Source organism: Bacillus sp. THAF10 (assembly GCF_009363695.1).
Classification (GTDB): domain Bacteria; phylum Bacillota; class Bacilli; order Bacillales; family Bacillaceae_I; genus Sutcliffiella_A.
This window is the reverse complement of sequence record NZ_CP045403.1, coordinates 1,876,714-1,992,056: the sequence shown is the minus strand read 5'-3', so window position 1 is coordinate 1,992,056 and position 115,343 is coordinate 1,876,714. Positions and strand designations below refer to the sequence as shown.

Here is a 115,343-nt window from a genome sequence, read left to right as displayed (position 1 = left end):
TTCGCAATAAAGGGCAGTCAATTGGTACCATTACTGACCGTCTTATTGGTAAACGGGCAAAAATGCTTTTCTTGTTTATCATTTTAATCCTAGTGTTAATGGTTAATGCGGTATTTGCATGGGTTATTTCTAATCTATTTATTAAATTCCCTGCAGCAGTACTGCCAATTTTCATTGAAATTCCTATCGCTATATGGATTGGTTATGCTGTTTATAAACGAAAAATGAAAATGTTGGTTCCGTCTATTATTGCTCTTGCCATCATGTACGGGACGGCAGTTTTAACAAGTAAGGTTCCTGCCTTACAAATTGACCTTGTCAAATACTTTGGTGGTGCAGAAAACACCGTGCTTTTTGGACTTGATGGAGTATCCATGTCATTCTTTGTTTGGATTGTCATCTTGCTTGTTTATTGTTATTTCGCTTCCACCTTACCAGTATGGAAGCTATTGCAGCCTCGTGATTATATTAACTCTCATCAATTGGTAGTTGGTCTAATCATGCTGTACGCGGGCTTAATGATATTGCGCCCAGAATTGACAGCTCCCATGACAAATGAAGTAAGCGATGTTTCTTGGTTTCCGATACTTTTTATCACAATTGCTTGCGGGGCGATTTCTGGTTTTCATGGACTAGTTGCTTCTGGTACCACATCCAAGCAACTTAATAGAGAAACGGATGCACGATTTGTTGGATATTTAGGCTCAGTTGGTGAAGGTATTCTTGCACTGATTTCTATAATTGCGGTTGCTACCTTGTTTGCTAATGCTGGAGAATTCCGAGATGCCTATGCAAGTTTCGGAGCAGCGAGTGCTGGGGGCATGGGCAACTTTATTAACGGTGCTGCCCAACTTGCAACAGGTCTTGCTATTCCAGCTGATATTGCAAGAACTATTGTTACAGTTATCGTTGTTAGCTTTGCTGCAACAAGTTTGGATACGTCCTTACGTCTAATGCGCTACATTATTTCTGAAATTGGAAGTGAATATAACTTTAAGCCTTTAACGAATATGCATGTTGCCACTTCTATTGCGGTTGTTTCAAGTGCTGCATTAGTCTTAATTCCGAAGGGACCAAATGGTTTCGGTTCTGGAGGATATCTACTATGGCCATTGTTCGGTACTAGTAATCAACTCTTAGCAGGAGTTAGTTTATTATTAATTTCTGTATGGTTAAAGCAGCAGGGTAGAAACTTCTTCTTTACCTTTGTTCCGATGGTCTTTATTTTTGCCATGACTCTGTATGCGATGTTCACACAGGTAGTGTTTCAATGGTCTGGACTTGGGGATACGGATGCAAACATGCTTCTATTCATTCTAGGTGGAGTAATTTTGGTTTTTGCATTTTGGATTATTCTCGAGGCATTTAGAGTATTCGTCAAAACAGACAAAACTCCGCCAATGGATTCATCCATATAACAGAAAGGGATGATGACGACTCATCATCCCTTAATCTACTTAACGAGGTGAATAATGGATCTATTAGAGAAGCTCAAAAAAGTTGTAGCAATCTACGATGAAATACTGCAACAGCCCCATCGAACGGAAATAGCTAGAGAAATGAGAGAAGAAGAAGACCTCTTTACGCTTCTTTGTTTTTCAGAAATGCTTGGTCTTCCTAATCCGGCCTTTTATTACACACTTGAACTATATCCATTTATAATCGAACGTTTTCATGAATGGCATTTGCGAATGGGGATGGAGAAATCACCATTACATGGCATTAGATGCTGTTAACAGAAGGAGGTAAAACAATGAAGCTCTTATCACATAAAATTATGTTCGTTGGCGGCAAAGGAGGGGTTGGAAAATCAACGACCTCATCAGCACTAGCCCTTACGCTATCAGAAAACAAAAAAAGAACTCTGCTGATATCAACAGATCCTGCTCATAATATTGGAGATATTTTTCATGTGAAAACGAAGGAAGGTAAATTATCCATAAATCCTTATTTAGATCTTCTAGAAATCAACTCAGAAAAAGAATCAAAACGATACATTGAGGAAGTGAAAAACAACCTCAAAGGATTAGTCAGGGCAACGATGCTAGAGGAGGTTCACAGACAAATCGACCTTGCTAGTGCCACGCCAGGTGCGGATGAAGCTGCATTATTTGATAAAATAACATCCATTATCATTGAAGAAATGTACAACTATGATCACATCATTTTTGATACTGCTCCTACTGGACACACTTTACGCCTTCTAACTCTTCCTGAATTGATGAATGTTTGGATAAGTGGGCTTTTAGAAAAAAGAAGAAAAGTCCAGCAAAACTATAGTCAGTTATTACATGACGGTGAACCAGTTGAGGATCCAATTTTTGAGAAGTTACAAAATAGAAAGGCGAAATTTGTTAAGGTGCGGGATTATCTTTTGGACAGGACAGTAACAGGGTATTCCTTTGTTTTAAACGCAGAAAGATTACCCATTATTGAAACAGAAAATGCTGTGAAAATGCTACAAAAAAACGATATTAATGTGACAACTCTTTTTATTAATAAGGTAATACCTGACTATGCGGATGGCAGTTTTATGATGAAAAGGAGAGAAAATGAGCAGTCTTATTTAATAAAAATACATCAAACATTCACCAATCAGGAAATTATTAAGATGCCGTTATTTGAGCATGATATTTCTACACTGGAGCATTTAAGGAAATACGCTTCATTTCTGGTTACTAAAGAAAAGATAAAATAGAGTGGAACAGCTTCTAATTAGGATGATGTTTCCAACATCCTAAGTTTAGGAGTTTTTTCTATTTTGTTGGAAAACCTACCATTAAGAATTCGCCAACAGGAGTAACGATAATGAAAATGCTATGCCTTGATGGTGGTGGAATAAGGGGAGTTTTTTCCATTTCCATCCTTCTAGAAATCGAAAAGGAATTAAAGGTGCCAATTAATGATTTGGTTGATCTTGTGGCAGGTACTAGCACTGGTTCCATTATTGCTTCCTCCGTCGCTTTAGGAACACCCATGGAACATGTTCTAGCTGGTTACACGAAACATGGAAAGAAAATATTTACTCGTCAAGCTAAACTGGGATTGTTCAAAAGCATATATAGCGACAAACAATTAAGGAAATTTATTATGGAGGCATTTGGTAAAAAACGTCTTGCTGATATTACTAGTCCGCTACTTATCCCAGCAGTTGATCTTACACATGGCAGACCATTTGTACACAGATCTAATTATGGAAACAAGGCTGCAAAGGATCTGACCATCAAACTATGGGATGCGGTTCTTTCTTCCTGTTCTGCGCCAGTCTATTTTCCTCCAAACAACATCGGTAACGATTATTTAAGTATTGATGGTGGCTTATGGGCCAATAACCCTTCCATTGTTTGCATAACAGAAGGAATAGAATATTTTAGATTAGCATTATCAGATGTAAAGATCTTATCCCTTGGAACGGGCTTACAAAAGATTGATTTTTCGATTCAACAAAATAAGTACTGGGGGGTAAAACAATGGCTGCCATTTCATTTTCCTTCCCTAAAGGTAACGCCTAAATTACTGGATTTGGCACTACAGCTTTCCTCAGAATCCGTTACTTATCAATGTAGAAAACTTTTAGGAAATAACTATTTACGTTTAAACAAAGAACTTGGAGAAGAAGTGCCATTTGATGATATTCATTTTCTTCAAGAACTAATTGCATTAGGACAGCAAACGTATGATGAGAACAAAGCATCAATTTTATCTTTCTTTTCAACATAATTGTTTTTGAATGGTTGGAATAGGGTACGAAGTTAACAAGAAATTAGAAAGGGGTAGGAAGCGTGATAAACGAAAAAAAAATTACCTTGCATGAGTTTAATAATTTGACGAAGTCTTTAAGCTTTAACATGTACGACATTTGTTATACGAAAACAAGGGAAGAACGGGAAGCTTACATAGATTATATTGATGAACAATATAACGCAGAAAGGCTAACGAATATATTAAAAAATGTAGCGGATCTCATTGGGGCACATGTACTAAATGTGGCACAACAGGATTATGTTCCACAAGGAGCAAGCGTTACCGTCCTAGTATCCGAAGGGCCAGTGGTGGAAGTGCCAATGGAGTCTTACGAGGAATCACCAGGTCCACTGCCAGACTCCGTTGTCTGTCAGCTTGATAAAAGTCATATCACCGTACATACGTATCCTGAATATCACCCTGTAGAGGGCATAAGTACCTTTAGGGCCGATATCGATGTTTCCACTTGCGGAGAAATTTCACCATTGAAGGCGTTAAATTATTTGATTCATTCATTTGAGACGGATATTATGACAATGGATTACCGAGTAAGAGGATTTACACGAGATGTAAATGGGAATAAATTGTTTATTGATCATGACATTAACTCCATTCAGAATTATATTCCTGATGAAGTGAAAAGCCAATACGACATGATTGATGTGAATATTTATCAAGAAAATACCTTTCACACTAAGTGCCGGTTAAAAGAGTTTGATTTAAACAATTATTTATTTGGTTATACAAAAGATACATTGTCAACAGACGATAAATATGAAATTACCCAAAAATTAACCAATGAAATGGATGAAATTTTTTACGGGAAGAACATCAACTTTACAAACCAAAGCGATAAGTCAGATTAATGACTTATCGCTTTTTTCTGTCATGAAAAGAGAAAGTGCTGAATAACTCCTATTAAAAGAATTCTTTTAAAGGAGCTGGCCAACTTGGTAAATAAGAAAATGCCTACGGAGCCAAATCTAACGGATAGAGAAAAATTTTTTGTTTCCGCTGCTATTGGCATGATGATGCTATTAGCCATAACCTGCATGGCCATTTTGCTTTTGTTTGGTTTTGCAGGGCTTTTTCAACTGTTTAGTGTTCATTATGATACAAAACGTTCCTTGATTTACTATGTGATTTGTTTAATTCCCTTATCACTAGTGTTTGAGCTATTAACCATTATGATATTAATGCGGTTGTTTGGAAAGCTGAGATCACGCTTTAGTATGTTATTGGGCATTTATAGCGTTACGTTTGCGTTTATGTGGCTACCCATATACCTTGCTGATGAAATAGTAAGTGGTATTACTGTTCCGCTTTACACGGAACTGATTGCAGCATTCATACTGCTTGCAATAGATCATCTTATCAATCTCCATAAGAAAATGACATAACCTTATTGCGACCGATAATCATTATCAACTATAATAGCAATATCATTATTTTTTTCGTATTAAGGAGACTTCAAGATGACTATTCTTTATTCAAATATTCTAGAAGAAGGAGAAAGCGTAACTGTTTCTCCTTCTATCATTTATATTGCATCAAATAATGCATCCATTCACTTTCAACAAGATGCTACTAAATTACTGCAAGAAGGTACTCTTTTTAACCTTAAAGAAGAAGCAACCATCTCAGTTGCAACAGGGAGCTACATAAAATACTTCACCATAATATGCAATGAAAACTGGGATGAAACGATCTATTTTAATTTTATAGACCCCTTAAAAGCAGGTCCTGAACTTGAGTCCATGATGACCTTGCAAAGCAGTACTAAATTTTCTGACAGGTGTAAATTTCAGGTAAAAGTGTGGAGTTTTTTAGAAAAAGCTACAGACACCCAGCAAATAGACATGGACCATTCTATTACATATATCGAAAACCATATTCACGAAAGCCTGACTATTAAAGATCTTGCTGAGAAAGTAAACATGACAAGCACCTCCTATGCAAGGGCATTTAAAAAGAAAACCGGGAAGTCACCTAAAGATTATCTTGTAGAAAGAAAGATAAAAAAAGCGAAAGAGCTTATTGTGCAAAATAAGGGAATTGTGATGAAGGATGTTGCCAACATGATTGGTATACAGGATGAATTTTATTTCAGTAGATTATTCAAAAAAAAGGAAGGGGTAGCTCCCTCTATTTTTGTAAAGAGAATGGAAAATCGAATAGCACTAGTTAGCCAATTATTTCTTCAGGATCATTTGTTAGCTCTTGGTCTCCAACCCATAGTTGCTCCCATGTATCCGACATTTTACCCCACTACCAACGGCGTACCTTCATATTTAGAAAAACAATTGGAAGGCACTTTGCTAATAAATGCGGAAAAGAAAATAGATACAAAAAGAGTACTGAACCTGCAACCAGATAAAATTATCAAGACCCCACTTCATATGGCTGAAGAACAATCCTTTTCTTGGACACAAAGACAAAACGTTCATTGTATTGGTTTTCAGCCGAGCTGGAAGGATTATCTGAAAGAGGTAGCGGCTCTTGTAGGAAAGGAACAATCGCTGCAAGCTATATTTGATGAAATGAGCATGCTTGAAGAGAATGCCAAGAATATACTAAAACCATATGCTAATGATGGGAATTGGGCCGTATTATGGGTAAGAAACAAAGAAATCAGACTTTATGGGCAACAAAAACATGCATGTATGGAGCTTTTGTATGAAGGTCTTAATTTTATTCCTTGTCCTAACATCCCCCGTAGTGGCTATAAAAAAGTCTCCCTTGCGGAACTAAAGGAGTTAAATCCAGAAAATATATTATTTCTTTGGAGCACAAAAACAGAAGTAGACAGAATAGCTTCTGATAAGAAATGGAAAGAGCTCCAGGCTGTTCAACATAATAAAGTTTATCTTCCAGACAGTAAGGAATGGGATCCTTGGGGGCCAAAGGGTAGGAAGCACATGATTGAAGAATTAACAAATTATTTGTGTAACTTTCAATAAAAGGTAGAGATGTAGGTACATTTTCCCTTTTTGATAGAATGAAAGATTTGTCCATGCATAAAGTAGAATTTGTGCATGGAAGATGAATTTGATAATCATTATCATTGAGAATGAATTTCATTTGAAGTTCATTCTTTATTTTTTAATGAAATCAGAAAGGGTGGGATGATGACATATTCCGCTAAACAAATAGCCGAAAGAGCTTCTTTTCAAGCTTTTATGAATTGTTTTATAAGAGAGGTAGGAGATGCTAAATGGCTAAAACAAGAGGACATCATTGAATTAATTCCTCATCCTTACTTCATAACAAGCAATAAATTAATCCAAATACCGCTCTCTTCCCAAGGAATAACCCTATTATTAGAAGTAACCTATAAATCACTAGCAGGAAGACACATTTTTGGAAGAGTATTTAAGCTCTCTAAGCATAACGGCAGCTTTCATGAGGATGAAGCATTGCCAGTAATGATTACATGCATTCAAGAATTGCACATACAAGCTCGAGAGAAGGGATGTCAAACCCTTGCATCTCATTATGATGAGCTGATTCTAAGGTTAATAGATAGCTACCAAACGATGTGTACATACATAGAAAAAGGCATGGAAACTTGCACAACAAACCATGCTGAAACAAAGTCTTTTATCGAATTAGAGCAATCCTTAATGTTTGGTCATTGGTTACACCCAACACCAAAAAGCAGACAAGGAATGACACAATGGCAGCAACAAATGTATGCACCTGAATTGGAAGGGAAATTCCCCCTTCATTTCTTTGAAGTGGAAAAATCCTTAGTGAAGGAATATCATTCTACCGATTTCCGACCAACAACTATGATCGAGAATCTACTGAAAGATTACGGCTATGATTCTAGTGCCACCTCAAAAACATACTATCCTATGCATCCACTACAAGCACAATGGCTGATTCAACAACAGCATGTAAAGAAAGCGATGGATCAAGGGTTGATAAGGTATTTAGGTCCTATTGGGCCAGAATTTTCAGCAACATCCTCTATAAGAAGTGTCTACAACGAAAATGAAGCATGGATGTTTAAATTCTCGATACCAGTGAAAGTAACCAACTCACTAAGAGTCAATAAGGCACATGAGCTTTATGCAGGTGTTGTGATGGCAGATGTATTTAACAACCTACCATTTAAAGAGCAGCATCCCAATTTTCATATAATCAATGACCCAGCGAGCTTATCATTAGCTTTGCCGTGTAGTGAAGAAGAGAACGGGTTTGAAGTAATCATCCGTGAAAATCCATTTCCAAAGGGAAAAAATAAGGGACTCATTTCTGTGGCAGCACTTATTCAGGATCCTTTGCCAGGACAACATTCCATTCTAAAACAATTAATCAATAAACAGGCCAAAACAGAAGGGAAAAGCAACGAAGAAGTTGCTTGGAAATGGTTTGAACAATACTGGGATAAAGCAATACTGCCTATGTTTTGTCTATATGAGCAGTATGGGATAGCACTAGAAGCACATCAACAAAACAGTTTACTTGATGTTTCAAACATCTATCCACAAGATTATTACTTCCGTGACAATCAAGGCTATTATTTGTCCAATAACTACAAAAAAGCATTGGTAAAAATCACACCTGCATTAGCAAATAGAGCGGAACTATTTTATGAAGAAAAATTGATTCATGACCGATTTGCCTATTACCTATTCATAAATCATGTATTTTCGATTGTTCATCGATTTGGAGCAGATCAAATTCTAGAAGAAGAACATCTATTATTCTGGCTGCAGGAAAAGCTTCATGTTCTTTCTAAGAATTTTTCAAAAGGTGGAAAAGGCTTCGTTGATTACCTTCTCCATACACCTACTATTGCATGTAAGGCCAATCTTCTTACTTCCTTTCATGATGTGGATGAGCTGTTGGCAGAGATGGAACAAGCTGTTTATACTTCCATACCAAATCCTTTTTGTACTGCTAATCTTTCTAGTGATAAGGAGTCCATCTATGCAACAGCTTTCTCAGTCTAAATCAGAGCTTAGAGTATGGAAACAATTACTAGAGGCGATAGTTTTTGAAAATCTATTACCTGTAAGTTTCCTATCAGATGAAAAAGAAACCAATATCCATATTAGTGGGCAAAATGTAGACTATATTTGTCGTGGAGAATGGTCTAGCTTTAGCAGATTTCGAATTTTTCCTGAAACTATTGTCCAAACAGATAAACAGGGGAACAGATTGCCTCTATCCTTATTTAGGCTAACAGAGGGGCTTGTTCCGTCCCATGCTGAACAATCACGGCTTTTAGAAGAATTACAACAAACCATTCTGTTATGTGAATGGAATGAAAAACACCTTTCCTTCGATGACAGAAGAAAGCTTCCTTTAGAAGAGCTTGATGCAGCTGTTGTGGAAGGACACCCTTATCACCCATGCTTTAAAGCTAGAACTGGATTTTCCGTAAAGGACCACCAAGAATTTGGTCCTGAAAACGGTAAATCATTTCAGCTATTTTGGGTGGCTGTGAAAAGAAAGCATGTCCGGCTTGCGTTACCTTGTGAAGAAAAACGCTTTTATGAAAAAGAATTAGGTGAGAAAACGTTCTCTTTTTTACTAGATAGCTTACATAAAAGAAACCTTTCTTTAAAAGACTACTGCCTACTTCCGGTACATCCATGGCAATGGAAGCAAAAGCTTTCATATGAAGCTGATACGAACGATATCATCCCTATTGGTTCTGCAGGAGATTATTACCACGCTTCACAGTCAGTAAGAAGTCTATGGAATAAGTCAAATAAGGAAAAGGCAACAATCAAACTACCATTAAACATGGTCAACACATCATCTTTACGAACATTGGAACCTCATTCCATCTGTACTGCACCAACTATTTCATCGTGGCTTGAAAAGATTATTCAATCTGATGCCTACCTTAAAAAAAACGTATCTATTCTGAAGGAATATGCAGGTATCGTCGCATTTGAAAAAAACGATTCTTTATGTGGGCATGTAGCGGCTATTTGGAGAGAATCAGGTACTAGTAAGCTTGCTCATGAGGAAGAGGCAGCACCATTCAACGCCTTAACCTTATACGAAAAGGACCATTCATTACTTATTGCACCTTGGATTGAAACATACGGATTAGAAAAGTGGGTAGAACAACTAATTCAAGTAACCATTGTTCCAGTTTGGCATCTCTTTGTGGCACACGGCCTTGCCGTTGAAGCGCACGCACAAAACATGATACTTGTTCACCGAAACGGGTGGCCTAAGAGAGTGATGCTTCGTGACTTTCATGAGAGTCTGGAATATTCGGTTGATTTTCTAAAGGAAAAGGCATTGCACCAAGATATTTCTGCTCTACATCCTGATTACCAACATGCACCGAATGATCAGTACTACTGGATGTCTTCTGTGGAAGGGTTGAGAGAATTAGTCATGGATACGTTATTTGTCTTCCATTTGAGTGATCTTTCCTATGTCTTAGAAAAAGAATTTCATTTTTCAGAAGACAAATTTTGGCGTTTGATACAAGTAGCATTAGAAAACCATACGTTCCATTCATCTGAGCTAAAGAAAAGAGCCAAAGAAATAAAATATACCGATGAAAATATCAAAACAGAGTCTCTATTTACAAGAAAGATATCAACCAAAAAAGCAGAGTTTCACCATATTGTTAAAAACAGTCTAGCAAGGAGTGGTAAGTAAATGTTTTATATCAATGATACAACTTATACAGAAAATGATCTAAAATCTCTATATCAAAGCTTTGAAAGAATGCCCCTCCTTCAGAACCCAAGCAGTAAAAGGGTTGCATACTGCACAACTAGTTTGATTGAGGGATTGGCACTTTGTTTATACATGAAGGAAAAAGGCGGCTCAGTTGTGCCAATTCATCCCGCAACACCAAGAGAGGCTGCTATTCAAATTGCGCACCGTTCAAAGAGTCACCTTCTTCTATTTGGAGATATAAATACTCCAATATTAATGATAAACGACCACTTAGAAAAAACAGGTGTACTTGTACAAATGAGTTCTGGTACAACTGGTGAGCCCAAATGCATAGAGAGAACTTGGGAAGAAATTGAGGTAGAAATAGAGCATTACAACAAGCTTTTACCTGTAGAAGCAGATACAATCCCTTTCATTGCTTGCCCGATTACCCATTCTTATGGGTTGATTAGTGGCGTTTTGTCTGCTTTTCAACGTGGAGTACAACCAAGAATTCTTGCTAGTACCAATCCGAAATATGTGCTGAAAATGCTAAGCGAAAAAACCAGGTATCTATTCTATGCATCACCAGCCTTGTTACAAACGCTGCTTCAATTTCTCCCAGATGGTAAAGCACTTCATTATGTGATGACTTCAGGAACACTAATGTCCTCCAATTGGTTAGAGACATTACAGAGTAAATCTGAAAAAGTACTCCAGCAATATGGTTGCTCTGAAGCAGGATGTGTTGCCATAAATGGAAATACTGCGTTTTCAAACGAAATGGGAATACCTCTTACACATTTATCAGTGAAAGCTGGTGATCGCTTGGAAAATCCCGAGGAGATAGTCATCCAACAAGGGAAAAAAACAATTCATACGAAAGATTTAGGCTACTTTTCTAAAGATGGGAAATTATGTCTCCTAGGACGCATGGATGACATGATTAATGTAGCTGGACTAAATGTATACCCTCAAGAGGTGGAAGAGATTGTTGCACGTTTACCCGAAATAAAAGAAGTTATTGCTTATAAAAAAGCGGATCAATTTGCAGGGGAACGAGTGTGTATTCAATATGTTGCTGATTCTTTTATCGAGCCCAACGCCATTAGAGAATGGTGTCACAAACATCTTGCACCGCACCAAATCCCAGTTGATTATATTCAAGTAAAAGAAATCCCAAAGCTCCCAAACGGCAAAGTAAGCAGAAAACGAATGGTGGAAGGGAGAGAAACAGCTCGTTTATGAAAAGAGAAAAGATTAGCAACGGCGTATATGACATTCTTAAAAATAAGTTAAACCTATCTACTATAGAGAATTACCATGAGGATGCAAGATTGAATGAAGATTTGTATTTGGATTCTGTTATGATCTTACAATTAATCCTCCACCTTGAATTGGATCTAGGCATAAGTATCCCAGATGATATGCTCGTTCCAAAGGATTTTCATACAGTTGGAACGCTCCTGGACTTTTTAGAGAGAAGGGATAAGGAGGAGAGGCTGGGATGATTAAGGTACATTGCTTTGTCAGTTGTGTATGTGAAGTTATTAAAAAAAATGAGAACGTCGATCATCGCCCCTTTTACTTTGGGGTTTGGGATTCTGACTTCGACGTGACAGAAAACGGATTTTTAACCTATCACTCCCAACATATTAATCACGATTTTTTTAAAAACTGGTATGAGCTTCTGTACGGGATTAAAATAACGAAATGGTACTGTGAAGAACGCTCAAAACAGGAAAATATCAACGCGATGTTAACACTACTGGAAACGAAGCCAAAGCATCGGCATATTATGGTCATGCTTGATTTATCCAAGCTTCCGGAGAGGGAGAACAAGTTTCATCAATCACCTTTTCCTCACTATGTGATGTTGGAAACAACAGAGAATGAAGAAGAATGGTTTATGTTTGATCCAGATTTCAGATGGGAAGGAAAGTTGTCAAAAGAAAAAATCTTAGAGGCGATAGCAGAACCTTCTGTAGAAGGTGGTTTCTATTTTGACGCTGATGAGATTAACCCAACAAACCCTCTTACTGTTGAGGCGTATTTTCGAACCTGCATGAAGCTCGATAAAAATCCAATGACAGATGCTATAAGGAATATTGTTGATATGTATAGTCATGGGGAGAAATCTGATAGTCGAGAGGATTTGGCAAATGCGCTAAAACAAATACCAGTACTCGCCATCAGGAAATACGCTTACGAGCATGCCTTTGCCTTCTTTTGGCATGAACTATCCCTTTCAGAGGAATGGTTTGAGAGCTGGTGTGATGAAATAGAAAAACTTGTTAAAGGCTATACCACCATCCAATATCGCGCAATGAAATATGCCTTAACAGGGGATTCGGATGTATTAGATGACCTTCATTCTATCCTAGCAGCACAAAATATACTCGAATTTTCGATCAAACAACATTTATTGCAAGTCTTTGAGAAATGGACAATTACCCATTCTGTTAAACAATTGGCTTAAGTAGGAGGAGAAACTATGAGTTTATCAATTTGTACCATCTCATTTCGGCATCATCTTCAGTCGATTGATCAGATAGCTAAATGGGCACAATTCCTGCCAATCGATGGAATAGAACTTTGGGGAGTTCACGCAAAAAATTTAAAATCTAGCGCTTCTTATAACAAAGAGTGGCTTCAAGAATATGACCTACATGTAAGCATGATTAGCGATTACCTTCCATTACATTTATCCGCTCCAGAGCTAATAAAAGTAACAAGAGAACTTAGCCAACTTGCTAATCGCTGGGGAACGAAAAAAATTAGAACCTTTGCTGGACAAAAAGGAAGCGCGGAAACGAATGAAAATGAAAGAGCGCAGTTAGTAGAAAAGCTCCACATAATATGTAAACAATTAGCAGAGGAAGGGCAGTTGCTATTACTAGAAACGCATCCTCAAACGTTGACTGATAATGTAGAATCAACCTTGCGTTTGCTAGAAGAGGTCGATCATCCTGCTTTAAAAGTCAATTTTGATGTGTTACATATTTGGGAATCAGGTGCAGATCCAATAGAAGCCTTCCACACGTTACAGCCGTGGATCCATCATTTTCACTTTAAAAACATCTCTTCAAAAGAGAAGCTCACCGTCTTCAATCCTGCCAATGTATATGCTGCAGCAGGCTCAAGAGACGGGATGGTCCCTCTTTTTGAAGGATTAATAGATTTTGAGGCGTTTATCGATTATGTTAGCTCCCATACGAACATTGATGCTTCTCTTGAATGGTTTGGGGGTAGTGTGCAATCTATCCTGGCAGAGGATGCCTACAAAATAGCTCAGTTGCACAAAGGTATTCAAAAGAAGGTAATTTAAGGTTGTAAAGAAACATTTTTCTTTTTGTAAAATAGCTTTAATCTTTTCTTCAAACCTCCTTAACAAAAGCTTGCTAGTTTAAAAGAGTAGTAAAAATGTTAAGGAGGAGCTTTTATGTATAAAAAAGCGGCAAGTGTTGCAATCGCAGCAGGACTACTATTTTCTGGTTTTCAAGTGAGCTTTGGAGATAATTATGCAGATGCACAAAAACCAAGTGAAAGTGAACACGAAAAACAGGGGAAAGTAAAAAATGTTATCTATATGATACCTGATGGTTATAATGCCGGTTATGCAACAAACTATCGTTGGTATAAGGGAGCAGACTCCTCCTTTGATCCTTATGTTAAAGGGCTGATTAAAACACACTCAGCAGATACAGAAGTAACCGATTCAGCGGCCGCGGGAACAGCAATGGCAACAGGACACAAAACGAATAATGGGATGGTAGGTGTTACTCCAGATGGAGAAGAAGTTGACTCCATTTTAGATGCTGCGGAGGATGCAAAAAAATCTACCGGTCTTGTTGCTACTTCTACTATTACACACGCAACACCAGCTGTGTTTGGTGCCAGTGTAGAAAAACGTTCTGACGAAGCGGCAATCGCCCCACAATTTTTAGACAATGAGGTAGATGTTTTGTTTGGTGGCGGTCGTGATTATTTTACAGATAGTAAAAATGGTGGCAAGCAGAAAGAAAACTTAATCGAGAAAGCAGAAAAGCAAGGATACCACTATGTTTCTAATAAAGAGGAACTAGAAAATGCCAAAGGGAAAAAGCTGCTAGGATTATTTGCAGATGATGCGATGGCTCCTGAAATGCACAGAGATGAAACGGAAGAGCCGAGCCTTGCAGAAATGACAAATACAGCAATTTCTACTCTCAATAAAAACAAGAAAGGTTTCTTTTTGATGGTAGAAGGATCACAAATTGATTGGGCTGGACATGCGCAAGACCCGGCATGGGCGATGAGCGATACAGAAGCTTTTGATCAAGCCGTGGAAGCAGCTTTAGAATTTGCGAAGAAAGACGGAAATACCCTTGTAGTTGTTGCAGGTGACCATGAAACAGGTGGAATGTCTGTTGGTGCTAATGGGGAATATGATTTGAAAATGGACATTGTAAAAGGTGTAACTGCAACAGGGGACAAAATGGCAAGTGAACTGAATGAAGATAAGAGTAACGTTGGTGAGGTAGTGCAAAAATATACCTCTTTAGAGCTTACAGATAAAGAAATAGAGAAAATTAAAACAGCAGAAAAACCTGCAATTGCAATCAATAATGTCATTAGTGACCGTGCACTAATTGGTTGGACAAGCACAGCACATACAGGAACAGATCTTCCTGTATACGCATACGGTCCACAATCTGAAAAATTTTCTGGTCTGCTGGATAACACAGACCTACCAAAAATCATGGCAAAAGCAATGAAACTAAAATTCCAGTAATAAATTTATTGCCAAAAGCTCTTCCAAACTATTGGAAGAGCTTTTCGTTTTTTCAGCGATATTGAGCATTCCTTCTTCTTCATGTAAACTAGAAGAACTTATTAATGAATGAAATAGAGAAAGGTGAACAACCATGAAGAAAGTAGTCGTCATTGGTGCTGGCATCCTTGGAGCCTCCACCGCCTATCATTTAGCAAAACTCGGGGCAAAGGTTACGGTGGTGGACCGCATTGATAAAGGACAGGCTACCGATGCTGCAGCAGGTATAATCTGCCCTTGGATATCACAACGCCGAAATAAAGCATGGTACACACTAGTCAAAAATGGGGCTAGCTATTATCCAAAGCTTATCCAACAGCTGTTAGAGGATGGTCAAGCAGAGACTGGCTATAACAAGGTTGGGGCTATCAGCCTACATACTGATCCTGACAAACTAGAGAAAATGAAAGAGCGAGCGTTAAAGAGAAGAGCAGACGCACCAGAAATTGGAGAGGTAACCATTCTAACCCCAGCGCAAACAAAGTCGTTGTATCCCGTCCTTTCCGATGAATACGGTTCTGTTTTTATTAGTGGCGGAGCAAAAGTAGACGGTCGAAAACTAAAACATGCACTCATACAAGCTGCTACAAAGCATAGCGTCACTTTTGTTAATGGAAATGCATCGCTTATCATGGAAAATAACATCTTAACTGGAGTAGCGGTAAACAAGGAGCAGATTGTTCAAGCAGATCAGGTAGTCGTTACTGCTGGTGCTTGGGCAAAAGAACTTTTTGAGCCAATTGGTGTAAATATGAAAGTGGTGCCTCAAAAAGCACAAATCGTTCATTTACAGCTAGAAAATAATCAAGAGACAAACCAATGGCCTGTTGTCATGCCGCCAAACAACCAATATATGCTTTCCTTTGAGGATGGACGAATAGTCGTTGGTGCAACTCATGAGGATGAAGCTGGTTTTGATTCAAGAGTTACCGCAGGTGCTGTGCATGAAATTTTAAACAAGGCCCTTGTAACTGCACCAGATTTAGCAGAGGCCACCCTGTTAGAAACAAGAGTGGGATTTCGACCATTTACCCCCAACTTCTTACCTATAATAGGCAAGCTACCAAACTTTGAAGGTATTTTCCTTGCAAATGGATTAGGTGCATCAGGTTTAACTAGCGGACCATACTTAGGAGCAGAGCTTGCTAAACTAGTGGTAACTGGGGAAACAGAGCTTGAGTTAAGTCAATATGATGTAAGTGGGGCAATAGATTAACAAATCGCAACGATCTTTTTTTCGAGATCGTTGTATTTTTTTTAAAAAAACAGTCGGAATTTGCCATTTTAATGATAAAATAATCGATATGACAACATTTGGAATAGTAGATTATTAGGGGGAAAAACATGAATAGTCGTTTAAGTCAGCCAAAAACATTTGGAGAAATTCTCGATCAAACATTTCGTATTTGTAAGCAGAAATTTGGCACGTTCTTTCTTATTCTTTTAGGGTTAGTTGGTCCTGTCTACCTTTTAGATGCACTTATTCAACTTTGGGCAGGAAAAGGCTTTATCCGTGATTTAAGTGGAGAGGGAAGCTGGCTTGATCAAATGGCAAACAGCTTTGATGTTAATGCCCAGGCAAATACTACCCTTGGGCAAGATGCTGCATCTAGTCTAACATCTCTCATTCTTCTTTTTGTATATCCAGTAGCATATGGAGCGATTCTATTCGGTGTTCATCAATTAAAATCAAACGATGAACTTTCCGCAATGGATTTGGTGAAAAAAACATTTGGACGATTCTTTCCGATAATTGGATCCACTTTATTATTTTATGTGATAGCTTTTGGTATGTTTGTAGCAGCCATTCTCATAATCGTATTTTCAACTATATCTTTTTTCGTAGGAGACTTTTTGATCGGGATGATTTTTATAATAGCTTTTAGCATTGCTATATTATTAGTTATCTCCTACTTTTTAACAAGATGGAGCTTCTTTTTTGGCTCTTCTTTATTAGATAAATCCTCTCCTGGTCTTGGGAGAAGCTGGCATTTGACGAGAGGTCAATCCTTTAAAATGATGGGACTTTACTTTATCTTTTTCCTGATAACTACTGCCATTTCATTGGCAATTGAAGCTACCTTTTCCATGTTTCTAGGTTTTAGTGTCTTGCTAGTGCTAATCATTGGCTTAACAAAATTATTTACCACGCTGATTTTTGCAGTCGGATACTCCGTTATGTACTTAGATTTAAAGGTTCGTCATGATGCAGATGATTTGAAAGAAATGATTGATGACTATCACACGAACTAACAAAGGGTGATTAATGTTGTTTAAGGAAGAGACAGCACGGCAGAAATTAGCGGACATACTAAGCAAGAAAGAATATCAAGTCTATAATGAAGACAATCGAAATGCTCTCCAAAGGCTTTGGGATGACATAAAGAGCTGGCTGGCAGAATGGCTGGAGCGCCTCTTTCCTTCTATAGAAAATGCAAGTAGTTCTGCAGGCAATGTTATGTTTATCCTAGTTGCTATGGTGGTTTTTGCGCTGGCAGTTATTCTCATTATTACTATTTCCAGGATTCGTATAAATAGGAGAGTAAAGTCCAACCAACCTTTTACCTCAGAGGATGAATGGTCATGGACGTATAGGAAGCACATGGAAAAAGCAGAAGACTTGGAAAATCAACAAGAGTATACCCTTGCTACTCGTCACCTGTTTCTTGCCATGCTTCTTTACTGCCATGAACAAGAATGGCTCGAGGCTAAAATTTGGAAAACAAACTGGGAATATTACGATGAGTTAAAGGCAAATAAAAAGGACTTTGCAGCATCATTTTATCATCTAGCCCAGGTTTTTGACCGAGCAACCTATGGTAAACAAAGCATCCTAAAGGAAGAGTACCTCCCATATCGAGATAGATTAATAGCTTTCATCAATACAAATAACCCTCAAGAAAGAAGTGTATAGGAGAGGAGGCCATCATTTGCAGCCACTACAGAAAACGAAAAAAAACTTAGTGGTCATTGGAGCGTTACTTCTAATATTTTTTATAGGCTATTACTTTTCTCAGCCTGAAAGAACCCAGGAGTATGCCTCTTTTGATTCTGAGTCTCCTTCTCCAACTGGGCTAAAAGCATTTTATACATATTTGAAAGAAGAAAATGTTCCTGTATCCAGATGGAAGCAAAGCCCAGATCTATTGCCTTCAGGAGATGAGCGAAAACTATTACTACTGGTAGAGCCATTTTTTATTCCAGATAGTGATATGATGAAGGATTATCTTGCATTTATAGAAAAAGGCAATACCATTGTTTTATTAAAAAGTAATCCAAAGGGATTTTTTGATATTCAAACTGATTTTGTAGATCCTTATGCAGCTGATGGAGTTGTTGAAAATAAGTTAGGGAAGAATTATTTTGCAGAATTAGAAACGAATATCCGTCTTGAAGGCAACGTGAAATATGAAACCCTTCTTTCCGACAGTCTCGGGGATATCGCTATAAAAAGAAGTATTGGTACTGGAACGCTTATCGTCGCGACAGCACCTAAGTGGTTAACCAATCAAAACATCCTGTCCTTGGATCATTTATCATTAATACTTTCCTTACTAAATGAGGATGGTGTGACTTATTCAGCAATATTACTAGACGAGTATAATCATGGAAACTCAGAATCTAGTATGCTTACTATTTATCCTAACTGGTTTTTGTTTTTGCTTGTTCAAGGAGCCCTTGCAGTTATTCTTATTCTTTGGATGCATGGAAAACGCTTTGGACCTGTGTTAATAGCACGGGAAGAGATGGTCCGATATAATGATGAGAGCATTCGATCTCTTGCAGCATGGCATCTTCGCGGGAAAACTTACAGAGAGTCCCTTTGTGCCCAAGCAGATTTTTTGAAATATCTCTTACAGGAAAAGTGGGGGATTCCATACAGTAAGGAATGGAAGGACATGACAGCAACTCTTCAGCAAAAATGGAAACGTAAGAATTCTAATCAGATTGAAACGTTTACGAAAACACTTTCATCAGTATTGCAAAATGAAAAAATGACAAAGCAAGAATATTTGCTTTGGTCACAAGAATTAGATAGCTTACGAAAAGAGGTGGAAGAAGAATGAAGCCCGAATTGGCAACTCTTCTTGAAAAATATGAACAAAGAATCCTAGGTCAAAATAAAAATATAAGACTATTACTTGCGGCTGTTCTCTCTGGAGGACATGTGTTACTTGAAGGTGTGCCCGGTACAGGAAAAACCCAAATGGTCAGAACGTTAGCAACACTCTTAGGGGGTACCTTTCATCGTATTCAATTTACCCCGGACCTTCTTCCGAGTGATATAACGGGAAGCTCCATCTACAACATGAAAGAAGGGACATTTGAAACGCTCAAAGGACCAGTCTTTACGAACATCCTGTTAGCAGACGAAATAAACCGGACACCAGCCAAAACACAGGCAGCATTACTTGAAGCAATGGAGGAAAAACAGGTCACCATCCAAGGAGAAACTTATCCTTTAGATGAGGTGTTTTTTGTAGTTGCTACCCAAAATCCTATAGAGTTTGAAGGTACATATCCTCTACCCGAAGCACAGCAGGATCGTTTTCTATTCAAACTACACATTGAATTTCCTAACCTAGAAGAAGAAACAGCTGTTTTAAAACAAGTGATTGAAAATAAATACACTCATACTAATGTTCAGCCAGTGTTGGACTTGAACGCTTTCCTTGCAATCAGAAAAGAAATCCAACAAATTACCTTAAGTGAAAGTGTCCTTGCCTATATCATGCAAATCGTTCGTAAAACGAGAGAATCAGATTCCATCCAATTCGGAGCAAGTACACGAGCTGGAATTTCTATTGCTAAAGCTGCTCAAGCTTGGGCATATCTGAATGAAAGAAATTACGTCACACCAGATGACATCAAAATGGTGACAAAACCAGCACTTCGTCATCGCATTCAATTATCTCCACATACAGAATTGGAGGGAGCGACTGTTGAACAAATCGTGGAAGAACTTATTGGAGCGGTTCCTGTTCCTAGATAAAGGGGTTGTTCCTACCTGGAGATTGATTTTTGCCTTTATCCTTCTCTCTGTTTTTCTTATTTTAGTAGGAAATCACCTTACATGGGCTACTATTATCGTGATGAATGTCCTTTTTCTCTTGTTAAGTATATTAGATTTATGGCTTTCCCCACGAAAAAAGGACGTTACCATCACAAGAACAATTCCAACTGAAATGGAACGCGGCATTGATTATTCCGTGACTATCCATGTGGCAAACCCTTCCCCCTACGATATGGTTGTAGAGGTGAAGGATGGCATTCCACAAAGCTTTCATCGTCCTTTTCCATTAAAAGCAGTGGTACCAAAAGAAAGCGAAAAAGTATTTACGTACCAAACAAAGGCACCCATACGTGGACACTATTTTATCGAAAAACTATTCGTTCGTTATTCTAGTAAACTTGGACTTTGGCAAAAACAAATGGCCTGTCAACTAAAAGAGCAAATAAAAGTTATCCCTGATATGACACAATCAAAGAACTATCTAGCAAATGCTCAAAAATACCTTTTGCATGAAGGTGTTCAAATTAAAAAACAAATACAAGGGGTAGGGGAATTTGCTAAAATCCGTTCCTATGTAGTAGGTGATGATCCCAGAAAAATAAATTGGCGACAAACGGCAAAATTAAGAGAAGTGATGACAAATGAATACGAACCTGAGCACGGAAAATATGTCACCATTTTAATTGATTGCGGAAGAATGATGGGGGCGGAATTAAAAAACGGAAATCGTTTGGAAAAATCCTTAGAAGCAGCCTTAACCGTTGCAACCGCTGCCCTGCACAAAGGTGACTATGTCGCAGTGCTTGCCTTTTCCAAAAAAGTAAAGGTATTTATTCCGCCTGCTAAAGGAATGGCCCATTTACAAACCATCCTACAAGCCATCTATTCATTAGAAGTAGACGCCTCAGAGTCCAATTACGCAGAAGCCTTTCAATATCTGCAGCTTGTTCAAAAAAAGCGAAGTCTCCTCCTTTTATTTAGTGATGTGACCTCCTTTTTACACGAAGAAAATGCATTAATCTATCTGAAAAGAATCAGACAAAGGCATCTATTTTTGCTGATTGGGATAGAGGATGAGGCCTTATTAAAAATCGCTAGAGAAGATTCTTCTGATGTTGAAAAAGCAATGGGGAAAAGTGTGGCCCAACAACAACTTGTATTTAAAAAACGCCAAAAACATCGTTGGGAAAAACAAGGCCTCCTAATGGTGGAGGCCCGTGAAGAGCAGCTAGCAACAGCTGCTGTATCCTATTATATTGACACCATCAATAAAGGATTACTGTAGCTGCACTTTACGCAACCGAAGCTTTCCTATCGTCACATACATCACTAGGCCGACTACCGTTAAAATTGCCACGAGGTATTTTGCTTCAAGTGAGATATTGGCAGGAGTGATAAAGCCTTCAATAGCTCCTGCCATAATAAACAAAGGAATCGTCCCAAGGAGCAGGAGAACCGATCGCTTTGCATTCACTTTTAATTGGTAGCCCCTAGTAAAATCACCAGGCACAAAAAGCTTATACCCCATTAGAAGCCCGGCACCACCGGCAATAAATATCGCCGTTAGCTCAATCATTCCATGAGGGACAATATAAGCCCAAAACTCATAGGTCATTCCATAATGCCAAAAAAGAGCAGCAATCGCACCAACAATGATGCCATTGTAAATTAAGATGTACACCGTTAAAAGCCCAAAAGTAATACCACCGGCAAATGCAAGAATCGCAACTTGTATATTATTAGTCGTTATACTAGCAGACATTAAAGGTGCGTCAACTTGACCATCATTCATACCAAGCTTCTCGGGATCAATACTTTGAGCCATCTCCGTAGGAAGGATCGAATAAATATAAAGCGGATCATTCAAAACGGCAAAAAAACTACCTAGTCCCCCGATGGTAAATAACAGCATTGCAACGAGTACAAATTTCCATTGCTCTGCCAACAGTTCAATAAAACGAAACCGAAAGAAATTCCCAGCCTGCTTCCAACTCGTCACTTGATCCTTATACAATAAATTATGAGCTTTAGCGACCAGCTCATTCAAATAAGGAGTTACTTCTTCCTCAGGGAAAAAAGTCTGAGCATACGAGAGATTTTGAGCCGCTTTTTGATAAAGAAGATGAAACCGTGCGATAGTCGCACCCGTAATATTCTTTTTCTTATGTAACTTGGTTATGATTGTTTCGAGCTCTTTCCATTGATCACGGTGCTGTTTTATAAATTGTTTTACTTTCATTTAACCTTACACCTCGTGTTTGAAATTCACTATATTCTATTATTATAGTAATACGAGAGAAAAATAGATACACTCACAGTAAAATTTATCCATGAAAAGAGGGAATCATCTTGCACGCAGAACATGTGGATATAAAAACACCAGAATACGTATCCTTAAAATATCAAACCGCAGCCCTTGGAAGTAGGTCTGCAGCTTTTCTAATAGATAGTGTTATCCTTATGTTATTTAACATTGCAGTCATTATAGGTCTCCTAATCTTTTTAAATGCTACCTTTCTGGATTTGTTCTATATAGACGTGCCATCCTACATAATTGCTGGTGCCAGCATCCTCTTGTTTGTCATTAATTGGAGCTACTTCTTTTTATTTGAATACTTCACTGGCGGGAGAACATTAGGCAAAAAATTTATTGGAATAAGAGTGATTCAAGACAATGGCCACAGCATCACGTTGTTATCCAGCCTCATTCGCAACCTCTTGCGCATTATCGACATGCTACCAATCAATTACCTTGTAGGCATGACCATGATCTTTTTCCATTCCAAACACAAACGCCTTGGCGATTTAGTAGCAGGTACCATCGTCGTACATGAGAGAGGAAAAAAGAAGAAAAAGAAATCCTCTCTTGATCGCAATTTGGAGGAAAGAGGGATTACAGGAAGCTCCCCAATCGTCGATGAATGGGCATTGCGTCAGCTTACCGCAAAAGACTGGAAACTCTTAAAAACCTATGCTTCTCGTATAAGCAGCCTCGCTTCAGACGACCGTTCTGTTCTGTCCCGCAAAGTCGCCGACATTCTCTTTCCAAAAGTAGGACTTCATGCACCAGACAAATCCTACGAGGAATTGGAAGTTATGCTATTAAGGCTATATGTATTGCTTAAGGAAGAGTGGGAGTACGAGTTGTAGAATATATCGTTAAAACTCAGGGCAGCAAGCTGCTTTGAGTTTTTTTTATTTTAATAGCTGGGGGATGTGTAGAGTTACTGGGTTTGGTGTTAAATGTAGAAGGGGGAGAGCAATCAAAAAAATGGAATTGTTTTGGGTAATTAAGGAGTGTCTTTTTACCAAGAAGGAGTTCGGATAATGGATAAATATGGAAAACACTCTTAGAAGTGTGAGCGATGGAGACTTTTAGGTAATCATCTGGTTTCACAATGGATTTTCGGTGTGCCTATCGCCTAGAAGAAGCTTTGGAGATGGATAATTATGGGGTGGGGATGGAGGCAAAGGGCGGGGGGGATTGGGTAATTATGGTATTCGCTCGTAAATTTGATTTTTCGCTCGTAAAACAAAAATTTCGCTCGTAAATTAAAATTTTCGCTCGCAAATATTTAAAATCGCTCTTAAAACCTCGTTTTCGCTCGTATTTTTGTATTTTCGCTCTTAAGGCATTTTTACCTTAAAAGTATAAGACTTTTTTCTCTGATTTTAGTATACTAGTACCAACTCAACTCAAAGGAGGCCTAAATTTGATAATTAAAGCTAGAGAAGTACCTCGAAATCTCCTCATTTTAATGGCTATAGAACGCCGTCTACCTCAACATCATCCACAAATGCCAAAAGTGAAAGAGTTAATAGCTAAAAATATGAAAGGGTTTAGAGGAGAACAATCAATAGAGTACCCGTTAAGTATTCTTCCTGAAAAAGAGTTTTTCATACTCCACCATCTATGGCTCCATGTTCAAGAAAGTAGTTTCCAAATAGACACTCTTATTATCTCTCCGAAATTCATCATGCTATTAGAAGTCAAAAATATGGGTGGCACCATTTATTTTGATAGGAAATTTAACCAAATGATACAAACCTATCAAGGAAACAAGATTACCTACCAATGCCCCATCATTCAAGTGAACAATCAAAAAAGACTTTTTGCCAAATGGCTTGAACAGAATAATTTCACTAATTCGTCATTGTGTTCTAACGTTGTCATTAGTAATCCTTCTACATTAATTCAAGTTGATCCCTCAGACAGGACAACCTTCCAGCACGTTATCCAAGGACATTTTATCCCCACAAAGGTAGAACAGCAGTCCAGCGTCTTCAACAAAGTTATCTTTTCAACTAAAGACATAAAACGATTATTTAAGGTTCTACTAAAGCAACATAAGGAGAATATCAAATCAAAATCACTCTTAACCACGCTTGACATTAGAAATGATGAGCTTCAATCAGGAGTGCAATGCGAATCCTGCTTAGCTTTTAAAATGATGAGGTTACATTCCATATGGTTTTGCAATGATTGTCAACATCGTTCTAAAACCGCGCACATCCCAGCTTTAATAGATTTTTGTTTGTTACATGGAGAGGAGATATCTAACAAACAAGCAAGAGACTATCTTCAAATCTATTCGAAGCACACGATAAAAAGAATTCTCCAGTCTCTAAACCTACCAACAACAGGTACCCACAAATCCACCCAATACCACCTAACCCCATTACTCCAAAACACCACCATTTGACATCCCCTACTAGCCACGATATAATTATCTCGAATTCAAGATAATTACCCAAAACCATGGGAGGTACGAAGATGAAAAATGGATTAAAAGGAATTCACCACGTAACTGCCATCACGAGCAGTGCAGAAAAAAACTATGAATTTTTCACATATGTATTAGGGATGAGGCTTGTAAAGAAGACCGTGAATCAGGACGATATCCAAACCTATCATTTGTTCTTTGCTGATGACGCTGGAAGTCCTGGGACGGATATGACATTCTTTGATTTTCCTGGTATTCAAAAGGGAACTCATGGAACAAACGAAATTTATCGGACAGGATTTCGTGTTCCAACAGACGCAGCTTTGGACTATTGGGTGAAGAGATTCGACCGACTCCAGATAAAGCATGAGGGTATTGAAAATCAGTTTGGTACCAATGTTATTAACTTTGTAGATTTTGACGATCAGCAATATCAGCTTGTGTCAGACGAAAACAACCAGGGAGTAATGCCGGGCACACCTTGGCAAAAGGGGCCGATTCCACTGGAATACGCGATTACCGGTCTTGGGCCGCTTCACATTCGAGTTGCTAATTTTGATTTTTTCAAAGAAGTTCTTGAAAAAGTACTTCTTTTTAAAGAAATCAATCAAGTTGAAAACACACACCTTTTCGAAGTGGGAGAGGGTGGGAACGGGGCACAGATAATTGTCGAGCACGATAGCACTTCACCGCAGGCACAGCAAGGATACGGCACCGTACATCATGCGGCGTTTCGCGTGGACAATCGCCAGGTTATTGAAGAGTGGGATGAAAGATTAAAAAACTTTGGCTTTCATACTTCTGGGCATGTGGACCGTTATTTCTTTGAATCACTCTATGCAAGAGTAGCACCACAAATTCTGTTTGAATTTGCAACGGATGGCCCTGGGTTTATGGGGGATGAGCCTTATGAGACCTTGGGGGAAAAGCTGTCACTTCCGCCATTTTTAGAACCGAAAAGAGAACAAATTGAAAAATTGGTACGACCTATAGATACCGTTCGAAGCGATAAGGAATTTACCAAAGAGTAAGTAAAAAAGAACCGCAGCGCAAAGCTTCGGTTCTTTTTCATGGCTGTTTTCGTAAATTTTGTTGCTATTCCATTTATCAACATTGCTGCATTGCTCTTTTCTTAGAGGAAGGTTTAAACATGTGGCAATTTTTCGAATGGAAAAAGCAACAATCTTTTAGAAAATAGTCTGTTCATAAAGGGGGATTAGTCGTCTAGGTTGTCTAAGCGGCGTTTAAAATAGCGAATCATGCGGATTGCTTTTCTGGCTCCACGTTCTAATTGATCTTCGGTCTCTTCTACGATGTTTTCTCCCAATCTAGTGACAAATTTATAATAACGTAACATGCTGCTGTCACCCCCTTTACTCTATCATATGTAGATAGATTAAATCGGACAGGGTGTTTTACCTGTTTTCTAGTATTTTTTTTAATAGAGTTACTAGAGAGCTTAAGATTGCTTGTCAGCTAGTTTCTGAAGCTCGTGTTGAACGTGTTGATCATCTATTCTCTGAAAAAGGGGGGAGACATTTGTCAGCTTCAAATCCGTCATTTCCTGTACTCCCCATTTTACAGGAGTAATTCCAACCATCTGAAACACCTTTTCGCTACTGAAAGGAAGAAAAGGGGTGAGGAGGGTTGCGATGTTAACAATGATAAACGAGCATTCCCATAAGGTTTGTTGACAAAACGCATCATTTTCTTTAATTTGCTTCCATGGTTCTTTTGTGTCAAAAAATTTATTGGCTTTCCGAATGTAGTAAAATATTTTTTCTAAAGCCAGCTTAAACTGAGCGTTTTCTATAAGGATACCAACGTCAAAGAATAATGCTGTTATTTCAGATTCAAGGTCTACGCTAGGTTTCTTTACCTTTAAGTGTCCATCATAAGATTTCTCAATAAACTTAAAAGTTCGGTTTACAAAATTACCATATGCTCCAAGTAGTTCACTGTTATGACTGTATATAAATTCTCTCCAGGAAAAATCCGCATCTTTTTTTTCAGGGGCGTTGATGGTTAAAAAGTAGCGGAGAGAGTCAGGATCATACACTTCAAGAAATTCTGGAATCCAAACAGCCCAATTGTTGCTTGTGGAGACTTTTTTCTTTTCAAGGGTAATGTATTCATTTGAAACTATATGTGCAGGAGCAGTATGCTGTTGGCTTGCATGAAGAATTGCTGGCCAAATGATAGTATGAAAGGGGATATTATCTTTTCCATGAACATAATAAGAAACCGTCTCCTCGTTCCAAAAGGCATCAAACTTTTCATTCATTTTCGCAGCTGAAAGGTAACCGATTACCGCTTCCACCCAAACATAAATTTTTTTATCCTCAAAGCCTTTGACAGGTACTTGGACCCCAATTGGCAAATCTCTGGTGACCGCACGATCATGAAGTCGCTCTTTTAGATATCTTTTTGTTAGAGAGAGCGCATTTTCTCGCCAGCTACCATTTTTTTGTGCTTTTTCGACTAAAGTTTCCACATGTTGTTGAAATTGAGAAAGTGCAAAATACAAATGTTTAGTCATTTTGACAGCAGGACGCTCTCCACACAAACTGCAGCAGCGATTTTCTAAATCAAGCGGATCTAATATAGTGGAACAATTGTCGCATTGATCACCACGGGCACTAGATTTACATACTGGGCAAATTCCTACAACAAAACGATCTGGAAGGAATTGTTGACAACCTACACAAAAAATTTGTTCCACTTCTTTAGGATAAAGATATCCTGCATCGTAAAGATCTATGATGGTTTTTTGGACTACCTCATGATGCTGGTGAGAATCAGTCCGAGAATATACGTCATAGCTAAATCCTAGCTTATTGAAGCATTCTAAAAACTCTTGATGATAGCGATTAGCAATGCTGCTGGCCTTTACTCCTTCTTTTCTCGCTTTGACAGCTATGGGTGTTCCATTACAATCGCTCCCTGAAACGTAAAGAACGTTTTCTCCTTTTTGACGATAGTACCTTGCTAGAATATCTCCTGGTAAAAGACTGGCAATATGACCTATATGCAAGGACCCATTGGCATAAACCCATGCACCACCAATAAAAATATTCATCTTTATCCCCCCTTAAAATAAAAAAAACCGCCCTTAACAAAATCGTTAAGGACGGGGTATATATCCACGCGGTACCACCTTATTTTACAAATGACTCACATCATTTGTCTCAGCAAGTACGGAGCAGGTTTAGCTCGATACTGTGACATTTATAACGAGTGCCTAATCTCGCTACGGCTTACTTAGGTTCAGCCGTAAAGCTCGGAGGTCATGTTCAAATGAATGTTTTTGCTTCTTTTCAGCTGCCGAAGCTCTCTGTCAAAAAACAGGGTCATTTTACTTTATCTCGTCATCGCAATATTCTTAAAATTATTTGTATTATATGATGCAGCGAAAGAATTGTCAATATTACCAAAAAAAGAGGAAAATAGCCAGGATTGTCGAATGGTAAAAGGTCATCATTATTATTTTAAACAGGAGGACAAAAATTGAATCCGTTATTAAGAAGAGCAATTTCTACCTTATTTTTCCCCTTAACAGTAGCCACTTATATTGTTTCAAAAAAAGAGCTTAGACATCTTCAGCCTCGAGGGAAGTTAATTAAAATAGATGGTCGACAAATACATGCACATGTCACAGGTGATGGAGGTCCAACTATTATATTGGAAGCGGGAATGGGGGGCACTCATCTTGATTGGTCTTTCATTCAAGATGGTATTTCTAAGAAAAATACGGTTCTTTCATATGATCGTGCTGGTTATGGTTGGAGTGAGGAATCAGCGAGAGACTTAACAGTACAACAGCACGTTAACACTTTAAGAATGTTACTTCAAGAACTAAGGTTAAAGCCTCCATTTGTTTTGGTAGGCCATTCCTATGGTGGACTAATGATGAGAGAGTTTGCTGCAACTTATCCTCAGGATGTCGCTTCATTAATTCTAATAGATGCTGTCCATGAAGATTGGTATGACACAGAACAGATGACCATAGCAAGAAAAACTGCCATTCAAAAAATACAACGAGTTCATAAGGCAGGGTATTATTTTGCAGACCTTGGGGTACCGCGTTTATTCAAACTACATGTAGGATCAAAGCATTTACCTAAAGAGATATTGAAGGAAACAAAAGCTCTTGGGTTTCAAGCAAAATCCTATCGAACCATCTATTCTGAGCTGTCACATGCAGAAAAAAGTGTGAAAGAACTCCAGAAATGTCCACAAATACCAGAACAGATTCCCATTACTGTTTTAAGTGCTGGAAAGCAAACGGATGTATGGAAGCAACAGCAGCAAAAACTAGCGGCACTCCATAAAAATACGGAGCATTTTACAGTAGAAGATAGCTTTCACGCAATACCTATACATAAACCTGATGCGGTTATTCATACAATTAACACAGCAGTAAATTTGTTTAGAGACCAGAATAAAGGAGCTGTATAATGGTTGAAAATAGTTATTTTGTCGGGTGGGGGACTTTAGCGCTTATTAATGCGGGTCTTGCTCAAGGTAAAAATCGTAGTGGACTAAATTGGTTCTTGCTTTCTATTTTTCTTGGACCGGTAGCAACGTTTATTTTGCTTTTGGTAGAAAAAAGATAATGAAAAAAGGCATGATTCCGTCCAATCATGCCCTCTTTAAGAAATCATCCCAGTAAAACAACCTTTAACACCACACCATAGACAATCGCTAACAAAAAAGAGGTCAGTGTGCCGAGCAGAAAGTATTCTGCCCAATCACGGTCATCCATTTGCTTAAAGCGGGTTAGCGATTTAGCAGCAACGATGAATCCAACGGCTGAAAAAGACCCCATTAATATTAATGCTACTACAAGCAAACGTTCTAGGTAGCCAATTACTTTTCCTCTTGATAGATCCTGATGCTTCATCACCATGTATGTATATTCTTCTGACATGTTTTTCTCGCTAGTTGCACTTACTGCCAAATCACGCAAGGTATATTTCCCCTCAAACAAGGATAGGTGCCGGGTCAGCGTGCCCAGCATGATTTTAATTAAATGCCCCGTTACGGAGGTGCACAGAATAAACATAATGCACAAAAATAGTAAGCTATTTACTAACCCATGGTCGGGTTGTACGCCTTCTATTAGTTTCAGCGAAAGGAGGATGTAGTGAAAAATATCACCCAAATCTACTTTTATGAAAAGATAGCAGACTACCAAAATACTAATAATATGTAAGAGCTGATCTCCAACAAAAAGACTAAGATTATAGCTATTTTGTCGTTGAGTAGTCACTGATTTTTCTTGCAGTTTAATTTTAATGCCATCCACCACACCATGTAGAGTTACGATGACAAGAGTGGGGAGGAGTACCTGTGTCAAAAACTCTGTGCCTTGAACAAAGTACAAAACAGTCAGCGCAAGGAAGATAGTGATGGTATGGTGAACCAAATGTCGTAGTAGGTATTTCTTTTTATCACTTACCATGGTTTCTGTTTGTAAATAAAAGTCAGCAATCAAGTGAGCTAATACAAGCAATAAGATGGTCATCGTTAACTCCTTTCTTCAACACTGTTATAGAAGCTTGTCCATTTCAGCTTTGAGATTATTTTTTATTGTCATCTCTATTTCCCTTACTATGTGTTGAGGTTGATTGCCACACTTAACGACTTCGAGTTCATTTAATGTTTTTTGAATGGTTGCCATCGTTTTTAATATTATCTCACAATTGCCTTTTTTATAGTGACTGGAAATAGTAGAAGGCGACTTTTTGACTATGCTCGCAATTGCTTTTTGCTCACCTAAAATGCTATATAACATGGATATTACCCTTTGAACAGATGTCTGTTCACTCATTAGCTTATGCTGGTATTGCAAAAGAAGATTCGTCATATCACAAGCAGAAGCAAGCGAACCCTTTGTTTCATATTCGAATAACATACCTGTTCGCTGAGAGCTGTTTTTAATTGCTTCATTCGCTTTTCGAGCATGTCGCATCATTGGATGATTCCAGGTGTCTAGGTCGATCTTTGTCAAATCTTCATCTACATTCCCAAAGGTAATCCCGAAATAGGGAGGCTGATCTTGATGCTTCCATATTTGGGTAATATAGAAGGCCACTGTATACGCAGTAGCATAATGGTCGAATATCGCTACAATTTCATCGCCTAGTCGGTGTTTGACAAGGGAATGGGGAAGACCTGTCGACCATTTTGATATTTTTTTTTCAATTTCTTTTAAATAGGAGGTAATTTCCTCCCAATTTTTTGTAGAATTTGTCACGTCCATCATGAAAATAGATACTGGTTTACTCATCATTACACCTTCTCAATAGAATAAGTTAACTTTCCTCATCATAGCTCAATTCGATTATTTAATCAACATATGTTATTTTCGATAGTTTAGTCGAATTATAGATAAATAGACTATCCAGTCAATTCTATGAGATTACTAGGCAAGATGGTTTACATTTATTGCTTATGAGGCTAAAATTACAACTATTCACGAATAATTCCGATAAAATCAATAAGAGAAGGTGTGATTAAACATGACACAACCATCTATGACGGAAACTAGTTATCAATCAAGAGCAACAACGGTAGTATCCACCTTAAATCCAATTCAAAAACCTTTCCTAACATTAGGGGTGATCGCAAGTGTTATTTTATTTATTGCTATCATCACAAAAACGGATATGGTGCAAGGCGTGTTATTTATAATAGGCCTTGGACTCGGCGTGACCTTGCTTCATGCCCGGTTCGGTTTTACCTCTGCATTTAGAAGGTTAATGTCGGTGGGGAACGTGCAAGGCTTGCAGGCCCATATGCTAATGCTTGCCGTTGCAACAACCTTGTTTGCCATCATATTAAGCACCGGCTTTAGTTTTACAGGTACGGCACCTGCAGGCTATGTATCTCCTGTTGGCGTGAGTGTTTTAGTTGGTGCGTTCATGTTTGGAATAGGGATGCAGCTTGGTAGTGGTTGCGCATCAGGCACCTTATATTCCGTAGGGGGTGGGTCCTCCTCTATGATTCTTACCTTACTCTCCTTTATCGTGGGTTCTGTTATTGGAGCGTATCATTTTACATTTTGGATGGAGGAGACACCAGCTTTGCCGCCGATCTCCTTAGCGGAATCTACAGGCTTTGGCTATTTCGGGGGCTGGATCATTCAAATGGCATTGTTTGCGGGGATATATTGGGTAACTGTAAAAATAGCAAAACATAAAAATCCACCACAGATGAAACCGCTCGCGACTACAAACGGGTGGAAAAAGATTATCAGAGGTTCATGGCCGCTGTTTACTGCAGCTATCATCCTGGCACTTCTTAATGCACTTACATTAGCGGTACGCGGCAACCCGTGGGGCATTACTTCCGCCTTTGCATTATGGGGAGGAAAAGCCTTGATGCTTGTAGGTATTGATGTTTCAAGCTGGGGTTACTTTTCAGGAAAAAACGGAATGGCACTGACTCAAACAGTGCTGGCTGATTCCACAAGTGTCATGAACTTTGGCATTATTTTAGGTGCTTTTATTGCGGCAGCTGCCCAAGGAACATTCAAACCAAAACGCATAAAACCAGGCATTGCCGGTGCATCCATTATCGGAGGTCTCTTGATGGGGTACGGGGCCCGCCTTGCGTTTGGATGCAATATTGGCGCATATTTTGGCGGAATTGCCTCCTTTAGCCTACATGGTTGGGTGTGGATGGTAATGGCGATGCTTGGAACATTGCTAGCATTATTCATCCGACCGCTCTTCGGCTTGAAGAATCCAAAACCTACTGATTCTGTCTGCTAACAATAATATATTTTTAAAGAATACGACTCTTTGCTAATAGAGGGTCGTATTTTTTTGTGAAAAGAAAGCAGATGGAGAAGTACGGGAAATAATTCAACAGCATTATTATTCTGATATAAGTGAATTTTTTATCATTATATAGAAATAACTATTTCACAAAAATGCCTTGTTAAATTATTTCCCGAAGCCAATTATATTTGTCGCAATTTATAGAAAATATGTTCATGTTGTTATAAAATAGGGGATAAATCTTGGAGGAATAAACAGAATGACTTTTAGAAAAAAACCAATAAAACTGCAAACAAAAATAATTGTACTCATCCTGTCATTGATTATTCCCATTGTTTTTTTGATAAGTGGTGTATTTTTTTATTTAGAAAAGAACGAAATCAAAGAAAACACCGGCAATAGAGCTCTGCAATTTGCGAAAACAATTTCCTATATGCCTGAGGTGATTGAGGCTTTAGAGACAAATAAACCAAATGATGTATTGCAGACATTAATGGTTAAAATCCAGCACGACATACAAGCAGAGTTTGTCGTGATTGGAAATACGGAAGGAGTTCGTTATGCCCATCCTGATCCAGCAAAAATAGGCCTTAAAATGGTAGGTGGGGACAATACTGGTGCGCTTAAGGAAGGAAGAGCTTATGTTTCCGAAGCAAGAGGGTCTTTAGGTGAGTCTATACGTGGGAAAGCACCGATTTTTAATGAAGATGGGACAATTATTGGCGTTGTTTCCGTCGGGTTTCTTACGGAGAAAGTCGCTAAACGAACAGAAGAAAAGCTAAGGAATATATTGGCGTTAGCATTACTAGCATCTACTATTGGAATTTTTGGTGGTGTTTTATTGGCAAGAAACGTGAGAAAGGATATTCATGGCTTAGAACCACATGAAATTGCCTCATTATTCCGAGAGCGAAATGCTATTTTACACTCTGTAAAAGAAGGAATTATTGCTATTGATGCAGATGGATATATTACGATGGTTAACCCTTCCGCTCTAGAAGTGCTCCAATTAGAGAAAAACTCCATCTTACATAAACACATATCAGAAGTTATGCCAACTAGTGATATCCTTGAGGTAGTAGAATCTGGGGAACCTCAGGAAAATAAAGAAATTACACTATTAAATAAACCGGTTATTGTAAATCGCATTCCTATAAAAGAAAAAGAAAAGGTTGTTGGTGTGGTTTCGAGTTTCCGTGACAAAACGGAGATGAACAAACTGCTGCACACTCTAATTGAAGTGAGAAAATATACGGATGAGCTACGGGCGCAAACACATGAGTTCACAAATAAATTATATGTGATTTCAGGTATGCTTGAATTAGGAAAATACCAAGAGGTTCAGGAATGGGTTCAGGAAGAATATCAGGTGCATCAAGAGCAAAATCATATTCTGTTTGAACAAATAGAAGATGAAAAATTGCAAGCAATTCTTCTTGGTAAGCTTGCTGTGGCTTCGGAGAAAAAGGTACAACTACGATTAGATGAAGGAAGTTCTATACGAGTAATTCCCGATCGTATTCCATTAGCAAGCTTAGTGAGCATTATTGGAAATCTTTTAGATAATGCGATAGAAGCAACGGAAGGAAAAAAGGATGGGGAGGTGTCCTTTTTTGCCATTGATTTCGGCAAAGAATTAATCTTTGAAATTAGTGATAACGGTTCGGGTTTTCCAAACAACATTTTAGATAACATGTTCAATAAAGGCTTTACCACGAAAGATGGCACGGAAAAAAGGGGATTTGGACTTGCAGTAGTTAGAGATGAAGTGGAAAGGCTTGGAGGTACACTTGAGGTACAACGAACATCTGACGACAAATCCATCTTTAGTGTTTATCTTCCAAAAAGCTAGAATGGGGTGGGAGAATTGATTCAACTTTTAATTGCTGAAGATGATTTTCGTGTGGCAAATATCCACGAACAGTTTATCGAAAAAATGGAGGGCGTTATTGTTTCTGGGAAAGCAATGACTGCAAGAGAAACATTAGAAATATTAAAGGAAAAAGAAATTGACTTGATTCTATTAGATAATTATATGCCAGATGAAACAGGAGTTGATATCCTTCCTTTCATTCGGACCTCCTTTCCAAAGGTGGATATTATTATGGTCACTGCTGCTAATGATCGAAAGGTAGTAGAGCACTCGTTAAAGTTTGGTATTGTCGATTATCTAATCAAGCCCGTTACCTTTACCCGTTTTGAAAAAGCGATAAAAAAGTATATTGCTAGAAATACCTTTATATCAGATAATGAAATCTATGACCAAGTCTTAATAGATACATATCTCCATGCCGAATCCGACAATTCAAGTAAGCGTGCATTACCAAAAGGAATCGATGCCTTTACTCTGGAAAAGGTCCAAGAATTGCTAGCATTTCATGCAGAAATCGGCTGTACCGCTGAACAACTCGGGGAAATGATGGGGGCATCGCGTACAACTGCAAGAAGATACCTTGAGTATTTAATATCGATAACAGGAGCAAAAGCAGAGCTTGAATACGGATTAGTCGGAAGGCCCGAAAGAAAGTACTACCTGAAAGAAACATCCCTTTAATCAATCTTAGCGAAATGAGGCTAAAAAATGAGAAATAAACTCAATTTACAAATGGCCACACCAGTTTTAAGGATTTTTGATTTAGAAAAAGCAAAGGAGTTTTATTGCGAGTTTCTAGGGTTTGACATAAAATGGGAGCATCGGTTTGAAGCAAACTTTCCAATATATATGGAAATAGCAAGAGAGAACTGCATCATTCATTTAAGTGAGCATCATGGAGACGGTGTGCCCGGTACACTAATAAGAATTGAAACGGAAGAGATTAATCAACTTTATCAATCTCTCATAGATAAGAACTATAAATATGCCAAACCAGGAATTGAGGAAACGCCTTGGAATATGAAAGAGGTCAGAGTTGGCGACCCTTTTGGAAATAGAATTGTCTTTTTTGAAAGAGGCTAAAGAGAGCACAGTTTAGAAGTGCTCTCTTTTTTATTCGTCCTTCACCACAATTCCAAACAACTCTATTAAAGAAATGGCTTGCTGTGGAGATACAAGGGCACCTCTTAAGTCACTTTCCTTCAGATGAATAGTATCAAATTGGCATCTGCTGAGGTCTATGTTTTTTAAGGAAGTGTCCGAGAATTGTACTTGGTCAATGTTGGAGCTTCCAAATTGCACATTGCTCAGGGTAGAAGCAATAAAATTCGCTTCTTTTAATACGCAGTTATCAAAATGAACATCTCGTAGATCTGTGAGACTAAATAATGAAAAAGGAGCTAGACAATTTATAAATTGCACATCACGCATTTCAGTTTCATCAAAATCCACACCAAGTAATTTACATTCTCTAAACTCCACACGATTCAAACGTGAGCCGTTTAACTTTAGATTGGACAAATCACATTTCTCAAAGATGACATCATTTAATGTGGAGAATGACAAAAGAGATTCCTCTAACGTGGTATTTTTAAAATAAACTTCATTAAAACGGGCATTCTTGGCTTCTACAGTACCTGTAAAAGAATCGAGTAACCCTTCCTCTATGTAAGAATCACCAACAATATCACTAATTGACATGCTCTCCAAAAATTCAGGGAGCATTGGCTGTTGAATATTCTTTTCTTTTCTTTTCATGTACACACGCCTCCTCATGTTCTCAAGCTTACCATAACCCCAATTTAAGCTGTGAACAAAATGAACAAAATGCCCACAAATTCTTTTATAGCCTTTATTTTGTAAACGGTTACATTATTGTTAATTTTCTTTACAATGACCCCTAAGTACATATTTTAAAGTAAAGGGGAGCTAAAGATGAAGGGAAAGAAAAAAGTAGGAATGGTAGTATTGAGCTTCATACTTGGATTAACAGCTGCATGTTCGAGCTCTAGTGGAGGAATTAACGCAGATGGAACATGGGAGCCGAAAAAGCCAATTGAAATGGTGGCACCAGCTGGAGCAGGTGGGGGATGGGATACTACAGCAAGAATGGTTTCTCAAACCTTTGAACAAGAAAATCTGATTGATAAACGGATGCCTGTTGTGAATAAGCCTGGAGGCGGTGGGGCCGTTGCCTGGTCTTCCATCACGAAAAAGGAGGGAGATCCTTATCATCTGTTTGTCTCCTCTCCACCACTACTTTTAGTTCCATTAAACGGACAGTCTGAAAACACCTTTGAAGATTTCACACCGATTGCTAATGTTATCGCTGATTATGGTGCATTTGCCGTAAGAGCCGATGCAAAGTGGAACAACCTGAATGAACTATTTGATGATATGAAAAATGATCCAGGCAGTATTACAGTGATCGGAGTATCATCTCCTGGAAGCATGGACCATATTCAATTTGTAAAAATCGCCAAGGCAGCTGGTGTAGATATTACAAAAATTAAATATGTTTCAGAACAAGATGGAGGTACACTGACAGCCCTCCTAAATGGCAGTGTTGACGTTTATTCAGCAGGAACAGCTGAAACGGTGGAGCAGGTAAAAGCCGGAAAAATCAAGGTGCTGGGTATTACCGCAGAAGAAAGATTAAAAGGGGAAGTGCTTGAAGATTTTCCAACGGCAAAAGAACAAGGAATAAATGAAACATTTGTAAACTGGCGAGGCTTTTTTGGGCCACCTAATATGGACCAGGCTGCTGTTGATTATTATGTGGAAAAATTCTCAGCACTTAACAAATCTAAAGCATGGGATGACATCCGAAAAAAATATGGTTGGAATGAACTGTTCATGACTGGCGAGGAATATAAGGATTTCTTAAAAAAAGAAAACGAAGAAATGCAGAAGCTACTTGATGAATTAGGACTTGGTGAACAATAATACCAAAAATTAAGGGAGCCAGGCGAAAAATAAAGGCCCGGCTCCTTCACGTTAGGTGGGAGAAGATTGTTATTCTTAAAGCCAATAAACAGAAAGCTCGGATTCATTCTTGCTGCTATAGCCAGTTTGTATTTATTTTTCAGCTACAAAATTCCTAGCTATCCTTATGCAACAGTGGATGCCGATGTTGTGCCTAAAGGGTTAGGCTACTTACTGTTATTTCTTTCTATTCTTTTGTTTTTACAAAGAACCGTGGAATCAGAGCAGGAGAAACAAAAAAGAGATATCCCTAAAAAAGAATTAGGTGTTTTACTTGCAGTTGCTGGTTTTATCCTAATTTATATCTCTTTATTTGAAATCGTAGGCTTTGTAATCATGACCACGTTATTTATTTTTTGCTGTTCATCTTTTCTTGGGTTTAGAAAATATATCACAAGCTTAATTGTTGCTATCGTTTTTTCCCTACTAATATATTTTTTGTTTAACTACTTACTTTTAATTCATTTACCAGCAGGAATACTACCATTTTAGGAGGTGAGCATGATGGGTTCGATGGAAGGAATATTATCTGGCTTTGGGGTAGCGTTTAGCATAGAAGGAATCCTATTTGTGTTTTTAGGCGTGTTTATCGGCACATTCATCGGAATGATGCCGGGTCTCGGACCAATAAGTGCCATAGCCATTATGATTCCTGTCACATACAGCATGGATCCTGCACTAGCATTAGTGATGATGGCAGGCGTATACTACGGAGCTGTTTTTGGCGGTTCCTCCTCATCCATTCTATTAAATGCACCAGGAATTTCAGGTACAGTTGCCACCGCATTTGATGGGTATCCAATGGCTCAGCAAGGGAAGGCAGGCAAGGCACTGGCTATTGCCGCTATCGCTTCCTTTACAGGGGGAACCGTCAGCGTTATTCTTTTGATGCTATTTACACCGTTGCTTGCTTCTGTTGCGGTTGTTTTTGGTCCAGCAGAGTATTTTGCTTTAATGTTAATGGGATTAACGGCCATTTCAAGCCTTTCAGATGGCTCTACCATCAAGGCGATGATCTCAGCAGTGCTTGGGTTTATGGCGGTCACCATTGGTATTGACGCCCAAACAGGAACACAACGGTTTACATTCGGAAATATCAATCTTTTGGAAGGAATAGATTTTCTTGTCATTGCCTTAGGATTATTTGCATTAGCAGAGGTTTGCATGTTGATTTTCAATAGAAAGGATAATTCCGGTGGGATGAGTGGAAATATCGGCAGTTTAAGACTATCTAAAGAGGATTTCCATGAAATGAAAGGACCTGTAACGAGGCAGTCCTTTCTTGGATTTATTCTAGGGGTTCTCCCCGGTGCTGGGGCAACAATCGCGTCCTTTATTGCTTACGTCACGGAAAAGAAAATAGCAAAAAATCCTGATGAATTTGGAAAAGGCTCAATTAAAGGTCTTGCAGCTCCGGAAACAGCAAATAATGCGGCAACTGGAGGAGCTTTTGTTCCACTACTTAGCTTGGGTATTCCAGGGTCAGGCACGACCGCAGTCTTGCTTGGTGCATTCCTTGTGTTAGGGGTCCAACCAGGTCCTTTACTAGTACAAGATAACCCTGAAGTGTTTTGGGGAATCATTGCAAGTATGTATGTTGGTAATATATTTCTATTAATATTAAATTTACCACTTATTCCATATATCGCGAAAGTTCTAAAGGTTCCTAGACCACTACTTATCTCACTTGTCATTATGTTTAGTTTAATAGGAGTTTATGCCATTAGCTTTAACACCTTTGATTTATATATTCTCCTCTTATTTGGAGTAGCAGGTTTTTTGATGAGGATCTTTTCCTTTCCAGCAGCACCGTTTATTCTTGCATTTATTCTAGGTGGCATGATGGAACAGGCAATGAGACAATCGCTTACCATTTCAAATGGTAACTGGCTAGTATTTGTGCAACGTCCTATCGCAGCCACTTTAATTGCCATTGCAATTATTTCATTAATTATTCCTTTGATAAAAAGAAAAACCACTGTTGGACCAAAAAACAACAACATAAATGTATAAAATAGTAAATTAATACAAAAAAATGAAACCCTCTCCCTCTTTGTTCGTAATAGTATCAAAGGGGGAATACAGGATGATCAGAGAAAAAAAGCATAATTTTATTGGACTTGCCATTGCCATATTGATAATTGCGCCGATAATTGTTTGGGTGGTACCTTTTATTGTTCAAGGGATTTTATATGATGATGCCAATGTATGGGTATTGAAAACGCCGAAAAATGTCTATATCTTATACACGATTGGTTGTGTGCTTCTTCTATTTGCGTCTATATTTTCTTATCTGTATTACCATAAAAAAGTACTTTTCATGTCTTTAGGTATTGTGTTGGCACTTGGGATTATGGCGTTTGCCTCCATGAGTTATGTTTTAGTTGGGGAAGAGGGGGTTGCTTGGAGAACATCTGGCTTATCACAAGAAAAAAAATATGGCTGGCAGGATGTAGAAAAAGTCTATTTGACCATTGATAATGAAGAGGATCAAGATTATTTCGAATTTCATTTTAAAGATGGAGAAACCACCTCGATAAAGCGACCAGCTAGTGTCGAAGACTTCAACTCCAACCTCTTACAACTAAAGAAAATTTATGGCTTTCCATATACTAGAAAAGATTTATAAAAAAACTCCTGATATGTCGGAAGCATGATTCAAAAAAAGTTACAAATGGGTGATTGGAGCAAAAGGCGGAGACTATTTTCGCAAATGAAGCGATTAACAGGAGAACCCAGCAAGGCAATAGCCCGAGGATGCTCCTGCATCGCCCCTGGGATGTGGAACCATTTTGCGGAGATTACCAGTGGCCTCCCAGCCGTTCCAAAAAAAGCTGTCTAAAAGTCAACGTTTTCTGACTTTCAGACAGCTTTTATTTTGTTTATTTATACTTTTCTTTCCCCATAGCTCCCCAAAGGAATAATACTGTAATTCCAGCAACAACGATGAGGGGGGATGCATACATGATTAAAAAATGCTCCATAATTTTGCCTCCTTATTTTTTTCCTTGCACGTATTTGTTATCAAACAAGAACAAACGCATTAACAGATACAACGATGGAATAAGTAGGAAAAGTCCCGCAATGAATGCCGTAATTAAAGCAATTGCCATCGATTCGTTCGTAAATCCATCATAAATTGTTAAGTAAGGATATAACAGGTAAGGCATGTGAGAAGCTCCATACCCGTAAAATGCTGTTGCAAATTGCAGCATCACGAGTATAAATGCTATGCCAAGATTTCTCTTTTTCCACATCAGATAAACGGCGCCAAGGAAAAAGAGAAAGGAGAGACTGAACAACCAGGAGTGGCCTAGCATACGTTCAAAGTGAATAGCATTATGGTCACTGACTGCGAAAAATACTAATACACTTGCAAGAATAGTTGGCAAACTCCAGTTCAAAGCATATTTTCTAAGTACTTCAAAGGCTTTTTCATCACGAGCAACATTTGCATAAAAAGCTAGGAAAAATGCTGAGATGTAAAGCACACTAACAATGGCTAATAGAACAACTGCCCATGAGTAAAAGCTGGTAAACAATGCGTGATAGTCAAGCCACACAGAGTCCTCGTATTTATAGATGTAGCCACCCTCTGAAATAGTCAAAACAACAGACAAAGAAGCTGGTATTAAAAGACCAGTTGCGCCGTATAACGCTTGGTAAGCAAGACTTCCTTTTTCACCGTAATGATGAAACGCGTAATAAGAACCACGTATGGCGAGTAAAACGATTGCAATGCTTCCAGGAACAAGTAGTGTTGTTCCATAGTAATAGGCAGTAGAAGGGAAGAACCCAACTATCCCAATAAAGAAAAACACTAAGAACACGTTCGTGACCTCCCAAACTGGGGAAAGGTAACGAACGATAATTTTGTCAATAAGATGATCCTTTTTTGTCAATCTCGAATAAAAACTAAAAAACCCGGCGCCAAAGTCGATGGAAGCGACAATCAAATAACCATATAGAAATGTCCAAAGCACCGTGATTCCAATTACTTCATAGCTCATTTGTTATCCTCCTCATTCCATCCCTCTATCTTGGAGCTCTTTCTCCACCGGGTTATTTTTGAACATTTTTCGTAAAACAGTGGTACATGTAGAGAGAAGTACTAGATAGAGTAGCACAAACAAGACGATCATTAAATCCACATGATCTGATGTGGTCGCACCTTGTTCTACTGTCATATAACCCACGAGTAACCATGGCTGTCTCCCTAATTCTGCAAAGAACCAACCCATCTCAATGGCAAGGAGAGAGAGGGGACCACCTGCTAAAATTGCCCAAAGCAATGGTTTGTTCCATTGATTCCATTTCCGTACTTTAGCAATCAGCACATAAAGAATAGAAATGAACGCCAGAAACATCCCGATTCCCACCATAAGGTCAAAGAAATAATGAACAACTAGTGGTGGTAATTCTTCTTCTGGGAATTCCTCCAGTCCAATAACCTCTGCACCTGGATCACCGTGTGCAAGTATACTTAATGCATATGGTATCTCTAAAGCATATTTCACTCTATTTTCTTCATCTAGAATTCCACCTACAATCAATGGAGCTTCTGTTGTCGTTTCAAAATGCCATTCTGCTGCTGCTAGCTTTTCTGGCTGATACTCAGCTAGGTATTTACCGGAGAAATCTCCAATAATAGCGGTTGATATCGCAAAAATTGCTGCTGCAGTCATGGTAAGATGCAGTGCCTTTTTATGATACACATGGTCTTTCCCTCTTAAAATCGCAAATGCGGCAATGGCTGCTAGCACAAAAGCAGACGTTAAGTAAGCAGAAGAAAGAACATGTGCTACTTTTGTTGGTGTAGCAGGATTAAACATTGCCTCTAAAGGGCGAATATTTGTCAAAACACCATTTTCTATATCAAAGCCTCGAGGAGCATTCATAAATCCGTTTACCGTGGTGATGAAAAAGCCTGATGCAGTAGCTCCAAGCGCTACTGGAATCAACAAGAGAAAATGATAGATTTTCTTTTTAAAACGATCCCATGTATAAAGATAGATTCCAAGAAAAATAGCTTCAAAGAAAAATGCAAATGTCTCCATAAATAGAGGTAAACTAATGACATGGCCTGCAAGCTGCATAAAATTTGGCCAAAGTAAGCTTAGCTGAAGACCAATGGCTGTACCAGTCACTACCCCAATAGCCACTGTAATAACAAAACCCCTTGCCCACCTTCTTGCAAGCAAACGATAGTGCTCATCCTTACGTTTAATCCCCATCCATTCGGCTAAGGCAATCATAAGAGGCACACCAACACCGATAGTTGCAAAAATTACATGTACTGCCAACGTTATTCCGGTAAGAATTCTGCTGTACAACACCGGATCATATTCAAACATCCATCTTCACTCCTTTGTGTAGCTCAATCGAAACTCTGTGTTCCATTACATTATACAATAGTTTGCTCAGTATTTCACAATATTAAGTCTGCGCTGACTCTTATTACTAGTATATTCCCTATTATTTAAAAGAAAAACAGGGAAGCGGCAGTTGTTTTTGACATCTTTATGGCGAAGATGGGGCTAAATTGTGACGGAGAAGGTGTAGTAGAAAATTATACATAAAATTAGCTATTTTACTAGAAAAATGTACAAAAATGTGGAATAAGGTGGTAAAATATTCTTATAATTCACACAAAAGGGGGTTTATCGATGCGTATTGTAAATAACCATTTTCATAGCCTTGCAAGAAAAAAAACACCTCTCCATTACAGCCTCGATTACGGAATTCTTTGCACCGACGAACTCACTGCACACAAGGATGAAAATCAAAAAATTCGAACTGCCAGAAATATAAAATCTCCTCTAGAAGAACTACTATATAATTTATATGACTTAACTGTTGCTCAGAATAAAATTCAGGCAAGAGACAAATTTAATTACCTTCATGATGAGTTTGAATTAAGCGAAGATAAAATAACACACGAAGAGCTACTTCTTTATCTGATTGTAAAACTAAAATATTATTTAATGATTCAAGATAAGAAGCTTTATAAGCCTATTTTTAATCAAATTAATATGTTACCCACGAGCTTAAACCCCACCTTAGAATATATTCATTACAAAACTTTAGGTATTTATTATTATCGTACAGACAATTTTCTTCAATCAACGCTCGCTCTTAGTAATGCAATGACATTGTCTGATGCTCTTCCAATGCTTGCAGATGATGATCGAGCGGAGTTGTTTTATCAAGTTGCATTAACAAAGATTAAAACAAATGAAGTATTTGAATCCATTTATTACGCTGAGAAAGCCTTGACCATCTATCAAAGTAATTACAATCAAACCCGCTCCGCTGAATGTCACATCATTTTAGGAATTAACAACAATTTTTGCAAGCGCTATAAAATGGCAGAAAAACATTTCCTGTCCGCAAAAAATATTGGAGAGACCATCAAGGACAACTATTTGGAATCAATGGCATTAAATAACCTCGGCTCTATTAAATCTCGTTTGCAACAATCTGAAGAAGCTATTCACTATTATTTAGAGTCTCTCAAACTTAAGAATCAGGATAGTAGAAGTGTCTATTCTATTCTAGGTCTTGTTTTTGAATATATTAACCTAAACCAATTTGAATTTTCCAGAGAATGGGCAGAGCAGGGATTGCTATTAGCAAAACGCGACAACAACCAAGAGCATATCATTCATTTCACCACCCATATCTATAAAATTGATAAAAATCCGGAAATAGAATCTTATATTAAGGATCAAGTGTTACCTTATTTTGAGAAAGCAGGAAACAAACGATTTAATGTCAAATATACGGAAATGCTCGCAAAATATTATTATGACAATTGCCAGTACAAGCTTGCAAGTGAGTATTATCAAGAAAGCTTAGAAAGCTTGAAAGAAAAATTATCTTAACTTCCTACCAAAACCCGCTAAGAATAAGCGGGTTTGTTTCTTTTGAATATCCAAAACCTGCTTCTTTCATGCTCAAAGTGATAATACAATAGAGAATAGCAAAGTATTTTGTAAAACTAATCCGAAGGGGGAAGGAGTATGAGGTACTTAAAGCTAACGATTTTCATTTGCTTAATTTTATCCTTATTTGGGTGTGCATTATTTGAAAAAGGAGAAGCAGTGGAAGACCCCACTCCAGTAGAAAATGGACACACTGATGAAGAGGAAGAACAAGAGGAAATAAAAGCAGATGAATTTGCCTTATCTGTTGCTACCTTACTCAGAGATAAAGATTTCTCCACATTAAGTGAGGTGGTCCATCCAGTGAAAGGAGTCCGATTTACTCCTTATGCATATATCAGGGAAGAATCTGACCAAACTTTTACTGGGGAGCAAATAAAAACAATTTGGCAAGATCAGACGGTCTATACGTGGGGAGAGTTTGATGGGTCAGGAGATCCGATTAATCTTACCTTTCAAGATTATTATGAGAAGTTTGTTTATGATGTAGATTTTGCTCAACCAGAGGAGGTATCGACCAACAAGCGCATAGGGCAAGGAAATAGCTTGGATAATGCACAAGAATTCTACCCTGATGCTATTGTGATTGAGTTTCATTTTTCAGGAATTGATCCAAAATATGAAGGATTGGATTGGAGAAGCCTTCGTGTTGTCGTGGAGCAGTTGGATGGCAAGTGGTATGTGGTTGGTATTATCCATGATCAATGGACAATTTAAATTGGTTAATATGATAAAATGACCTTAAGAGAATTTTTGAAGAGAATGAGGGCTTTTACATGAAAAAAAGATTTACCATTTTCCAAAAGGGGTCAGGTATTTCTCCTTATATATGGAGTGTTTTCAGCATCCTCCCCTTTTATTTTATTTTTCAATCATCATCTACTCCAGAAATCATTGTTGGGATTATTTTAACGATTATTTTCTTTCTTACATACCGTTTAGCATTTCTTTCTAAAAAATGGCCGGTGTATTTATGGACATGCATTCTAATTGCCATATCCATCACCATGACGATTTTGTTTCATTTCATCTATTTTGCTTTTTATATTGCATTTTACAATGGCAAAATACGAAATAAAATTGCCTTTATCGTGCTTTACATTATTCATTTAATCGCAACAACTGTGGCAATTAACATCAACTTTATTATAAGAGACGAGTTATTTTTAACTCAAATACCGTTTGTCGTGATTATATGGATTGCTGTCATCCTGCTTCCGTTTAACCTTTATAATAAACGAAAACAAGATCAACTGGAGGCACAACTCGATGTGGCAAATAAGCGAATATCAGAACTAATCATTCAGGAGGAACGACAAAGAATTGCAAGAGACCTTCATGATACACTCGGCCAAAAGCTTTCTTTAATTGGATTAAAAAGTGATTTAGCAAAGAAGATTATCCTACAAAATCCGGAACAAGCAAAATTAGAGCTAAACGACGTGCAACAAACCGCAAGAACTGCATTAAAAGAAGTTCGCCAGATGGTCTCACAAATGCGCGGGATCCGGTTAAAGGAAGAAATCATCCGTGTGAGACAGCTTCTTGATGCTGCGGAGATTAAAATGGAAATAATTGAGGACCTGCCTTTAAAAAAGAATTCCTTGTTTCTAGAAAATATATTGAGTATGTGCTTAAAAGAAGCGGTAACCAATGTGGTAAAACATAGTAAAGCTACAGTTTGCATGATAACCATTAAACAGGTAGGAAATGAGATACTCCTGTCTGTAGAAGATAATGGCATAGGGAAAGCAAAAGGAATAGATACCTTTAAGGGCAGTGGTATATTAGGAATGAAGGAAAGATTAGAGTTTGTCAATGGTACGCTTGACATTCAACACGAAAAAGGAACAAAGCTTTTGATAAAGGTGCCTAATATGGTCAATCAAGGGGAAAAGGAGGAGCCAATATGATTCGAATCGTGATCGCGGAAGACCAACGAATGATGTTAGGGGCTCTTGGTTCATTACTGGAATTAGAGGAAGACATGAAGGTGGTTGGAATGGCAGGTAACGGGAACGAAGCAGTGACATTATATCACCAGCATAAACCGGATGTGTGCATCATGGATATTGAAATGCCAGATAAAACAGGACTAGAAGCAGCAGAAGAGTTGAAAGGGTCCGGTTGTAAGGTTATTATTCTGACAACCTTTGCACGAAGTGGGTATTTTCAACGTGCCATTAAAGCAGGAGTGAGTGGATATTTACTAAAGGATAGCCCAAGTGAAGAATTAGCAAACTCGATTCGGAATGTGGTTTCAGGTAGAAAGGTCTATGCACCTGAACTGATAGATGATTTCTACGGAGAGGAAAACCCGTTAACTGAAAGAGAAAGAGCGGTGCTTGAGCTTGTTGCTGACGGCAAAAACACACAAGAAATTGCCGATGAGCTACAACTGAAATATGGGACAGTCAGAAATTATATTTCCACCATTCTTGATAAACTGGAAGTGAAAAACAGAATTGAAGCCATCACCCAATCCAAAGAAAAGGGATGGTTTAAGTAATTTTTGAAAATCGGTACGTGTAGAGCGTATCGGTTTTTATTTTTGTTCAAAGAAAAATGTGATATAGTAATTGAAGCTTATAAACGGAAGAAAGAAGTGATAGAAGTTGACTGATTTTTTATCATTGGGTATTAGTAAAGAATTAAACCATACACTAAAATCCTTTGGAATTTCTGCTCCAACAGAAATACAAACAAATGCAATTCCCCTCATTCTAGAAGGCAAGGATGTTATTGGCCAAGCGGAAACTGGTACTGGTAAAACCTTTGCTTTCATCCTACCTATTTTAGATAAGGTAGATACAAGGGTACCAGACACCCAAGCCCTAATCCTTACACCAACGAGAGAACTTGCTCATCAGATTGCAAAAGAGCTAAAAAAAGCGAAGGAAAATAAACCTGGAATTAATGTTTTAGCCATTTATGGAGGACAGGACGTTCATTCTCAGTTAAAAAAATTACAAGGTGAACAGCATGTTATTGTAGCAACTCCAGGAAGGCTACTTGATCATGTACGAAGAGGAACAGTAGATTTATCAACGGTTTCTATGTTCGTTATTGACGAAGCAGATCAAATGCTGTTAATGGGCTTCCTTCCTGATGTGGACGATATAACTGCAGAGATGTTTCCCTCCCGTCAAACCATGCTTTTCTCGGCCACGATACCGGAGGAAATTCATTCTTTAGCCAAAAAATACATGAATTCCCCTCAATATATTCGAACAGCTAAGAAAAAAGAGAGGGAAACAACTGTTTCGCATTACGCTGTTGAAACAACAGATAGGCGGAAGGAACGAACGATGCTACATCTGACTGAGACCCATCAGCCATACCTTGCGATCATTTTTTGCCGAACAAAAGCGCGTGTGCAAAAGCTTACAGAGGTGTTAAAACAAAATGGGGTTAATTGTGAAGCGTTACACGGAGATATCCCCCAAAGCAAAAGAAATCGTGCCATGAAAGCTTTTAGAGAAGCGAAAATTCAATATTTAGTCGCAACAGATGTAGCCGCAAGGGGAATTGATGTCGAGGGTGTTACCCATGTCTTTAACTACGATATCCCAGAAAATCTCGAAACGTTTATTCACCGTACCGGACGTACTGGAAGAGCAAACGGGATAGGAGAGACTTATACACTTTTCACTCCTAGAGATATGGATAGTCTCACTCAATTAGAAAAAGGAACCGGTCATTCCATTGAAAGAATGATCTTTAAAGGAATAAGCATTCCTGATCGTGAAGACTATGAAGAAGAACGAAAGAAGAACATTTTGAAGGCAAGAAAAGAGAAGCAAAGAAAAGAAAATGGTGCAAAGAAAGAGCCAAATAACAAGCGTAACAAAATCAATTATAAATGAGGGATAAAAATTGATAATAAAAGGGCATGAAGCAGAAAAATTAAAAGACCCGACTGGCATTTTGGAAGGAGAACGCTACGAATTTTTTCTCGAGCTTGAAATTCCAGAAGACGATGAACTTTACACAGAAAACGGTGTTTATTTACGCCTTATCTTAGCAGTTGCAGGAGAAAACGTGAAAATAGCCTCTTATCAATTCTATGAAGACGTAACAAACAAGCCTCTTGATTTTGAATTAGAGGAAGAGGAAGAAGAGCAGATTAGATCATATTGCAATCAGCATTTGCATGAGGTTATATAACATCTCTTTCTTCTACTTGCATTTTATTTAAATGTCTTGTACGATGTTAAAACAAGCTGCGATGTTTGTAACGATAACAAAGTTTTAACCTTTATACTTAAACAGGGAGTTTTATATAAAAGCAGGAATGTCATGCCTCCATCGTTAGAGGACGACAGGAATGTTTTTGCGAACACCCACTTTCAGGAGTGGTGGTTTAAAACTTTCTTATATGACGTTACGGCAATTGCGGCTTGTAACTTTTAAAAACACACGAAGAAACGAGCTCTCTTATGATAAGGGAGCTCGTTTTTTTAGCTTCTAAAGCTCTGGAAACTTATTTGACCACGGTTTAGCTCGTTCTAATTGGGCTGCAAGTCGGAAGAGAGTAGCTTCGTCTCCATACTTGGCAAAAAACTGTGAACCGATCGGTAGATTCTCTTTATTCCAATATAGTGGTACGGACATTGCTGGAATACCAGTTGCATTTGCTAAAGGAGTATAAGGAACCCATTCATTAACTAGCCTTGTGTATTCAGCAAGATCTCCTTTATAAACCAAATCTCCAATTTTTACAGGTGGGGCAGATAGGGTTGGGGTTAAAAATACATCATAATCTTGGAAAAACATGGCCATTTTCGCGGCTAGCTGCTGCATATAAGCAACAGCAGATAGGGTTTGAACCCCTGTAAAGGTTTCTCCAATCTTTGCAATTTCCCATGTAAGTTGTTCCACATCATTTTCTAACACTTCTCTACCAACAAGCTTTGGCAGGGATATCAGTCCCATCGACACCATTTGATACCAAAGAACGGTAAATTGATTAGTGAATTCCTCCACGTTGATTTCAGGGGTCGCCAATTCCACGTGGTGACCTAAGGATTCACAAAGTCTTGCAGTTTGTTCCACTGCTTCTACACAATCAGGATGAATAGGATTGCCATCAAAGGTTGTAGTGAGGAGAGCAATTCGTAATTTCTTTGGTTCCAGTAGCACTTCTTCTGCATAGCTTCTAATTGGCAGCGGGGCAAGATAAGGGTCCCCTAGTCCGCTTCCGTATGTATTATCTAATAAAGCGGCACTGTCCCGCACAGTTCTGGATACACAATGACTCACTCCAAGGCCTAGGACATCAGGGTTTTTAGGATTTCTTCCTCTACTAGTCTTCATTCCAAATATCCCACAGCAGGAGGCAGGGATACGGATTGATCCGCCACCATCTGAAGCATGTGCTAATGGAACCATTCCTGAGGCAACCGCTGCAGCAGCGCCTCCACTAGAGCCTCCCGCTGTATATTCTAAATTCCAAGGGTTTCTCGTCGCTCCAAATAGTTCAGGCTCTGTGATTGGTTGAATTCCAAATTCACAAGTGTTCGTCTTCCCAATGGTGATAAAACCGGCTCGATGAATTCTATTTGCTAATTCTGAATCGGCAGAGCAATGAAACTCTCGAAGGAATCTCGAGCCTCCTGTATATCTAGCACCTTCAACAAACTCTAAATCTTTCATCAAAAACGGCACACCAGAAAAAGGTCCTTCATGGGGCAAAGCAGCCTTTAACCGTGCCTGCTCATACATAGGTGTGACTACAGCATTAACTTTTGAATTAACTTTATCTATTCTGTTAATCACTGCTTCTAGCAGCTCAGGTGCGGTAATTTCCTTGTCTTTCACCATTTGCGCCATTGCTGTTGCATCCAAATTTAATAATTCCATCAAAACCATCCCCCCAGTTCTATAATAAGATTAGCATACTGTGGTAAGATATAGTCATTGTTCATATAGAAAGGAGCATGTGAAATGGAAAAAGTTGAGGTTGGCGACATCTTCATTGTGACAGATGAAAACGATGAGGAGCAGGAGCTAGAAGTATTAGGCACGATGGATGTTGAGGGTGATACCTACGTAGCTGTGGGATTTGTTGAAGAAATTGAAAAGCAAACCACAGGAGATGTGGACATTTTCTTCTTAAAAGTCGAAGAAGATGGAGAGCTTTCTGAAATTGAAACAGATGAAGAGTTTGAACGAGTATCTGCTGCCTTTGAAGGCGAAGTAGATAAAGAGCAATAAACAAAAGAGGTTGTCCTTAAAATTAGGACAGCCTCTTTTGTTTTTTTTAAGCATGTACGCTCGTTAAGCCCATATGATTTATGGAAGACTGTTTTTCTTCGACACATCTATGAAAGGAGCGAAAAGGGTTGGATACTTTGTTCATTGTCCTTAATATTGTTTTATTACTTTTACTTATGCTTGGGCTCCACACCATGAAAAAGAAAGGGGTATCATTCTCAAAGCGGGTCTTCTCGGCCCTAGGGATTGGAATTGTTTTCGGTCTTGGTCTTCAGTACGCATATGGGACTGGGTCAGAGGTACTCAGCGGATCAATAGACTGGTTCAATCTTGTTGGAAGCGGGTATGTGCGATTCTTACAAATGATTGTGATACCGCTCGTGTTTATCAGTATCATTGCAGCCTTTACAAGATTAACGATAAAAAATAATATTGGTAAAATTAGTACGTTCATTATTGGTATTCTAATTGGGACGACTGCAATCGCTGCAGCCGTCGGAATTGGCACCACCCTCGTATTTGATTTAGAAGCCATTCAAATTGAACAAGGTGAAGCAGAGACTGCAAGAGGACAACAAATGGAGCAGCGAGCGGCAGACTTGTCTTCTAAAACCTTCCCACAACAGATGCTCGACTTCATTCCATCCAATGTTTTCTTAGACTTTACAGGAGCGCGCTCCACCTCCGTTATCGCAGTGGTTATTTTTGCAGCATTTATTGGGTTTGCTTATCTAGGTGTGAGAAGAAAGACGCCGGAGCATGCAGATTCCTTCGCACGGCTCGTAGACACCTTTTACTCGATAATCATGCGTGTAGTGACACTCATACTTCGATTAACTCCTTATGGTATTTTAGCAATCATGACAAAGGTAACCTCAACAAGTGATTATGGGGCCATTGCAAAGCTTGGAGAATTTGTTGCTGCGTCCTATGTGGCACTAGGCATTGTCTTCATCATCCACTTAGGCTTACTTGCCTTATCAGGCTTGAATCCACTAACCTATGTAAAAAAAGCAATTCCTGTTCTAACGTTTGCTTTTACTTCCAGAACAAGTGCAGGTGCCTTGCCGCTGAATATTAAAACACAAACTAAACGATTTGGGGTACCCGATGGAATTGCGAACTTCTCAGGATCCTTTGGTTTGTCCATTGGCCAAAACGGATGTGCTGGGGTATACCCGGCCATGCTAGCTGTAATGATTGCACCAACTGTAGGCATTAATCCACTTGATCCATCCTTTTTGTTTATGCTAATAGTGGTAATTGCCATTAGTTCCTTTGGTGTCGCTGGGGTTGGTGGGGGAGCTACCTTTGCCGCAATTCTTGTTCTAGCAGCAATGGATCTACCGATTGCACTAGCCGGTTTGTTAATTTCCGTGGAACCATTAATTGATATGGGCCGCACAGCTGTGAATGTAAGTGGAAGCATGACAGCAGGGGTTCTTACAAGTAAAGTCACCAAGGAATTAGATACTTCCGTATATAATGAGACAGATTTAAGGGAAATGGAAATGGATGTGTAAGACTAGCAATCATTTTTGCTCACGAGTGTAACAGCTCGTGAGTTTTTTTGTTTTCAACTTGATTAGTAATTATTTTTACTCCAAAGAGTAATTTATTATTGCTTTTTAATATAAATTGTATTACTCTTTGGAGTAAGGGGGTGTGAAAATATTGGAAAATATCCGATTAAATGTAGCGCTTTTACGAAGGAAAGTACCTAACCTTACTAGTGCAGCAAAGTCCGTAGGTTTAAGACCAGCAACAGTATCAAATCTGTGTACAGGGAAGATTCCAGTGGGAAGAGCAGAAGTAAAAACCATCATAGCATTAGCTGAGTTAGCAGAGTGTAGTTTAGATGAGCTTATTATTAGAGGGGAGAAGGTTGAGATGATGGAAACGAAGATTAAAGTGATTGATTTATTGGCACCGCTTACAAAAGGAGGAATCAATGGCTTGGTAGCTCGTCCAGGTATGGGTCAGCTAGTAGTGCTTGCTGAATTATTCTTCCGAATGAAACGTGACGGGATCATCACTATACTTCTTTCACCAGAAGGAAATCATCCAGAAGTGCAGGAAATTCTTGGAGAAGTTGATTTCGTAGGAAAAAGTCCTGATGAGATTTATGAAAAAATTATGGGTGCTGGTGCAAATAAAGAATTTGTCGTCGCATCGGACCGTAGTCATGTTGCAAATGGAAACATTCAAGAGCTACATGAAAAGCTTGAGCGCGCAGGTGTTGATACAGTTACCACTTTCCTGCTTGACTTGAGTGGAAATGTGGTCGATGAGAGTTTGCCATTTGGGCCCCTTGAAACGGTTTGGGAATTTGATGCCGACCTTGCCGCACGATTTAAGTATCCAGCAATAAATCCTGTGCATTCCACTTCTTCTGTATTAGAAGGTGCCCACTTAGATCAGCATCACTTAATTATTCAACAAAAAGCACAAAAGCTGCTCCGGCGCTACCGGGAACTTCGCTCGCTAGTACAAGTAAGGGGCATGGATAAACTTCCAGAAACGGAACGGTATACCTTTAACCGAGGAGAGCGTCTTGAGGCATATTTAACGCAGCCCTTCTTTGTTGCAGAGTCATTCACGGGAATAAAAGGGGAGGATGTCAGCCTGCAAACTACATTAGAGGACGTTCGTAAGATTCTTGATGGTGCTTATGACTCTGTTGAGGTAGAAAAATTAAATTATATTGGTTCTGCTAAGTAAGTTTTGGCAGTTTGAGCCTCAACATGTGTTGATTGTTGGGGCTTATTTCATGTATTTTGGGGAGCAAGTTGCTTGAAGGGATAAATGGAAATTTATTTTGTCCGCTATTGTACATAATTTGTCCAACTTTTCATTAATTGAGCGACTTTTTCAATAATTAAGCCACTTTTCGATTTTTTAAGCCATTTGAGGCAATATAAATGCCATTCGACACCGACCGACAATATTCGCCCCTGGACAAGTCAACTTCCCTCAACATCATTCTCTACTCCCTTCAAAATCCACCTCCTAAAAACAAACTATTGCCACTCCCCACCCATTTTTGCTATAGTAATATGTTGTAACTTACCATTAAGTACAACAAAATATGTCTACCCTGCAAGTAGATAAGACGAAAAGGTGATAGAAATGAGTCAAGAATACAAAATTTTACTGTACTATAAATATGTTGATATAGAAAATCCAGAAGAGGTCACACAAGAGCACAAAGATATGTGTGACAGTCTAGGATTAAAAGGAAGAGTACTAATTGCCAAAGAAGGAATCAATGGTACTGTTTCCGGAACAGAAGAACAAACCAATGCGTATATCGACTATATGGAAAAGCATCCGCTATTTTCAGATATAACCTACAAAGTGGATGATGCAACAGAGCATGTTTTCCCAAGAATGCGAGTTCGATATCGTCCAGAGCTTGTAACATTAAGACTAGAAAATGACATCGATCCACGCGTAACAACTGGTCAACACTTAAATCCGAAGGAATGGTTAGAAGCACTACAAAGTGAAGACACCGTGGTCATTGATGCTCGCAACGATTATGAGTATGATCTTGGACATTTTCGTGGCGCGATTAAACCAGACATTAACACCTTTAAAGAACTACCTCAATGGATTAAGGATAACAAGACACAATTTGAAGGCAAGAAAATCCTTACCTACTGTACAGGCGGAGTACGCTGTGAAAAATTCTCCGGCTGGCTTGTAGAAGAAGGCTTCCATGATGTAGCTCAGCTTGACGGCGGTATTGTCACTTATGGGAAAGACCCTGAGGTGCAAGGCGAGCTTTGGGACGGCCAATGCTATGTATTCGATGAGCGTATTAGTGTTCCGATTAACCAGAAAGAAACAGTCGTTGTCGGGAAAGACTATTTTTCCGGTGAACCTTGCGAGCGTTATGTAAACTGTGCAAACCCTGAATGTAATAAAAAAATCTTAACCTCTGAAGAGAACGAACATAAATACATGCGCAGCTGTTCTCATGAATGCCGTGTGCACCCACGAAACAGATACATTGCTCAGCATGAACTAACAGAGGAAGAAGTAAAAGAACGTATGGAAGCCATTAAAGGCGAAGTGACTATATAATACTTTTTAAGATAGCCCGTTTCTGCAAAAAATTGCGAAACGGGTTTTTTATGTAAAAAATGAAATACTATCAAGATAGAACGTTTTATTTTTCATAAGGAAGGTTAATGGATACTAAGTTATATTAAGAGAGGAGAGAGAAATCATGGACTATCGAGTGGAAAAGGATACCATGGGGGAAGTGAAGGTACCAAAGGACAAGAGGTGGGGGGCTCAGACGCAAAGGAGTTTAGAAAATTTCGCGATTGGGTCAGAAGAAATGCCGATAATCATTATTCATGCCTTTGCGGTGCTAAAAAAAGCAGCGGCAATTGTTAATGAAAAGCTTGGCAGATTGCCTACTATTAAAGCCCTTGCCATCTCTAAAGCGGCAGATGAAATCACGAATGGTCGTTGGGATGATCAATTTCCTTTATCGGTCTGGCAAACGGGAAGCGGCACGCAAACCAATATGAACGTAAATGAAGTAATAGCCAATAGAGGAAATGAATTATTAAAAGAAATGGACGAAGATGTACATATTCATCCTAATGATGACGTTAACATGTCACAAAGCTCCAACGATACCTTTCCAACCGCTCTTCATATGGCTGGTGTTGCAGCAGTGAAGGAGGTTTTACTCCCGAAGATTGCTACATTCAAAGCAACACTTCTCCAAAAATCAATGGCCTATCAAGAGGTCGTGAAAATTGGCAGAACACATTTACAAGATGCTACGCCGCTCACACTTGGACAGGAAATTAGTGGGTGGCACCATATGATCGTCAAATGTGAAAAGATGTTGAAGGATAGTTTGCCACTTATGAAAGAATTAGCCATCGGTGGAACAGCAGTAGGGACAGGAATAAATGCTCACCCAGACTTCGGGAAAATGGTAGCAGAAGAAATAAGCAAAGCTACTGGTGAAACGTTTACTTCTGCAGAAAATAAGTTTCATGCGCTGACAAGTCATGATCAAATCGTTCATGTGCATGGAGTGTTAAAAGCGCTCGCTGCTGATTTAATGAAAATTGCCAATGATATCAGATGGTTAGCCAGTGGTCCTAGAAGCGGAATTGGAGAAATAAAAATTCCTGAAAATGAACCAGGCAGTTCGATCATGCCGGGGAAAGTAAACCCCACCCAAAGTGAAGCGTTAACGATGGTGGCCACGCAAATAATGGGAAATGATGTTACGATTGGAATAGCAGCAAGCCAAGGGAATTTTGAGTTGAATGTTTTCAAGCCAGTAATCATTTATAATTTCCTGCAATCTGTAGAACTTTTAGCTGATGCCATGCACTGTTTTCATGATAAATGCCTAATCGGTTTAGAGCCTAATGAAGAAAAAATAGCACTTAACCTCCAAAACTCGCTTATGCTTGTAACAGCCTTAAATCCACATATTGGTTATGAAAATGCTGCAAGGATTGCGAAGCTTGCACACCAAGAAGGAACCACTTTGAAGGAAGCTGCATTAAAATTAAAACTTTTAACAGAAGAAGAGTTTGAGCTGTGGGTAGACCCAGCTAAAATGATAAATAAATCTTAAGTGCTAATAGCCTGTACATGGTACCTATGTGCAGGCTTTCTTACTTAAAAAGCCATGATTACTAGGACAATATATCCAATTAACACGAAGTGCCCTCATAAATATCTGAAATTTTCGAATACTGTGATATAAATTGAATGGGTATTCATTCATTTCATAGGAGGGTGATCATGAATATTTTCCAGCTGCTAGCAGCGGAGTTTTCGAAGTTATTTGCAAACAAAGCGATTTTAGCATCCATTGTAGGAGCTTTACTCGTTCCTGTTGTTTACGGAGGCATACTTTTATCAGCAACTTGGGGGCCTTATGATAATCTTTCCAATCTCCCAGTTGCAGTTGTAAATGAAGACGTTGGTGCAACTTCAGATGACAGGCCTATCCATGTTGGAAATGATTTAGTAGAAAACTTAACAGAAGGAAAAAGCCTTGGATGGGACGTTACCTCATCCACAGAAGCAATGAAAGGTTTACAAACAAACGATTATTATATGGTCATTGTTATCCCCAAGGATTTTTCACAGCGAGTTACTTCGGTCATGGATGACAATCCTCAAAAGCCAAAGCTTGAATATATCCAAAATGAAGGATTGAACTTTTTAGCTTCTCAAGTAACGAAAAGTGCAACAGAAAAAATAAGAGAACAGTTAGCAAACACCATTACAGAGCAGTATACTGCTACTGCTTTAAATGGGATGGGAGAAATGGCAAATGGCTTTCAAAAAGCTGCCGATGGATCCCAGCAACTGTCAGATGGGAGTACTAAGTTAAAGGATGGTACTTCTCAGCTTCATCAATCTGTATCAGAAAAATCTGGCGACATCACAAAGCTAGCTAATGGGGCAAAGGAGTTAAAAGGCGGGACAGGACAACTTGCCTCCACGCTAAGCGCTAAGCAATCAGACATTACGAAACTAGCTAATGGGACACAGAAATTAAAGGATGGCACTGCTACTTTATTAAAGCGCTTACAACAAAAAGAAGGGGACATCGCAAGACTATCTGATGGATCTAAGGAACTTCACGAAGGAACGGTTCGTTTACAGGATGGGACAGGGCAGCTCTTAGATGGCCTTCAACAGGCGGAGGCCGGGGGAGCAAACTTAAAGAATGGCCTTGTAAATGAACTAGCTCCCGGTGGAAAAAAAGTAGCCGATGGGGTTGGGGCCATTGAAAACGGGGCTTCTGAACTATACGCAGGCTCTAAAGAGCTAGTACAAGGTCTAGAAGATTATAAAAAAGCAAACCCTACCGTAAATGTTGGACCATACTACCAACAAATTATTGACGGTGCTAAGAAGATTTCCAACGGGTTAGAAAAACTGTCCTCTAAATCTGGGCAGCTTAAAACTGGGGCGGATAAAATTGCTGGTGGTCTCTCTAAAGCAGGAACAGGCTCCGCCAATCTTCACAGTGGTCTTCAAAAACTACTTGCAGGGCAACAACAAGTTCACACTGGAGCCGGTAAACTAGAAGATGGAGCTGGACAGCTTAGTGCTGGAAATGCGGAAGTGAATAAAGGATGGCAAGAATTAATCAAGGGGGTAACGGCACTTGATAATGGAGCAGGTCAAATAAGAGATGGTAACGAAGCTGTGGACACCGGATGGCAGGCGCTAACAACAGGTGCAAAGAAAATTGATAACGGCATGCTTAAGGTTAGTAATGGAACATCAAGTGTTGAAGAAGGCTGGGGCACATTAGAGGAGGGAACAGGAAAATTAAATGATGGTGCAGGAAAGCTCAATGATGGAACAAGCCAACTTGCAAATGGGCTAAAAGATGGTGCGGACAAAAGTGCTGGTATTTCCTCAAACGATGAAAATGTGCAGATGTTCTCCTCTCCTGTTGAGCTAGCTGGAGAAACCGTTAATAATTATGAGCACTACCGAGACTCTACAGCTCCTTATATCCTAAGTCTTGGTTTGTTTGTTGGAATTCTTATTATGTCGATGTTTATATCCTTTAAAAAGCCTGAGGAGATTAGCGGTTTTTCCTGGTTCACCGTGAAATTTTTGCATTTAGCCACATTGGCTATTGCTCAGGCTTTGTTATTAATAATGGTTGTTTTCTTTCTATTAAATCTACACATTAGCAATCCATTAGGGTTTATCATTTTCACTTTGTTTACAAGTGTCGTTTTTGCATCTATTGTTTTATTCTTATCCGCATTTGCTGGGAATGTAGGAAGACTTGTGGCACTCGTGTTTGTGGTACTTCAGCTTTCCATAACCGGGGCAAACCTGCCAATTGAAATGCTTCCTCCTGAATATCGAAGCTTGAGCGCGTTTCTGCCATTCACCTATTCTATTGCTGGATTTAAATCCGTCATCACACTCGGGGATTGGTCAGGAGCAATGAAGAATATAAGTGTCTTGTTTATTTTCCTAGTAGTTTTTTCAGGACTATCATTACTGGTATTTATCATTAAAAATAGAAAACGGAAGCATCAGCAAGAAGATGTTTCGACATATGCCTAAGTGCTCACGAAAAAAAGACAGCTGAACGTTTTTAGTCAGCTGTCTTTTTGATGGTCATTTTTGTTCAAGCTCGGTTTCACTGGCTTTTTCAATTTTATCGATAAACATTTGAAACACTTTCCGCTTTTCATCGAGCTCTTTAATGTAGTTTTTCAGCTCATTAAACTTTTCTTCATAGGGCTGATGATAAGAAGTTTTAAGCGTATCAATTATTTCGTCATTAATGGTAGATTGCATTACTTGTTTGGTGATGCTGAATTTAATAGAATACAGCTTAAGATCACTTTTTACTTTTTCATATTCATCGTCAATTTCTTTTTTCTGTTTTAACATATCCTCTTTCCATTCTAACAATGAATCCTTTACATATGTTTGCATCAAGACCCTCCTAAAATCATACTTATAGCTGATTATGTACTTTGATAATAATATTAAGTAAAGATAAGCAAATTGTGGGGGTATGTTTCTTTACAGTTTTTTTACGATACCCGTATCTTTTTATAACACCTTATTCGTTTAGTAAATAGAGTGGAGTAAAGGAGTGAAAATCACCATGCATTTTCTAGAAAAAAGCAAGGAAAGCGCGGAAAATAACTTTTCAATCACATACCAACAGTTGCTTCGGTACTGTCAATACCTAACAAAAAACGAATGGGACGGGAATGACCTTGCTCAGGAAACCATCACAAAAGCAATGCAAGCTTATAAAAATCCTGTTGTTCTTCACCGTACACTGCTTCAAAAGGTGGCCTATCACCAATGGATTGATATTGTACGAAAACGACAACGAGAAGTTATCACAGACAAAATGGAGGAGAAAGATTATACTTCGTTGGAACAATCAGTTGCTACGGATATACTTTTAGAGCACTTCACTCCAAAGCAGGCTGTCGTCTTTTTTCTAAAAGAAGCATTCAGATTTCAGACTTCTGAAATTGCTGAAGTTCTTCATACAACAGAAGGATCCGTTAAATCCACGTTGCATCGTGCCCGCAAGCGCCTCGAAAAAAAAGAGGGGGAAGACAATGCGTTTGTGCAATCCTTTTGGACAGAAGAAGAACGGACAGCATTAACTGTTCTTTTTCAAGAAAGCCTAAGGGAGGAAGATCCATCTATCTTATTGGAAGCTTTGCCAACTATATTCATGACGAAAAAATCCATTCCAACCACTCCTGCTCACACTCCAACAAATATCTATGCATGTGCTGCATAGGGAAGGAGGGTTTTTAGATGAACACCATACCATATGTAATTGAGCATTCCAACCGAGGAGAGAGGTCCTATGATATATACTCTCGGTTATTAAAAGACCGAATCATTATGATAGGATCAGAAATAAATGATAATCTGGCAAATTCCGTTGTTGCACAGCTTCTGTTTTTAGCAGCGGATGACCCGGAGAAGGATATTTCCATTTATATTAACAGTCCAGGGGGCTCCACCACTGCTGGCTTTGCCATACTTGATACTATGCACTATATCAAACCAGATGTCCGAACGATTTGTATTGGAATGGCTGCCTCTTTTGGTGCGATGCTTTTAATGGCAGGTACGAAGGGGAAGCGGCTAGCACTACCCAACAGCGAAATTATGATCCATCAGCCACTCGGTGGGGCAAGAGGTCAGGCAACTGAAATTGAAATATCCGCTCGGCGCATACTGAAGTTGAAAGAGGAGCTTCATCGGATGATTGCAGACTATACAGGGCAATCAATTGAAAAAATTGAACGGGATACAGACAGAGATAATTTTATGACCGCAGAGGAAGCAAAAAATTATGGAATTATCGATGAGGTCATAAAAAAAGGATAATAAAAAACAGGCACCCAAAAACCAATTGGTGTGCCTGTTTATTGTTTTTTACCGATAATGCCATAAAAGAAAATGTTCGTTATATCTTCTGTGAGGGGAAGCACCTTTGTGTAAACATCCTCACGTTGCATATAGTCCTTCAGCATTTGTACATAAAGTAGAATAGCTTCCTGTGAAAGGTTAGGATCCACATACCCTTGCTGTTTTCCTTCCTCAAAAAGCTTCGAGAAATATGGCAATGCCTTTTCTACATAAATTTTTTCGAGGATGTTTCCTTCATCGGCGTATTCCTTCATAAGAAAATAATAAAACTCTTGGTGAATTTGCTTTGATATTTCCTTTTTGTTGAAAATGATTTGCTTTATCTTCTCTGGAAATGGCAGATCACTATATACGAGCTTCTCAAAATCCTCTGAGGCCTTGGTGATGTAGTATTCAAAAACATCCTTAGACAATTTATGCTTGCTTTCAAAATAATTATATATAGTCACTTGAGAAACATTCGCTTTTTCGGCAATTTCTGCAATCGAGACCTTTTGAATACCATACTCCATAAAGAGAGCCAGTCCCGCTTCTAGAATACTTTGCTTTTTTAGCTCTTTACGTCGTTGAAAACCGTCCAATTTGTTCACCTCCTTTTCATTTTATTAAAAATTATGTAATAAAACAAATGAAATATTTCATAAACTCTTGTCAAAGGATCGATTTATTTATATTATGAACTATAAGAGTTAAAATATTTCATAATTAAACTCTTACCAAATGGGGGAGGGTCTCACATGTCCATTTTAGAAACAACAAATCTGAAAAAAGTTTTTGGTAAATTCACCGCGCTTGATGGAGTTGACATGAAAGTGGCGGAGGGTGAAGTTTATGGGTTTATTGGACCAAATGGTGCAGGAAAATCAACAACCATTCGAATTTTATTAGGTATTTTAAAGGCGTCTGAAGGAAATGCGACCATTTTTGGTCAGGACGTGTGGAAAAGCGCAGTGGAAATTCATACAAGGGTAGCCTATGTACCAGGAGACGTGACCCTTTGGCCGAACTTAACGGGTGGCGAGGTCATTGATCTTTTTATGAAACTTCGAGGACGTGTGAACAAGCAAAAACGAGAAGAGCTTATTGAAAAATTTAACCTCGATCCAACTAAGAAATGCCGTACCTACTCTAAAGGAAACCGGCAAAAGGTTGCGCTTGTGGCAGCATTTGCTTCTGATGCGGACCTTTATATTCTTGATGAACCAACCTCTGGACTAGATCCTTTAATGGAGAAGGTCTTTCAAGATTACGTACTTGATGCAAAGTACAATGGAGGAAGTGTCCTCCTGTCCAGTCACATCCTCTCGGAAGTAGAGCAACTTTGTGACAGAGTGGGAATCATTAGAGAGGGCAAAATCATTGAAACAGGTACCCTGCAAGAGCTCCGTCATTTGACAAGAACCAATCTTCTAGTGGAAACAAAAACACCGCTTCCTGACTTAACATCTTTTAATGGAATTCATGAAATAAAACAACAAGACACTGCCTTATCCATACAGGTGGACTCAGAAGCGTTAGAAAGTGTCATGAAACATATTTCTCAGTACGGAATTACAAAACTAGAAAGCTCTCCACCAACTTTAGAAGATCTATTTATGCGCCATTATGCAGGAACAGAAATTATTCATTCAAGGGGAGAAGGTTGATGAGCAACGAACGCTATAATCAGACCAAAAACCTTCTTACTTTTATTCTAAAACGTGATCGAGTACGGCTTATAATATGGATTGTCTCTATCACCTTCATGACGATGCTAACAGCCTCCTCCTTAGTGGGATTATATACAAACGAGCAAGAACGGCAAGCGATGGCAGAAACGATGAAAAATCCAGCTATGACTGCCATGGTCGGAAAAGGATATGGACTGGACAATTATACCGAGGGACCAATGATGGCGCATCAGATGCTTTTATTTACTGCCATTGTCGTGGCTATCATGAATATCCTGCTAGTAAGTCGTCTTACCCGGAATGATGAAGAGGAGGGAAGAGTCGAATTACTACGGTCGCTTCCTGTCGGCAGATTAGCAAATGTAACAGCTGTTCTCCTATATGTTATTATTCTAAACACATTATTAATGCTCGCAAATGGTCTAGGGCTATATGTTATGGGAATTGAAACCATCGACTTGCAAGGCTCTCTCCTTTATGGGGCTGGACTAGGGGTAACAGGCGTCATGTTTGCCGCTCTTACCTTATTGTTTGCACAGCTCTCGGAAAGCTCTAGAAGCACGATCGGATTTTCTTTTAGTGTGTTGGGTATCGCTTATCTCATTCGGGCAGTGGGAGATGTTAGTAACGAAACATTATCGTGGTTTTCTCCTCTTGGATGGATACTGGCAACGGAGACTTATGTCAACAACTATTGGTGGCCGTTACTTATTGCGCTCATTTTCTCTTCTGTCATCACGCTAATTAGTTTATATTTAAATGCAATTAGAGACCTTGGATCAGGATTTTTACCTGCGAAAAAAGGGAAAAGGTTTGCCTCAAAGGCTCTCACATCGCCTTTTGGATTAGCATTTAGACTCCAAAGAACAGGCATCATCTCATGGGCAATTGGGATGTTTATTTTAGGAGTATCGTATGGGTCTGTCCTTGGTGACTTAGAATCCTTCTTCTCTAGTAGTGAAATGATGATGGAGATGTTGCCTCCCATTGAAGGAGTCTCGTTAACAGAACAATTCATGACCATGCTTATGGCGATAATTTCTATGATTTGTACCATACCACCCCTCATGTTCTTGTTAAAGCTAAAAGGGGAAGAAAAAAAGAATCGTACAGAGCATCTTTTAGCGAGAGCGGTTTCTCGTTTCAATCAATTAGGCAGCTATTTAGCTTTATCCTTAATTTTAGGATTTGTAATGCTCTCTCTTTCACTCATAGGATTGTGGGTCGCAGCGGATGCGGTAATGATCGATCCAATCTCCTTACTTGCATTTCTCAAAGCAGGCCTTGTTTATCTACCGGCAATTTGGGTGATGACTTCCATTGGAGTGTTAACGATTGGATGGAAACCTGGCCTTACAGGAATAACATGGGCGTACCTCGGATATTCGTTTTTTGTTGTCTATCTTGGCAACATGTTGAAATTTCCGGAGTGGATGGGAAATCTCTCCCCATACGGACATATCCCTAATATCCCTGTTGACGAGCTTCAATGGCAAAATCTGCTCATTCTAAGCATCATTTCTCTTATGCTAATGACGATCGGTTTTATCGGGTATCATAGAAGAGATATATCAGGTTAAATATTGTACCGTTCATCACATAGTGGTGAACGGTTTTTTTGCATAAAAACTCATGAATCGCAAATGCTACGAAAAAAGGAGTGAGAGCAACTTGAAACACTTTTTACCGGTTGTGATAAAATTCATTGTTAGTTTTTTAGTGTTGGGCTTTTTCTTGTTTCAATATATAGAAATTTCGTTTTTGGACATTGTCCTAGCAACCACCTTACTTGTATTGTTTTCTTATCTTATTGGGGACAATTTGGTATTACCAAAAACGAACTACACCATTGCAGCCGTTTTCGATTTTGTACTAACATTAGGCACCATCGCTTCTATGGTTTATGTTCTAACAAACCTAAGACAAGGAATTCTTCTAACGTCTTTATTTGCAGCAGCTGTGTTAACAGGATTTGAAATCGTCTTTCACATTTATTTGGTAAAAAGTGTATTTCCTGACAGAGAACCAAAGAGAGAAAAACCGAAATCTTTTCGATCCAACGAACTTCAAACAGAGTTCTCCGAAGAGCTGGATTTACCCACAAAAAACAAGAAGGAAGACTAAACCCAGCAGCCTTGCTGGGTTTTTCTTATGATATACTGTTGCTATCTAAGGAAAGAAGGTAGTGTATTAATGTCTAAATCAAAAAACGTGGAATATTGGGTTGAAAAGCTTGAATTAGCTCCTCATCCAGAAGGTGGCTTCTACAAGCAAACTTTTGCTTCACAGGAGGCTGTTACCGATCGCGAACTTAGTGTAGCTTTTCATAACACGAGGAAGCTATACACTAGTATTTATTTCTTGCTCACCGATAAAAATGTATCTCATTTTCACCGCTTAAAATCTGACGAGCTTTGGTATTTTCATGCAGGGGAATCCTTGACTGTACATGTGATAACGGAGGATGGTGAGTATCACCAGCTTAAGCTAGGTCTAAACATAGAGAATGGGGAACGACCACAAGTGGTAGTTCCTAAAAATTCGATTTTCGGCTCCTCGGTAGATCAGCCAGATAGTTACGCACTTGTAGGTTGCATGGTCTCGCCAGGCTTTGATTTTGAAGATTTTGAGATGTTTACACAACAGGAGTTGTTAAATCGATATCCAAAGCATGAGGAAATTATTCAAAAGCTAGCTTATAAGGAATTGCCATAAAAACAACCATGAGGCTGGGACAAAAGTGTCTTAGCCTAAGTAAAAACCGAACTGATTGGAGTATTTGATCAAATCAGTTCGGTTTTTTATGCTTTTACTTCTTAGATGACACCAGCGGTTGATTGGAGTGCAAGACGTAGACTCCTGCTTAAAGAAGTGGCCAAAGTGAGACCCCGCAGGCGAAGCTGAGGAGGCTCACGGGTCACCCGCGGAAAGCGAAGTCTTGCACGGAAATCAATATTGGTATTTAATGCCGTCTTTTTGTTTGTGTTTTTAAGTTTTGTCCCAGCCTCATTTTTTAGTTTTATGCTATTTTTTACACATAAGAACACTTGTTCTCTACTTGTTGTTACATAAAAAATCCCTCATACCCCTAAGAAGGATTTAACCTAAATAATCTAGAATTAATATGTATTTGTATAATCGTTATTCTTTTACGAGTTGGATGATGAAAGAATGTTGGCTATTATTTGCGAGACTTTAAAAGAATCACCATAATTGATTTAAATACAATGGCAATTCCTACATACATAAGTAAGGAAAAGAAGGAATTCCATTGCAAATATTGATAAATATTTAACCAACGGTAGACATTTTCAACCACAAACGCTAGGAAAGCACCTGTAATCACATTAGCAATCAAAAATGATTTCCAGGTTGAGAAATATTGATAAAGCAACATATATAAAACAGGTAGTATGACATAAGTGGATGATGTAAAAAATGGGGGGATTAATGGTATTAAACTTGTTGGATATGCGGTTAAACAATATTGAATTAAGATAGTATCTAGCAACGAGGACAATAACACCACTAGGCCACCAACTGTTAATATTTCAAACAGCCGTGTTCTATCTAATAATTTTATTGCAACAAAGATAAATACAATATTTAAAACTAGTATCAACCACCATGCGAATGAAAACAAATCATTGCTTATCCAATAAGAAAAATAATGATCTCGAAACGTTTCTTTCATGCTTAATATTTCGTTCCAAGAACGATTTTGACCATCCATATTTCAGCTCTCCAATTCATGAATACTTGGTATAAATTAGCTTGTTCTTATGAACAGAAAATATTCAGTTTTTTCATTAGAAGCAAAAACAAAAAGGAGGAGCTTTTGATTGGAAAAGCCAAAAGAAGAATTTATAGGTGGAAATAACATTGCCCTAAAAATTCCAAAATTCAAGTACAACGAAACGGTGGATTTTTATAAGCATGTGCTAAAGCTACCATATTTGGGTTTCATGTCTGAATCTCATGCTTTTCAATTTGGAAATGTGACACTGTGGTTGGATTGTATGGAAAATTATGCTCAACAAGATGTATGGTTAGAGATTCAAACGGATAATTTGAATACAGCAGCAGCATATTTTGATGAACATAACATTAATAGAAGAGACGAAGTGGAGATACACGAGAATTCACAGGGTTACTGGATTTCCGATCCCTGTGGAACCATTCTCAGAGTTAATCGACGAAAACAAGATTAAAACAGTCTTAATAGTTTTCTTAACAAAATGCCATCAATAATATATGACATTAAAAATCAGCCTTTATGATGGTTTCTAATGCTTTTTTTAGTCCGTCTTTTTCGTTATCTGATAAGCTTTGCAGAACCTTATTATTCATGTTACTTGTTGCAGTTTCAATCCTTTCTCTAAGTTCATATGATTTTGGAGTAGCAGTTACTAATACATTTCTACGATTGTTTAGATCTATCGAGCGTTCTATCAGATTTGCTTTTTGCATTTTATCTAAAATCCCCGAAATAGTAGGGGCTTCCAAATAAACCATCGCTCCAATTTGTTTAGGGGATAATTGTCCTTCTTTCCATAAACAATTCAACACTCCGTATTGAGCGGGGGTTACACCGTGTTCTTCTAATAGCTTGCTAAAATATTTGAAGACTTTATTCTGACTTACACTGAGTAAGAAATTCATACAATCTTTTAATTCCATATTATCTCCTCCAATTGACAATTACTATAATAGCATGTTAATTTTTGTTGTGAAATACTTTTGGTACAAAAATATTTTGTAACAAAGTAAAGGAGTGGATGGTAGTTTTGGATAGCTTCAAGGCGGTTGTAGTAAAAGAAAACGAGAATCAAGTAAATTATGGTGTAGAGAATGTTAATCTAAATAGCCTATCTGATGGTGAGGTTTTGATCAAAGTCGAATATTCTTCCATCAATTACAAGGATATGTTGGCTGTACAAACAAAAGGTGGCGTTATAAGAAATTATCCAATGATTCCTGGCATTGATTTAAGTGGTACAATTGTTCAGTCATCTGATAACCGTTACTCTAAAGGACAAAAAGTGGTCGTTACAGGTTTTGAAATGGGGATGAGTCATACTGGAGGATTTGCAGAATATGCCAGAGTTCCTTCTGATTGGATTGTTCCTTTACCAGACAACTTAACGCTAAGAGATGCAATGGTTTTTGGAACAGCAGGATTTACAGCAGCACTCTCCATCATGGCACTAGAAAAGAACGGTATGGATAAAAAAAATAACCCAAGAATTTTAGTCACAGGTTCAACTGGCGGAGTCGGAAGTATCGCACTCCAAATTCTTTCTAAAATTGGCTACAAAAATCTCTCTGCATTAATTCGAAAAGAACATCAAGAAGAAGTAGCAAAGTCACTTGGAGCAACAGATGTCGTTTTTGCAAGTGAATTAGAAGAGCAAAAAAAGCCACTTGCTAAACAAAAGTATGATTTTGTGTTAGATACTGTCGGAGGAGAGGTCGCTTCAAAATTGATTCCGTATATTGCTTATGACGGAAGTATGAGTATGTGTGGAAATGCTGGCGGCATTAAATTAACGTCTACTGTGTTACCGTTTATTCTTAGAGGTATTAACCTTTTAGGAATTGATTCAGTAAACATGCCCATAGATAATCGAGGTTTTATATGGGAAAAAATAGCTAAAGAATGGAACATTTCAGAGACTTCTTTAGTAAGTGAAATTACACTAAATGAGTTACCTGATACCATAGAAGCAATAAAAAATGGGCAGCATTTAGGAAGGACCATTATTAAGATTTAACGTGCCAGAAACTGACATGAAATGGATGAAAAATATTGCTCATTTATTCCTATTTATAGAAAAAGCCCCTTTAAATGGGGCTTTTTCTTAATTTATCTTCCTCTGCGCTCTTCAGATGGCTCTTCGTCCAAATCCGGCTCTTCTTCATCCATGTTGAACGGAGTATCGCGCTCACCAGGTTGTTTCACATCTCTTGGGTCCGTGTCGATATCTAGACCTCTGTTCATGTCACGATCAAGATCACGGTCATAGCGGACAGGGCGATAGTTTACATCCTCTGGTCCATTATCAGCATCGTTTGTTCCCATATTACATGCAGTAAGTACACTTAATGAGAAAAGAACAGACGCTAGTAAAAGCATTGATTTCTTCATTTTTATGAATCCTCCTTGTTGTTTGAAAGTGAAATCAACTTTAATATTTGCTAACCAAAAATTTTTACTCTACTTGAAAAAAAAATCTCCTTACAAAGATACCTAAATGTACTATTTTGAGAAGGCTTATTTCCGACTTAAAGCTAACACGCTTCGTAGTCACCTATGAGTTCTTTAAGTTGATAGTTATGGTGCTTGTCTCCTTTAAGCACTTATTGAATGGGCTGAGGTACTTTAGATGAACTCTTTCCTAGCTTCTGCAAACCAAGTAAGTCAATGAGGCTGAATCCAGCTTTTGAGAAGATGGGTAGAAACACAAAAAGTATCGTATCTGTTACTTGGCCAAAGAGATGAACACCAGAAGGGCCGAGAATCCAAAATGTAGGGTATCCAAACCAAAGAATGGTTAGGTATCCGGCCACAATGAGAAAGAAGCGATATAACTTAGAGCTTTGAGCCATAGCCTTTCGTCTAAGGGGCCACCAGATGATATACATAATAAACATTAGGCCAACCCATCCTAATCCATACCAAAAATACCTTAACGGAGTGGGAGATAAGTCTGCAATTAGACCAGTCAAAATCATAAATACATCAGCAGCGATTAGCCCTCCGATTAACACCTTATCTTTTGGCATATAGTGCATAGCGGTAAAAGCTAGCGCTACAAGTAAAAGCGGTGTCGTCACTAACCAGTCCAAATATCGTGCATAATAGGTTACTTTGTCTCCGATGGTGACATGTCCTTGCCCCAATGCCATGGCAGAATATGCCGTTCCAGACCACGCGACAATAATGAAAGCAATTAAATATTCTGCTCTTGGCAACTTTTTTTGTTTTAACCCCATTACTGCAAAAATGACTGCAGCTATATACATGACAGCCACATAAAACCATAAAAGATTAACCTCAATTGGATACATCTCAGTGTACAAATGATTCAACTCGCTTTATCAGTATTTTATATGTGGTTATTCTTTCCTCGAATGTAGTCTTTATTCTTTTTGAATTCCTAAAAAACAACTACTGAATAAAGAAAGGCTATTCAGAAAATGGCGCTTTCCACTCATAAAGGCAGCAGCTTAAGAAAAAATCCTTGAATTGATTATCCAATTTAATTAGTTTAGCTCACAAAATAATTCACTATATTCAATGGAGTGAAAATAAAGATTTTGATGAGGGTAGTCGCGTTTATTATTGCAAATGTGATGTTACGGTGATAAATGGGGGAAGAACGAAATAGTAGGGGGTGTAAAGAGAAAATAGCAGGAAAGGAAAATGTGTTTTACCTGCCTGCTATTTTCTCTATTTTGTAGGTGATTTTAAATTACCACTGTTCTGGATATTAACCTGAATCGTTAAGTCCACCGTTAAATCAGGATAAAATTCTTTACGCCAATCTTTAAGTTCTTCTCGAGAAAGATCGTTTCGAAAGTACTGACCAATTCCTAAAATATCTGACTGGCTTGTCTGTGCACTTGTAAACATTCGCTCAAATCTACCCTCAAGCAACTGAATCAATTCTTTTTTTAATAATTCTGTGCTAGGATTGCCACGCGTCTCTAAAATCATCACATTAAAGGTAAGTGTGGTAAATAATAATGGCTTACGATTAGTGAAATCACTATTATGATGTAACTTTTGACTTAGAATTAGAACACTCGCGTCATCTAATACTTCAATTTGCCCTTGAGTTTTTTCACCGTTGAAGGCATTGTAAAGTAGAGTTTCATCTGAATTTATCTCTCCCACCATTTTCCCATTTTTAATAACCGCAGAACCTAATTGTTTAAACAAAGTAGTTTCACCAAGTGTCATGATAGGTACAGCTACATCTAAAGTATAGGAGTGGATACTTCTGTATACCTCCCACACTCTGGTTAACGCAATATGAGGATCCCAACCCGCATTCTTTTCAAAATAATCTAATAAGGCTATAGCCATTGATCCTTCTTGCTGATCTAATTTGGAAAAAAAATGATCAATGTCCTTATCACATATAACTAATGATGCTTTTGAAGCAACTTCTCTTGACCTCAAAAAACCAGAAATAAGATCCTTTAACCCTTCTTCAGCTAGTTCTCTATCTACTACAATAACCTTCACATGAAGTAAATCTAAATCACTTTCCATATCGGAACTAATGGAATCAATAATTTCATTGAGGGTTCGTCCTGTTCCTGAAACCACTTTAGTCTGAATGGTTCCATTCTCGGGCGTGGGAATTTGGAGAAAGACCTTGTACTTCTCCTCTTCCTTAGATATTCCTAATACAATTGGCATAACACGGTGATCAATATCCTTGTTATCCCAACATCCACTTAGTGTACTCAGCATTAAAAAAAGGATGATGATTAGATGTCGTTTATACATTCTGTCGATAGCCTCCAATTTTCGATAACAAGCCCAACGTTATAATGGACAGGGGAACTGTAAAGATGACATAGAGCCTGAGAGGGGTACTCCATATAAAGAGGGACTCAATCACGTCCCAACTTGGAATATATAAGCAGATACTATATACAAGGAGAGAAAGAAAGAGAACTACATAATTTGGTTTTATAAAAGGAAGATAGTGATGAACTATTCTCATCGTCTTCCAAAGAATTAATGAAATGAATAACATAATGAAAGTTATTAAGGTAAGTATAAAAAACATTGTTACCCTGTCGAACATTAACCAGTCAATTTTTATCGAATCCAATGTCATGACAAAAGGAAATATGAACGTTTCAGTAGTAGCTTGGCCATATGTAAGGATGGGTACATAAACGGAAAGTATAAAACAAGGTATAATCACCACTAATGAAATAAGAATTTTCCTTCGTTGAAAGGTAAGTGTTGGTTGAATAAAACCAAAAAACAAAAAGCCCCCCCCAATGGTTAAGAAGGTTTTATAAAAGGATGAGTCTGTTAAAAAGGAGAAGTCATTATTCCATAATGGAAAAAGATAATGCAAATCAATGTTCTGCAAAGAAACCATTAAAATAAAGAGAATGAGAGGGAATAGCAATATCGAAAACACAAATCCTGTTCGGAAAATTGTATCAATCCCAAGCATCGCCAAATAACATGATATAGAAATCATTAACGCCATTACAGCCCAAAGAGGGGTTTTAGATAGAAAGACAATATTAATGATTTCAGCAAATGCCCTCACTAGGATTATTTTAGACATCAAAAAATAAAGCACAATAGGAATTAAAAAAAGAAAGGATACTATTTTTCCTTTTTGGGAGTAAATAGAAATAATATCTCTATTTGGAAAGTAACTAAGTCCCTTTATGTATATATACACCAGTGTAAAATGTGTGATAATCCCCACCAAGATAGGAATCCAATGTGATTGATCTGTACTTGCGATAATATCAGCAGGATACATAAAAAATATCAAACCCATATGAACGAGAAAGTACATAACGATGACTTGCCTATTTTTATCCACTTCTACTATCCCCCTTTGAAAGTTGAAAATTTATATACGGAATTCCAAATGTTTTTATACTTGCCAGGTAAGAACAAATTAAAAACAAACCAACAAGGATTCCGAGAACACCGTAGAATGCCGCCAGGATCAAAACCAGGTATTTAAGAAGACGGATAGAAAGTATATTTTGAAATCCAATGATGGTGGAGTTCGCAATGGTGGTCGCAGCAAGTATAATAATAATTAAATTGCTGACTAACTTAGCTTCTACAGCCGCTTGTCCAAGTATGATACCTCCAACCATCGTTATCGTAGGTCCGATGCTTTTAGGCAGTCTCACACTTGCTTCCACTATCAATTCTAAAATAATCAGCATGATAATCATTTCTACTATGGAGGGGTAGGGTACTCCTTCACGGCTTTGTGCAATGGATAATACTAATTCGATTCGCAACACTTCAGGATTAACTGCCACTAAAGCTACGTATAATCCTGGAACGATAAGAGTCATAAGTATCCCAACTATACGTATAAATCTTATTGTCAACATGATGGGAACGGAGAAATTACGATCACTTTCAAGAATAAACATGTCCCAAATACTACTTGGCAGTACAATGGCAAATGGTAGCCTGTCTACCAGAAGTAAAACCTTCCCTCTCTTTAATGAATGAGATGCCTCCTGAGGTAGCTCTGTCGTATTTATTTGAGCTACTACACTCCATGTTTTAAGATTTAGTAATTTGATGATATCTTGTATAGTTTGAATGTCCCTATCCTTATTAATATCTAGTTTCTTCATCAAGGTCGTAATAAGATTGGGATCCACATGCTGATCAACATACACCAAAGATAATCCTTTTCGATTTGATCCAAATGAGTAGTTTTTTACATGTAGACCCTCCGATTTCACATGCTTTCTTATTAAGCCGATATTTGTATTGAGATCTTCGATAAAAGAACTGAGAGATCCTTGGATAATACTTTCGTTGATAGGCTGGTCAATAGAGCGATTGAGTGTGAAGGAATATGGCTCAACACTTATGACGAAATGTTCATTTTCAATGGCTAGGATTAATTTACCTTCAAGGATTAATTGAATAACATCTTTTCGCTCGCTTTTCTTTTCTCCTAAACTAATCAATTTTTCAGGAAAGTCCTCGAGGTGATCAGCATATGATCTAATGCCATCCAATGTTTTAGGTAAGTCTATAAGGCTTTTAAGTCCTATGAGAATAACAGGGAAATGGTTGAACATGTATGTTTCCATAAAAAAATCATCATTTTCCCCTAAAGTATCCTTAACCTCTCTTAATAAAGAATTCATGGATGTGAAGTCCTTTCAATTTCTGGTCTATGATATTTTTATTATTCCTTATCTATTTATTTATATGTGAGGGTTCCATGTATGAACAAGGGAGAGTTGGCTCTTTTTGCAAAAGGCGCTAGACACAGGTGAGGTTCCATTTGCGATTACATATTTAGGTCTATTTCTTTGTAAAAAGCGATAAAATCGAGGAGGGGGGATTTTCATGCTTGAAAAATTTGTAGATCCACTTCCGATTATGAAAACCATTCAACCAATATGTATACTAAACGATGTACCCTACTATGAGGTGAGTATGGTTCAATCGCTGAAAAAGCTTCACAGAGATTTACCTCCTACGAAAATATGGGGGTACAATGGGGAGTTTCCTGGACCAACCTTCAGGGTTTGGAAAAATCGACCGATCCATGTATTGTGGAAAAATGAACTGCCGCTTAAACACTTTCTGCCGATAGATACTACCATTCATGGAGCAGAAAAAAATAAACCGGAAGTCCGGACGGTAGTCCATCTTCACGGTGGTGTAACTCCTGATACAAGTGATGGCTATCCGGAGGCCTGGTTTACTCGAGGATTCAAACAAGTTGGATCGCACTTTACTAATCAGCTATATACCTATCCAAATATCCAGGATGCAACAGCCTTATGGTACCATGACCATGCAATGGGCATTACCCGCTTAAATATTTATGCTGGTCTTGTTGGTTTATATTTAATATATGATGAAGAAGAACAACGGCTGAATCTACCAAAACAGCCTTACGAGATTCCTTTGCTTATCCTAGATCGATCTTTTCAAGCAGATGGCGCTCTCTATTATCCTGCACAACCAGATCCGCCTAACCCTGACGTGAATCCTTCCATTTTACCGGATTTCTTTGGTGACACCATTTTGGTAAACGGAAAGATATGGCCTTATCTCGACGTGGAGCCACGGCTTTATCGGTTTCGTATCCTGAACGGCTCTAATTCTCGTTTTTATCGACTATCTTTTTCAAACGGAATGCCATTCATTCAGATTGGTTCCGATCAGGGACTATTGGCGAATCCTGTAGAAGTTCCTTCATTACTTTTGGCCCCAGCGGAGAGAGCGGATGTCCTAGTGGATTTTTCGTCTTCCAGTGGAGAGTTAATTACGATAAGGAACGATGCCGAGTCACCTTTTCCTCAAGGTGAAAAACCAAATCCAGAAACGACCGGATCTATCATGCAAATTCGTGTAATTAAAAAGTTGAAAGACCAAGATGTTGGCGGCTTGCCTTTTAATTTAAAATATATTCCAAAATTAAAAGAAAGTCCTAATAAGAAAATCAGAAATTTATTACTTTCTACGAGAAAGGATCAGTACGGGCGCTCTATTCACTTGTTAGACGATCGCCTATGGATAGATCCTGTGACGGAAACCCCGACTTTATGGAGTACTGAGATTTGGAGTTTTATTAATGTAACTAATGCTACGCACCCTATTCACTTACACTTGGTACGTTTTCAAATTCTCGATCGGCAGCCCTTTGATGGAGAATTGTATGAAAAAGAAAAGAAAATTGTTCCTACTGGACCGCGACAAGCCCCAGATTTAAATGAACAAGGATGGAAAGATACAGTACGGGCAAATCCTAAAGAAATAACCCGCATCATTGTCCCATTTGGTCCATTCAGCGGGTTGTACGTATGGCACTGTCATATACTGGAGCACGAAGACTATGAAATGATGCGTCCTTATTTTGTTTTGCCTTGATAGTAGAAGGGTTAAAAAAATTAAAAATAATACGTAAGAACAGATGCCGTTCCGATTCGTATTATAAGGAGTGTTAATGGGGGATAAAAATGGATAAAGAACTTGAAGAAATAATTGTCAAAGCGTTTTTTACGAAAAGAATCCAGCAAAGAGTTTTGTTCGAGTTTTTTTCTGAAAAAAAACGTATGGACGCAATGAATAGATTAAATCATAATTACTCAAATACACTACGGAAAGAATTTATGATCGAAATAACTAAGCCAAATTCCGACCCATTAGAAATAGAGAAATTATTGAAAAAACAAGGTGCAAGTAGAAATTGTTATGCAATGTCATGGAATGATAAAATCGATGGTAAACATATGTCCTTATCTTCAGCTCTAGAAGTGGCTGTAGGTGAGGGATTTCCATCAATAATATCATGCATTCCTGGAAGACTTGCTTATTTTGAAGCAGAACAGGAATATGGACCCCCACCTAGATTTATATTAAATAGACCTTTTTAAAAGGCCATAAAAAAGACTATTTAAGAGAAGCTAGTCGATACTCCAAAAAGGTAATTAAATTTATCTCAACTAACCTAAAATTTTCAAAGTAAACGTATATTTGGCGGTTTGTTTTTTCATTAATTCACAAGGATTTTTAAATCAGTTACCAGTTTTTCTTAAAGTAATAGAATTTTTGTTATTCTTAAAAATGCAGCTATAAAGGAGAGGAAAGATGCAAGAATTAGTACTATCATTCTTAGAGGATGAAATATCTGATCAGGAATTTTATGATGGAATCATAGATTTTATATATTCCATAAATATTAGATGTGGAGAATATGAATGCAATCGGTTTGTTATTAAAAAGATGGACCATTTAAACTTTATTATCTATGAGGAATATGAAATTGATGGCAAAAGGGAAATTCATCATTCAGTTTCATTACTTAAAAATAAATTAATAAACCTGGTAAATGAATATGCAAAAGAGCAGGGGTTTGTATTAAGAATTTCTTATTAGGTAGCTAATAGAAGGTAGCTGATTATTCCACAATCGGGCGCAATGATCTAACATTGCGCTTTTGTTATGCTTGAAAAATTGTTGTAAGGTTTAAGTAATCTTGACATAATTGGTATTAATTTTAATGGTCATACTGAAATAAATAAGGGGTTGAAATTTGTGAAACTTAGACAAATTTCCTTAAATAACAGCGTGAAAACCAAAGAGGGTGGTGAAAAAATGCCTAACAAAAAAGTCAGAGGAATAAAACGTAAAGTAAACAATATGGTAAAAAGAATTGAACAGGAGACAATGAATTTCCCTTCTGATTTTCATAATGGATATTGGCATCTTCCTTTACCCGTTGGACAAGGATTTATAGCTTCTAACAAAACTACAGTGGGCATTAAGCGTTTGTGTATTCAAACATTATTGAATAGAGGGGAACATTTAGTTAATGTAAAACCTAATATTTCAGAAAAAACAAGAGTAGTTGTTGCGATAGACTTACCAAATCTATGGAATTCACAAATAATTGTATTTATAGGAGAGTCTTATTATAAAACTTTCTTCGACAGAAATGATGACACTCAAAGGTGGATTCCACTGCCTAAAGATAGAAATATAGAACATGAGTGGCAACTAACGGTCCCTAATAACATGAAGATACTTGGATTCAAGGTAGAAATTACAGATGAGGAGTATCAATATACAGGAGAAAACTGGTTTATCGGCGAACTAAATTAAGGTTGTTGCTTGCTGAATTAACTGGTGCATTAACTATTATTAAAATAAAGATTTTAAGCAATTTGGCGCACCTAGAACTAGGATCAGCGCTTTTTATTAATTATAGTCCAGATGAAAAAACACGTTTGAATTGTTCTTTAACTTAAGAGCAGGTTATTGTAAACGCTGATGACAAAAATAAAGGCCAAAGAAAAGTTAGTTTTAAGTGGTAAGATAATAAATAAGTTATTATTCAGACCTTTAAGAGAGGCAATTAAAATGAAAATGGAAATATGTTTCCCTCCCGAACACACTTATCCTTTTGAGATTTACGGTGAGTCAAAGAGTATCATTGAGTTTTCTTGCTATATTGATGGGGCTTATACAGATGCCCATGAAGAATTCTTTTGTAACTGGATGGAGAGCCCAGAGTATTATCCTATTTATTCAGTTGCGGAAATCTTTGATTTTCAAAAAGCAGAGTACGACGAACTGTTTAAGATGCAGAATATAGAGTTCAATTATATGAAGGGGAGTCGTAAAGATACGTTCTTTGTAAAGGCAATAATCTGCAGCCCACAGCAATTTAAAGAATATTATCCTTATTTGCACGGTAATGGAAGCATGCTGAATTTATCATTATGGTCCTTAAAACAGGACGTATTCAGCTTAGAGGAAAGGGAATATGAGTCACCTTATCCAGTAAAAAGGACTAAAAAAAACCGAACCAGACTTGTTAAATTAAAGTGGATCGCCAATACTCCAATATTAACTTTTACTGAGAATTCTACTATGTTTTGGGTGGGCCATGATGGTGATTATATTACTGCATTCTCAAATAATGAGGATTTTTTAACAATAGAATCCCTTCAAAAAATAATACCAGAAAGAGTCGAACTGGTTGATGGCGATTATAAGTGGGAGTAGTGTTATCCCATTCCGGGAGCTTTAGGGGTGGTCACTTCTTCTCAAATGAGCAAAATAATTATATTGCATTAACTAATATTAACCAAGATAAGGAGGATGAATATGGAAGGCTCTTGGGAAGGGTTTTTAGATTTAATTGGTTTAACTCAAGATATAAGACAAAAAACTGAGTTAAAGACATTAATTGAATTCCCATTAGCAGAACCAAAACCAGACTTGTTAATAAGCTTATTTGATTGCACAAGAAGTATTTATGGTTCTGAAAAATGCACGATTCTTTGGTGGTATGAATCAAGCTGCATTAAAGGTAAAAATATAAGTAATCCATTTACTAAAATCATTAGCAAAGATGATTTAATATATTTACAGAGTCTATGGGAAAGAATTGCTGGGGATTATATTTTGTTTTTGCCTGAAGATTTTAATGCAAAATTTGATACCAGTGATGAAGAAGAGTTTATTGGAATCTGCTTAATCAAATACTCTCAGTTATTATTAAAAACTCCTGATGCAAATGAAGTGTTGTATTTACGTATAAATGAATGAATTTTTTTATTAAGACAAATCGGAGCGATTGTTCAAAATTGAAGACTTAATCAAGGCAAGGTGAACAGATGAGAAAAAACATATATTTTTGTCCATGCTGTGGTTATAAAACATTAGAATCTAAGCCACCTGGAACTTTTGAAATTTGTGAAATCTGTTTTTGGGAAGATGACGATTTACAATTTAATAATCATGATTATGCAGGCGGCGCAAATGAATCTTCTTTACGGCAATATCAAAAAGGTTTCTTAGAAGGACGTTTCATTAATCGAAAACCTAGTGAAAATGATGAGCGTAAACCAAACTGGAAACCATTAAAAAACTAAATTTTTCATCTTATTAAATAAAACATCGATCTTCAGCTATCGGGCGAGATTCTTGAACCAAGATATGCGCTAATTTTCATTATTGGTCCATTTAATTAAAGACCGGCAACCGAAATTCAATTTTCGTAGCTAGGATAGAGTATCCTTAGGATGTACTAATCAAATACACCAAATAGTGGTAAGACATTTGTGAGAAAATATAATAAAATAAGTTTATCTAAATATTCGAGGAGGAATGAACTATGACATCAGAAAGCCATGCTTTCACTCAAAAGCAAATTGCAGAGTCATTTTCTAATGGTAATTTTGAACCTACTTTTCCATTTCTAGCAAAGAAAATTGAATGGAATATCGTTGGTGACAAAACCTTAGTAGGTAGGGAAGCTGTAATAGAAGAGTGCAAGCAAATTTCAAATTATTTCAAAACTATAACCACTAAATTCACTACCTTGAATGTAATTTCCGAAAAAAAATGCGTTGCAGTAAATGGAACAGCTGAATTTATTAGAAATGGTGAACAATTATCTTCGGTTTCAGCCTGTGATGTCTATATTTTTAATGATAGAAATGAACTGCAAAGAATTGATTCTTATTGTATCAAATAAGACGATTTACCTGTAAAAGGTACCTGTTAAGGCTTACAAGGATGGAAGTTCTGCAACAATCGGCCGCGATCCTTGAATAAGGATTAGCGCTCATTTTCATTTATATGGAAGAATATAGAGTTACTAATTGTAAGATATATTTGGATAAAAGACTTTTGTGTCAATATACTTAATACTTTTGTGTTGCTCTTCAAAAGTGACGAGTGACACAAAAGTATTAAAAACATTGTGAGAGCTGTTATATATTTTATATTCCATTAAATGGCCATAATCTTGAATACAAGGAAATGCAAAACTGGATATTTATGCTAAAATATTAGAGGTTGAAAAAGAATACCTAAAGCTAAATAAGTAAGATCGTTAAACCTAAATTGATATGAGGAGAAGAATTATGAAGAAATACATATTATTAGTTTTCCCACTTATTTTTTACGGGCAAAGACTTTGGGTATATTTTAGAGATGTGTTTTCTTATTTACCATTTATTATCCAAATTCTTCTGCATTTAGCTATTATCTTAGTTTGTATGATTTTCCTATTAAGACGTACAAGATTAAAAAATGTGTTTGATTGGTTCATTGGTATCTGTTTTTCTGTGTATTTTTGCATATTGTATTATAATACGGTTGAATTTATGTTTTTTTTGGAAGATGCCAATTACTCTTTGGAAAACTTAAAATACATAGCCCATACTGTAAATCTAGTACCAATTAAAGGGATCATAGATGTTCTTCGATACAATCCATATGCGTTGTTTCAAATTGCTGGGAATGTCATTATGCTTACTCCACTTGCATTTGCTATGCTTTATTTCAAGTGGGCAAAGAGTGTTAAACAAGCTATTTTGTACTCATTTTTTTGTACAATGGGGATTGAACTGGTTCAGTTCTTACAAAGTATTTTAGGTTCGGTGTTTGGAATAGGGTTGGGAAGAAGTTCGGATATAGATGATGTGATTTTAAATACAATAGGGGCAATAGTAGGCGTTGGCTGTTATTTTCTTTGGAGAAAAATCGAAAAATTATTTGTTCAGACTAGAAAAAAATATACTGTATCTGTTTAATTTTTTTGTTCTGTTAAAGGGCGCTTTCCTTGAGTATATAAAGTGTCCTTTTTCTTGTATTGCGTAGTACAAACACTGCGCCTCAATTTCGTGTTTATGAATATTTTTATAGAACTAGGATTAATGAATAAATAATAGCGCTTTGATTATATTTGAGACAGATATTTGGAGAAGGTAATTAGGTTAATGTTAAAGAAATAAAAAGAATTGTGTTTCTTGGGAGAGGATGCAAAATGATTAAGGCTGTCATATTTGATTTAGATGGAACTTTGCTAAACCGAGATGAATCAGTTAAGAAGTTTATTAATAATCAATATGAGCGATTGAATAAATGGGTAGGGCATATACCAAAAGAGGAATACACCACAAGGTTTATTGAGTTAGATTGCCGTGGGTATGTTTGGAAAGATAAAGTGTATCAACAATTAGTCGATGAATTTGGAATTGGGGTTAACTGGGAAAGTTTACTTCAGGATTATATAAGTGAATTTAAGAATAGTTGCGTTCCTTTTCCTAATCTACTAAATATGTTAGAAGATTTGAGAAAGAACAACCTTATATTAGGAATAATTACAAATGGATATGGGCAATTTCAATTGGATAATATAAAGGCTTTAGGTATTGAAGAGTATTTTCAAACTATTTTAGTTTCTGAATGGGAAGGAATAAAAAAACCTGACTCTCAAATATTTAAAAGAGCCTTGGAGAAGCTGAATGTTTCAGCTAATGAAAGTATATTTGTTGGTGACCACCCAGAAAATGATGTGAAAGCTGCTCAAAAAGTAGGGATGAAAGGAATTTGGAAAAAAGATTTTCAATGGGAAGATGTCAAAGCAGATATAATAGTAGATGATCTTGCGGAATTACCTTTAATTATAAAAAATTAAAACAACCAATTAATTGAGTCCTGATAAACTAACTGATAGAAGAGTAGATTTTATTGCTTTAAATTGCGCATTTCCGAAATAAGGATCTCCGTTTTTTTTCATGAAAGTGTCATTTATTTGAAGATAATTCTGCATTAAATAAGAATATAAGGTCAAATGGTGTTTTTCACTCTAAAAAACTGTTAGGGTAATCGTTCTACTTTTTTATTTTATTAGTTTACATAATATCTATTATAGGAAGTCGAGGATTAATGAACTTTCCTGTATCAAAATCTAAGTATACTCTTGATAGTGAGATGAAAAATGAATTTTTTTAAAAAAGCCCAACATTAAAATGTTTGGGCTTTTTTCATGCTGATTACTTTTATGATATCTTCTGTTGAAACGACTTCTGCAAATTCATGATGTAATGCAGCTAGTGCGTGTCGATGTACATCTTCTGCAGATAAATGTAATCCATCATGAGATGTCATTTCAAAAGCTGCTGTTGCATCCTCACAAACGTATGTTCTATAACCGAGATTTCCTGCCATTCGAACCGTCGTAGATACGCAATGATTGGCTGTTAACCCCACAACAACTAATGTTTGATAGTTATTGTTTTTTAAATATTGATCTAAATCTGTACCGATAAAACTGCTGTTCACGCTTTTTCGAATTAAATATTCGTCCTTAAAAGGCTCGAACCCTTCTTTTAGGGTAAATCCAGGTTTGCTTGGGTGTAATGTTGAAGATGGATTTTGTGATGCGTGCTGAACATGAATAATCGGAAGCTCATTTTCTCTCCATACTTTTAATAACTCCAGCATGTTGCTTTCTGCCTTTGGATTACTTCTTTTTCCCCAGGATGGCTCTTCGAATGCTTTTTGAACATCTACTACAAGTAATACTGGTTTCATATATATCCCCCTCTCCCCTTCTATTCTATTATGTACCTAAAAGAGAATTGATGACAAGAAAACCGCTTCTCCAATGAGAAGCGGTTTTTGATATTATTTATTGATTTCTTCTTTTGGGGTTTCTACCCACATTTCCTTTACATCTCCAGCGTCCTGTTGGTCTAATACAAAGGAACCGTTAGAGTAGCGATCGTTATTGCGGTAAGAGGTTGCTGCAAGCTTTTCCACTGTACCTTTTTCTGATTGAACGTACACATTGCTTTCTGCTTCCACTAGATCAATGGCTGCTACTTGATGTGGATTATTTTTCACTTCACGAAGCATCACAAGTCCACGTTTTGCGCGACTGCCTCGATCAAACTCGGTAATCTTCATCTTTTTGACTGCTCCGCGTTGTGTGGCAAGGAAAAGGACTGCTTTTGCATCTTTATCAAATACAAGTCCATTCACCACATAATCCTTGTCCTTTAGGTTAATCCCTTTCACACCTGCTGCTCGTGCACCGACTACATTAATTTCCTCTTCAGAAAACCATAGTCCATACCCATGTCTTGTTGCTAAAAAGATGTCTTGTGCTCCTTCTGTTAGGTACACATTCACTAATTGGTCATCTGCCTTTAGGTTTACTGCCATTAACGGTTTGGAGTAGCGCTGCGCTTTGTATGCTTGTAAATCTGTTTTCTTTACCATGCCATTTCGTGTAACAAACAACAAATATTTCGGTTCTTCAAAATTGCTCACTGGAATAGCTTTTATAATGACTTCATCGCGATCTATTGGTACGATGTTTGCCACATGCTGCCCCATATCTTTCCAACGAATATCAGGAAGCTCATGTACTGGGAGATACAGATAATTTCCTTTATTCGTAAATAAGAGCAAGGTTTGCGTGGTATTGATGTCGAGCTTGGCGATGATACGATCTGTTTCCTTCATGCCAAAATCCTGCCCATTTGAAGCAGAGTAAGACCTTAAGCTCGTCCGTTTTACATAGCCATCTTTCGTGACTGTCACAATAACATCCTCAGAAGGAATCATCACTTCTAGGTTAATTTTTATTTCTTCAATTTGGTCTTCAATTTTTGATCTGCGGTCATTTGTGTAAAGCTTTTTTACACGCTTTAAATCTGTTTTGATGACAGTTAATAGCTTCTTCTCACTTGCTAAGATGGATTCTAGCTCTGCTACTTTTTTCGCAAGCTCATCTGATTCTGCTTGAAGTGCGGTAATATCCGTATTAGTCAAACGGTAGAGCTGTAAGGATACGATTGCTTCTGCCTGTGGCTCGGTAAAATCAAACTTTGCAATTAAATTATCCTTTGCATCTCGTTTATCTTTAGACGCACGAATCGTTGCAATGACTTCATCAAGGATAGAAAGTGCTTTCATCAAGCCTTCTACAACATGCTGACGGTCTTTTGCTCTTTCCAATTCGTACCTTGATCGATTGGAGATTACTTCTTTTTGATGGTTAATATACGCATCTAAAAAGTGTGGCAACCCCATTAATGTTGGACGTTTGTTATAGATGGCCACCATATTGAAATTATATGTAATCTGTAAATCTGTATTTTTGTATAAGTAGTGCAAAATACCATTTGCGTCTGCTTCTTTTTTCAGTTCAATGACAATTCTAAGCCCCGTGCGGTCTGTTTCATCTCGCACTTCTGCAATGCCATCTACTTTTTTATCAAATCGAAGTTCATCAATTTTCTTTACCAGATTTGCTTTGTTCACTTCATATGGGACTTCTGTGATGACAATTTGCTGTTTTCCACCACGAATGGTCTCAACCTCTGCTAACCCTCTGACAATAATTTTGCCTTTTCCAGTTTCATAGGCTTTCTTAATGCCTTCTATACCTTGGATAATCCCACCGGTCGGAAAGTCTGGGCCTTTAACTACGGTCATCAATTCATCTACGGAAACATCAGGGTTATCAATGCGCATAATGGTCGCATCTATGACCTCTCCTAAATGATGTGGGGGAATGTCTGTTGCGTATCCAGCAGAAATCCCCGTGGAACCATTCACCAACAGGTTTGGGTACATTGCTGGCAATACTATTGGTTCTTGTGAAGTATCATCAAAGTTTGGAATAAATTCTACCGTTTTTTTGTCAATGTCTCGTAAAAGCTCAGAAGCTATGGGTGACAGACGTGCCTCCGTGTAACGCATTGCTGCAGGTGGATCGCCGTCAATACTTCCGTTGTTTCCGTGCATTTCAATGAGCATGTTACGTACTTTCCAATCTTGACTCATACGAACCATCGCATCGTATACAGAGGAATCTCCGTGTGGATGGAAGTTACCGATAACATTACCGACCGTCTTTGCTGACTTGCGGAAAGGTTTATCTGCAAGGTTTCCTTCTGCATACATCGCATACAGAATTCTTCGTTGAACAGGCTTTAAGCCATCTCGTGCATCTGGTAGGGCACGTTCTTGAATAATATATTTACTATAACGTCCAAATCGGTCGCCTAATACTTCCTCTAGGGGTAAGTCATGAAATTTCTCTGTTTGTGTCATCTGTTATCCCTCCTCAGCGACCAAAAGGTTATCATTTTCTAAAATATTCGGATCTTCTTCTAAGCCAAATGCCACATGGCTTTCAATCCATTTTCGTCTAGGTTCTACTTTATCTCCCATTAAGGTTGTGACACGGCGTTCTGCACGAGCTGCATCATCAATACGCACGCGAATAAGCGTCCGTGTGTCAGGATTCATCGTCGTTTCCCAAAGCTGATCGGCATTCATTTCACCAAGCCCCTTATAGCGCTGGATAGTGTAACCTTTGCCAATTTTTTTGATAGCTCCCTGCAGCTCTTCATCGGACCATGCATATTCCAACACTTCCTTTTTCCCAGACCCTTTACTTACTTTGTACAATGGAGGAAGTGCAATAAAGACCTTACCTGCTTCAATGAGCGGCTTCATATAACGGTAAAAGAATGTCAGCAACAGCACCTGAATGTGAGCACCATCCGTATCTGCGTCAGTCATGATAACAATCTTATCGTAGTTGATGTCATCCACTGTGAAATCTGGGCCAACACCCCCGCCGATAGCATGGATAATCGTATTAATTTCCTCATTCTTAAAAATATCTGCAAGCTTGGCTTTTTCAGTGTTAATTACCTTACCACGTAGGGGAAGTACAGCTTGAAAGCGTCTGTCACGCCCTTGCTTCGCTGATCCGCCTGCAGAATCACCCTCTACTAAATAGATTTCATTTTTTTGAGGATTGCGTGTCTGAGCAGGGGTCAATTTTCCACTTAACATGGCATCGGAGCGCTTACGCTTTTTGCCGCTTCTAGCATCTTCCCTAGCTTTTCTTGCTGCCTCACGAGCTTGATAGGCTTTGATAGATTTTTTTACAAGCATGGAGCTTGTCTCTGGATTTTCTTCTAAAAAGTAGGCCAAATGCTCAGATACGACACTATCTACAGCAGATCGTGCTTCACTTGTCCCAAGCTTTCCTTTTGTTTGTCCTTCAAACTGGAGAAGTTCCTCAGGAATCCGAACAGATACAATTGCAGAAAGTCCCTCGCGTATATCCGATCCATCTAGATTTTTATCTTTTTCTTTCAGCAAATTCACTTTTCGAGCGTATTCATTAAAAATACGTGTCATGGCCGTTTTGGCTCCAGATTCATGCGTGCCTCCATCCTTTGTGCGGACATTGTTCACAAAGGAAAGGATTGTTTCTGAGTATCCATCGTTAAACTGAAAAGCAAAATCTATTTCAATTCCATTTTGTGCGCCTTCAAACGACACAACTGAGTGCAAGGAATCCTTTTCTTCATTCAAATATTCCACAAAAGCTTCAATACCGCTTTCATAATGGAAAACTTCTTTTATGTTATTTCTTTCATCTACTATTTCGATCTTTAAGCCTTTTAAAAGAAAAGCAGATTCTCTCAATCGTTCACATAATGTTTCAAAATTATAAGTAGTGGTACTGAAAATCGTTGGGTCTGGCTTAAAATGAACGGTTGTACCAGTTTGATTTGTTGTTCCAATCTTCTCGAGCGTTGTTGTTGGTTTCCCACCATGAGCAAACCGCTGCTCATAAATGATACCGTCACGCTTAATCGTCACCACTAACCATTCCGAAAGTGCGTTAACAACAGAGGCACCAACACCGTGTAAACCGCCACTTGTCTTATAACCACCTTGTCCGAATTTTCCACCTGCATGTAAAACTGTTAAAATAACTTCGGGGGTAGGTTTTCCCATTTTATGCATTCCAGTGGGCATTCCACGGCCTTTATCCTTTACGCTTATGCTGTTGTCTTTATGTATGGTCACAATGATGTGATCACCAAATCCCCCTAATGCTTCATCTACTGCATTATCAAGGATTTCATAGACTAAGTGGTGAAGTCCTCGTGAGTCTGTGCTTCCGATATACATACCAGGACGCTTACGGACAGCCTCAAGGCCCTCTAACACCTGTATCGCATCATCGTTATAATCAATCGTATTTTTTACCACCAAAAACATACCCCTTTCAATGCTACTGCAAAAAAACTTATCTCTATGTATATGTGCTTGCTACTGATATGCGTTTATACAAACGGTTATCCGTTTATATATTATCATACATTTTTTCGTTGTCTATGTTCTATTGTAATGAGTTGTCAGACTATAGCCAATATCATTTTCGTATTTAGGCGAGAAAAGAATAAAAAATCCTTGTTTTAAATGATAAAACAAGGACATTTCTAGCTATCTTGTTAATGCATGCTCTACTTTTATACAACGATCCATGATTACAGTATAACCTTTATCCTTCAACAAATCATACGTTTTTTGATCCTCTAAACCAAGCTGCGCCCAATAAACATCGGCATCAATTTCTAAAAACTCCTCTGCCACTCCATAAAGATGCTCTGAACGTCTGAAAACATTAACAATATCCACGTGGCCTTCAATATCTTTCAAGCTTGGAACCGCCTTTACTCCTAATACCTTATCTACACTAGGGTTAACTGGTATGATTTCGTAACCAGCGTCTTGCATTGCTTTTGAAACCATATAAGAGGTTCTTTCTGGGTTAGCTGACAGTCCAACAACTGCAATTCGTTTACTCTTTTTTAAAATCTTTCCGATTTCTTCTCTACTAGGTATCTCCATGCTCATCTTCACAACATCCTTTCCAAATATCTTTCATTATTGATTGTTATACCCGATTATTTCAGGTTTCACAACCTGATATTATGACTTACTCTTAAAAAATTCTTCAATATTGCAATAAACCCTTTGCAACATGTCCAAATTAACATATAGTAAAGGTAGCTATAAATACATAAAGGGGTTAATGTAATGATAGAATTTTTAGTAATTATCCTCGCATACATCTTAGGCTCTATCCCTTTTGCACTTGTTGTAGGAAAAATCGGATATGGCATTGACATCCGGGAACACGGAAGCGGGAACCTCGGAGGAACGAACACCTTTCGAACACTTGGGATCAAAGCAGGTTTGATTGTCACCATTTGTGATATTTTAAAAGGAACACTAGCAGCTTCCTTGCCATTTTTGCTCGCAGCAGACATTCATCCATTAATTGCTGGTGCATGTGCAGTGGTTGGTCATGTGTATCCTGTTTTTGCTAAGTTCCGAGGTGGTAAAGCGGTTGCTACTTCCGGTGGTGTACTACTATTCGCAAATCCAGTTTTATTTGGTCTTATGCTATTTTGTTTCTTCTTATTTTTATTCCTAACAAAGTATGTTTCGTTATCCTCCATGCTCACTGGTGTAGCATCAACCATTTATGTTTTATTTGATGGAGATTTGCCACTTATAATCGCTGTTTCATTACTGACGGCATTCGTCATCTTTAAGCATCGAACAAACATAGGAAGAATTATAAATAAAACAGAGCCAAAAATCAGCTGGCTAACATTAAAAAAGAAAAAAGTATCGTAATGAAACATCCGATTTTAATCGGGTGTTTTTTTAGGTTTTTTTCTAAAAAATTGTTTCTTTAAACCAGAAAAAAAGTCGGCTTTAAAACTTCCTCTAAGAACAAAGCACGACAGCAATGTTAATTTCAGGTATTTTATCTTTACGTAGTAGCAACAAAGGTTGCAAAACCTTTTTTAATGCATGGTAACCATTTCTTTTAGTGGCCTATTATGAACTTCATCCCACCTTACATGTTTTTCAAAAGTTCCATCCTGAAAAAAGAGAGGTAACCGCTCCCTAAACCATGATTGCATTGGCAAGGTAAGAGCTTCCTCCAAGGAGACCCATTTCAGCTCTCCTTCTGGGGGATTCTTTAATAGTTCTCCTTCAAAATCGGTTGTGATGTAATTAAACACCATATAGCGTTCTAGGTTCACTTCATTAACATATTCGTCAAGCCCTTTATAAGTAAGGTTATGTACGGTAAGGCCTGTTTCTTCTAACACTTCTCTCTTTGCACCTTCTGTGAGGCTTTCTGGAAACTCTAGTTTTCCTCCTGGAGCAATATATCCAGGGAAGCCTTTTTCATTTGGTCTATTCATAAGTAGAATTTTGTCTCCATCCACAATTAAGCACATCGTATACAGGCTAATTTTCTTCATCGATTACCTCTCTTTCTAATAGGGACGGAGCCACCAGTTCCACTTTTATCCGATCAGGATCTTCAAAAAACACTGCATAATAGTCTTTTCCTCCTGCAAAAGGATGGTTTTCTTGGTATAGAATTGGAATATTTCTTTCCACCAATTTCTCCGTTAATTCGTCCACTTCTCTTCTGCTTTCCACATGGAAGGCGAGATGATTTAACCCAACACGTTTACGATGATAAGAAGGCTCAAGGTACTCATCCTCAGTTTGGACAAATACAAGATAGGTGTCGTTTAGCTTCCAACTATGGCCTTTGTCCCAGCTTTGGTAAGAGGTATAACCTAGTTCTTCTAAAAGCCAGCCCCAAAAAATCTTTGACTCCGCTAGATTTGATACATATAACTCTACGTGGTGTAATATCCCCTTCATTTAACACTTCTCCTCACTAACGAACACATGTTCTATTATAGACTAAACTGAATATCCTTGCAATTTGTTTTGTATTTTACTTATCCTACGTAAGGTGTTTGGTACAATTATATACTTCGCATTCCCAAATACCTTCTCTTACATTAATAGTAGTGACAGAAGTATTTTCAAGATGCGTCTCCATTTTCAAATCTTTTACTAAGTCTCTTAATATATGCCGAATGAAGGAGCCATGGCTGACGACAAGTACTTTTTTATTTGGATGCTTGGTTGTTAAATCTTCCAAAAAGGAGTGTGCACGCTTTAAGACCATTTCCTTTGACTCTATGCCCAAGTCCATCTCCCGCCATTTCTCTCCCCATTTTTCCAACCGCTCCGTTTCCGTTGTGCCTTCTATTTGGCCACCATTGACCTCTCGGATTCTGCTGTCAAGGGTTGCTTCTTTAACATTCATCCGCTTTGCAACGATTTTTGCTGTTTGTTTTGCCCGCTTTAAGTCGCTAGAATATATATAATCCCAGTCTTCATTTTCCATCCGCTTCGCTAGACGTTCAGCGTCGTGAATGCCATCAGAATCAAGAGGAATATCTGAGCTACCTTGTGCTCTTCTCTCTTTATTCCAAACAGTTGTACCGTGTCTAATAAATCCGATTATGGTCATTTTAACACTCCCATTCTATGAATCTATTGAATTTTCAGTTTACTGGAATCATAGCAAAAATACAACTAAACGTATGGCACATCGTAAAAAAACTCGCTTAATGTCGAATGGTCTTTATATTACTTCTATTGGACGATAAAATGAAAAAGTCGCTTATAAATCATCTCGCCAGCTCCTCCAGTCCCCAACCAGCCCTAAATTTCACTTTAAATCCATGAAAAAACCCCAACATCCTTCCATGTTGAGGCTAAAAAGGGATAAAACGAGACCCTTTAGCTATATCTTTGAATTGTTTGTTCTAATTGCTGCTTGAACCCATGTAAATCTTGTGTGGTTACTCGAAGCTTAACAAAAGTTTCATCCATATTTAAAGCTTCAGAAAGTAAACTTCCTAGTCCGCGTGCTCTTCTATCTACTTGTAAATGTAAGTCTACAGAGCTTCCGCTAATATTCAAAAATATCATTTCAATTTCATCAAGACGTCCTCTGAAAGGTCCTGATGTTGGATAGAACTCAAACTCCTGTATAAATGGCAATCTGTTTTTCCACTTGTATGGAGCTGCTTCGCTTTCCACTTTTCTTAGCTGAAAACCCAACTGCTCAGCGGCACCTAAAATGGTAGCGATTAATGGGGATGGCTCCACCACAATCATATCTTTATCACTAGGATCAATGGCATTTTTTATATCTAGCCCTGTTTGTAGCCATACTTTCGTTTTCCCTAAACTGATTGGTGTGTCATGAGGAAGCATAAAAGTAAATGGAATTTCTTTTTTCTCATTTGCTGATATGACAAAGGAATCCACTATCTTCATTTTTTCAAGCACTGCTTGTTGCTGTACTTTTGTATCATTGGATTCTTTTATATAGTTTGTGAGAAGAGATAAATAGATTTCATCGATTTTTTGTTCTGTAGATCCCCCTGTGATTTCTACTACTCCAGATAAAATCTCGCCTGGCTTTACCATGCTAGACGAAAGCTTCGTATCTACCTTTGCTGAACCAATTCCAATACTTGCTAATGCCTTATTAAAAAATGACATTTTCATTCCTCCATTCCATAACGAATATGTGATAACGATTATTTATACGAGACAGGGTAGAAAATAGTTTCACCTTAAAAAAATTTCATGCAGCCCCATCTTTTTAAAGAAGGGGCTGCCGTAAATTATCTATCCTGCAATTTTTGACTCATCGACTTTTTTCGTTTTTTTCTTTCTCATTTTTCTCAAGCCAGCTCCAATGTCATGAAACATCATGTACACGGCTGGAATGAGAACTAACGTGATTAACGTGGAGAACAGAAGGCCCGCAATCACAACAGTCGCTAATGGAGCCTGGTAGTTGCTAGCAGCTCCTGTAGAAATCGCTAATGGTAACATGCCTCCGACTGTCGTCAAGGTTGTCATAAAAATTGGGCGGAGACGATTCACCCCTGCTTCTACAATGGCAGATGACGCATCCATTTCACTTTCTCGTAATTGCTTTGCACGATCAATTAATAAAATAGCATTGTTTAAGACTATCCCTATTAGCATGATGACACCCATACCAGACATTACACTTAATTCGCGTTGTGTAATAAGCAACCCAAGAATCACTCCTGTAAAAGTCATAGGGATAATGGTCATCACAATGATTGGATGCAACAGATGATTAAACTGAACAGCCATCACGACATAAACAAGGAAAATCGCGATCCCTATGATGAGTAGCATATCCATGATCATTTCCTGTTGTTCTTCTAAGCTGCCTCCGACTGAAACCGAATACCCTTCTGGCACTTCAAAATCGTCTATCAAATTCTGAACATCTCGATTTACGGAGCCAAGATCGCGGTTTTCAATATTTGCTAATACTTTTACGACTCTCTCTCCATCCACACGATCAATTTGCGTTGGAGTTTTGGCCTGTTCAAAACTTACATAGGTAGATAATTTTTTCTCGCCTTTTGGTGTGGTTATCTCTACATTTAGAATATCACTTTTATTAGAAAACTTCGTGGAAGGTGCGACAATAATTGGTGTACTTGCTTCATCCTGAAGCGAGCCAATTGGCAGTTGAGTCGTCAGCTTTGTTAATTCACCGTATACTACAAGTGGAGTGATGCCATCTTCTTTCATTGCAGAAGAGTCAAGGACAATCAGCTCTTCATTTAATAGACTACCAAACGAATTGGAGGTCCCAATGATGCCTTCGATGTTGTCTAATTCATCAGAGAGAGAGTCGGTTATTCTGCTTAGTTCCTCGATATTCTCTCCACTCACTTCAATTTGAACTGGGTATCCAGCTCCCATAGCCATGACGGAGGTAACATCCAACACAGGATATTCTTCTTTAAGCTCCAGCAATTCATTTAAAATCCGCTCATTTACTTCTTTCTGTTCTAAGGTTGCTTCTTCTTCAGGCGTCATGTTTACGAGAAGAAACATAAATTCTATTTGGTCTAATACAAAACCTTCTTTTACATCTGGGATGGCGGAAAGCTTTTCATGAATAGCCTCTGCTATTTCGTTCTTCTCTTGTGGGGTAACGCCTTTTTCCACCGCTACCATGAGTTCTGAATATCGATTGTACATATCTGGCATAATGGTCATTGGCACTTTTGTCACAACAGCCATCGATCCGATAAACATCAAGATAAACAGTGCGATGATGCTGTAACGTCTTCTCTTTTTGCCTGTTAACCATGAAATAAACTGCCCATATTTGTTAGCAACTTTGCCATTCCCATTTCCTTTCTTCCGGTGGGACACCTTAAGAAATTTTTGTGATAATGATGGAATCAGCGTAAAGGATACAATCACGGAACTTACAAGTGTGACAATAACTACTACAGAAAGGATAATCATAAACTTTCCTGCTTCTCCACCAAGCAAACCGATTGGCAAAAATACGACAATGGTCGTGAGCATAGAAGCTAAAACAGCTGATGCTACCTCTTTTACACCAGTTAGTACTGCTTCTGTTCCTTTTATGCCTTGCTCTTTTTTACGGTAGATTGACTCTAAAATAACAATAGAAGCATCTACCATCATTCCAATCCCTAATCCTAAAGCAATCAGACTAAGCATGTTAAAGCTGTAATCGAGCACCCACATACTTGCAAAGGTTAACAGGATGGAAAGTGGTATGGATATCCCAATAATGAACGTTGCTCGTAAATTTCGTAAAAATAGTAACAATACCACTAAGGCAAGAATTCCACCTATTAAGATATTGTTTGAGACTCCCTCTACTGCTTCTTTTACATAATCTGCTTGTGTGACGATTTCCTCAAATTCAAAGCCGGTAACCAAGCCCTCTTCTTTTATTTTTCGAATTTCCTCTCGAACCGCTTCTGCCATTTCTATTTGGGTAAACTCAGGATTACGGCCAATTTGAACTAATATGACATCTTGACTTCCATTCTTCCAAACACCAGAAGATATGTCTCGCACCTGTGTTTGAATTTCTGCGAGCTCCCCTAATTCCTCCGCTCCTTGCATCGTTGGTATCAGAATACTCTTTACATCCTCCACATTAGTGAGAGAAGTGTTCCATCTTACAGTTGGTTGGTTTGTTTCTTCTGAAAGCTCTCCAAATGATGTAATCACATCGGATTGCTGAATCACTTGAATGACTTGCTCTGCACTAAGTCCAACTTCTACTAATTTATCATTATCAAATGTAATGACCACTTCATTTTCTTCTACCCCATCAAACTTAACATCGCTAACCTCTGGTAGTGTTTCTAACCTAGGTTCTACTACATTCTTCGCAAAATCAGTGATCTCTTGCATATTATCACTAGACAGGTCCATGTAAAATTCATATTCTTGGGCTGTCGTTAATTGAAAACTATTAATATATTGAACGCCATTAATTTGTGACTGTAAGGGACTCACTGCAGCATCAATCGCTTTATGTACTTCATCCCCTCTACCCTCTTCAATCATCACAGTAATGGATGATTTACCAATATAGGAAGCGGAAGAGTGAGACTCCACACCATCTAGCCCGCTTAAAATTTGTTCAATTGGCTTCGTAATTTTTTCTTCCACATCCAGAACAGGCATTTCCCCTGCATCTATCTGAATTATTGTCATATCAAAGGCAATTGGCGGCATTAATTCTTGATCTATTTTTAATAAGGCATATAACCCAATTACAAACACAAACACCACCATAAGGCCTACTGCAATCTTTCTTTTTAATATTCCATTCAAAAATGACATAATCAATTCCCCCCTATTAGCAATTCATGAATAATTTTCCAACTCCCATCATTGATTATATGTGCCGTATAAAGAAATATAAAGGTAAATTTGGAAAATACATCTCCAGGCTGAGAAGACGGTAAGCCTTAGGGACAAAAAAACCGAGGGAAGATACCCTCGGCTCCACCTTTACTTATAGATGCTTTTCTACAAAGTTCAAAATTGCTTGGAACACCTTAATCTCATTTTCTTTTTTCGAGAATCCATGGCCTTCATCCTCAAGCACAAGATACTCTACATCCCGCCCTTTTTCCTTTAGGGCTTCTACTATCTGATCGGATTCTTGTTTCACCACTCGAGGATCATTTGCTCCTTGAATAATAAGCATCGGCTTTGTCATGGTTTCCAGATAAGTGATTGGTGAATCTTCCGTAAGCTTCTCTTTATCCTCAACAGGATCTCCTACCCATTGCTTCATTACAGGCTTCCAATGGTCCGGAACAGACTCAATAAAGGAGAAGAGGTTGCTTACACCAAAAATGTCAATAACCGCCTTGAAATATTCTGGATGACGCCCATGAAGTAAAAGTGCCATATATCCTCCATAGCTTCCACCCATCAAAAAGATTTTATCTCTTTCTGCATATCCATTAGTTATCAACCACTCAAGCCCAGTAATATTATCTAGACGAGGGCCATACCCCCAATCTCCTTCTACCATCTTCATATAAGAAAGACCATAGTTAGAAGAACCACGGAAGTTAGGTGCAAAAATGCTATATCCTCTGTTAATCATAAATTGGAAATAAGAGCGGAAAAATTTTCGTTCTGAAGCTTGCGGACCACCGTGTGGCCAAAGCACCACATGACCGTTTGAAACCTCATCTTTTGCTCTGAAAAATAAAGCTTCAATCTCTAATCCATCATAGGATGGATACGTTAGAACTTCGGGCTCACATAAATCCTCTTCTGGTACTGCAGGAACACGGTTGTTTGTTAAGCTAGTCCAGCCTTCCATCTCCATTTTAAAAATGTTAGCTGGTCGAGTAGCATTTTTTCCAAGAAGATAAACCGACCCTTTTTTAGAAAGCACGAGCTTATCAATAATCGATACAGGTGTTTGGATTTCCTTTAGTTCTTTACTCTCTAAACTATAAGTGAATAACTTGTCTTCCACACCTTTTGAGGATACCAAATAAAGCTGTGCACCTTTTTTATCCAAATACATTTCACTCAGCTGTAATGATCCTTGGGTGACTCTTTCAAATGTGTCTGTAGAAATATCGTATCTAGCTAGATAGGAACTGTCGTCACCATAATCTGTAATCATATAAATAGTGTTTTCATCTGTAAAAGCCGCTCCATCCACCGTATGCTGTTCATCTGTATGTGGCGTTAATCTAGTTTCTTTTCCATTCTCAAGCATATATGCCAAGGTATAAGTGTTAGCAAAATGTTTATGTAAAATAAAACGTTGTTCATCCTCTGAAACATCTATTAAGTAAGTAGAGGCATCTTTGCCTTCCACTATCAGTTTCTCTTCGCCGGATTCGACTTCGTATGAATAACAATTTAAATACGTTTTATTATTTTTAGTACTTGTGTAGTAAATCCGCTCCCCATTCTTTGAAAACCTGGCCATCATATGTCGATGTTCTTCATCTACTCGTAAATCCTCGAGGCTTCCACCATTTCTAGGGAGTGCATATAACTGTGATAATTCATTGCCGTCCTCATCAAAGCTTGCCAAAATATACTTACCATTTGGCTCATACTTTATTCCATAACAGCTTTGATTTCTAAATGTGAGCGGGTATGGATATTGATTAGGCAAATCCATCCCCCAAATGTTGTAATGACCTGTCAAGTTCGTACTGAATATTAACTGTGTTTCATCTGGACTCACTGAAAAATCCTCAATGTTAAAAACCTTAAAAAACTGCTCCACTTCTGGTTTTTTGAACACTAACATATAATTTCCCCCTTTATTTCTACCGCATGCTTACTAACATTCGTTATCTGAGACAATATTCCTGCATATTTTTATTTTTCGACCAATTTTGACAAAAAAAGCAATACTTATGTATTATGTTGGAAGAATAAAGATAAAAAAGGGGTTCAATACGATGAAGAAATATTTTTTGCCTGTATTAATTGTAATCGCAATTGGTACCATTTTTTCTATTTTCACGTACAAGCAGTTTGATGCATTTTCTGCCAATAAGTCAGAGGAAGATTCCATGCCATTTTCCATAACCAACCATAAAGATAAAACATGGGTAAAAACGCAAAAATCTTTCCGCTCTGAAGCAACCATCTCTGCTGTAGGAGATCTGTTAATTCACAGCACTGTTTATAATGCAGCTAAAACTGGGGAAAGCAGCTATAATTTTAACCCGATGTTAGAGCGTGTAAAAACATATTTGCAAGAAACAGATATCTCCATTGCTAATCAAGAAACGATCATAGGTGGAACAGAAATTGGTTTATCGAACTACCCTAGCTTTAACTCTCCATTTGAAGTGGCAGATGCCCTTCAGGAAGCAGGAGTGGATATCGTCAGCATTGCCAATAACCATACCCTTGACCGAGGGGAAAAAGCTATCATGAATGCCATTAACCATTATGAGACAATTGGAATGGAATATGTAGGCGGATACAAAAGCGTTGAAGATAAAAAAAGGCTACGAACGATCACGAAAAACGGAATTACATTTTCCTTTTTGTCCTATACATATGGAACAAACGGCATTCCTGTTCCAGAAGGAAAAGAATACTTTGTCAATTTAATTGATAAGGAAGCAATAAAACGAGATGTAAAAGAGGCAAAAGAAAACTCCGATGTTGTAGTGGTTGCGATGCACTGGGGAGTAGAATATATCCTTTATCCAAACAGTGAACAAGAAGAGCTTGCAGAGTACTTAGCTGAGCAAGGTGTGGATATTGTAATAGGTCACCACCCTCATGTTCTCCAGCCTATGAAATTTATTGATCGACCAGATGGGAAGAAAATGTTTGTTGTGTATTCATTGGGCAACTTCCTGTCAGGGCAAAAAGATGATTATAAAGATATCGGTGGAATTGTACAATTAAAGGTCGAGAAGTTTGTAGAGGGGAAAGAAACAACGATTGATATTAAAGTAGATGATTTTATCCCAACCTATGTATCACAAGTCGATCCAACTAAATATCATGTCGTGTTATTAAAAGAAGCGGCAAAATACGGATACGCACAAGGTGAAGGTAAACATCAGGAAATGATGGAGCATATGTATCAATGGTTAAAGGAAGATGAGTTAAGCAACTAAGTGTTTCGTTTGGTTCATAGCGTGGAAATCAGATATAATAAGCATATACGTAAATTGCGTTTAGCGGGAGCATAGATCCTTTTATCATCAAACGTAAAACTTGCTAATTAGAAAAAAGGAGTTGCTGCATGTAATGGATATGACTATGTCTGATCAAGCATTTGAATGGTATAAAAAGGAACTAGATTTAAAAAGTGGCGATCAAATAAAATTTCATGTGCGTTATGGAGGCTGCAGCACTGTTCAAAAAGGCTTTTCTTTAGGAATTGTAAAGGAAAACCCTGATCAACCTGCTGCACAGATTGAAAAAGAAGGCATCACCTTTTTTGTGGAAGACAAAGAGGCATGGTATTTTGATGGTCATGACCTTCACATTAATTTTAACGAAGAGTTAAATGAACCAACCTTTGATTATGAATAAAAAAGAAGTGGGCATCGTACCCACTTCTTTTTTATTGCTTCAAAAACCTTTCAATCTGGTCCCATTGTCCTTCGTGTTTTAATACTTCAAGCTGGGTGTCGCCAATTAAATCAAAATGTGGAAATTCGGATCGATTGTGAATCCATTGCTCTTTTAAGCCATATTTCTTTCCCCATTTTACAAGCTTCTGTAAATCCAGACAGCCTGCCTTCGTAACTGTGGTAATCCCCTTAAATCTTGGGTGTATCCAATAGTGAGTAATAAATGCCATTTCTCCAGCACTCACTTTTCTTTTCCACTCTTGAAGTTCTTCACGTTTTATACCAAATGCCATCGTTTACTCACCTTGTTTTTTTGCATTTTCATAAGCTATGTGCCATTCCGGATATTTTTTTCTAATGATAATTGGTTTAAAGTTGTCTTTTTTCACACAAACATGTGATGAAAATCCAATTAATGCAACTTCTCCTGAAGGTGTTAGTATTTCATACCCATAAACTACTCGAAATCCGTCGTAGGTTTCTATCCAAGTATGAATAGTGGCACTCTCCCCATATCTAAGCGGCTTTTTATATGTAACATTGATATCAATAACTGGCGAAATGATACCGTCTCGCTCCATTTCTGCGTAGGAAAAACCTAATTCTTTAATCAGCTGCGTACGGCCTAGCTCCATCCAAACTAGGTAATTCGCATGATAAACAACTCCCATTTGGTCTGTTTCTGCATAGCGAACTTCTATTTCTTTTTTTGATACCAACATTGCTGTTCCCCCATTTGCTTAAATGTCATGTGCCTATCATAACATAGGAGAATATTTTGCCATATTATTTGTGCTTACAAAAAGGTGAGTACATGATGTACCCACCCGAGTTTTATTATTTGTAACTGTTTTTGCGAGAGCTTGCCTCATCCTGGATTTCAGAACGAAAGGCAGCGATACTTTCTTCGCGACGATGATTTTTTGCTTCAATCTTCGCTCTTTCTTCTTCTGTGGCAAATTGCATAGAATCCTGTGCTTCTTCAATATTCTCAATGGTGTTTTGCACCATGCTTTGTAGCTTCTCGACATTATCACTTCGGTCATCAGGGTTTGCTCGGTATTGTTTGTTTTCTTCCATAAATAAACGCCTCCCTAAAGAAATGAAAGTTACTACAAAGGTTATTGTTTGCACCTTTTAACAAAAAAACTCTTGAAAAACTTGGAGAAGGATTATTCTCCTTTGGTTTGTATTACTTGAGCATGCTTGCCCGAATTATCTTGCATCTGTTTGCCTTTATTTCCACCCGCTTCTTGCGGCTGTGTACCAATGTGATTTGGCATAAAGTGCTTTCGGCTGCCTTTTGGATTACTCATAGAAACATCCCTCCTACCTTTACTATTTGAAGGTGGAGGGATGTTCATAACAAGAAATTATTGAAAATTATTCGGCGGCTTTGTTTATCATTCTTTGCTCTAGTCGGTCTTCAATCTTTTTAAGCGCTTCTTGGTCTTTTAACAAATTTTGCTTGTTTTCCAAGACAAGTTCCTCAAAAGAACGTTTTCTTATTCTTCTCATAATATCACCTACTTATATTTTATTGTAATAGTATTAATGTCCAAAATACTTAAAAATTATGATAATTTTTTTACAGAAAAATTAGAAAGTGATGAGAATAGTGTGTTTTCTCGTTGTAGAGGAGTGATGAGAAGCGTAACCTTAAAAAATTTATACCCTTTTCATACAGAGAATGAAACTATTTACGTCCAATAATCGTTATAGTATATATTGGAAAAACGAGGTGGCGGACGTTGAAACGAAAGCGCTATAAATTTTTTGGTATTCTCCTTATCGTTGTTATCATTTTTATTTTTGGCTTTAGAGATGGCATCATGATTGATTTTCTGGGTTTTCATCTCGATTTGCCTTTTACTCAAGAATTAAATATTCCATTAGAAGTGTCAGAAGAGGATAAAAATAAAAACGGAATTGCAGATCCCATTGATATAGTAAATGCTGCTCGTAAAGAGGTGGAACAGCGAACAAACTATAAAAGCGTTTATTATGCAGGAGGTTATCCACCTGATTTCGAGGGTGTTTGTACAGATGTTATTTGGAGAGGACTTATGGGTGCAGGTATAAATTTAAAGGATTTAATGGATAAGGATATCGCTAAACACACGAAGCACTATCCACGTGTCGGCGGAAATCCAGATCCTAATATAGATTTTCGTCGTGTGCCAAATCAAGATGTTTTTTTCAAGCGCAATGCTACTTCATTACCATTAGAGGTAATAAAAGGAGATGTAGAAAATTTAAAAGAGTGGCAGGCAGGTGACATCGTTGTATTCTTAGGAGGGAAGCTAGATCATGTTGGGATTGTCTCTGATAAACGAACAAAGGATGGCATCCCTTACATCATCCATAATACATATCCCCATGCTTCTGAAATTAAGTTAACGTCGTTTAATTCCCCCATAACTGGTCATTATCGTTGGAATTATTAGAATGAAAAAGGAGTCCATTAAAAGGAATCCTTAGTTCATTTTATTTATTTGTTCTTCCATTAGTTCGTAAGTCATCGGACCGAGATGTTGATAGGAAATGACACCTTTTGAATCAATAAAGAATGTGGAAGGCATCGTCATCACTTGATAGTGTCTAAACACTCCTTCTTCATCGAGCAGAATTGGGAAAGTATAGCCACCTTCCTCCACATACTCCTTGATTGTATCAAGCCCTGATTCTCTATCCGTTAAGTTTACAGCTAACATAATGACATCTTCATTCTCTTCATGATATTTCTGCATCTCAGGCATTTCAGCGCGACACGGACCACACCAGGTTGCCCAAAAATTTACGATTACCTTTTTCCCTTCAAAATCAGATAGTTTGGCTGAGCCCCCATCTAATGTAGCTAGTTCAAAGTCTTTTGCTTTATCACCCGCTTTAGTACCAACAGCTGGTTCTTTATCCGAGAATACTTGAAATAATGCAAACCCAGAAAGAATAACTAAAAAGGCTATTGCTATGATTTTTTTCATTAAGAATTACCACCCTTTACAATACAGTCATGATGCCAAAGTATGACAGTAGTAAAATTGCGATACTTGGCAATAAAATTATTGCAGATAACTTCCTATGTATGGTTGATTGATGTAATTTCCAAATTAAAAATCCGAAAGTTACAATGCTGGCAACATATATCCCTTTGCTACCACCTGTTAAAAAAAGCACTCCATATGGGTTTGTCCAAAGAATAGAAGGTCTAAATAGAATGATACTAAATTTAAATATAAGAATCCACAATAGTAGTCCAGACGTTAAATACCCTTCGATTTCTTTTAGTACCTTTGAATTTCTTATAAGAAGTACTGATATATATAAATATGAAAGCAGACAAGAAAAAAGAAGTACGAGATATGACTTCTTGATTAAAAGCGGACCAAATTGTATGGCATCCATGTGACTCTCCTTTATTGCTAATTACTTTTATTAAATCATAATTAACACCTTTCCCACTAACTCCTTTTGTCTATTTTATAACATTTTAATTATCACATAAAAAAGCTGACCATTTAGGCCAGCTTTTTTTGTAATTGTTATGCTTTTAGTTTATCACGCAATACCATGCGAAGGATTCCGCCGTGGCGGTAGTAGTCTATTTCTACTTCGCTATCAAAACGAACAAGCGCTTCAAATTCTTTTTTGTTGCCTTCTTCATCAGTGGCTGTTACTTTTACAAAGTCACGTGGTCTAACAGTTTCATCCACTTCAACATCGAACGTTTCTTTACCATTTAAACCAAGTACTTCAGCGTTTTCGCCATCTTTGAATTGTAGAGGCAGAACTCCCATAAGTACCAGGTTACTACGGTGAATTCTTTCGAAGCTTTCCGCGATTACCGTTTTAATTCCTAGTAGGTTTGTACCTTTTGCAGCCCAGTCACGGGAGCTTCCCATACCGTAATCTTTACCAGCGATGACCATTAATCCTGTTCCATCTTCTTTGTACTTCATGCACGCATCATAGATGGACATGACGTCACCAGTTGGCCAGTAAGTCGTCCAGCCGCCCTCTGTACCTGGTGCGACCTGATTTCGAATACGGATGTTTGCAAATGTCCCACGCATCATAACTTCGTGGTTACCACGACGAGAGCCATATGAGTTAAACTCACGAGGAGTTACCCCATTTGCTTGCAGATATTTACCTGCTGGCGTGTCTTTTCCAATAGAACCAGCTGGTGAAATGTGGTCAGTTGTTACAGAGTCACCAAATTTACCAACTACACGTAGTGCGGAAAGTGGCTCCACTGTTCCAGCATCCGGCGTTAACCCTTCAAAGAATGGTGGGTTTTGGATGTAAGTAGAGTCATTATCCCAGTTGTACAGTGCTTCATCAGAAGTTTCAATTTGGTTCCAACGCTCATTGTCATCAAATACTCTTTCGTACTCTCTACGGAATAGCTCAGGAGTAACAGTAGCTTTCACTACTTCTTTCACTTCGTCCATGGACGGCCAGATGTCGTTAAAGTAAACATCTTTTCCGTCCTTGCCTTTTCCGATTACATCGTTTTGCAAGTCGATATCAACGTTTCCTGCAAGTGCATATGCCACAACTAGTGGTGGAGATGCTAGGTAGTTACCTTTTACAAGTGGATGGATACGCCCTTCAAAGTTACGGTTACCAGAAAGAACAGATGTAACAAGCAGGTCATTTGCTGCTACAGCTTCTTCAATTTCATCTGCTAACGGACCGGAGTTACCGATACATGTAGCACAGCCGTAACCAACAATATTGAATCCTAATTGATCCAAGTATGGTTGTAAGCCAGAGTCATGAAGATAACCTGTCACTACTTTTGATCCTGGTGCTAATGATGTTTTTACAAAGCTTGGTACTTCAATACCCAATTCCACTGCTTTTTTCGCGACAAGACCTGCAGCAATTAACACGTATGGGTTCGATGTATTTGTACAGGAAGTAATTGATGCAATTGCGATAGAACCAGTTTTCATGGTAGTTTTTTCGCCAGATGCAAGGGTCACTTCTACTTCTTTCGAGATGTCAGTTGGCGTCATTCCGTAGCCTTGGTTTCCTTGAGGAGCAACTAACGCATTGCGGAATGTCTCCTGCATCATGGAAAGAGGTACAAGGTCTTGCGGACGCTTTGGACCAGAAAGGTTTGGCTCAATTGCTGCAAGATCAATTTCCACTACATCCGTGTAAATTGGATCTGCATCAGGTGAGAAGAATAGTCCGTTTGCTTTGCAGTATTCTTCTACAAGCTTAATTTGTTCTTCCGGACGACCTGTTAAGCGCATGTAGTCAAGGGACTCATCATCAATTGGGAAAAATCCACAGGTTGCGCCGTATTCAGGAGCCATGTTTGCAATCGTCGCACGATCTGCAAGTGGCAGCTCAGATACACCAGGACCGAAGAATTCAACAAATTTACCAACTACACCGTGTTTACGCAGTACTTGCGTTACTTTAAGCGCTAAGTCAGTAGCTGTTGTACCGTTCGGTAGAGCTCCTGTTAATTTAACTCCTACAACCTCTGGTACTGGGAAGTATGAAGGCTGGCCAAGCATGCCTGCTTCTGCTTCAATACCACCAACACCCCATCCAAGAACACCAATACCATTAATCATGGTGGTATGGGAATCGGTTCCAACTAGAGTATCAGGGAATGCTATAGTTTCGCCATTCTCTTCCACCGCTTGCACCACGTTCGCTAAATACTCCAAGTTAACCTGGTGAACGATACCAGTTGCTGGAGGAACCGCTCGGTAGTTGTCAAAGGAATTTTTCGCCCAGCTTAGGAATTTGTAACGCTCAGCATTACGTTCAAACTCTAATTTCATGTTGAAGTCTAAAGAGTCTGCTGTACCAGCTTTATCAACCTGTACAGAGTGGTCAATAACTAGATCCACTGGAATTTCAGGGTTGATTTTTTGTGGGTCTCCACCAACATCCGCCATTGCTTTACGTAATGATGCAAGGTCCACTACTGCTGGAACACCAGTGAAGTCTTGAAGAATAACACGAGAAGGCTTGAATGGTACATCCACGTCCTTTTGCTCGTCTGTTCCCCATTTTGCTAAATTCTCAACGTGTTCTTTTGTGATTACACGACCGTCTACTTGACGCAGAACGGATTCTAACAATACTTTAATGGAATATGGTAAGCGTGATACGTTACCAACGTTTGCTTTTTCAAGCGCTTGCAAAGAATAGTAATGATACGTTTTGCCGTTGACATCAAAAGATGAACGGGCATTAAAAACATCTTGCTTCGTCATATGTATTACCCCCTACTCATAGTTTAATAGGACTTCGCTATGAACAATTTTAGGCATTGAAAAACATGCTTTCCTTTCAATGGAAAGCGTTTGCGAATGTTTTTCTTTGAGACAATTTTCGAGTTGTTTCTCCCACCATTTAGTCCTCACGATATTATCTTAATACAACATTTATCATAAGTAAATATCAATAAAGTTATCGTATCACATAAGTTTCCCTTATCTTTTGTAATATTCCACAAATACATGGGAATGAAACATACGGCAAAACTAGTAATGGAGGTGAAACACAATGGCAAAAAGAAAAGCAAACCATGTTATATCAGGTATGAATGTTGCCAAGGCACAAGGTCGTGGTGCTGGCTATAATGAAGAATTTGCAAATGAGCCACTAACGGAGGCTCAAAAGCAAAATAATAAAAAACGCAAGAAAAACCAATAGCAAGTTCCTTTACAACAAAGCGGCCAAAGAATATCTTTGGCTGCTGAAATTCCTTGTATTTTCACATATGAAAGGCCGTTTTCGCAAATTTTGTTACTACTGCGTATAGTTAAGCAACACGTAATTAACGTTGCTGTCGTGCTCTTTTCGTGGAGGAAGTTTTAAATATGTGGCAACTTTTCTTCGAGTAATGAATGAAAAAGTCTTACAGCCGACTTTTTCCAGGTTTATAGCAACAATCTTTTTGAAAAGAGCTTATGAAAAGGCTGTTTTCGCAAATTTTGTTGCTACTGCGTATAGTTAAGCAACACGTAATTAACGTTGCTGTCGTGCTCTTTTCGTGGAGGAAGTTTTAAATATGTGGCAACTTTTCTTCGAGTAATGAATGAAAAAGTCTTAAAGCCGACTTTTTCCAGTTTTATAGCAACAATCTTTTAGAAAAGAGCTTATGAAAAGGCTGTTTTCGCAAATTTTGTTACTACTGCGTATAGTTAAGCAACACGTAATTAACGTTGCTGTCGTGCTCTTTTCGTGGAGGAAGTTTTAAATATGTGGCAACTTTTCTTCGAGTAATGAATGAAAAAGTCTTAAAGCCGACTTTTTCCAGGTTTATAGCAACAATCTTTTAGAAAAGAGCTTATGAAAAACCACCTACCTTAACGACAGGTGGCTCTTTAGTTTATTGCTCTCCATTTCCTTGCTGAATCATTCTTTGTAAATCCTGCTGAAACTGCTGCAATTGCGGCCTTTGTGTTTCAGAGGCGACTTCAAGCGCATTATTGATTTGTTCTAATGCTTCATTCACTTCATTTTCAAGCCGTTTAAAATCATGTCCATAAGACGGATCGTTCTTGACAATGGAATGATAAACATCCATTGCTTGTTCTGTTCCTTGCTGTGCAGCCTGGAACGCTTGTTGTTTGTCTTTGTGGTATGGCATATGGTTTCGCTCCTTTATTCAATCATTCCAATATAATCGCTCTACCTATACTCACCATTATTGCAGAAAAATATACCTTTACATGGACAGCATAAACAGTTATCCATTTCAAACACTATACGTAAAGGAGGAGATACATGATGAACAAAAACAGCCACAAAGATATGGTAAGAAACCAACCGAAAGACAATCAATCTGGGCAGCCTGCACCTTTAAGCGGTTCTCATAAAGTAAAAAATCAAAAACATTCTAGGCAAAAACACAATTCAAGCCACGATATGTAAGGCTAAATTTGTTGAAAAGCTTTAATCAACTGTGGAATCTCTGATGAAGTAATCGTTCTAAAATCAAGGAGAACCTGTTCATCTTGAATACGAACGATTACTTTTGGGGTTCCCATTCTTAAACAATCGGCTATTTCTTTTGAGCTTAATCTGTCAGATGTGACACCAACTGCATAGGAAGGTAGAGAAACATCAGGCATCGTCCCCCCTCCTACCATGGACGTTGTCGGCTCTAGAGTCCAATTGAACGTAAGTTCCTCTACTAGAGAAAGAAAGGTTTCTGCTTTTTCTTTTACCTCTTCTTGGCTTAAAAGCATGTCTCTAATGGTAGGAATAGTTTCCGCTTGATTTGTCGCATATGCCTGAAGAGTTGCTTCCAATCCAGCAAAGCTCATCTTATCTACACGAAGAACACGGGCAAGTTGATGCTTTTTAAGTTGATCGATATACTCTTTTCTTCCTGCAATAATCCCAGCTTGTGGACCACCGAGTAGCTTGTCTCCACTAAAAGAAACAAGGTCCACTCCTGATGCTATCACCCTCTGAACAACAGGTTCATCGCCAATTCCCTTTTTCGTAAAGTCATACAGAACACCACTACCCAAATCTTCGTAAACAATAATGTCATCTTGTATATTTTTTAAAGAAACTAATTCGTCCGTTGACACGGTTTTGGTGAATCCTATCGTTTTAAAATTACTTGTATGTACCTTTAAAAGCATAGCCGTATTTTCATTAATAGCTTCCTGATAATCAGTTAAATGAGTCTTATTAGTGGTCCCAACTTCCTTAAGTATCGCCCCGCTCTCTTCCATAATGGAGGAAATACGAAAAGAGCCACCAATTTCGACAAGCTGTCCTCTAGAGACAATAATTTCTTTATTTTTCCCAAACGCATGAAGGATAAAATAAACAGCAGCAGCATTATTATTTACGACAATCGCGGCCTCTGCACCTGTGACTTCTTTAATAAGATCCTCCACAATGTCATGTCTCGAGCCACGAATTCCACTATCAAGATTATATTCGAGGTTGGAGTAATTGGACGCAACTTCTTCCATCCGCTTAATGGCTTCTCTGCTTAATCTTGCTCTTCCAAGGTTCGTATGTAAAATGGTGCCTGTAGCATTGATAACAGACTGTAGGCGATAACTCATTTTCTTTTTCAACAAGCTCTCTACCCTATTTACTATTTCTTCCTCCATATTGCTGTTGTGCCATTGATCTAACAAAATTTCGTTTCTTAGCGTTTGAATACACTGTCTCATGACATTGGTAACAAACTCCTGATCGACATTGTATTTTTTCTTCCATCGTACAAATGCAGAATGAGTTTGTAATTCATGAATGGATGGGATACTGCGTAAAAGTTGTTGCTTCAAAAACTCACCCTCTCTCCCTCTTTCGTATCATTACTATATCGTGATAGAAAGCAGAAAAGAAGGGGCAGCCCCTCCTCTTCTACTTTCCTTCCAATTGTGCAATAATGTCTTCCGCATTTGGGAAAACACCTGTTTCTAATTTGGAATAGAACGGTTCTCCATTCACGGAAACCTCAAATCTTCCACCTGAACTAGGAATCAGTTCCATGGAAGTAATGTTCGTCCGAAAATGGCTGAAAAGTGATTCCGCGAAACTCGCGGCTTTTGGCGCGTAGTTTCACTGCATGCAAAATTCAATGGATACTTTAAAGTTGTTCATGTTTTTTCCTCCTAAAAAGCATGTTAGTTACTACGATGACCAAATAATTCCTTAGTCATTACTTCTATTGTAGTACAAGCATTAGTTTTTCGCAAAAATCAAAATTTTTATGACTGGAAATCATTTTTTTCAGCGAATATACTAGTGAAGAGGAGGTGGTATTTGTGAGTAAGCATGAGAAAATCCGCTTAACATCCTTATCTACGAAAGCTGGCTGAGGCTGCAAACTTGGTCCTAGTGACCTCGCGCAAGTTTTGCGTGATTTACCACAAAACATTCATGACCCGAATCTTTTAGTGGGGTATCAGACGTCTGATGATGCTGGAGTGTATCGAATCACAGATGAAATTGCGATGATTCAAACCCTCGACTATTTTACTCCAGTTGTCGATGACCCTTATATGTTTGGACAAATCGCAGCTGCTAATGCTTTAAGTGATGTTTATGCAATGGGGGGTACCCCGAAAACAGCTTTAAACATTGTCGGATATCCTATAAAAGAATTAGGACCAGAAATTCTTAATCAAATTCTCTCAGGTGCCATTGATAAGGTGAAAGAAGCAGGTGCCGTGATTGTTGGTGGCCATTCCATTGATGACCAAGAGCCAAAATTCGGATTATCTGTGACAGGATTTATCCATCCTGATCGTATTTGGAAAAATGTTGGAGCAATCCCTGGCGATGTCCTTGTATTAACAAAACCAATTGGAGTTGGAATTCTTACAACTGCAATCAAAAGGGAAAAAGCAAGTCCTGAACAAGAAAAAGAAGTGACTAGCATCATGAGTATGCTAAATAAAGAAGCGGCTCTGGTTCTTCAAGATTTCCATCCAAATGCAGTGACGGATGTAACCGGATTTGGCTTGTTAGGGCATGCTTTTGAAATGGCTTTAGGCAGTAATGTGAGCTTTATGATGTATTCAGAAGCAATACCTGTTCTCTCAGGTACATATGACCTCGCAAATGAAGGTATCATCCCAGGTGGATCTAAATCTAATCACCAATGGCTACTTCCTTTTGTTCATTATGAAGAAGCTTTGACGATTTCTGAACAACTGGTGCTCTGTGACGCTATTACATCCGGAGGGTTATTAGTTAGCATGCCGGAAAAAGATGCTCATTTGTACGTAAAAGAATTGAATAAACGGAACATACACTCTGCCATCATTGGGCAGGTGGTTGAGAAAAAAGAAAAAGCAATCACAGTGAAAAAACAACACGCCAACTAGGTTAACTAGATGGCGTGTTGTTTTATTCCCTCCAATACCGCTCAGACTCTATTCTTTTTGTATAGCCTAATCGATCCAAAAGTTCTACAAATGGAATAAGGTATTTTCTTGATAAGGAGAAGGTCTCTTTTATATCGTTTAGCTCCATTTTTTCTGTATAGATGCTCTTTAGTTTTCTGACGGCTTCGTGTAAGGCATTTCGATGGATCAGATGCTTTTCATCCAATTCATAGGCCATCGACTGTGATACTAAGAAATATCGGAGTTCGTTTATGTGCAAGTCGGGCAGACCAGCTTTTTGTGCGTGCTCTAAAAAAGGCTGAGGAGTAAGCTTGTCCTCCTCCACAGCTCCGACCACCTGCTCCATTCTTTTTTTCCAAGCTACAGGATATCCGGGTTGATGCGGTGTAAGATGCAATAAACTTTCCCTTTGCTCTAATTGCTTCTTTTCTATCAGGCATCGCAATACATACTGTCCCAAGTCCTTGCTTTCATCCCCCATTGTCGCCATAAGTAACTCTGCTTTTGGTGCACCAACACGCATAGGATATCGCTCATGATAATGGTTTAAATAGTCGATAACCTGTTCCTCAAAACTAGAAATAATATCAATAAATGAATACTTACCATTATTGATTTCTACTAATTTTTCTTCTTTAATAAGAAATTGACATTCTTCTAAAGAAACCCCTGTTTCTTGAAAAATTTCTTCTTTATGTACAACCGCTCTTTTACTGAACAATTGTTGAACCCTTTCTTCTGGCGTTCCTTCTTTGATGCTAGTAAGCTTTTGAATGGTCACTTCACCAAATCTGTACTTTGATCCATTTGGCTGTATGACCCAGCCACCTCCAATTGTTTCTGCTGGGGAGGGTCTCCTTAAGATAAAACGGTCACCCCGTTTGGCTGTGATTTTTTCATCTAACCGAATTTGGCATAGTACTTCTTGGTGATCATTTTCTTGAAATTCATTTCTGTCAAAAAAGACAATTCGTCCCATCACTTCTGCTGTACCTATATGTATTTTTATAGAACTTCTCTGTTTAATGGGGGCAGATAGACTTTTCATAAATTCTACTGAAACATCAATGGTGTCTGTCGCTTCATAAGCGTTTGGCGTTGCTAAAACATCTCCACGAGCAATTCTGTCTTTTCCCACATTAGGAAGATTCATTGCTACCCGTTGACCTGCACTTGCAGATTGGACAGTATGATTATGTACTTGAAGGTGACGAACCCTCACAGGAATTCTTTCAGGTAGCACCTCTAACTCCTGGTCTAGTGATATGCTCCCTTCTTCAATGGTACCTCTCACAATCGTGCCTTGCCCCTTTAACGAGAAAACCTGGTCCACGGCTAGACGGAAAGGGCCCTGAATCGAACGCTGAGCGAAATCCTCTAATTGTGAAGATATCAATTTTTTCAACCTATCGATTCCTTCATTTTTAGTACTATTTACGAACACAACGGGAGAGTGCTGAAATACAGTCCCTTCTAACTCATCCACAATTTCCTCTTCTACTAATTCAAGCATTTCTTCTTCCACTAAATCTTTTTTGGTAATAGCAATAATTCCATTCTTTATTTGCAAGTATTTAATGATTGCTAAATGCTCTTTTGTCTGCGGCATCACACCTTCGTCTGCTGCAACGACAAGAATAACTAAATCAATTCCTGACACTCCTGCTATCATTTGTCGAATAAAACGTTCATGTCCAGGTACATCAATAATGGATAATTGCGTTTTATGATCCAATAAAAAAGGAGCAAATCCAAGTTCAATGGATATTCCCCTTTCCTTTTCTTCTTTTAGCCGATCCGTCTCCACACCGGTTAAAGCCTTAGTTAACGTTGTTTTTCCATGATCAATATGGCCTGCCATTCCAATAGTAAAATGCTTAGTCAAATCCATCACCTATTTCGTCTATTACTTTTACATGTTTTTTTCCACATATATTTACAATACTAATTTTCGTACTTGTTTTGATGCACTTACCTAAATTGCCTGATCCTGATCCTGTTACCCCTTTTTCTACCGTAATTGGACAAGCCTTAAAAATATTTCCGAAATTGACTACACCACCATTTACATTTTCAATGATGACTTTTTTTATAATACATGCCATACAAACCACTCCTTTTTCTTAGCGTATGAAGGCATGTTTTTGCTTGTATAGGTGGACGTCCCAAAAGACTAATCTTTTCGGTAGTACTGTCGTAAAAATTGTTGCCAGTCTTCCTCTGTCCAAGCTCTTCCTTTATTTTGCTGTATAAAATCCTTTTTCCATTGTCTTTTCCGGTGAGAAACTTCATTTGCTTGAATACTGCTTTGATTGAGGCTTTTTGCTCTAATATCATCCCAAACCGGCATGCGCTCATCAGGAAGTCTGGACTGATAGGAATGAAGAATATTTCTTATCATTAGAAGGAAAAGGATGCTGCACAATAGAACTTTCACTAATGTCCCTAATGGTAAGAAGATCACGATAACCATGCCAATAAGCAGCGAGAAAAGGAGTGTTTTTTTTGTTCTTTTTATGAACATCTTGTTTGAGGAGGTGCTGTTACTCCATTTCTGGTTGTAATTTCTTTCTATCTCACAATCCACACAATAGAGATGGATTTTTTGCTCCTCATGGTAATAGCGTTCTTCTAGCCTTTTTTTGTGTTTAGTACAATATAAATCCAAGCTTGTCCTCCAAATTGCTGACTTTTTTTTATTATAGCAATGCAAAGAAAAAAACGCATCCTCATACGGATACGCTTTTCAATCCATCTTTTATGTAATACTACAAAAAAGAAATGGCACTTCAAGATTACATATTAATTTTGATAGGATTCACAAGTGCTGGTAAGCTTTCTGTTTGATCGGAAACATTTACTTCTATCACTTTAAAACCACTCGTATAAGCTTCCAATTTTAAATCCAACTCTTTTGCATTCTCTTTCACAAACATCTCTTTCATCCTTTTTCTTCCCTTCCAATTATAATCACACAATAGAAAGTATATGCAGGAGGAAGGAAAAGGTGACTGGAAAAATAAGATATTTTTAAGCCAAGATTAAAAAAAGCATGAGGATGGCCTCATGCTACTTTATTTCTACCACATCTAAATTCGGATCATATTTTACTTCTAAATCATCTGGAACCTTTACATGTATAATTGGTCTGTCAGAGAAACTTGATGAATGTTCTTGGTACCGGTTTTCGTTAAATTGTCTGTAGGTGAAATTCTGATTGAACTTATGGAACTCTACCTCGACGGGTAGTCCGTTTCTCACTGTCATTATATTTCCATCTGTTTGATAAAAAGGTAGAGGGAATTTGGAAGAAACATCAATATTGTCTATTTCTAACACCCCAGGATAAACCGACACAATTAACTCATCTTTTAATTCTTTATCTCTTTCAAACATTACAGTGAAATCTGGAAAGTCTGTACTTTGAAAGAAGAGGGTACTTTCTTTAAAAGGAATCCTTTCCTTTTTTGCCACACCTTCCACGTTTTCCTTCGCTAGTAATCTATCGTAAACCGATTCTTCTGGGTGATTTAATATTTGTTCACTTCTCACAAATTCATCATCTGGCAAAAAGAAAAACACTACAGTGAATATAACTAAAATCCCCATGTATCCACCTAAAATAAGGTTGTTTTTCTGTGATGATAAATTGAAATTTACTTTTCTTAATCCTTTTGAAAGTAGGAAGAAAAACAAAAGTAATAAAAGGATTGGAAGAAATGCACCAATTATGGTCGTCATTGCCTCACCTCCACTCTGTTAAAAATCCAGCTTGAAGCTCCGAAAAGAATAAAACTGGTAGCAATTGATTTTGCAATAAAAATCGTCAAAGATCTTTCCTCTACAAAAAATTTGATAATATCTGGTACACCGGTACCTGTTGCTCCACCAAAAAATAAAACCCCTAATAAAACAACTGGCACAACTACTTTTAACAAAGGATGCAATCTAATGATGGTCCCCACAAAATAGCCAAGACCAGCAAACAACATGATGTAAAGGAAAGTAACCATAGAGCCTTGCAGCAGTACTAATAACGAATATGGATTACCTGTATAATAAAACGGTCCAAAGTTTGGAAGAAAGTACATAATCACCTTTAAAACATAAGTAGAAAGTTCTGCAGTAATTGCTCCAATTATGGCAGCTAGGACCAAAAACAGAAAATTGGAGAGATTGCTCGTTAACCTGTTAGAAACAAAGGTAAAGTCATCATTTCTGTAGGCTCTCGTTGTGATAATGATGGAAACGATGAATGCCCATAAAAGTGTAAAGGTAATGACACCGTCACCTGTATAATGATAAATACTGTATCTAAAACTCTCACCTCTTCCTCCACCAGACATTCCGGACCCATTAAAGGAAAATAATAATCCTAAAAGCTGAAGGACAACAAGTGATAGATACACTCCTGAATATGCGGAAAGCTTATATCTAACTTGTTCTTTCACAACGTTTTGTACAGTAACATTACTTAAAGACATCATCAATCCCACCTTTCGTAGGATTCGTCAGGTATACGCATAGATCACTTGGTGAGACTGGTGATATCTGAAATCCATAGGTATTAGCATCTTGTTTGATTTTTTCTTTATAAAGATTTTCAATTACCATGTAAGAAGAGCCAGGGCTTAATTCTTTGGTATAAAGTATCTCTTGTGATTCTGCCCACTCTTTCATTATCGTTGTGTTCCCTCTGACTCCAATTGCATATTCTTTCAATGCTTCTATTGGTAGATGAAGGAGCTTTTCGCCGTTATGAATCAGAAGAATTTCTTCCAATAAATCCTCTATTTCCTCTAAATGATGGCTTGAGATGATGATTGTTCGAGGGGAAGCCAGATAGTCTTTTAAAAGTGCTCGATAAAAATCCTTTCGAACAGCCGCATCCATTCCCGTCGTCGGCTCATCAAACATCGTTAGTGGACATTTGGATGCAAGCCCAACAATCATATTAAATGTACTCTTCTTTCCTTTTGATAACTCATCATGACGGTGATTATTTCGAAAAGAAAAGTATTGAAAAAGCTTCCTTGCTAATTCCTCATCCCAATTTGGGTAGAACCTACCTGCCACTTTGAGGATTTCTTCAAGGTTGAGTGCAGTAGGAAAACTCATCATATCATCTACTAAAATAGTATTTGCGGAAGCTTGCAGATTATTAAATGGTCTTTCACCAAATATATTCAATTCCCCTTTTGTTGGCTGTATGAATCCTGCCATCATTTTCAACAACGTTGTTTTCCCTGCACCATTCCGCCCAATAAGCCCAGTTATCTTGTTCTCTTTAATTCCAAAATGGAGATTGTTGAGTGCTTTCGAACCCCGATACTCTTTTGTTACATTATGCCCTGTTACCACTTCCATCCCCTTTTTCCCCCTTTACCGCGCTAGCATTTTTTATCATGGAAACTAATTCTTCCATTTCCACATTAAGCTGATGTGCTTCTGCAACTAGCTCAGAAACTAACCTCTTTAAGGTGTGTTCTTTCCTGTTCGTCAAAATGATTTTCTTGGCTTCTCCTGTCACAAACATGCCAAGCCCCCTTTTTTTATATAAAACTTGATTATCTACTAGCATGGTCAGTCCTTTTGCAGCTGTTGCCGGATTTATATTGAAAATTTCAGCTAACTGATATTGAGAGTAAACCTTTTGATCAACGGTAAAATGATCGTTTAGGATTTCTGTTTCCAGCCATTCTGCAATTTGCATGTAAATTGGTTTTGACCCATCTGTATCTAAAATCAACGTCACACCTCCATCTTACATAGTGCATTAGTGTTGTAATGTAGTATATTATCATTTCCATAAAAATGCAACTATTTTTGGAAAATTAATCTAAATTGTTTCTTTACTTAAGTTGTTGCAATAACAAAAAAACCAGGCCAAATTGGTCCTGGTTTTTGATAGTGTATTAATCATCTTTTTCTATGGGATGTAGATTTCAACTATTTCTTCTGCGCCATCTACTTTAAAGTAAAGCTAGTAATCTACATCACTTTTAAAGTCTCTTCCCACTTTTTAATGTAGAAACCCCTTCTCAACCACCTACCTCTAATTGAATAAGTGGTAAAGCATCCTATCTCTGTTTTCAAAAAATTGCTGCATAATCTGAAAATGCGAAGTTTCTTCTAATGTCATTTCCTTAGCACCTTCTTCTGATAAACCAACTATTTTAGCATCTGGATAGGCCATGATAATGGGAGAATGGGTGGAAATGATGAATTGTGAGCCTTGATTTACTAACTCGTTAATTCTTGCGAGCATGGACATTTGTCTTAAAGGAGATAGTGCTGCTTCTGGTTCGTCCAATATGTATAATCCATTTCCTTGAAATCGTTCTATAAAGGCTGCAAAAAAGGATTCGCCATGGGATTGCTCGTGCAGGGATTTGCCTCCAAAAGAGTCAATGATTCGAGGCCCACCTAGTTCACGATCAAGCTCTTCAATATTGGTTGCCACATTATAAAATGTTTCCGCTCGAAAAAAGAAGTTATCTTGCGGTCTTTCTGATCCTCTCACAACTCGAAGGTACTGATCTAGCTCGGAATGACTGTTATAGCTGGAAAAGTTAAAATTAAAAGTACCACCTTCAGGATTAAAACCTAAAGCGATTGCGATACCTTCTAATAAAGTGGATTTTCCCATCCCATTTTCTCCAACAATATAAGTCACATTTGGATGGAATTCTAGACTTTCCAAACTCTTTAGGACAGGTAGGTTAAATGGAAACTGCTCAAATGAAGGAATGTTTTCTTTTAATAAATCAACGCTCCTTATGTACTGAGTGAACCTTTCTAATTTCACGATCGTCACCTCTTTTTATCACTCTCTATGCATCTAATTTATCACACAGCGAACAAACGTTTCTACTTTTTTCTCTGT

General features: G+C 38.0%; 117 protein-coding genes, 1 other RNA gene, 1 pseudogene and 1 other annotated feature (1 of these 120 running past the window's edge). Of the genes and pseudogenes, 71 read left to right on the top strand and 48 right to left on the bottom strand.

Features of this window, described 5'->3' with window-relative positions; genetic code table 11:
• From FIU87_RS10395 to FIU87_RS10330, 14 genes are all read left to right on the top strand, one after another.
• Positions 1-1,418, top strand: partial view of a carbon starvation CstA family protein gene (locus tag FIU87_RS10395; protein ID WP_152444531.1) — the 3' portion only. Its footprint begins 325 nt before the window's first position; the window shows 1,418 of its 1,743 coding nt (coding positions 326-1,743); the start codon falls outside the window, past its left edge; it ends in the stop codon at positions 1,416-1,418.
• A gap of 54 nt (positions 1,419-1,472) precedes the next feature.
• Positions 1,473-1,736 carry a cory-CC-star protein gene (locus FIU87_RS10390; protein ID WP_152444530.1) on the top strand — a complete coding sequence of 88 codons (264 nt, stop codon included), beginning with the start codon at positions 1,473-1,475 and terminating at the stop codon, positions 1,734-1,736.
• 17 nt (positions 1,737-1,753) lie between these two features.
• Positions 1,754-2,698, top strand: coding sequence for an ArsA family ATPase (locus FIU87_RS10385; protein ID WP_152444529.1), 945 nt, complete (start codon positions 1,754-1,756; stop codon positions 2,696-2,698).
• Between the two features lie 110 nt (positions 2,699-2,808).
• A complete protein-coding gene (locus FIU87_RS10380; RefSeq protein ID WP_152444528.1) occupies positions 2,809-3,720 on the top strand; it encodes a CBASS cGAMP-activated phospholipase in 912 nt (303 codons plus the stop codon).
• Positions 3,721-3,782: 62 nt separating this feature from the next.
• Positions 3,783-4,610 (top strand): adenosylmethionine decarboxylase, encoded by an 828-nt coding sequence (gene speD / locus FIU87_RS10375; protein ID WP_152444527.1) that lies wholly within the window; start codon positions 3,783-3,785, stop codon positions 4,608-4,610.
• An 84-nt stretch (positions 4,611-4,694) separates the two neighbouring features.
• Entirely contained in the window at positions 4,695-5,144 is a 450-nt protein-coding gene (locus FIU87_RS10370) for a YrvL family regulatory protein (RefSeq protein WP_152444526.1), read from the top strand.
• A 75-nt stretch (positions 5,145-5,219) separates the two neighbouring features.
• A complete protein-coding gene (locus FIU87_RS10365) occupies positions 5,220-6,704 on the top strand; it encodes an AraC family transcriptional regulator (protein WP_152444525.1) in 1,485 nt (494 codons plus the stop codon).
• A 219-nt stretch (positions 6,705-6,923) separates the two neighbouring features.
• Entirely contained in the window at positions 6,924-8,705 is a 1,782-nt protein-coding gene (locus tag FIU87_RS10360; RefSeq protein WP_253905553.1) for an IucA/IucC family protein, read from the top strand.
• Positions 8,683-10,383, top strand: coding sequence for an IucA/IucC family protein (locus tag FIU87_RS10355; RefSeq protein WP_172971023.1), 1,701 nt, complete (start codon positions 8,683-8,685; stop codon positions 10,381-10,383). The genes FIU87_RS10360 and FIU87_RS10355 overlap by 23 nt, the downstream gene beginning before the upstream one ends.
• The gene (locus FIU87_RS10350) at positions 10,384-11,634 is read left to right on the top strand and encodes an AMP-binding protein (protein ID WP_152444523.1); all 1,251 of its coding nucleotides are present in this window, start codon (positions 10,384-10,386) and stop codon (positions 11,632-11,634) included. It abuts the gene before it with no gap.
• Complete coding sequence (asbD, locus tag FIU87_RS10345; RefSeq protein ID WP_152444522.1) at positions 11,631-11,897, top strand: petrobactin biosynthesis protein AsbD; 267 nt, start codon at positions 11,631-11,633, stop codon at positions 11,895-11,897. The genes FIU87_RS10350 and asbD overlap by 4 nt, the downstream gene beginning before the upstream one ends.
• Positions 11,894-12,865 (top strand): DUF6005 family protein, encoded by a 972-nt coding sequence (locus FIU87_RS10340; RefSeq protein WP_152444521.1) that lies wholly within the window; start codon positions 11,894-11,896, stop codon positions 12,863-12,865. Before asbD ends, FIU87_RS10340 begins: the two co-directional genes overlap by 4 nt.
• A gap of 15 nt (positions 12,866-12,880) precedes the next feature.
• Complete coding sequence (locus FIU87_RS10335; protein WP_152444520.1) at positions 12,881-13,714, top strand: sugar phosphate isomerase/epimerase family protein; 834 nt, start codon at positions 12,881-12,883, stop codon at positions 13,712-13,714.
• Positions 13,715-13,828: 114 nt separating this feature from the next.
• On the top strand, positions 13,829-15,160 hold the full coding sequence (locus tag FIU87_RS10330; protein ID WP_152444519.1) for an alkaline phosphatase: 1,332 nt from the start codon (positions 13,829-13,831) through the stop codon (positions 15,158-15,160).
• On the opposite strand, the gene FIU87_RS10325 is transcribed toward FIU87_RS10330, so the two are convergent.
• Positions 15,146-15,325 (bottom strand): hypothetical protein, encoded by a 180-nt coding sequence (locus FIU87_RS10325; RefSeq protein WP_152444518.1) that lies wholly within the window; start codon positions 15,323-15,325, stop codon positions 15,146-15,148. The genes FIU87_RS10330 and FIU87_RS10325 overlap by 15 nt on opposite strands.
• Between FIU87_RS10325 and FIU87_RS10320 the strand changes: the two genes are divergently transcribed.
• The 6 genes from FIU87_RS10320 (at position 15,294) to FIU87_RS10295 (ending at position 21,498) form a co-directional block, all read left to right on the top strand.
• A complete protein-coding gene (locus FIU87_RS10320) occupies positions 15,294-16,415 on the top strand; it encodes an NAD(P)/FAD-dependent oxidoreductase (RefSeq protein WP_152444517.1) in 1,122 nt (373 codons plus the stop codon). The genes FIU87_RS10325 and FIU87_RS10320 overlap by 32 nt on opposite strands.
• A gap of 128 nt (positions 16,416-16,543) precedes the next feature.
• Positions 16,544-17,452, top strand: a complete 909-nt coding sequence (locus tag FIU87_RS10315; protein ID WP_152444516.1) for a hypothetical protein — start codon at positions 16,544-16,546, stop codon at positions 17,450-17,452.
• A gap of 13 nt (positions 17,453-17,465) precedes the next feature.
• Positions 17,466-18,113, top strand: a complete 648-nt coding sequence (locus FIU87_RS10310; RefSeq protein ID WP_152444515.1) for a DUF4129 domain-containing protein — start codon at positions 17,466-17,468, stop codon at positions 18,111-18,113.
• Positions 18,114-18,129: 16 nt separating this feature from the next.
• Entirely contained in the window at positions 18,130-19,266 is a 1,137-nt protein-coding gene (locus tag FIU87_RS10305; RefSeq protein WP_172971022.1) for a DUF4350 domain-containing protein, read from the top strand.
• Positions 19,263-20,192 carry an AAA family ATPase gene (locus tag FIU87_RS10300; protein ID WP_152444513.1) on the top strand — a complete coding sequence of 310 codons (930 nt, stop codon included), beginning with the start codon at positions 19,263-19,265 and terminating at the stop codon, positions 20,190-20,192. Before FIU87_RS10305 ends, FIU87_RS10300 begins: the two co-directional genes overlap by 4 nt.
• Positions 20,143-21,498: a DUF58 domain-containing protein gene (locus FIU87_RS10295; protein ID WP_152444512.1), complete on the top strand. Its 1,356-nt coding sequence runs from the start codon at positions 20,143-20,145 to the stop codon at positions 21,496-21,498. The genes FIU87_RS10300 and FIU87_RS10295 overlap by 50 nt, the downstream gene beginning before the upstream one ends.
• Here the strand turns inward: FIU87_RS10295 and FIU87_RS10290 are convergent.
• Positions 21,490-22,452: a stage II sporulation protein M gene (locus FIU87_RS10290; protein ID WP_152444511.1), complete on the bottom strand. Its 963-nt coding sequence runs from the start codon at positions 22,450-22,452 to the stop codon at positions 21,490-21,492. The two genes, FIU87_RS10295 and FIU87_RS10290, sit on opposite strands and share 9 nt — an antisense overlap.
• A 110-nt stretch (positions 22,453-22,562) precedes the next feature.
• Here FIU87_RS10290 and FIU87_RS10285 point away from each other — a divergent pair, with 110 nt between their 5' ends.
• From FIU87_RS10285 to FIU87_RS10275, 3 genes are all read left to right on the top strand, one after another.
• Positions 22,563-23,363: an RDD family protein gene (locus FIU87_RS10285; protein WP_152444510.1), complete on the top strand. Its 801-nt coding sequence runs from the start codon at positions 22,563-22,565 to the stop codon at positions 23,361-23,363.
• 563 nt (positions 23,364-23,926) lie between these two features.
• Positions 23,927-24,916 (top strand): nuclease-related domain-containing protein, encoded by a 990-nt coding sequence (locus FIU87_RS10280; protein ID WP_152444509.1) that lies wholly within the window; start codon positions 23,927-23,929, stop codon positions 24,914-24,916.
• Positions 24,917-24,987: 71 nt separating this feature from the next.
• Entirely contained in the window at positions 24,988-25,968 is a 981-nt protein-coding gene (locus tag FIU87_RS10275) for a ring-cleaving dioxygenase (RefSeq protein WP_152444508.1), read from the top strand.
• Between the two features lie 185 nt (positions 25,969-26,153).
• On the opposite strand, the gene FIU87_RS21025 is transcribed toward FIU87_RS10275, so the two are convergent.
• Both FIU87_RS21025 and metG read right to left on the bottom strand, forming a co-directional pair.
• Entirely contained in the window at positions 26,154-26,294 is a 141-nt protein-coding gene (locus FIU87_RS21025) for a hypothetical protein (RefSeq protein WP_172971021.1), read from the bottom strand.
• A gap of 102 nt (positions 26,295-26,396) precedes the next feature.
• Complete coding sequence (metG, locus tag FIU87_RS10270) at positions 26,397-28,016, bottom strand: methionine--tRNA ligase (RefSeq protein WP_152444507.1); 1,620 nt, start codon at positions 28,014-28,016, stop codon at positions 26,397-26,399.
• Between the two features lie 44 nt (positions 28,017-28,060).
• Positions 28,061-28,318: a binding site (T-box leader), on the bottom strand.
• 126 nt (positions 28,319-28,444) lie between these two features.
• Between metG and FIU87_RS10265 the strand changes: the two genes are divergently transcribed.
• The gene (locus FIU87_RS10265) at positions 28,445-29,395 is read left to right on the top strand and encodes an alpha/beta fold hydrolase (protein ID WP_152444506.1); all 951 of its coding nucleotides are present in this window, start codon (positions 28,445-28,447) and stop codon (positions 29,393-29,395) included.
• Positions 29,395-29,553, top strand: coding sequence for a hypothetical protein (locus FIU87_RS21020; protein ID WP_172971020.1), 159 nt, complete (start codon positions 29,395-29,397; stop codon positions 29,551-29,553). The genes FIU87_RS10265 and FIU87_RS21020 overlap by 1 nt, the downstream gene beginning before the upstream one ends.
• A 44-nt stretch (positions 29,554-29,597) precedes the next feature.
• On the opposite strand, the gene FIU87_RS10260 is transcribed toward FIU87_RS21020, so the two are convergent.
• The gene (locus tag FIU87_RS10260; protein WP_152444505.1) at positions 29,598-30,464 is read right to left on the bottom strand and encodes a DUF3307 domain-containing protein; all 867 of its coding nucleotides are present in this window, start codon (positions 30,462-30,464) and stop codon (positions 29,598-29,600) included.
• Between the two features lie 24 nt (positions 30,465-30,488).
• Positions 30,489-31,232 (bottom strand): hypothetical protein, encoded by a 744-nt coding sequence (locus FIU87_RS10255; protein WP_152444504.1) that lies wholly within the window; start codon positions 31,230-31,232, stop codon positions 30,489-30,491.
• A gap of 244 nt (positions 31,233-31,476) precedes the next feature.
• On the opposite strand from FIU87_RS10255, the gene FIU87_RS10250 reads away from it, so the two are divergent.
• The 4 genes from FIU87_RS10250 to FIU87_RS10235 all read left to right on the top strand — a co-directional run bounded on the left by FIU87_RS10250 (position 31,477) and on the right by FIU87_RS10235 (position 35,680).
• On the top strand, positions 31,477-32,715 hold the full coding sequence (locus tag FIU87_RS10250; protein WP_152446503.1) for a YeeE/YedE family protein: 1,239 nt from the start codon (positions 31,477-31,479) through the stop codon (positions 32,713-32,715).
• A gap of 268 nt (positions 32,716-32,983) precedes the next feature.
• Positions 32,984-34,576 (top strand): ATP-binding protein, encoded by a 1,593-nt coding sequence (locus FIU87_RS10245; RefSeq protein WP_152444503.1) that lies wholly within the window; start codon positions 32,984-32,986, stop codon positions 34,574-34,576.
• Between the two features lie 15 nt (positions 34,577-34,591).
• Entirely contained in the window at positions 34,592-35,278 is a 687-nt protein-coding gene (locus FIU87_RS10240; protein WP_152444502.1) for a response regulator, read from the top strand.
• A gap of 27 nt (positions 35,279-35,305) precedes the next feature.
• A complete protein-coding gene (locus FIU87_RS10235) occupies positions 35,306-35,680 on the top strand; it encodes a glyoxalase superfamily protein (RefSeq protein WP_152444501.1) in 375 nt (124 codons plus the stop codon).
• Positions 35,681-35,710: 30 nt separating this feature from the next.
• Here the strand turns inward: FIU87_RS10235 and FIU87_RS10230 are convergent, their stop codons facing one another.
• Positions 35,711-36,355: a pentapeptide repeat-containing protein gene (locus FIU87_RS10230; RefSeq protein WP_172971019.1), complete on the bottom strand. Its 645-nt coding sequence runs from the start codon at positions 36,353-36,355 to the stop codon at positions 35,711-35,713.
• 177 nt (positions 36,356-36,532) lie between these two features.
• On the opposite strand from FIU87_RS10230, the gene FIU87_RS10225 reads away from it, so the two are divergent.
• The 4 genes from FIU87_RS10225 to FIU87_RS10210 all read left to right on the top strand — a co-directional run bounded on the left by FIU87_RS10225 (position 36,533) and on the right by FIU87_RS10210 (position 40,211).
• Positions 36,533-37,543 carry a tripartite tricarboxylate transporter substrate binding protein gene (locus FIU87_RS10225; RefSeq protein WP_152444499.1) on the top strand — a complete coding sequence of 337 codons (1,011 nt, stop codon included), beginning with the start codon at positions 36,533-36,535 and terminating at the stop codon, positions 37,541-37,543.
• Between the two features lie 66 nt (positions 37,544-37,609).
• Positions 37,610-38,074: a tripartite tricarboxylate transporter TctB family protein gene (locus FIU87_RS10220; RefSeq protein WP_152444498.1), complete on the top strand. Its 465-nt coding sequence runs from the start codon at positions 37,610-37,612 to the stop codon at positions 38,072-38,074.
• Positions 38,075-38,086: 12 nt separating this feature from the next.
• The gene (locus FIU87_RS10215; protein ID WP_152446502.1) at positions 38,087-39,595 is read left to right on the top strand and encodes a tripartite tricarboxylate transporter permease; all 1,509 of its coding nucleotides are present in this window, start codon (positions 38,087-38,089) and stop codon (positions 39,593-39,595) included.
• 73 nt (positions 39,596-39,668) lie between these two features.
• Complete coding sequence (locus tag FIU87_RS10210; protein ID WP_152444497.1) at positions 39,669-40,211, top strand: hypothetical protein; 543 nt, start codon at positions 39,669-39,671, stop codon at positions 40,209-40,211.
• 367 nt (positions 40,212-40,578) lie between these two features.
• Here FIU87_RS10210 and FIU87_RS10205 read toward each other — a convergent pair whose 3' ends face one another.
• The gene (locus FIU87_RS10205; RefSeq protein WP_152444496.1) at positions 40,579-41,592 is read right to left on the bottom strand and encodes a cytochrome d ubiquinol oxidase subunit II; all 1,014 of its coding nucleotides are present in this window, start codon (positions 41,590-41,592) and stop codon (positions 40,579-40,581) included.
• Positions 41,593-41,604: 12 nt separating this feature from the next.
• Positions 41,605-42,936 (bottom strand): cytochrome ubiquinol oxidase subunit I, encoded by a 1,332-nt coding sequence (locus FIU87_RS10200; RefSeq protein ID WP_152444495.1) that lies wholly within the window; start codon positions 42,934-42,936, stop codon positions 41,605-41,607.
• 312 nt (positions 42,937-43,248) lie between these two features.
• On the opposite strand from FIU87_RS10200, the gene FIU87_RS10195 reads away from it, so the two are divergent.
• The 7 genes from FIU87_RS10195 (at position 43,249) to ssrS (ending at position 48,932) form a co-directional block, all read left to right on the top strand.
• Complete coding sequence (locus FIU87_RS10195) at positions 43,249-44,466, top strand: tetratricopeptide repeat protein (protein WP_152444494.1); 1,218 nt, start codon at positions 43,249-43,251, stop codon at positions 44,464-44,466.
• A gap of 138 nt (positions 44,467-44,604) precedes the next feature.
• Complete coding sequence (locus FIU87_RS10190) at positions 44,605-45,243, top strand: hypothetical protein (protein WP_152444493.1); 639 nt, start codon at positions 44,605-44,607, stop codon at positions 45,241-45,243.
• 59 nt (positions 45,244-45,302) lie between these two features.
• Positions 45,303-46,439 carry a sensor histidine kinase gene (locus FIU87_RS10185; protein ID WP_152444492.1) on the top strand — a complete coding sequence of 379 codons (1,137 nt, stop codon included), beginning with the start codon at positions 45,303-45,305 and terminating at the stop codon, positions 46,437-46,439.
• On the top strand, positions 46,436-47,035 hold the full coding sequence (locus tag FIU87_RS10180) for a response regulator transcription factor (protein ID WP_152444491.1): 600 nt from the start codon (positions 46,436-46,438) through the stop codon (positions 47,033-47,035). The genes FIU87_RS10185 and FIU87_RS10180 overlap by 4 nt, the downstream gene beginning before the upstream one ends.
• 106 nt (positions 47,036-47,141) lie before the next feature.
• Complete coding sequence (locus FIU87_RS10175; protein ID WP_152444490.1) at positions 47,142-48,392, top strand: DEAD/DEAH box helicase; 1,251 nt, start codon at positions 47,142-47,144, stop codon at positions 48,390-48,392.
• A gap of 10 nt (positions 48,393-48,402) precedes the next feature.
• Positions 48,403-48,693 carry a DUF6509 family protein gene (locus FIU87_RS10170; protein WP_152444489.1) on the top strand — a complete coding sequence of 97 codons (291 nt, stop codon included), beginning with the start codon at positions 48,403-48,405 and terminating at the stop codon, positions 48,691-48,693.
• A 50-nt stretch (positions 48,694-48,743) separates the two neighbouring features.
• Positions 48,744-48,932: non-coding RNA, 6S RNA (gene ssrS / locus FIU87_RS10165), on the top strand.
• Between the two features lie 61 nt (positions 48,933-48,993).
• Here the strand turns inward: ssrS and FIU87_RS10160 are convergent.
• Positions 48,994-50,388, bottom strand: coding sequence for an amidase (locus FIU87_RS10160; RefSeq protein ID WP_253905552.1), 1,395 nt, complete (start codon positions 50,386-50,388; stop codon positions 48,994-48,996).
• A gap of 84 nt (positions 50,389-50,472) precedes the next feature.
• On the opposite strand from FIU87_RS10160, the gene FIU87_RS10155 reads away from it, so the two are divergent.
• The 6 genes from FIU87_RS10155 to FIU87_RS10130 all read left to right on the top strand — a co-directional run bounded on the left by FIU87_RS10155 (position 50,473) and on the right by FIU87_RS10130 (position 58,839).
• Entirely contained in the window at positions 50,473-50,742 is a 270-nt protein-coding gene (locus tag FIU87_RS10155) for a DUF1292 domain-containing protein (protein ID WP_152444487.1), read from the top strand.
• A gap of 128 nt (positions 50,743-50,870) precedes the next feature.
• Positions 50,871-52,265 carry an L-cystine transporter gene (locus FIU87_RS10150; protein WP_152444486.1) on the top strand — a complete coding sequence of 465 codons (1,395 nt, stop codon included), beginning with the start codon at positions 50,871-50,873 and terminating at the stop codon, positions 52,263-52,265.
• Between the two features lie 151 nt (positions 52,266-52,416).
• Positions 52,417-53,463, top strand: coding sequence for an ATP synthase beta subunit C-terminal domain-containing protein (locus FIU87_RS10145; protein WP_152446501.1), 1,047 nt, complete (start codon positions 52,417-52,419; stop codon positions 53,461-53,463).
• Between the two features lie 408 nt (positions 53,464-53,871).
• Positions 53,872-54,831, top strand: coding sequence for an oxygen-dependent tRNA uridine(34) hydroxylase TrhO (locus FIU87_RS10140; RefSeq protein ID WP_152444485.1), 960 nt, complete (start codon positions 53,872-53,874; stop codon positions 54,829-54,831).
• A gap of 145 nt (positions 54,832-54,976) precedes the next feature.
• On the top strand, positions 54,977-56,362 hold the full coding sequence (gene fumC, locus FIU87_RS10135) for a class II fumarate hydratase (protein ID WP_152444484.1): 1,386 nt from the start codon (positions 54,977-54,979) through the stop codon (positions 56,360-56,362).
• A 170-nt stretch (positions 56,363-56,532) separates the two neighbouring features.
• Positions 56,533-58,839, top strand: a complete 2,307-nt coding sequence (locus tag FIU87_RS10130; protein ID WP_172971018.1) for a YhgE/Pip domain-containing protein — start codon at positions 56,533-56,535, stop codon at positions 58,837-58,839.
• 54 nt (positions 58,840-58,893) lie between these two features.
• Here the strand turns inward: FIU87_RS10130 and FIU87_RS10125 are convergent, their stop codons facing one another.
• Positions 58,894-59,217, bottom strand: a complete 324-nt coding sequence (locus FIU87_RS10125; protein WP_152444482.1) for a hypothetical protein — start codon at positions 59,215-59,217, stop codon at positions 58,894-58,896.
• A gap of 175 nt (positions 59,218-59,392) precedes the next feature.
• Between FIU87_RS10125 and FIU87_RS10120 the strand changes: the two genes are divergently transcribed.
• Positions 59,393-60,052, top strand: coding sequence for a sigma-70 family RNA polymerase sigma factor (locus tag FIU87_RS10120; RefSeq protein WP_152444481.1), 660 nt, complete (start codon positions 59,393-59,395; stop codon positions 60,050-60,052).
• 17 nt (positions 60,053-60,069) lie between these two features.
• Positions 60,070-60,651, top strand: a complete 582-nt coding sequence (clpP, locus tag FIU87_RS10115; protein WP_152444480.1) for an ATP-dependent Clp endopeptidase proteolytic subunit ClpP — start codon at positions 60,070-60,072, stop codon at positions 60,649-60,651.
• Between the two features lie 38 nt (positions 60,652-60,689).
• Here clpP and FIU87_RS10110 read toward each other — a convergent pair whose 3' ends face one another.
• On the bottom strand, positions 60,690-61,274 hold the full coding sequence (locus tag FIU87_RS10110; protein WP_152444479.1) for a TetR/AcrR family transcriptional regulator: 585 nt from the start codon (positions 61,272-61,274) through the stop codon (positions 60,690-60,692).
• A gap of 156 nt (positions 61,275-61,430) precedes the next feature.
• On the opposite strand from FIU87_RS10110, the gene FIU87_RS10105 reads away from it, so the two are divergent.
• The 4 genes from FIU87_RS10105 to FIU87_RS10090 all read left to right on the top strand — a co-directional run bounded on the left by FIU87_RS10105 (position 61,431) and on the right by FIU87_RS10090 (position 65,078).
• Entirely contained in the window at positions 61,431-62,339 is a 909-nt protein-coding gene (locus FIU87_RS10105; protein WP_152444478.1) for an ABC transporter ATP-binding protein, read from the top strand.
• Positions 62,339-63,943 (top strand): ABC transporter permease, encoded by a 1,605-nt coding sequence (locus FIU87_RS10100; RefSeq protein WP_152444477.1) that lies wholly within the window; start codon positions 62,339-62,341, stop codon positions 63,941-63,943. The genes FIU87_RS10105 and FIU87_RS10100 overlap by 1 nt, the downstream gene beginning before the upstream one ends.
• Positions 63,944-64,034: 91 nt before the next feature.
• Positions 64,035-64,487, top strand: a complete 453-nt coding sequence (locus tag FIU87_RS10095) for a YndM family protein (protein WP_172971017.1) — start codon at positions 64,035-64,037, stop codon at positions 64,485-64,487.
• A 69-nt stretch (positions 64,488-64,556) separates the two neighbouring features.
• On the top strand, positions 64,557-65,078 hold the full coding sequence (locus FIU87_RS10090; RefSeq protein WP_152444475.1) for a cupin domain-containing protein: 522 nt from the start codon (positions 64,557-64,559) through the stop codon (positions 65,076-65,078).
• A 466-nt stretch (positions 65,079-65,544) separates the two neighbouring features.
• Here the strand turns inward: FIU87_RS10090 and FIU87_RS10085 are convergent, their stop codons facing one another.
• Positions 65,545-66,096, bottom strand: a complete 552-nt coding sequence (locus tag FIU87_RS10085) for a CBO0543 family protein (protein WP_152444474.1) — start codon at positions 66,094-66,096, stop codon at positions 65,545-65,547.
• Positions 66,097-66,205: 109 nt separating this feature from the next.
• Between FIU87_RS10085 and FIU87_RS10080 the strand changes: the two genes are divergently transcribed.
• The gene (locus FIU87_RS10080; protein WP_152444473.1) at positions 66,206-66,574 is read left to right on the top strand and encodes a hypothetical protein; all 369 of its coding nucleotides are present in this window, start codon (positions 66,206-66,208) and stop codon (positions 66,572-66,574) included.
• A 49-nt stretch (positions 66,575-66,623) separates the two neighbouring features.
• Here FIU87_RS10080 and FIU87_RS10075 read toward each other — a convergent pair whose 3' ends face one another.
• Positions 66,624-67,043 (bottom strand): MarR family winged helix-turn-helix transcriptional regulator, encoded by a 420-nt coding sequence (locus FIU87_RS10075; protein ID WP_152444472.1) that lies wholly within the window; start codon positions 67,041-67,043, stop codon positions 66,624-66,626.
• A 107-nt stretch (positions 67,044-67,150) separates the two neighbouring features.
• Here FIU87_RS10075 and FIU87_RS10070 point away from each other — a divergent pair, with 107 nt between their 5' ends.
• Positions 67,151-68,137, top strand: coding sequence for a YhdH/YhfP family quinone oxidoreductase (locus FIU87_RS10070; RefSeq protein WP_152444471.1), 987 nt, complete (start codon positions 67,151-67,153; stop codon positions 68,135-68,137).
• A 92-nt stretch (positions 68,138-68,229) separates the two neighbouring features.
• Here FIU87_RS10070 and FIU87_RS10065 read toward each other — a convergent pair whose 3' ends face one another.
• The 5 genes from FIU87_RS10065 to FIU87_RS10045 form a co-directional block, all read right to left on the bottom strand.
• Positions 68,230-68,511, bottom strand: a complete 282-nt coding sequence (locus FIU87_RS10065; protein WP_152444470.1) for a hypothetical protein — start codon at positions 68,509-68,511, stop codon at positions 68,230-68,232.
• A gap of 212 nt (positions 68,512-68,723) precedes the next feature.
• Positions 68,724-69,455, bottom strand: a complete 732-nt coding sequence (locus FIU87_RS10060; RefSeq protein ID WP_152444469.1) for a bacteriorhodopsin — start codon at positions 69,453-69,455, stop codon at positions 68,724-68,726.
• Between the two features lie 361 nt (positions 69,456-69,816).
• Positions 69,817-70,884, bottom strand: a complete 1,068-nt coding sequence (locus tag FIU87_RS10055; RefSeq protein ID WP_152444468.1) for a Ger(x)C family spore germination protein — start codon at positions 70,882-70,884, stop codon at positions 69,817-69,819.
• Positions 70,877-71,956 (bottom strand): GerAB/ArcD/ProY family transporter, encoded by a 1,080-nt coding sequence (locus tag FIU87_RS10050; RefSeq protein ID WP_253905551.1) that lies wholly within the window; start codon positions 71,954-71,956, stop codon positions 70,877-70,879. Before FIU87_RS10050 ends, FIU87_RS10055 begins: the two co-directional genes overlap by 8 nt.
• Positions 71,949-73,265: a spore germination protein gene (locus tag FIU87_RS10045; RefSeq protein ID WP_152444467.1), complete on the bottom strand. Its 1,317-nt coding sequence runs from the start codon at positions 73,263-73,265 to the stop codon at positions 71,949-71,951. The genes FIU87_RS10050 and FIU87_RS10045 overlap by 8 nt, the downstream gene beginning before the upstream one ends.
• A gap of 205 nt (positions 73,266-73,470) precedes the next feature.
• On the opposite strand from FIU87_RS10045, the gene FIU87_RS10040 reads away from it, so the two are divergent.
• From FIU87_RS10040 to FIU87_RS09995, 10 genes are all read left to right on the top strand, one after another.
• Positions 73,471-75,003, top strand: coding sequence for a multicopper oxidase family protein (locus FIU87_RS10040; protein ID WP_152444466.1), 1,533 nt, complete (start codon positions 73,471-73,473; stop codon positions 75,001-75,003).
• Between the two features lie 89 nt (positions 75,004-75,092).
• Positions 75,093-75,509 (top strand): hypothetical protein, encoded by a 417-nt coding sequence (locus tag FIU87_RS10035; protein WP_152444465.1) that lies wholly within the window; start codon positions 75,093-75,095, stop codon positions 75,507-75,509.
• A 214-nt stretch (positions 75,510-75,723) separates the two neighbouring features.
• Positions 75,724-76,011 (top strand): hypothetical protein, encoded by a 288-nt coding sequence (locus FIU87_RS10030; protein ID WP_152444464.1) that lies wholly within the window; start codon positions 75,724-75,726, stop codon positions 76,009-76,011.
• Positions 76,012-76,170: 159 nt separating this feature from the next.
• Entirely contained in the window at positions 76,171-76,737 is a 567-nt protein-coding gene (locus tag FIU87_RS10025; protein ID WP_367643906.1) for a DUF3916 domain-containing protein, read from the top strand.
• Between the two features lie 168 nt (positions 76,738-76,905).
• Positions 76,906-77,643 (top strand): hypothetical protein, encoded by a 738-nt coding sequence (locus FIU87_RS10020; protein WP_253905550.1) that lies wholly within the window; start codon positions 76,906-76,908, stop codon positions 77,641-77,643.
• A 102-nt stretch (positions 77,644-77,745) separates the two neighbouring features.
• On the top strand, positions 77,746-78,189 hold the full coding sequence (locus tag FIU87_RS10015; protein WP_152444463.1) for a hypothetical protein: 444 nt from the start codon (positions 77,746-77,748) through the stop codon (positions 78,187-78,189).
• 68 nt (positions 78,190-78,257) lie between these two features.
• Positions 78,258-78,515, top strand: coding sequence for a CPCC family cysteine-rich protein (locus FIU87_RS10010; protein WP_152444462.1), 258 nt, complete (start codon positions 78,258-78,260; stop codon positions 78,513-78,515).
• Between the two features lie 242 nt (positions 78,516-78,757).
• A complete protein-coding gene (locus FIU87_RS10005; RefSeq protein WP_152444461.1) occupies positions 78,758-79,120 on the top strand; it encodes a hypothetical protein in 363 nt (120 codons plus the stop codon).
• Positions 79,121-79,511: 391 nt separating this feature from the next.
• Positions 79,512-80,183: a VanZ family protein gene (locus tag FIU87_RS10000; RefSeq protein WP_172971015.1), complete on the top strand. Its 672-nt coding sequence runs from the start codon at positions 79,512-79,514 to the stop codon at positions 80,181-80,183.
• 233 nt (positions 80,184-80,416) lie between these two features.
• Positions 80,417-81,070 (top strand): HAD family hydrolase, encoded by a 654-nt coding sequence (locus FIU87_RS09995; RefSeq protein ID WP_152444459.1) that lies wholly within the window; start codon positions 80,417-80,419, stop codon positions 81,068-81,070.
• Between the two features lie 329 nt (positions 81,071-81,399).
• On the opposite strand, the gene FIU87_RS09990 is transcribed toward FIU87_RS09995, so the two are convergent.
• The 4 genes from FIU87_RS09990 to FIU87_RS09975 all read right to left on the bottom strand — a co-directional run bounded on the left by FIU87_RS09990 (position 81,400) and on the right by FIU87_RS09975 (position 87,117).
• Complete coding sequence (locus FIU87_RS09990; RefSeq protein WP_152444458.1) at positions 81,400-81,969, bottom strand: cysteine hydrolase family protein; 570 nt, start codon at positions 81,967-81,969, stop codon at positions 81,400-81,402.
• 93 nt (positions 81,970-82,062) lie between these two features.
• Positions 82,063-84,501, bottom strand: a complete 2,439-nt coding sequence (gene parC, locus FIU87_RS09985; protein ID WP_152444457.1) for a DNA topoisomerase IV subunit A — start codon at positions 84,499-84,501, stop codon at positions 82,063-82,065.
• Positions 84,502-84,504: 3 nt separating this feature from the next.
• The gene (gene parE / locus FIU87_RS09980; RefSeq protein ID WP_253905549.1) at positions 84,505-86,469 is read right to left on the bottom strand and encodes a DNA topoisomerase IV subunit B; all 1,965 of its coding nucleotides are present in this window, start codon (positions 86,467-86,469) and stop codon (positions 84,505-84,507) included.
• A gap of 234 nt (positions 86,470-86,703) precedes the next feature.
• A complete protein-coding gene (locus FIU87_RS09975) occupies positions 86,704-87,117 on the bottom strand; it encodes a CoA-binding protein (protein WP_152444455.1) in 414 nt (137 codons plus the stop codon).
• Positions 87,118-87,300: 183 nt separating this feature from the next.
• On the opposite strand from FIU87_RS09975, the gene plsY reads away from it, so the two are divergent.
• Positions 87,301-87,906, top strand: a complete 606-nt coding sequence (plsY, locus tag FIU87_RS09970; protein ID WP_152444454.1) for a glycerol-3-phosphate 1-O-acyltransferase PlsY — start codon at positions 87,301-87,303, stop codon at positions 87,904-87,906.
• Positions 87,907-88,079: 173 nt separating this feature from the next.
• Here the strand turns inward: plsY and FIU87_RS09965 are convergent, their stop codons facing one another.
• The 6 genes from FIU87_RS09965 to FIU87_RS09940 all read right to left on the bottom strand — a co-directional run bounded on the left by FIU87_RS09965 (position 88,080) and on the right by FIU87_RS09940 (position 95,794).
• A complete protein-coding gene (locus tag FIU87_RS09965; RefSeq protein WP_152444453.1) occupies positions 88,080-88,547 on the bottom strand; it encodes an 8-oxo-dGTP diphosphatase in 468 nt (155 codons plus the stop codon).
• On the bottom strand, positions 88,534-88,962 hold the full coding sequence (locus tag FIU87_RS09960) for a VOC family protein (RefSeq protein WP_152444452.1): 429 nt from the start codon (positions 88,960-88,962) through the stop codon (positions 88,534-88,536). The genes FIU87_RS09965 and FIU87_RS09960 overlap by 14 nt, the downstream gene beginning before the upstream one ends.
• 85 nt (positions 88,963-89,047) lie before the next feature.
• The gene (locus FIU87_RS09955; RefSeq protein WP_152444451.1) at positions 89,048-89,623 is read right to left on the bottom strand and encodes a histidine phosphatase family protein; all 576 of its coding nucleotides are present in this window, start codon (positions 89,621-89,623) and stop codon (positions 89,048-89,050) included.
• 272 nt (positions 89,624-89,895) lie between these two features.
• The gene (locus FIU87_RS09950) at positions 89,896-90,666 is read right to left on the bottom strand and encodes a sporulation protein (protein WP_152444450.1); all 771 of its coding nucleotides are present in this window, start codon (positions 90,664-90,666) and stop codon (positions 89,896-89,898) included.
• Positions 90,667-90,795: 129 nt separating this feature from the next.
• Positions 90,796-93,840, bottom strand: coding sequence for an efflux RND transporter permease subunit (locus tag FIU87_RS09945; protein ID WP_152444449.1), 3,045 nt, complete (start codon positions 93,838-93,840; stop codon positions 90,796-90,798).
• Positions 93,841-94,015: 175 nt separating this feature from the next.
• Complete coding sequence (locus FIU87_RS09940) at positions 94,016-95,794, bottom strand: S9 family peptidase (protein WP_152444448.1); 1,779 nt, start codon at positions 95,792-95,794, stop codon at positions 94,016-94,018.
• Positions 95,795-95,948: 154 nt separating this feature from the next.
• Between FIU87_RS09940 and FIU87_RS09935 the strand changes: the two genes are divergently transcribed.
• Positions 95,949-97,130 (top strand): CapA family protein, encoded by a 1,182-nt coding sequence (locus tag FIU87_RS09935; protein ID WP_152444447.1) that lies wholly within the window; start codon positions 95,949-95,951, stop codon positions 97,128-97,130.
• A gap of 133 nt (positions 97,131-97,263) precedes the next feature.
• Positions 97,264-97,551 carry a HesB/YadR/YfhF family protein gene (locus FIU87_RS09930; RefSeq protein ID WP_152444446.1) on the top strand — a complete coding sequence of 96 codons (288 nt, stop codon included), beginning with the start codon at positions 97,264-97,266 and terminating at the stop codon, positions 97,549-97,551.
• 31 nt (positions 97,552-97,582) lie between these two features.
• Here FIU87_RS09930 and FIU87_RS09925 read toward each other — a convergent pair whose 3' ends face one another.
• From FIU87_RS09925 to FIU87_RS09905, 5 genes are all read right to left on the bottom strand, one after another.
• Complete coding sequence (locus tag FIU87_RS09925) at positions 97,583-97,885, bottom strand: hypothetical protein (RefSeq protein WP_152444445.1); 303 nt, start codon at positions 97,883-97,885, stop codon at positions 97,583-97,585.
• Between the two features lie 3 nt (positions 97,886-97,888).
• Positions 97,889-98,314 (bottom strand): acyl-CoA thioesterase, encoded by a 426-nt coding sequence (locus FIU87_RS09920; protein ID WP_152444444.1) that lies wholly within the window; start codon positions 98,312-98,314, stop codon positions 97,889-97,891.
• Positions 98,315-98,429: 115 nt separating this feature from the next.
• Positions 98,430-98,672 (bottom strand): small acid-soluble spore protein Tlp, encoded by a 243-nt coding sequence (tlp, locus tag FIU87_RS09915; protein WP_152444443.1) that lies wholly within the window; start codon positions 98,670-98,672, stop codon positions 98,430-98,432.
• A gap of 92 nt (positions 98,673-98,764) precedes the next feature.
• On the bottom strand, positions 98,765-98,908 hold the full coding sequence (locus FIU87_RS09910) for an acid-soluble spore protein N (protein ID WP_152444442.1): 144 nt from the start codon (positions 98,906-98,908) through the stop codon (positions 98,765-98,767).
• A 67-nt stretch (positions 98,909-98,975) separates the two neighbouring features.
• Positions 98,976-99,110: an FbpB family small basic protein gene (locus FIU87_RS09905; RefSeq protein ID WP_152444441.1), complete on the bottom strand. Its 135-nt coding sequence runs from the start codon at positions 99,108-99,110 to the stop codon at positions 98,976-98,978.
• Between the two features lie 233 nt (positions 99,111-99,343).
• On the opposite strand from FIU87_RS09905, the gene FIU87_RS09900 reads away from it, so the two are divergent.
• Positions 99,344-100,039: a DUF1287 domain-containing protein gene (locus FIU87_RS09900; protein ID WP_253905548.1), complete on the top strand. Its 696-nt coding sequence runs from the start codon at positions 99,344-99,346 to the stop codon at positions 100,037-100,039.
• A 30-nt stretch (positions 100,040-100,069) separates the two neighbouring features.
• Here the strand turns inward: FIU87_RS09900 and FIU87_RS09895 are convergent, their stop codons facing one another.
• Entirely contained in the window at positions 100,070-100,576 is a 507-nt protein-coding gene (locus FIU87_RS09895) for a TlpA family protein disulfide reductase (RefSeq protein WP_152444440.1), read from the bottom strand.
• A 558-nt stretch (positions 100,577-101,134) separates the two neighbouring features.
• Positions 101,135-103,840, bottom strand: a complete 2,706-nt coding sequence (gene acnA / locus FIU87_RS09890; protein ID WP_152444439.1) for an aconitate hydratase AcnA — start codon at positions 103,838-103,840, stop codon at positions 101,135-101,137.
• Positions 103,841-104,132: 292 nt separating this feature from the next.
• On the opposite strand from acnA, the gene sspO reads away from it, so the two are divergent.
• The gene (gene sspO / locus FIU87_RS09885; RefSeq protein WP_152444438.1) at positions 104,133-104,282 is read left to right on the top strand and encodes a small acid-soluble spore protein SspO; all 150 of its coding nucleotides are present in this window, start codon (positions 104,133-104,135) and stop codon (positions 104,280-104,282) included.
• A 679-nt stretch (positions 104,283-104,961) separates the two neighbouring features.
• Here the strand turns inward: sspO and FIU87_RS09880 are convergent.
• Positions 104,962-105,222, bottom strand: coding sequence for a hypothetical protein (locus FIU87_RS09880; RefSeq protein ID WP_152444437.1), 261 nt, complete (start codon positions 105,220-105,222; stop codon positions 104,962-104,964).
• Positions 105,223-105,359: 137 nt separating this feature from the next.
• On the opposite strand from FIU87_RS09880, the gene FIU87_RS09875 reads away from it, so the two are divergent.
• Entirely contained in the window at positions 105,360-105,506 is a 147-nt protein-coding gene (locus FIU87_RS09875) for a small acid-soluble spore protein P (RefSeq protein ID WP_172971014.1), read from the top strand.
• 2 nt (positions 105,507-105,508) lie between these two features.
• On the opposite strand, the gene selA is transcribed toward FIU87_RS09875, so the two are convergent.
• Together selA and FIU87_RS09865 are read right to left on the bottom strand one after the other, a co-directional pair.
• Positions 105,509-106,888 (bottom strand): L-seryl-tRNA(Sec) selenium transferase, encoded by a 1,380-nt coding sequence (gene selA / locus FIU87_RS09870; RefSeq protein WP_152444436.1) that lies wholly within the window; start codon positions 106,886-106,888, stop codon positions 105,509-105,511.
• Positions 106,889-106,967: 79 nt separating this feature from the next.
• A pseudogene (locus FIU87_RS09865) lies at positions 106,968-107,153 on the bottom strand (Rdx family protein); the annotation flags it as partial.
• Positions 107,154-107,362: 209 nt separating this feature from the next.
• Here FIU87_RS09865 and selD point away from each other — a divergent pair.
• The gene (selD, locus tag FIU87_RS09860) at positions 107,363-108,436 is read left to right on the top strand and encodes a selenide, water dikinase SelD (protein ID WP_253905547.1); all 1,074 of its coding nucleotides are present in this window, start codon (positions 107,363-107,365) and stop codon (positions 108,434-108,436) included.
• Between the two features lie 22 nt (positions 108,437-108,458).
• Here selD and selB read toward each other — a convergent pair whose 3' ends face one another.
• The 9 genes from selB to FIU87_RS09820 form a co-directional block, all read right to left on the bottom strand.
• Positions 108,459-110,348 carry a selenocysteine-specific translation elongation factor gene (gene selB / locus FIU87_RS09855; RefSeq protein ID WP_152444433.1) on the bottom strand — a complete coding sequence of 630 codons (1,890 nt, stop codon included), beginning with the start codon at positions 110,346-110,348 and terminating at the stop codon, positions 108,459-108,461.
• Complete coding sequence (locus FIU87_RS09850; protein ID WP_152444432.1) at positions 110,335-110,562, bottom strand: spore germination protein; 228 nt, start codon at positions 110,560-110,562, stop codon at positions 110,335-110,337. Before FIU87_RS09850 ends, selB begins: the two co-directional genes overlap by 14 nt.
• Positions 110,563-110,630: 68 nt before the next feature.
• The gene (locus FIU87_RS09845; protein WP_152444431.1) at positions 110,631-111,125 is read right to left on the bottom strand and encodes a hypothetical protein; all 495 of its coding nucleotides are present in this window, start codon (positions 111,123-111,125) and stop codon (positions 110,631-110,633) included.
• Between the two features lie 127 nt (positions 111,126-111,252).
• Positions 111,253-111,402 (bottom strand): hypothetical protein, encoded by a 150-nt coding sequence (locus FIU87_RS21015; RefSeq protein ID WP_172971013.1) that lies wholly within the window; start codon positions 111,400-111,402, stop codon positions 111,253-111,255.
• A gap of 124 nt (positions 111,403-111,526) precedes the next feature.
• On the bottom strand, positions 111,527-112,198 hold the full coding sequence (locus FIU87_RS09840; RefSeq protein WP_152444430.1) for a hypothetical protein: 672 nt from the start codon (positions 112,196-112,198) through the stop codon (positions 111,527-111,529).
• On the bottom strand, positions 112,195-112,944 hold the full coding sequence (locus tag FIU87_RS09835; RefSeq protein WP_152444429.1) for a hypothetical protein: 750 nt from the start codon (positions 112,942-112,944) through the stop codon (positions 112,195-112,197). Before FIU87_RS09835 ends, FIU87_RS09840 begins: the two co-directional genes overlap by 4 nt.
• The gene (locus tag FIU87_RS09830) at positions 112,928-113,824 is read right to left on the bottom strand and encodes an ATP-binding cassette domain-containing protein (protein WP_152444428.1); all 897 of its coding nucleotides are present in this window, start codon (positions 113,822-113,824) and stop codon (positions 112,928-112,930) included. The genes FIU87_RS09835 and FIU87_RS09830 overlap by 17 nt, the downstream gene beginning before the upstream one ends.
• Positions 113,802-114,206, bottom strand: a complete 405-nt coding sequence (locus FIU87_RS09825; RefSeq protein WP_152444427.1) for a GntR family transcriptional regulator — start codon at positions 114,204-114,206, stop codon at positions 113,802-113,804. Before FIU87_RS09825 ends, FIU87_RS09830 begins: the two co-directional genes overlap by 23 nt.
• Positions 114,207-114,512: 306 nt before the next feature.
• Positions 114,513-115,265 (bottom strand): AAA family ATPase, encoded by a 753-nt coding sequence (locus FIU87_RS09820; protein WP_152444426.1) that lies wholly within the window; start codon positions 115,263-115,265, stop codon positions 114,513-114,515.
• Positions 115,266-115,343 lie beyond the last annotated feature (78 nt).

Bases quoted from the DNA above. Each gene is read 5' to 3' on its own strand.
- FIU87_RS09975 (WP_152444455.1), bottom strand. From the start codon at position 87,117: ATGAGCATGGAGATACCTAGTAGAGAAGAAATCGGAAAGATTTTAAAA.
- FIU87_RS10190 (WP_152444493.1), top strand. From the start codon at position 44,605: ATGAGGTACTTAAAGCTAACGATTTTCATTTGCTTAATTTTATCCTTA.
- FIU87_RS10000 (WP_172971015.1), top strand. From the start codon at position 79,512: ATGAAGAAATACATATTATTAGTTTTCCCACTTATTTTTTACGGGCAA.
- FIU87_RS10275 (WP_152444508.1), top strand. From the start codon at position 24,988: ATGAAAAATGGATTAAAAGGAATTCACCACGTAACTGCCATCACGAGC.
- FIU87_RS09895 (WP_152444440.1), bottom strand. From the start codon at position 100,576: ATGAAAAAAATCATAGCAATAGCCTTTTTAGTTATTCTTTCTGGGTTT.
- FIU87_RS10195 (WP_152444494.1), top strand. From the start codon at position 43,249: ATGCGTATTGTAAATAACCATTTTCATAGCCTTGCAAGAAAAAAAACA.
- FIU87_RS10155 (WP_152444487.1), top strand. From the start codon at position 50,473: ATGGAAAAAGTTGAGGTTGGCGACATCTTCATTGTGACAGATGAAAAC.
- FIU87_RS10140 (WP_152444485.1), top strand. From the start codon at position 53,872: ATGAGTCAAGAATACAAAATTTTACTGTACTATAAATATGTTGATATA.
- acnA (WP_152444439.1), bottom strand. From the start codon at position 103,840: ATGACGAAGCAAGATGTTTTTAATGCCCGTTCATCTTTTGATGTCAAC.
- FIU87_RS10250 (WP_152446503.1), top strand. From the start codon at position 31,477: ATGACGGAAACTAGTTATCAATCAAGAGCAACAACGGTAGTATCCACC.
- FIU87_RS10120 (WP_152444481.1), top strand. From the start codon at position 59,393: ATGCATTTTCTAGAAAAAAGCAAGGAAAGCGCGGAAAATAACTTTTCA.
- clpP (WP_152444480.1), top strand. From the start codon at position 60,070: ATGAACACCATACCATATGTAATTGAGCATTCCAACCGAGGAGAGAGG.
- FIU87_RS09955 (WP_152444451.1), bottom strand. From the start codon at position 89,623: ATGACCATAATCGGATTTATTAGACACGGTACAACTGTTTGGAATAAA.
- asbD (WP_152444522.1), top strand. From the start codon at position 11,631: ATGAAAAGAGAAAAGATTAGCAACGGCGTATATGACATTCTTAAAAAT.
- FIU87_RS09960 (WP_152444452.1), bottom strand. From the start codon at position 88,962: ATGAAGGGGATATTACACCACGTAGAGTTATATGTATCAAATCTAGCG.
- FIU87_RS10340 (WP_152444521.1), top strand. From the start codon at position 11,894: ATGATTAAGGTACATTGCTTTGTCAGTTGTGTATGTGAAGTTATTAAA.
- FIU87_RS09920 (WP_152444444.1), bottom strand. From the start codon at position 98,314: ATGTTGGTATCAAAAAAAGAAATAGAAGTTCGCTATGCAGAAACAGAC.
- FIU87_RS10085 (WP_152444474.1), bottom strand. From the start codon at position 66,096: ATGGATGGTCAAAATCGTTCTTGGAACGAAATATTAAGCATGAAAGAA.
- parC (WP_152444457.1), bottom strand. From the start codon at position 84,501: ATGACACAAACAGAGAAATTTCATGACTTACCCCTAGAGGAAGTATTA.
- fumC (WP_152444484.1), top strand. From the start codon at position 54,977: ATGGACTATCGAGTGGAAAAGGATACCATGGGGGAAGTGAAGGTACCA.
- FIU87_RS10320 (WP_152444517.1), top strand. From the start codon at position 15,294: ATGAAGAAAGTAGTCGTCATTGGTGCTGGCATCCTTGGAGCCTCCACC.
- plsY (WP_152444454.1), top strand. From the start codon at position 87,301: ATGATAGAATTTTTAGTAATTATCCTCGCATACATCTTAGGCTCTATC.
- FIU87_RS10100 (WP_152444477.1), top strand. From the start codon at position 62,339: ATGAGCAACGAACGCTATAATCAGACCAAAAACCTTCTTACTTTTATT.
- FIU87_RS09995 (WP_152444459.1), top strand. From the start codon at position 80,417: ATGATTAAGGCTGTCATATTTGATTTAGATGGAACTTTGCTAAACCGA.
- FIU87_RS10205 (WP_152444496.1), bottom strand. From the start codon at position 41,592: ATGAGCTATGAAGTAATTGGAATCACGGTGCTTTGGACATTTCTATAT.
- FIU87_RS09935 (WP_152444447.1), top strand. From the start codon at position 95,949: ATGAAGAAATATTTTTTGCCTGTATTAATTGTAATCGCAATTGGTACC.
- FIU87_RS10225 (WP_152444499.1), top strand. From the start codon at position 36,533: ATGAAGGGAAAGAAAAAAGTAGGAATGGTAGTATTGAGCTTCATACTT.
- FIU87_RS09875 (WP_172971014.1), top strand. From the start codon at position 105,360: ATGATGAACAAAAACAGCCACAAAGATATGGTAAGAAACCAACCGAAA.
- FIU87_RS10335 (WP_152444520.1), top strand. From the start codon at position 12,881: ATGAGTTTATCAATTTGTACCATCTCATTTCGGCATCATCTTCAGTCG.
- FIU87_RS10040 (WP_152444466.1), top strand. From the start codon at position 73,471: ATGCTTGAAAAATTTGTAGATCCACTTCCGATTATGAAAACCATTCAA.
- FIU87_RS09880 (WP_152444437.1), bottom strand. From the start codon at position 105,222: ATGCCATACCACAAAGACAAACAACAAGCGTTCCAGGCTGCACAGCAA.
- FIU87_RS09940 (WP_152444448.1), bottom strand. From the start codon at position 95,794: ATGTTAGTGTTCAAAAAACCAGAAGTGGAGCAGTTTTTTAAGGTTTTT.
- FIU87_RS10210 (WP_152444497.1), top strand. From the start codon at position 39,669: ATGATCAGAGAAAAAAAGCATAATTTTATTGGACTTGCCATTGCCATA.
- FIU87_RS10230 (WP_172971019.1), bottom strand. From the start codon at position 36,355: ATGAAAAGAAAAGAAAAGAATATTCAACAGCCAATGCTCCCTGAATTT.
- FIU87_RS10215 (WP_152446502.1), top strand. From the start codon at position 38,087: ATGGGTTCGATGGAAGGAATATTATCTGGCTTTGGGGTAGCGTTTAGC.
- FIU87_RS09965 (WP_152444453.1), bottom strand. From the start codon at position 88,547: ATGAAGAAAATTAGCCTGTATACGATGTGCTTAATTGTGGATGGAGAC.
- FIU87_RS10030 (WP_152444464.1), top strand. From the start codon at position 75,724: ATGCAAGAATTAGTACTATCATTCTTAGAGGATGAAATATCTGATCAG.
- FIU87_RS10065 (WP_152444470.1), bottom strand. From the start codon at position 68,511: ATGAAGAAATCAATGCTTTTACTAGCGTCTGTTCTTTTCTCATTAAGT.
- FIU87_RS09945 (WP_152444449.1), bottom strand. From the start codon at position 93,840: ATGTCATTTTTGAATGGAATATTAAAAAGAAAGATTGCAGTAGGCCTT.
- FIU87_RS10260 (WP_152444505.1), bottom strand. From the start codon at position 30,464: ATGACCATCTTATTGCTTGTATTAGCTCACTTGATTGCTGACTTTTAT.
- FIU87_RS10055 (WP_152444468.1), bottom strand. From the start codon at position 70,884: ATGTATAAACGACATCTAATCATCATCCTTTTTTTAATGCTGAGTACA.
- FIU87_RS10380 (WP_152444528.1), top strand. From the start codon at position 2,809: ATGAAAATGCTATGCCTTGATGGTGGTGGAATAAGGGGAGTTTTTTCC.
- FIU87_RS09905 (WP_152444441.1), bottom strand. From the start codon at position 99,110: ATGAGAAGAATAAGAAAACGTTCTTTTGAGGAACTTGTCTTGGAAAAC.
- FIU87_RS10010 (WP_152444462.1), top strand. From the start codon at position 78,258: ATGAGAAAAAACATATATTTTTGTCCATGCTGTGGTTATAAAACATTA.
- FIU87_RS10035 (WP_152444465.1), top strand. From the start codon at position 75,093: ATGGATAAAGAACTTGAAGAAATAATTGTCAAAGCGTTTTTTACGAAA.
- FIU87_RS10325 (WP_152444518.1), bottom strand. From the start codon at position 15,325: ATGCCAGCACCAATGACGACTACTTTCTTCATGGTTGTTCACCTTTCT.
- FIU87_RS10015 (WP_152444463.1), top strand. From the start codon at position 77,746: ATGGAAGGCTCTTGGGAAGGGTTTTTAGATTTAATTGGTTTAACTCAA.
- FIU87_RS10245 (WP_152444503.1), top strand. From the start codon at position 32,984: ATGACTTTTAGAAAAAAACCAATAAAACTGCAAACAAAAATAATTGTA.
- tlp (WP_152444443.1), bottom strand. From the start codon at position 98,672: ATGGAAGAAAACAAACAATACCGAGCAAACCCTGATGACCGAAGTGAT.
- FIU87_RS10310 (WP_152444515.1), top strand. From the start codon at position 17,466: ATGTTGTTTAAGGAAGAGACAGCACGGCAGAAATTAGCGGACATACTA.
- FIU87_RS21020 (WP_172971020.1), top strand. From the start codon at position 29,395: ATGGTTGAAAATAGTTATTTTGTCGGGTGGGGGACTTTAGCGCTTATT.
- FIU87_RS21025 (WP_172971021.1), bottom strand. From the start codon at position 26,294: ATGTTACGTTATTATAAATTTGTCACTAGATTGGGAGAAAACATCGTA.
- FIU87_RS09950 (WP_152444450.1), bottom strand. From the start codon at position 90,666: ATGTCATTTTTTAATAAGGCATTAGCAAGTATTGGAATTGGTTCAGCA.
- FIU87_RS10200 (WP_152444495.1), bottom strand. From the start codon at position 42,936: ATGTTTGAATATGATCCGGTGTTGTACAGCAGAATTCTTACCGGAATA.
- FIU87_RS10355 (WP_172971023.1), top strand. From the start codon at position 8,683: ATGCAACAGCTTTCTCAGTCTAAATCAGAGCTTAGAGTATGGAAACAA.
- metG (WP_152444507.1), bottom strand. From the start codon at position 28,016: ATGAATATTTTTATTGGTGGTGCATGGGTTTATGCCAATGGGTCCTTG.
- FIU87_RS09830 (WP_152444428.1), bottom strand. From the start codon at position 113,824: ATGGAAGTGGTAACAGGGCATAATGTAACAAAAGAGTATCGGGGTTCG.
- sspO (WP_152444438.1), top strand. From the start codon at position 104,133: ATGGCAAAAAGAAAAGCAAACCATGTTATATCAGGTATGAATGTTGCC.
- FIU87_RS10365 (WP_152444525.1), top strand. From the start codon at position 5,220: ATGACTATTCTTTATTCAAATATTCTAGAAGAAGGAGAAAGCGTAACT.
- FIU87_RS10020 (WP_253905550.1), top strand. From the start codon at position 76,906: ATGACAAAAATAAAGGCCAAAGAAAAGTTAGTTTTAAGTGGTAAGATA.
- FIU87_RS10300 (WP_152444513.1), top strand. From the start codon at position 19,263: ATGAAGCCCGAATTGGCAACTCTTCTTGAAAAATATGAACAAAGAATC.
- FIU87_RS10185 (WP_152444492.1), top strand. From the start codon at position 45,303: ATGAAAAAAAGATTTACCATTTTCCAAAAGGGGTCAGGTATTTCTCCT.
- FIU87_RS10130 (WP_172971018.1), top strand. From the start codon at position 56,533: ATGAATATTTTCCAGCTGCTAGCAGCGGAGTTTTCGAAGTTATTTGCA.
- FIU87_RS10385 (WP_152444529.1), top strand. From the start codon at position 1,754: ATGAAGCTCTTATCACATAAAATTATGTTCGTTGGCGGCAAAGGAGGG.
- FIU87_RS10075 (WP_152444472.1), bottom strand. From the start codon at position 67,043: ATGGAATTAAAAGATTGTATGAATTTCTTACTCAGTGTAAGTCAGAAT.
- selB (WP_152444433.1), bottom strand. From the start codon at position 110,348: ATGGATTTGACTAAGCATTTTACTATTGGAATGGCAGGCCATATTGAT.
- FIU87_RS10350 (WP_152444523.1), top strand. From the start codon at position 10,384: ATGTTTTATATCAATGATACAACTTATACAGAAAATGATCTAAAATCT.
- FIU87_RS10360 (WP_253905553.1), top strand. From the start codon at position 6,924: ATGAATTGTTTTATAAGAGAGGTAGGAGATGCTAAATGGCTAAAACAA.
- FIU87_RS09835 (WP_152444429.1), bottom strand. From the start codon at position 112,944: ATGATGTCTTTAAGTAATGTTACTGTACAAAACGTTGTGAAAGAACAA.
- FIU87_RS09840 (WP_152444430.1), bottom strand. From the start codon at position 112,198: ATGACGACCATAATTGGTGCATTTCTTCCAATCCTTTTATTACTTTTG.
- FIU87_RS09850 (WP_152444432.1), bottom strand. From the start codon at position 110,562: ATGGCATGTATTATAAAAAAAGTCATCATTGAAAATGTAAATGGTGGT.
- FIU87_RS10290 (WP_152444511.1), bottom strand. From the start codon at position 22,452: ATGAAAGTAAAACAATTTATAAAACAGCACCGTGATCAATGGAAAGAG.
- FIU87_RS10235 (WP_152444501.1), top strand. From the start codon at position 35,306: ATGAGAAATAAACTCAATTTACAAATGGCCACACCAGTTTTAAGGATT.
- FIU87_RS09990 (WP_152444458.1), bottom strand. From the start codon at position 81,969: ATGAAACCAGTATTACTTGTAGTAGATGTTCAAAAAGCATTCGAAGAG.
- FIU87_RS10090 (WP_152444475.1), top strand. From the start codon at position 64,557: ATGTCTAAATCAAAAAACGTGGAATATTGGGTTGAAAAGCTTGAATTA.
- FIU87_RS10315 (WP_152444516.1), top strand. From the start codon at position 16,544: ATGAATAGTCGTTTAAGTCAGCCAAAAACATTTGGAGAAATTCTCGAT.
- FIU87_RS10160 (WP_253905552.1), bottom strand. From the start codon at position 50,388: ATGGAATTATTAAATTTGGATGCAACAGCAATGGCGCAAATGGTGAAA.
- FIU87_RS10125 (WP_152444482.1), bottom strand. From the start codon at position 59,217: ATGCAAACATATGTAAAGGATTCATTGTTAGAATGGAAAGAGGATATG.
- FIU87_RS21015 (WP_172971013.1), bottom strand. From the start codon at position 111,402: ATGAAAGAGATGTTTGTGAAAGAGAATGCAAAAGAGTTGGATTTAAAA.
- FIU87_RS10180 (WP_152444491.1), top strand. From the start codon at position 46,436: ATGATTCGAATCGTGATCGCGGAAGACCAACGAATGATGTTAGGGGCT.
- FIU87_RS10105 (WP_152444478.1), top strand. From the start codon at position 61,431: ATGTCCATTTTAGAAACAACAAATCTGAAAAAAGTTTTTGGTAAATTC.
- FIU87_RS10330 (WP_152444519.1), top strand. From the start codon at position 13,829: ATGTATAAAAAAGCGGCAAGTGTTGCAATCGCAGCAGGACTACTATTT.
- FIU87_RS10045 (WP_152444467.1), bottom strand. From the start codon at position 73,265: ATGAATTCTTTATTAAGAGAGGTTAAGGATACTTTAGGGGAAAATGAT.
- FIU87_RS09930 (WP_152444446.1), top strand. From the start codon at position 97,264: ATGGATATGACTATGTCTGATCAAGCATTTGAATGGTATAAAAAGGAA.
- FIU87_RS09910 (WP_152444442.1), bottom strand. From the start codon at position 98,908: ATGAGTAATCCAAAAGGCAGCCGAAAGCACTTTATGCCAAATCACATT.
- FIU87_RS10390 (WP_152444530.1), top strand. From the start codon at position 1,473: ATGGATCTATTAGAGAAGCTCAAAAAAGTTGTAGCAATCTACGATGAA.
- FIU87_RS10005 (WP_152444461.1), top strand. From the start codon at position 78,758: ATGACATCAGAAAGCCATGCTTTCACTCAAAAGCAAATTGCAGAGTCA.
- FIU87_RS09925 (WP_152444445.1), bottom strand. From the start codon at position 97,885: ATGGCATTTGGTATAAAACGTGAAGAACTTCAAGAGTGGAAAAGAAAA.
- FIU87_RS10255 (WP_152444504.1), bottom strand. From the start codon at position 31,232: ATGATGAGTAAACCAGTATCTATTTTCATGATGGACGTGACAAATTCT.